Raw genomic sequence first — 115343 nt, 5'->3', positions numbered from 1 at the left:
GCTGAGGTGCGGATACCGAACACCGCTCGTGTGGAAGTCGCAGGCAGAGGAGGCAAAAGACGCTCCATGCTGGGGCGCACGCTGGAGGGCTTGGCGCTGGAACCGCGCGAAACGCTGGCCCTGCTGACCCGTATGGACGAGAAGGGCTGTGCCGCGTCGGGCATTACGCTGGGAGAGGAAATGCAATATTGGCAAAAAGCCGCTTATTTTGCGCTGGAACTGATGCAGCGAGGCGAAATTGCGCCATCGCTTACAGAGGCGCGTCCATCGGGACCGCGCCGTCGTGGCCCGGAGGCGGCGGTTGGGGTGTGGATTCCCCGGCTGCGTCTGGAAGAGGACGTTCGCCGCTTTCATGAGCTGGCTTCGGCGATGCCTGCCGTCTGCATGGCGGCTCCCGCCGTCTTCGCGGGCAAGGAGCCGGAAACACGGGAGGACGCAGCGGGGATCGTGCTCTATTCCTTCCTGTGTGCGGTCATCCATGCGGAAACGACTGCGGTACTGGCAGCCTCAGACCGTGAGCTGAGCAGATATCGCGCAGAGTATCGGCGCGGGAGATCGCCGCTGGCAGAACTGTGGTGGAACAGTCTGCTAACAGGTTCCCGTCCGGTTGCGATACAGGGAACGCCTGCCGAGATGGAGGAGCTGGTCCTCCAGGCGGCCTCTCTCGAAGGAAGCGCAATGCCAGTCACGGAACGGAAGGATCAGGAGCCGATCGAAGGGCAGGTTCGTCTGTGTCTTCGTCTGGAGCCTTCACTGGAAGAGAATGTGAAGGAATGGCGTATTACCTTTTGGGCCGAAAGCGATGCCGAGCCGGGGTTGCGACTGCCTGCTTTGGCGCTGTGGGCGCATCCCGAGCGCGATCTGGTGCGTGGAACCATCGTGTATCGCCAAGTGCAGGCACAACTGCTGCTGCTGCTTGGACAGGCGGCCGAAGCGGCGCCGATACTGCAAGAAGCGTTAAATCGCCCTTATCCCGAGGGCCTCACGCTGGAGCCAGAGCTGTTTTTTCGCTTCCTGACGGAAGCCGTGCCCGCTCTGCAAAAGAACGGCACCACCGTGCAAATGCCTTCACGCTGGAGCCGGGAGGGCCGCCGCCGCGCAGGCCTGCGGCTCAAAATGCGTTCGGCGGAGCGCGGCGCACCGCCGGAAGGCTTGATTGCCGACACATCGACGGTTGGCATTAACCGTATGATTTCCTTTGATGCCGAGGCTGTTCTGGGCGATACGACCTTGACGGTGGAGGAATTGGAAAGCATCGTCGCGGCCAATTTGCCGTATGTACGTTTGGGAGGCGAATGGATTGAGGTCGATCCGAAGGAAATACGTCAGGTGCTGCGTTTTATCAAGCGCGGCGAAGACGGGGAAATGACCTTGTCCGAGTGGATGCATCTGGCCGCGGAAAATGAAGGTGCAGGCGAGGCCTCATGGAAGGGCCTGTCCATCTTCGGTGCGGAATCCGCCGGGTTGCTGGCCTCTCTGGTTGAGGGCGGCGTGCTTCGTTCTGTGGAGCCGCGCCCTGTACCGAAGACGCTGCATGGCGCATTACGTCCTTATCAGGAGCGCGGCTTCCAATGGCTGGCTGCCATGCGCGGGCTGGGCTTCGGCGTCTGCCTTGCAGACGACATGGGGCTCGGTAAAACAATTCAGGTGATTACCTGCCTGCTCGATGGCGGCATCGGGGCCGCGGATCAGCGTCCAGCGCTGATCGTCTGTCCGACCTCGCTGCTTGGTAACTGGCAGCGGGAGTTGAAGCGTTTTTCGCCGGATTTGTCACTTTATATTCATCACGGCAACCAGCGACTTCACGGGGAGGTATTTCAAGAAAGCGTCCGCGAATATGATATCGTCCTCACGACCTACCATTTGGCGGGCCGGGACGGCAGTGATTTATCTGCGGTCTATTGGTCCTCTATCGTGCTGGATGAGGCGCAATATATTAAAAATGCACGGACAAAGCAGGCTCAGAGTGTGATGAAGCTGTCGGCACCGCATCGGATTGCCATGACGGGCACTCCGGTGGAGAATCGGCTGAGTGAGCTGTGGTCCATTTTTCAATTTTTGAATCCGGGTTATCTCGGCACTTCTTCTTCGTTCCGCCAGCGCTACAGTATGGCGGGAGAGGAAAGAGGGGCCGCGCTCCGCGAGCTGTATCGTCTCGTCTCGCCGTTCATGCTGCGTCGACTCAAAAGCGACCCGGATATACGCAAGGATTTGCCGGAGAAGCTGGAACTGAAATCGTATTGTGTGCTGACACCGGAGCAGGCTGGATTGTATCGCGGCGTGGTGGATCAACTCATGGGGACACTAGACGGGCAGATCGGTATCGCCCGCAAGGGGCTTGTCCTGTCTTCGCTGACCAAGCTGAAGCAAATTTGTGACCATCCGGGTCTGATCATTCCGGGCCGCGCTGACACAGGAAAAACCGAAAATTCGGGGAAAATGGAACGGCTGCTGGAGCTGGTGGAAACTATTCGGGAGAATGGAGAATCCGCTCTGATTTTCACCCAATATGTGTCTATGGGAGAGCTGCTGGTAGCACGGCTGGCCCGGATTTTCGGGGAAGAACCGTATTTCCTGCATGGGGGGCTGGCGAAAACCAGACGGGACGAAATCGTCCACAATTTCCAGCAGGGGGAAGGGCCGAATATATTTGTGCTTTCCTTGCGGGCAGGCGGCGTCGGCTTGAATCTGACGCGTGCCAGTCATGTTATTCACTATGACCGCTGGTGGAATCCTGCGGTGGAAAATCAGGCGACGGACCGAGTATTCCGCATTGGTCAAAGCCGCAACGTGCAGGTGCATAAACTGATTTGCCAAGGTACGCTGGAGGAACGGATTGACGAGCTGATCGAGAGCAAAAAGGCGCTTTCCGAGCAGGTTGTCGGCTCTGGTGAGCATTGGCTGACGGAAATGTCTGACGATGAATTGCGCGGTCTGATTGCACTGCAAAATGATATATGGATTGAGTAAGCACAGAAAGGATGAAGACAATGACAAGGCCGAGTGTGAAGCTACGGGTAACTGACGGTCAATGGGAGGCGGATGTAGAGGGGTACGGAACGGAAAACGATTCGGCGACTGCTCAGGCTGTCCGATGGACTGGCTCCGTGCCTGTATTGAGCCCGGAACAGCGAACGGCGTGGCTGGAGCAGCTAAAGGCGGAGCCTTGGGACATTTACCGTTTTATGCAGGGGGAAGCCTGCCCCTCGCTGGATGAAGTCGTTCAGGCAGCAGCCGATACGGCTACATCCAGCCTGGAGGACGGCGTTGGTGCCGCCGAAGAAGCCAGGAAGGCTCTTCAGGCCGGGGTGGAAAGCGATCCGCTACTCGGTCTGGAGCTGATCGGCATGAAGCGCGAAGCGCTGCTGGAATTCGTATTCAGCGCTTGGGCAGGTGAACTGTCCCATGTGCAGGGGGCATCTCCCGCGCTTGAGCCGACCTCGCGGTCAGAGGGCGCACGTAGCGGATCGGTGGCGATCAGCGAATGGATTGCTGAATCTGCCGCCGAAGGAGCATTGCACCGTCCAGGCGCGGGCTTTCATGCCATTGAGATTCGCCTGCCGCAGAAGCCTGCTCCAGTGAATGAAGCGGATATTACGGCATTGCTGCCGGGACTGCCCCGTGCAAAAGAGGCGCTGAAGCTCATACGTGAGCGTGTAGCTGAACGCGCCCGGGCCACAATTCCGCAAAAACGTCATACTCCGTAATAATTAGGGGCTATCCTTTCTTTTTCGCGCCTATTCAGCTTCGTCGAACCGGATACAGCTTCGAAGAGTGTCGAAAATTCAGTTACAATAGGGGAACGAAAACTATAGCAAGCCATGCATCAAATGTAATATTGGAGGAGATACCCGTATGAAACAACATATGCAACAGAAACGAACCTCTCAGCACTGGACCAAGGCGCTTATCCCGGGACTGATTCTGCCGGGGCTGTTGTTGGCGGCCTGCCAACAGGGAGGTTCGGGCGGACAGGAAAGCCAGCCGCTGAAATCATCCCCGACGACGCAGGAGAGCGTGCAGCCTGCTACCCAGTCGAATGCGAGCAATAGTAGCACTGAATCGGGTACTGGACAAGCCCCGGCGGGTACAGGAAGCGAACAGGCAGATCCCGTGATGGCGCTGCGAAGCGAGAGTGCGTTGCAAGCCACGGTGGAGGAAGATGGCGGTACGGCCATCGTCACTAACGCGACGTCTGATACAGTCGTGGTGAACAAAAAGCGCAGCTTGCCTGTAGGCTATGCCCCGGATGATCTGGTGGAGCCGAAGGTGCCTTTTTCCTTCGAAGGTCCACATGAGAAGCGGCATATGCGTAAGGAAGCAGCAGAAGCGCTGGAGAAGCTGTTCGACGGTGCGAAGAAGGACGGCATTGAGCTGCGTGCTGTATCGGGATACCGTTCCTATAAGCGTCAGGTTTCCATTTTTAACAACAATGTGAAGACAAAGGGGCAGGAATACGCCTCTAAAGTCAGTGCTGTACCGGGTACAAGCGAGCACCAGACAGGATTGGCGATTGATGTGTCCAGTCCAAGCGTAGGCAATGTGCTGGAGCAATCCTTCGGAGCCTCCAAGGAAGGCGAGTGGCTGGAGCAGCATGCGCCGGAATACGGATTTATTATTCGTTATATGAAGGACAAGGAAGATGTGACCGGCTATGTATACGAGCCTTGGCATATTCGCTATGTGGGAACAGACCTCGCGGAGGATGTAGCAAAGCAGGGGATGACGCTGGAGGAATATTTTGATGAGAAGAATATCAAGCTGTAGTAGCTGAGAACAAAGCCGTAATCCCGGGGATTGCGGCTTTTTGGTGTGTTTTTCTTCCAAAATGAACCTTTTCACGATAGAATCTCGTATAGTGAACGACGACAGCAGCGCTTTGATTCGTAACGCAAACAGCCTCATCACAGAAGCGTACAGGAAGGGAAGGGAATCATCATTTATTATTCATTAACGTATCGCGAATGGTCGGAAGACAGTCAAAAGGAACTGCGTAGCCTGATACGGGAATCCGTGTCGGGAGATGAGCTGTTTCTGCGCAAGCTTGTAGATGCCACAAGGCTCGACGGCAGATTGTGGGCGCATATCTCGAATGAGAGCGAGGATCATACAGAACATTCCGTGTATGTGACCGAGTTTACAGGAGAAGGTGCGAAGCCTTACGGTGCGTCGATCACGGACCTCGTGCTGGCAGGTGAGGGTGGCTATACTTCCTCGTTTAGCGCGTTTTACTGGGAATGGCATGAACCTGCGTTTCGCAGGATGGAACAACGGGAAGGCTCGGTATTTACCCTGGAGCTGGCTCAACGCTTGCTCGACCATTATACGGTGCTGGGCGGTAAAACGTATGAGTTTATTTATTCGGTACTGGACGCGCAGCTGAAAAAGGTGCATCTGTTTGTGAAGGAGGTTGACCTGTGATGGAGCACTCTTGGGAGCAAATGAAATCCAGACCCGGCTCTCGTACACGGATGGCGGCCTTTGCCCTGATGCTGGCTGTACCAGCCGCTCTGACGGGTTGCGGTGACGATGAGTATTATGACTGCGATGAGCTTCCCGTATCGGAGCAGACAGCGTGCCGGGATTCTGGCAGCAGCGGTTATTCCTATGGCGGCTCGACTTATTATTATGGAACATCCTCCTATAACAGCAACCATTCTTCCAGCTCTTACCGCAAGAACAAGTCCTCCAGCTCGTACAGCGGTTTTGGCAGCAGCGGCTCGCGTAGCGGATCTTATTCCGGTGGCTAAGATGAATATGCGTACCATTCAGCAACTGCCTTATGAGCATGACGAGCTTTTTAAAGGTGAAATCAGTCACAGGATTCCGTACCATCGCATGTATGGCAAACCCTATTGCCTGCCTGCGCTAACGCTTTATCAGGAAACAGAGCTGGCAGAGCTTCAGAATGCATCTGAGGCGGTACATAGCATTTATCGCAAGGTTCAGCAATTCGTCCAGCGTTATATGCCGGATGAGTATCTGGTGGAACGGCTGGGTATTCATCCGGGTCTGCTGCGTGCTGCGCGTATGGAGGCTGCGCCGGACGGTATTACCCGTCAGGACTGGATTGTGAGTGAAGCAGGTATCAAGTGTATTGAGAACAACACCGATACCCCCACTGGAATTCCCGAGGTGGCCTACCTCGAAGGAAAGCTGCTGGAGCTGTTGAGAGGATTGAAAGCATCCGGGGACGATACTGCTGTGCTATATGGACCGTCGACTGGTATGGATGAGGCGATCCAGTCCGCGATGACGGATTTGATTCATTTTTATAGCGGCAAAGGATTAGGGATGAAGGTCTATTTCACCTGCTATGACTGGCATATCGAGGATCAGACGAACACGAAATACATTATGCGTATGTGTGAACAAGCCGGGTTTGAAGTGGCATATGCGCCTTTGGAAGAATTGGAGATTGTACCGCACGAAGGATTGTACCATCGGGGAGAGCAGATACACATTCTCTATCGCCTGTATCCACTGGAATATCTGATTGAAGACCGTGAGGACGATACAGGGCTGGAGGTGGGGCAGGCGCTGATGGATATGGTGGCGGACGGGAAAATAGGACTGATCAATCCGCCGCAGCATATCATTACCCAGAGCAAGGGATTCACCGCTACCATATGGTCACTGTATGAGCGCAATGAGCAGACGCCCGAGTTCTGCGGGTTCCGTCTGTTCGACGACCGGGAGCTGGAGATCATACGAACCTACCTGCTGCCCACGTATTTTGAACCATCGGTGTTTATGCAGACAGGAGAGCCTTATGTAGCCAAGGGCATATGGGGACGGGAGGGCAAAGGGACGCACCTGATCGAGCATATCAAAACCGAAGTGGAAATGGCGGATGCCAGAGTCATAGTAGAGGTTGAAGAAGCTCCAGAGCAGGAGGAGGCCGCACGTATTGCCGCCTATTACGAAGCTCAGCCCAAGATTTATCAGCAGCTATGGCCGATGCAGGACGCGGAGGTGCAGACCGAAGAAGGACTGTATCGCGGCTACGTGCTGACAGGCGTATTCGTGATTGGCGGACGTTTTGCGGGCATTCTGCCCCGAATTGGGGAAAAGGTGACTGGCGATATGGCCTATTATTGCGCCGCCGCCGTTCCCGCCGCATCTCCTAATCCGCTCGCTGGCTCTTAGCTTTTTCACGTGATTAACAGTTATTCGAACATATCTATTCACATTGATAAATATCCATAAGGAGGAAGAAGATTGGACTCACATATTAGCTTGGGCAACGCATTGGGCAATGTAGGCATCGGCCTGCTTATCCTGTTTGCCATCTTAATCGTAGGGTATTTTGTGTTCAGCTTGCTGACACGTTATAACGATAATCAAGAAATTGCACGCGGCAATGAGGCGGCAGGCATCTATATGGGGGCAAAGCTGCTAGGTCTGTGTATTATTGTGGGGATGGTGTCCTACAGCAGTCATTCATGGCTCGATATGCTGATTTGGTCGGCTGTGGGCATTGTGGTGCTGTGTCTGGTGTATACTATTTTTGATCTGGTGACACCGCGTACCAAGGTATGTGAGGAAATTGCCAAAGGCAATGTGGCTCTGGCGCAACTGCTGCGCTCGATCATCGTCGGGGTGGCTTTTGTCGTAGGTACATTTTTAATGTAGCTCGATATAGAAAAGGTATACAAAGGATCTGCAAAACCGGACAACGGAGATGCAGATCCTTTTTTGTATGGGAAAACACAATTCACTGTCCGCCATCAGTCTGTTGAATTGAAGATTACGACAATCGCTTTTGCGGGGACTATTCTGCAAAGCTACGGGTGATACTGCATAGCAAAAAGGAATTTGCTGCAGATATTAAACAATTTGAAGAGAAGGGAAGCCTGAACACATGAATACCTCCATCTCCCCAACCAAACCAATTCGTATGGGTGTCATCGGTCTTGGTCGTATCGCTGAATATCACATTAGATCACTACAAACCATCTCGGGGGTTTCCATTGTCGCCGTTAGTGATGTGGATGAAAATCGTCTTTACCTGATCGGTGAGCAATTGGAGCTGCCTGCTTCCAAGCAATACCCCCATTATGAAGCGCTAATCCGAGACCCTGAAGTAGATGCGATTCTGTCACTGACACCCAATGATGTGCATTTTGACATTATTCGTATTGCGCTCGAAGAGCACAAAGCTGTATTGGCAGAAAAACCGTTGACCCTCAATTGGGAGGAAGCGGATCAGTTGAACAAGCTGTATACAGCGAATCCGGTGCCTTTTCTGGTTCACTACAAGCATCGCTACGGCGCGGCCTTCCAATATACCAAGCAACTGCTGGATGAACAAAAGCTGGGCAAAATCTACAACATTCAATTCCGTTATCTGATGGATAGCTTCTCTCCTTACCGTCAGCATCCGTATACATGGCGCCATAATTTAGCCAAGGCAGGCTCTGGAGTCGTGGGCGATACAGCCTCGCATATTATTGACCTGGCCCGTTTTCTGGTGGGTGAATTTAAAAGCGTCGCGGCACTGCTACATACGATTACACCCGAGCGGCCTGATCCGGTCACAGGTCTGCCTGTAAAAGTGGATGTGGAAGACTTCGCTGCTTTCCATGGAATCGTAGGCGATAATACCGTCGGCACGTTCATTACCCACAAAAATGCCATTGGCAAACGCCACGATATCGAAGTTGATATCTATGGCGAACTCGGTGCGCTGCATGCCAGTCTCAACAACCGGGAAAATGTCCGTATTGTGCTGCGAGATCTGGAGCACCCAGATGCCGAATACGAGAATTGGGCTGTCCCTGCTATCTATGATCATACGGCCTATGGAGACTTTGTTAAGCTGACAAGAGGAGAGTCCGTGGATCGTGCCCCATTGTTCGAGGACGGCTACAAAAACCAGTGGGTCCTCGAAAAAATACTGCAATCCTGGAAAGAGAACGGACGTCTTGTAGAAGTGTAAGGCAATACGAAAAGGAGTGTGAGCAAGCTTATGAGCTCCTTATAATAACTTCAAATGAATCCGGCCTCAATCTTTTGAATAATGTTCAGCAGGAAGGTTTCAGCCAAGCTGTTTTTCAAAATAACCTGCTTGGCTTCATCCAGCGTAAACCAACGTGCTTGATCCACCTCTGCGCTGAGAACATCCAGCTTATCATCGTTCACAATGGATACAAAATTCAGCATCAGTGTATGGGTTCGGTCAAAATACCCGCTGCGCATATATTTATATTCATCCACATGCAAGCCCACTTCTTCCATAACCTCGCGCACCAATGTCTGCTCGGCGGATTCGCCCTTGTTCACATAACCAGCCAGCAAAATAAAATCCTTGATATTGTACTGCTGTATGAGCAACACTTTATCTCTCTGCCGATTGATTACAGCGGTGCTAATTGCAGTGCTGAATATCGGGAACCGAAAGACCTGACATGTATTGCAATAGGGAATAGGGCCTTCGCCTTCACACTCCTTCACCATTAGTTTTGTTCCACATTCATAGCAATACTTCATCTAAGCGCCACCTTATATTCCATTTTTAATTTGTAAATGTTGCTTGTTATTCCATGTTCGTACGGAATACTTATCATCTTAATTCCACCATAACCGTTCTGTCTATGAGAGTTTTCGTTCTTCTGACATCCGTTATTTCTTTTCCTCCTGTACCTTTGCCCGTCTGGACCCGATCAGCCGCCAGCCTGTTAGCAGTGCCGCCACCAGACAGATGGACGCGGAAGTCATAAAGACCACATGCATCCCTGCCAGAAAAATTTCCGGGTGATCCGGAACCAATCCGGTGACCCGATAACCGGCCTCTTTACTCATGGTATAAAAGAGGATCGACGTGGCTAAGGTAATTCCTACCACCATACCGACATTACGGACCAGTGAATTGACGCTTCCGGCTGAGCCGAGCTGCGTACGGGGCACCTTGGACATGATCAGCGAGTTGTTCGGCGATTGGAATAAACCACTGCCAATACCCAACATAGCGATCCACAGACCCACGAACGGAACGGGACTGCCTGCATGGAGACGAGCCAAGCCAATCTGGGCGACTACCATGACCACCAGCCCGGCAAAGGTGAGCAGTTCAGACCCGATTTTATCTGAAAGCGCACCGCTGAGAGGAGCAACGATAACCATGGAGATTGGAAACAGCATCAGCAGGAACCCGGCATAAAAAGGCGACAGGTTCAGCATATTCTGCGCATAGAAAGGCGAAATGATATTAAAGCAGAAGTTAGCGGCGAATACGAGAAAAGCGCACAGAATACTGAGCGAGAACAACGGATTCTTGAATAAAGCGAGCTGCAACAATGGCTGTGGACGGCGAATTTCCACCCAAAGGAATACCGCAAAAGCAATCACGGCAATCACAAGCAGAGCAATGATGCGGCTGTCTCCATATCCGACCTGCTGTCCCAGCAGCAATCCGGCGAACAAAGCGAGGATAAAAACCGCAAACACCAGACTGCCGGGAACGTCGATCTTGTCTTTCACCTTGATCAGATCCTTTGGGAGCAGCTTCCAGCCGAGAAAAACGGCCACCAGACCAATCGGTACATTGACCCAGAAGATATATTGCCAGCCCAGTGAAGAGACGATAATGCCGCCCAAGCTGGGTCCCGCGATACTACCGAGGGAAACGAAGGTTCCGATTAGGCCGAGTGCTTTGCCCCGTTCAGTCGAAGGGAAGATATCCGTGACGATCCCTTGGCTGTTGGCCATAGTCATGGATGCTCCGAGTGCCTGAATAATTCGGGAGATCAGCAGCATGGGCAACGAATGACTAAGACCGCACAGCAGTGAGCCAAGGATGAACACGATCGTGCCGATCTTGAATATTTTAATTTTGCCGACCATATCTCCAAGCTTGCCAAAAAATAAAATGGCTGTACATATAGCCATCAAATAGGCAGTTGTAACCCATTCAATCTGTGCTACGGGTAAATTTAACGTACGGGATAACACCGGGAGAGCAATATTAACGATGCTTCCATCCAGCGTGGACATAAACGTAAACAGATTCAATACAATCAAAATCATCCAACGTTTCTTCTGGATTTCGGTATTTTCCTGATACGTTGCGGCAGCTGTAGCGGTTGAACTCATGATTAGCACCTCTTCATCGTTGACCATTACTATTTAGTTGCACACGCAACTAAATGACGGTTCTAGTGTACAGCAAATTAGTTGCGCACGCAACAATATTGTTGTAAAATTTGCCTTGGTCCCACCTGAAGATTTGCCATTTTTAAGCCACTGAGGTGTATTTAATGAGAAAAAAATCGATTGGAAAACTGATTTCCAACCTGTACCGGCGAAATCAAAAAATACTGTCCAAAAAACTGGCTCCTTATGGGATCGGGAGCGGGGGCCAACACAGCTTTTTAAAACTTATTTTGCGGCGTCCAGGCATTACACAGGAACAGTTGACAAATGAACTCAAATTTGACAAAGCAACCACTGCGCGTTCTGTGAAACAATTGGAGGAATCGGGTTACATTGAGCGAGAAACGGATCCGAATGATCGACGCTCCCATCTTTTGTTCCCAACGGCCACGGCATTAGAATTTTATCCTACCCTGCAAGGAATCCTGGATGAGTTCAATGCCGATCTCGTCCATAATTTATCTGATGAGGAAGAAGACCTGCTTATTGCCCTACTGCAAAAGATTAGTATAGACCCTGGTGAATAAAGGTATACAGTGAGATCATGGGCCGTTCCCCCCGTACGGCTTAAAAATACATCTCCAATAAGATCAAGCCTGTTTCGAATCTTAGAGGGTGTTTGACCAGACCACGCTAAAGCCATTGAATATATTGTTATCATTCATGTTATTTAAGGGTTTTCTAAAAAAATGGTCGGGGGGATTACATTGGCAATCCGCTACAGTATCATCATTCCAACCTATAATCGAGCCAAGCAGTTGTTACTCACGCTCGCTTCATTTGAAACACAAACGTATCCGAAGCATTTATTCGAAGTGATTGTAGCTGATGACGGTTCTACGGACGGGACAAAGGAAATGGTCGAGGGCTTCCAGGCAACCTATGCACTTCAATATGTATTCCATCAGGAACAGCGTGGTCGATCTGCCATTAGAAATTTGGGGCTGCGCCATGCGAAAGGGCTATATATCATCTTCTGCGATGCTGATTTTTTGTTGTTACCTGAATTCATTAGAGTTGTGAGCCGTTATCACCGCAAATATCCCCAAGCCGTGCTTTCAGGCTTTCCTCACTCGTGGGATAATGCTTATACCCATTATTACCCTGACTTTTCCCCAGAGGAAAAAGAACAATGTCGTAATGCACTTACACAATCCAACTTATGGAGTGCGGATTTTGAAGCAGCGAATGAAATTATTCCGTTAATAACGCCAGAAGATATCCTTCATCAAACGGATGCATTGTCAAAAGTTATTATCCCCTCAAGAGTTCCCCCCAATGTCAAAAAGCAATTTGCCAAAACGGATGTAGCTCCCTGGATGTTACTAGTTACTCGTTGTGTATCCATCAGACGCAGCCATTTGACTCGTATTGGAGGTTTCAATGAACGGTTTGTACTTTATGGACTCGAAGACTGGGACCTTGGCTACAGACTGCATCGATTGAAAATCCCTTTTTATTGCATCAAAGAGGTAGTCGGATATCACCAGGAGCATCCAACCCACCTCAGAGGAAACATTTTAAATACGGAAAATCTGAAAATCATGTTTGAAACCTATGGATTCAATGACTCCTCGCTAAATTTATTCGCCCTTGTACCTCCATCCCAGGATTTGGAGGCTTACAAAAATACGCTGCGGGTACTGCGCAGGGGAAGCCGATCCAAGCAAACACGTTCGTCAGCACTGTTGTTGAGGAGAACATTGCGAATGGCAGCCAAGCAGTTCGTTCATCCAAACCATACCCATGCGTATAAAAAATCATTACGATGGATAAAAAAGAAAGCAGAGAACCGAAAAAGCCGAGTCGCTCATGTGTTACGAGAAATGCTGCTGAAGTCTGAAAAGCTGGTAGAGTAGCATTGCTCCTTTTCGTTGTTATGTACGGATCAGCTGCTTGGAAGATGAAGCCTCCATAAGGGTACAAGGTAATTCAGAAAATAAAAAATCCACAATCTCACTCGATTGTGGATTTGATCAATGGAGGCGAACCGTAGCGCGGCAAATCCACAATTCGACGGTGTGTGATGGTGAGATTGTTTGGAGAGGTAGTTTAAAAATGTAATAGACTTCCCTACATTATGGGGTTTCTTGCATGCATGAGCCAATGTTCACAATTCTCAGAAGGTAGATTCAGGTAAACTCTGTCCTCCGTCGATAATAATTGTTTGTCCCGTAATGAAGCCCGCCTCTTTGGAAGCTAAAAATGCGGCTGCATGTCCCATCTCTTCAGGAGTCCCAAAGCGTTTGAGCGGGATCGCCGGAAGCATAGTTTCGATATATTTAGTTTGCGTCTTTAGCTGCTCAGTCATCGTATTGCCAGGCATTATTGCATTAATCGTAATCCCAGACGAAGCTAACTCAAGTGCTGCACTGCGAATAAAACCAAGTTGTGCTGCTTTGCTGGCACCATAGTGCGACCATCCTGCGAATCCTGTCACCGGCCCTGTAATTGAAGATGTCAGTACCACTCTTCCATATTCCGCCTTTTTTAAGAACGGCAGACAAGCTTGTATAGAAAATAGAGCTCCACGCACGTTTGTATTCATCACTTGATCCCATTCTTCGGCAGTCATTTCTTCAATTGTAGCCATTGGACCGATTCCCGAGTTTGCACATAACACATCAATTCCATCAAACTCTTCTGCTACATAATGAGCCATCTTATCCATAGAAGTACGATCTGTCACATCACCTCTGACTGCTAACACCTTTCCTCCTAACATTCTGAGCTCTTCAGCGCATTTCTCGGCCTCTTCCAAATTACGTGCAACAACAGCTACTTTTGCGCCCTTTTCGGCAAACACTTTGGCAATTCCTTTCCCAATCCCCTTGCTAGATCCGGTTACAATAACAGATTTGTTTGCAAAGTTTTTTTCCAACAATCCCGTTTCCTCCTTTTATAAATTTTTCCCACAGATAATCTTGTGTAGTTAATTTCTTGTTATAAGAATATAGACGAAAACACAATAGGATATGTTACATCGTTGCTTCTTACTTAGGAGCATGAAAATAATTTTTAACCTATAGGTATCTAAATACGTTTAGAGAAAATAATTGAATCTGAAAGGGAGGTCATGACCATAAGCTTGTAACAACAGGGACAGCAAGCACAGACATTGTATCGAATGGATCCAACGACTATCTGCATCACTCATAATCTATTCAAAATCACATGGAAAATATACCTAATTTCAATTGCAAAATTCTGGCGTTTATTATTGAACAAATTAAATATATGATAGAAAGTCAGTGAACTTCCTTAATAATCATTAACAGAACGTCCTGAAGCTACGTAGCAACATATTTTCTCTTCCTGTATAGTTCGCCGATATGAAAAAAGACACCATTTAAGGTGTCTTTCACTAATACTACATATGGAGGCGAGGGGAGTCGAACCCCTGTCCGAAGATAACGACATATAAGCTTCTGCGAGTGTAGTTACAGATACATTATTATTACAAACCGTGGTTACTCCGTACGCAGGAACATAATGATTAAAATAGATGATCCCAAAAGGAAACAAAGGGGGGAATAGAGCACACTGTCCCATTTTGCAAAAACGGTTCCTTTCCTTCTCTTGAAGAACCCCACCCATTTGAAATCTCCTATAGAACGTAAAATAAATAAACACGACAACAAGCCTGCTCCGTAGGAATAGAAGGAGTTGAAAAGCAGGAATTGTGTAACTCCCCCTAGTTCCAAGACGAACCAAGCGGCTAAAGCTAATAAAATGGCTACAATCGCTGTACCTATTTTGGAGGGCTCAAAGAGCCTATCCGTTCCTGAGCTTGGAATCGCTGCCTTAATGCCTATTTTTCCACCGAATACCCAATATACATGCATGCCGCTCAATACCAAAAGAATTCCGCCAACTGCCCATGTAAGTAACTCCAACATGTGACATCCTCCTTAAATTGAAGTCCACTCCGTCCAAATCATGTGAACATGTTGCTGAACCGTTTCGTCATTGAACGTCTCTTGTTTGTGCCGCTCATACCACCCTAAGTAATAATGGTACAACATCCCTGATCTCTGAGAGGCTTTCTCTGGCTGCATACCCTTTTGTATTAATAACTGCTTCATAAACTCCATTCTCACCTGTTCCACTTCATCCAGAATGGAGCGATACATGTCATCCCTCAAAGACAGTTTCCGTAGATAAAACAGGAAGTCTCCCCGTTTCGTCGTCCCGAACATCTGGGTCAGCAAGTCTCTGATCCGCTCATCTGCGGTAGCATGGATGATGGACGCTGCAATCACCTCTTGTGTTGTCTGTTCCTTCCACGTCTCAACAATCTGTCTAATATAGCTGCTGCGATTGCTAAAATACCAATAAAAACTGCTTTTGCTGCATCCTAAGGAAATGGCCATTTTTTCAATAACGAGTTGCTCAATGCCGCCCTGTTCAAACCGTTTGATTCCTTCCTGAATCCATTGCTCTTCTGTGACAATAATTTTAGGCATCTTTCCCTCCTTTTTTTCTGTACGGTATCGTCTAGATGGATATTATATTACAGAGCTTTTCGGGTGATGTAAATAGATGTACATAAACGCCCACTTGAAATACCTGCGGATTTGATCTATAATGCTGTAGCATATAGTGATATTCAAGGCATTGACCAAAGACATGATTTCCTTGAAGGGCCGTTCAGAGAGAAAAGACGAGGCTGAGAGCTTTTCCGGCAACCGCATGTGAAGTTACCCCTTTGTAGCCGTAACGTTGAACATGTAGCTGTGCAATGTGACAGTGACATCAGTAAGCGCCTACCGATTTATCCCCGTTAACGGATACCAATGGAGGGTCACGCATGTCGTGCATGAGCATGTTTTAATGAACATGAATGTACGTACAGGAGCGGGCCGAACTAGGGTGGAACCACGAGCTGAACGCACTCGTCCCTTGAGGGAGAGAGGCGTTTTTTTGCGTTCAATTTTGATATATAGCATGCAACCTACAATTTGAATGGAGGCTTTAATCGTGAGTATTCAAGTGAAATTACCGGATGGAGCCGTACGCGAGTACGAGCAGGGCGTAACGATCGCAGACGTGGCAGGTTCGATCAGCTCCGGGCTGAAAAAGAACGCAGTCGCAGGTAAAGTGAATGGGAAGGCTGTGGATCTGAACACCGTTTTGGATCAGGACAGCGACCTTGAAATTATTACGCTGGACGGTGCGGACGGTCTGGAAATTTATCGTCACAGCACAGCGCATTTGCTGGCACAAGCCCTCAAACGCATTTATGGCGAGAAAAACGTGAAGCTTGGTATTGGCCCGGTCATTGACAGCGGCTTCTACTATGACATTGATATCGAAAACCCGTTGTCCGTTGATGATCTGGCTAAGATTGAGAAGGAAATGGCGAAGATTGCACAGGAAAATCTGCCGATTACACGCCGTGTCGTTAGCCGTGAGGAAGCAACTCGTATTTTCGGAGAGCTGGAAGATCCGTTGAAACTGGAACTGATTCGCGATTTGCCAGAGGATGCGGAAATCACGATCTACGATCAGGGCGAATTTTTTGACCTTTGTCGCGGGCCGCATTTGCCATCTACAGGCCGCATTAAAGCTTTTAAACTGCTGAGTGTAGCAGGTGCATACTGGAGAGGCGATTCCAACAACAAGATGCTGCAACGTATCTACGGAACTGCATTCCCGAAAAAAGCACAGCTGGATGAGCATCTGCACTTGCTGGAAGAAGCGAAAAAACGCGACCATCGCAAGCTGGGTAAAGAGCTGGAGCTGTTCATGTTCTCCGAGGAAGCACCGGGTATGCCGTTCTACCTGCCTAAAGGTATGGTTGTCCGTACTGCACTGGAAGATTACTCGCGCGAAATTCAACGCCTGCATGGCTATGAGGAAGTACGCACACCGCTGATGATGAACAATCGTCTGTGGGAGCAATCAGGACACTATGAGCATTACAAGGAAAACATGTACTTCTCCGAAGTCGATGAAACTACATTTGCTCTGAAACCGATGAACTGCCCGGGGCATATGCTCGTGTTTAAAAATGAGCTTCATTCTTACCGCGATCTGCCGATTCGGATTTCCGAATTTGGACAAGTGCATCGCCATGAGCTGTCCGGTGCGTTGAACGGTATGATGCGTGTTCGTACATTCTGTCAGGATGATGCGCACATTTTCGTTACTCCAAGTCAGATTGAGCAAGAAATTACAGATGTAATCAAGCTGATTAACGAAATGTATAGTGTGTTTGGCTTTGATTTTACAGTGGAGCTGTCCACACGTCCGGATGACTTTATGGGCGAGCCAGCGTTGTGGGATCAAGCGGAACAAGCTCTGCAAAACGTGCTGAATCATCTGGGCATCAACTACCGTATTAATGCGGGAGATGGAGCGTTTTACGGTCCGAAAATTGACTTCCACATTCTCGATGCACTCAAACGTAGCTGGCAGTGCGGAACGATCCAATTGGACTTCCAAATGCCTGAGAAATTCGACCTTACTTATGTGGGCGAGGACAACCAGAAGCACCGTCCAGTCGTCATTCACCGTGCCATCTACGGTTCGATTGACCGCTTCATGGGCATCCTGACTGAGCATTTTACAGGTGCATTCCCATTGTGGCTGGCCCCTGTACATGCGAAGCTGCTGCCTGTATCCGAGAACTATATCGAGACTGCCAATGAGATACAGGATGCATTGCTGAAAGCGGGCCTGCGCGTCGAAGTGGATACTCGTAATGAGAAGCTTGGTTATAAAATCCGCGAGGCGCAATTGGAGAAGGTTCCATATATGTTCGTTATCGGGGAAAATGAAAAAACATCCGGTACTGTAGCGGTTCGTAAACGGGGCGAAGGCGATCTGGGATCACTCAGTATTGCGGACATCGTTGAGAAAATCAGCACAGAGATTCGTGAGAAGCAGTAAGCTCTGAATAAAAGAAATAGAGCAAGACAAAAAAATATAGAGCAAAAGAGCGCTCAAGCCACGATAAAAGTGGTTTTGAGCGCTCTTTATTTAATAATCAGGATTTTGTAAAATCCTCATAATGCATAATTAGCAATGCTGAAGCTGAATCGAGGCTGTTGACGCCTCAGCCCAATGTTCAAGGATCATATATACCAATGTCTAGCAGGTCTGTGGCCGGGATTCGGTGTGATCCGTGGCGAGGGAGAGTGTCTTCGAAGAGGATTCCGCAGCAGTTGGCTGCTCGGGGGATTCTTCTTGCTCCTGTTCCTCGCTGAGCGACAAGATTTCGCCGCGCAGTTTTAGCATTTTCTGATCCAGTTCATAGGTTGCACGCGCAGCCTCGGATAATCCGTTAACGACATGCTCAGGCACTTTCTTATCAAACTTATAGTACAAAATATGCTCCATACTGGCCCAGAAATCCATAGCCAGCGTGCGAAGCTGAATTTCAACCTTGATCCAGCGCGTACCTTCAAACAGAATCAGGGGAACTTCTACAATGACATGAAGGCTCTGATAGCCGTTGGGCTTGGATTGGTCAATATAGTCCTTGACCTCCAGAATACGGATGTCTTCCCGTGTACGCAGATGATCCATCAGGCGGTAAATATCTTTAACAAAAGCACACACGACCCGCATTCCCGCGATATCATGAATTTCACGCAATATATTGTCCAGAGTGACTTCATACCCTTTGCGCCGAACCTTTTCCACGATGCTGTGAGGCTCTTTGATTCGGGTCTTGATATGCTCAATCGGGCTAAAGCCGTCCAACAGCTTCCATTCGGTCTGAATCAGCTTGATTTTGTTCTTTAATTCCTCCAGAGCCAGCTGATAAAGGACAGGGATTTTTCTCCATTCCTCCAGTTGCTTGGCGTTAACTCCGTTCTGCTCCAGCTGTAGCTGAAATTCCTGTAAGGGCAAAGGGACAGCATTCAAGTGCTTCCAATCCGGTTCATTCACAGGCCATTCTCCTAAGTGAGGCTTACGATGTCCTCGATCTATTTCGTAAATATGCACTACCGTATATATTGTACACTATGTCAAAACCTACAGGCAAAGGAGAAGAGGCGGAGGGAAGAAAAAAAGGATAACAATTCATATTGTAAAACCGAGTAAACCGATGTATAATTGCTGAAATGTTGATTCGAAGCATTTTTAAAAAATTACATGAAGCTCTGTTAGTCATCTATTCAATATAAATTACAGAAAAAGAGGTTGGGACAAATGGCAAAAGTAGAAAGTTTTCAATTAGATCACACGATTGTAAAAGCCCCTTATGTAAGAGCAGCCGGAGTAGAGCATGACGAAAAAGGAAGCACAGTTCAAAAGTATGACTTGAGATTTTTACAGCCCAATGAAGATGCAATTCCAACAGCCGCTGTACATACGCTGGAACACTTGTTGGCGACGTATTTGAGAGATGAAATTAAAGGGATTATCGATATTTCTCCGATGGGATGCAGAACCGGGTTCTATTTGATTCTTTGGAACGAACATGAGCCTGAAGAAATTGCAGTCGCTTTGGAAAAAACCTTGAAAAAGATTCTGGAAACGACGGAGGTTCCGGCTGTCACGCCTTTGGAATGCGGGAACTACAAGGACCACTCTCTTTTCTCGGCGCAGGAATATGTGAAAATTGTATTGGAAGCTGGTATTAGCAGAGATCCTTTCAAAAGAGTATTTTAATTTATGATTTCGATCGACTTATCTAACCAGACAGCGGTAGTGACAGGCGGCAAATCGGGTATAGGCAAGGGAATTGTGGAGCTTTTCATGAAAAGCGGGGCTAAAGTGATTTCTGCTGATATTTCTTATGAAGAGCCGTATCGAGTGGTCAATCCGCAGTTGGTTGAAACTCATTTGGACATTTCCAAGCCGGACGATATTGAGAGATGGTGTAATGTACTGTTCAGCGAAACGGGAGTCCCTGATATATTGGTAAACTGTGCGGGCACTTCCACGATGGACTATGTCATTGATAGCGAGTTAGCAGACTGGGAGAAGGTATTTTCTATTAATTCAACCGGATTATATGTGACGTCCAAACGTTTTGCCAAAGAAATGGTGAACGCTCATAAGCCGGGACGAATTATTCAAATCGCTTCGCAGGCTGGAAAAAATGGATATCGGGCGATGGGAGGGTATTGCGCCTCCAAGCACGCGGTTCTCGGATTAACCAAGGTCATGGCGATTGAGCTTGCGCCCCAAAATATTTTGGTTAATGCGGTGTGTCCCGGCATTGTAGAAACGCCGATGAAGCATCGGGAACGGATTGAGGGGGGCGTCATTCGTGGAATGACCGCTCAAGAAATATATGAGGAAGATTGTTCTCAGGTACCTCTGGGAAGAACGGCTGAGGTGGAGGATGTCGCCAATGTGGTGCTGTTTTTGGCAAGTCCGCTCTCCGCATATATGACAGGACAAGCGATTAATGTTACAGGCGGAATGACGATGCACTAGCAAGATCTGGGGGGAAGTAGAGATGAAGAAATCATTCGTTTTACTATTAGGAATCAGTTTATTATTAGTAGCTGCAGGATGTGGCAATAAAAGCTCTGACAGTAGTGGTGCCAGCTCCACTTCCGGTTCGGAAACACAGAAAATAGTCATCGGCTCCATGGGCTCGGACGCACAGATCTGGAAGCATATTGCCCAATCTCAAGCAGCCAAGGATGCCAAGCTGGATATTCAAGTGAAGGAAATTAACGGCGGGATCGAAACGAACAATGCCACCAAGGAAGGCGAAGTAGATGTGAATGCATTCCAGTCGTGGGCGTATCTCGTTACCTACAACAAGGAAAGTAAGGCGGATTTGAAGGCTATTGCCACAACCTATCTGGAGCCGATGGGCATTTACTCACAAAAATTCAAAAGCATTGATGAAGTGACGGACGGGGCTTTGGTGGCTTTGGCAGATAATCCGGCCAATACGGCAAGAGGATTGAAGCTGTTGGAGGCGTCCGGCTTAATTAAGCTTAAAGCTGACTTTGATGATGCCTTGGGTACAGTCAATGATATTACCAGCAATCCCAAACACCTGAAATTCGAGTTGATCGATGATAAAACAGGGCCGCGTATTATTCAAGATGTGGGCTTGGTATTGATCGGGAATACGATTGCTCTAGAGGGTGGCCTGAATGTGCTGAAGGATTCCTTGTTCCACGAAGAGATCAGTCAGGCCACCAAAAACAATATTAATGTTCTGGTTACTACATCCGATAAGGAAAATGACAAAGAACTGCAAAAATTAGCGGCTCTCTACCATAATGAGGATACTCAAAAATACATTAAAGATGAATTTGGCGGCACCAAGGTAGAGGTTAAAGAGCCTGTTTCTTATTTGGAAGGAAAGTAATACTCGGAAGTAGTAGTCGTTAAAATCATAGTTGAGCGATAGAGGAATGACAGGATGCTCACGATTTCCTCTATTTGCCCATTTTATTGATTATAAATCCAAAAACACAATGTACCGAATATGCAAATAAGCGACAAAGGATAGAGCAGCCACTTGCTAACCCTATTTTTAAAAATAATTACCAAACAAACAATACATATCCACGCGATTATCAATTGCCAGAAACCCAATGAATCAACACCTCCCATGACAGCATACTTCGACAAAGTGAAATTTATATCCTTCTACTTGTTTTTTCATATGGAGTAAGAACTGCAAGAGTTCCAAAGATGCTGCAAGGATTATATAAAAAGGCCAGCACATTGGCCGACCTGATCACCTAAGCCCGAAAGCTGTGGTGCTGTTCCTTATTTGATTTTCCATGATACAAATTTACTACAGCAAAAGTCCAGTGGCGGGCCATAAAGCGGTCATTTTCCAGTCAAAAATATTACTAGTCCCATTGACCAATTGTGAAATTGCTTCTCCAACTCCAAAAATCGCCTAATCCAGTCCCAGTGATACTCACTGAACCTAAAGATATAGCGAATGGTACCTCAGTGTAGGAATGAGCATAACTATTGGCAAAGCTTCCTGTACCGCCACCATGTGCTTCTGGTATTCTTACTTCAGTATATAAAGTTCCGTATTGCTCTTTGATGGGTATTAAGCGGACTGACCCAATAGTTCCCAAAATTTGTGATTGGTCAATATTACTAAATTCACCATCATGCCAGTTTCCATTTGCTGAACGATAAAAGAAATCAGCTTTTGACCCAATGGCAGAAGTATGGGATTGGAAAGCATGCGCTACCCTATCAGATAAGGTAATCCAAGGGATGTTGCTCCAGTTAAAATGTGTTCTGTATGAATACTTGTACTCTCTACCATTAGCTGTTTTCCCCATATAATGAATTGAAGAAGTGCCTGAAAAAGTACCGTCGTTAACAGATCCCATTGCAGATGTGCTAAACTTATCACCTTTTATTTTTTTTAAATCAGCTTCTTTGATCTTGTTAATTTCAGCTTCATTTTCTGGTGTAATTATATGTTCCTTACCACTAAGATCAAAATATTTGTGAACCATTTCACTTTGGGTTACTTTAACTTTCACTCCACCCTCAGTAATGAGATAAACTTTCTCTGCCTCAGAGAGTTCTTCACTTTCTTTTTCGGTATAACCCATTTCGCTTAAGACCTCGTCTTGTTGTTTCTCCGTCAAAGATTTTGCATTCTCAATCGGCTCAATACGGCCATCAGAAAATTTTTTAACCGTTAGATTGTTGTCAATTTTCAGTGGAGTATAGTCCATTACCTCCATTTCTGCCGCACTAGCCACGCTAACTGAGCCTTGAGAAAATGCAAGGAGTCCAACTACCACAAGCGAGAGTAATCCTGTCTTCTTTTTCATCTTTTACCTCCAAAGTGGAATAATATTGTAATTCTATTCCCAATAATATTATAGATATAGTATAATGATCAATTATTGGAGGTGTATTCTAATGTCAGTAACAAAAAATAAAATTTCATCATTTATCCTAAAAATTGTATTTATTTCACTAATCATTGGTTTGATTTATTATTATTCAGGATCTCATCCAAGTGAAACCGCTAAATTAGTCGAAGTTAAAGATGATTACTTAGTCATCCAAAGCGATGCCTCTAACGGAGGCGAGATTAAAAAATTATATATTTCTTCAAAGTCCGTTATCCCTCCTCTTGTTGTGGGGAAAGAATATTACTTCGTGTCAGACCAAAGGTATTTTCAACGTCCTTATATCCGTTTTGTAGAAGACTAAAACATGAAAGGTCGCTTTGTTGTCCTTTCACAAAAGCGTATTTCTGTTTCCACTCTCTTAAAGTATTTATGGAAAAGGTATAAATAGAAAATGACAGATATATAATGAACAATAAGCACCATCATAACCATGTAGCTAGTGGTTTTGATGGTGCTTTTATACTTTTTCAGGGGAAGAATGATTTAGTTTATGCCTATCTGGCCGGGATGCTGCGTGTCCCCTCTGTCATCGGGGATGAGCAGAGCGGGCACACCGGCGGCGTGCCTGCTCCAGCCAAAGCCGTCGTTCGGCGGGCGCCTGTCGTATCGCGCCGCATCCACGCCTTGCAGGCGTCGTCGGTGCATTTCCACACGGGCACGCTGATGCGTGGCTCCTCCCGTGTACTTGCCACCGACGAGGCCGTCCGCGCTGGCCCGCTGCCCGGTCCGGGCCTGCTGCTCACGCGGGTAGCCGTGCCGGACGCGTTCGTTCCGCTGTTAGCGCGGCCACCTTGCCCGGAAGTCCCCTTCGGCTGGCCGAAGCTGGTGCGCCGCGTTTCCGGCTTGGAAGCCTCAGGGGGTGTGACCCCGTAGGCTTCCAGCAGAAAACGCGACACGGCGGCAGGCTTGCCGTGGTTGGAGGCAGGGGAGGTGATGTACAGCAGCTCCTTCGCCCGGGTGACGGCCACGTAGGCGAGGCGTCGCTCTTCCTCCAGCGCCGCGTCGTTATCTACGGCCGCTGCGGGGGCTGCGCCTGCCCGCCGATCCTCTGGCAGCTCGCTGTGCAACGCAGAGCTGTGCGGCAGGATGCCTTCGCTGGCGCCGATCCAGTAGACGCAAGGGAACTCCAGTCCTTTGGCCCGGTGGATCGTCATCAGGCGGACAGCATCGCTGTCTTCCTCTCTGCGCAGCGATTCCATCTGACGGTGGCGCTCGGAAAGCTCGTCCGCAAAGCTGACGAACGCCTCCACCGTGTCAAAACGCTTCGCCGCCGTTTCCAGCTCCTCCAGACTTTCCTGCATCGTTTCCTTATAATGAGTCCACGCGCCCGTATCGCCGCTTTCCAAATACTTATCATAGAAGACGCGCCGCATTTCCTGAATGGCATAGGTCGGCTTCATGGTAGTGAGGCTACGAATCAGCCGAATACGCTCCTTCACCTGTTCACGCTGAAAGTCTCGCAGCCGATCCCAGCGGCTGAGATGGATTAACGGATATTTTTTAGCCTGCTGCTTTTCCTCGCGCATAATCCATTCCATCCCCGCTTCACGGGAGACATACAGCGGCCCAAGGGTACTCGGAATGGATTCCATCCGCCGGGGGTTCAGCGACAGACGCAGGTGATCCATCAAGGGACGAATCAGAGATTGGTCATAAAATACCGCTCCGGCTCCGTACTGAATAAACGGTACATCCCGCATGATTAATTGCTCAAAAATAGAACGGCTTCCGCTGGCTGTCCGGTGCAAAATAGCGATATCCCGGTAGCGAAGCTGACCTTCCTCTACCTGTCCGAGCAGATGTGTAACAATATGCGCCGCTTCTTCCTCCGGCCCGGAAGGCGTGGCAAACTGTGGAGGCAGGCCCTCACGTCCGGCAGCCGACAGGCGCTTGGAGCGTCGGTGGACGTTTTTGGCGACAATGTTGGAGCCCAGCCCCAAAATCCGCGCATCGCTGCGGTAATTAATATCAAGGGTAATGACCTTTGCATCCTTGTAAACCTTGTCAAACTCCAGAATGGATTCCTGACGCGCCCCGTTAAAGGTGTAGATCGTCTGGTCATCATCACCGACGACCATCAGATTGCGGTGACGGGCAGCCAATCGCTGCACCATTTCATATTGCAGGGCATTCGTATCCTGAAACTCATCGACCATGATGTGGGAAAAACGCCGCTGAAGCGGTTGAAGCACATCCGGGTCACGCAGCAGAACAGAAGCACGCAGCAGAATATCGTCAAAATCCATTTTATTACGTTCCTGCTTCCACGCTTCATAAGCGAGCATGGCACGCTTGGCATCCGATTCCTCGCGTACGGTTTCCGGCAGCTCGTCCGCGCTGCGGCCTTCCGCCTTCCAGGCGGAGAGGGCGGACAGCAGGCTTTCAGGCTGGAACGCCTCGCTAAGCCCGAGCTGGCGCAGCATCATTTTCATAACGGTGTGCTGGGCCTGCGTTTCGCCGAATACTTCATCCTGCACACCGCGATGCCGCAGCATCGCCAAAGCGAACGAGTGGAAGGTACGCGCTTGGACGGCACGTGCGGCAGCCGGGCGCACACCGGGCAGGCCTGCGATGCGCAGCTTCATTTCGGCAGCCGCCTTGCTGGTGAAGGTCACGAGCAGGATAGACGATGCAGGAACATCTCGCAGCGCCATCAGGTAGCCCGCACGGGCGGCCAACACCGTGGTTTTGCCGCAGCCTGCCCCGGCTAGTGTCAGTAGGGGGCCTTTACCATGGCGGACCGCCTGGATTTGCGGGCGGTTCAAGTGAATGCCCGCGTTCTCCAAAGCGCGAAAATAAGCCGAGTCGCGGTCACTGTCAGATACCAGTGTTGTGCTGGTATCCATAGAAGCACGGCGGGCCTGCGGGCTCGACGTTGAATAAGGAACCCCGATAGGACGGGGGTAAAAAGCAGGATTTGGGTCCATGATCCTGAAACCCCTTTCGATTATAAAATCTTCCATTTTCACAAATGGGGGTAGTTTTTGGTATGATAGAGTTCTAGTCAGCATGAGCTGACCTTGAGAACAAGACAATAGACTGAAATATATGCTGAAACGCATGCGGGTCTGAACAGATTGTTAGAATGTCAGAACGTTGCCGCGGATGCTTGCATCCTTTCAAAAGGCGATATGACCGCATTCCATTATACAGGAGTTCGAGGTTTGCCAACAGAAAAAAACTTGGATATATGCACGGTACGGGGAAATCCGGCTGGATATAGGGAGGAAATCACGATGAAGCTGATTCAACGTATTAAGGAAGGCGCGAATCGCGCTACAGAAAAGGCACAGCATGCTGTCGAGATTAGTAAAATAAATTCACAAATTACAGCGATTCAGCAGGAAATGGATGTTCATTTTTTGCGAATGGGTCAAATTTTTTATGAAGGCTACCGGGCATCCGATATGTCGGTGGCAGAAAAGGAAATGACACAGCTATCTACCGCTTGTGATGAGCTACAGGATGAAATTGACGAGCTGCGCGGTAGAATTGCAGAGCTGAAAAACGCTCATTTATGCACCTGTGGAGCTGTTGTGCCGCTGGATGCGAACTTTTGCCCGAAATGTGGGCGCAAGCTGAATGAGGGACAGGTTGCTTCCAAGCAAGTAGCTGCTGTGCGTGAAGAGGCGCCAACGGGCGTATATTCGTTTGATCTGCGCAAGCACGAGGAGCCAGCCAAGAGTGCTGAGCCTGCCCACAATAATTACGAAGAACATGAGCCGTATGATCGGCATGAACTGGAGCAGCATAAGCTGCATGAAACACACGAACCATCCAGCTTGGAACGCAACTATACGGTGTCCGACTTTACACCGGAAGAAAAGGCGGCCTTCGATGAAGAGTGGGAGCGCCGTCGTCAGGAAGAGCTGGAGCAAGAGCATCGCCGTCTGGAGGAGCTGGAACGTGAACGGGAGCGCCAGGAGGAGCTGGACGAGCGCATTCGATACTGGAAGGCCAACAACTCCGAGGCAGAGAAGCCGGCAACTCCGGCTGCACAGGTACGCGAGAATGTGAAATGCCAAATTTGCACAGCCGAGCTGCCCAAAGGCTCCAAGTGGTGCCCGCGTTGCGGAGCTGAACAGATTTGACGCAGCCGAACAGGCTGCCGCAGGACATGGACAGAACGCCGGGCAGCATAGGGGGAACAAAACATATGGAGCGTTTGCTGCATCATCTGCGGAATCTGGGATTTACGGAAATGGAAGCCAAGGTTATGGTCGAGCTATCGAGGCAAAATGCGTCATCCGGCTATGAAGTCGCCAAGCGTCTGGGTGCATCACGCTCCAACGTATACGCGGCTTTGCAGCGTCTGGCCGGGCAAGGGTATCTCAGGGCGAGTGCGGGAGAACCTGTGCGTTACAGCATGCTGCCATCGGGTGAGCTGACCCGGATGATTGAAGGGCAGTTACAGGAGTCCCTGCGTGCGGTCGAGAAGGAAATGCCGAGAGCAGAGCCGGCCAAGCCGACCTTTTATAACGCGGAAGGCGACCGGAATGTACTGGAAAGCCTGACACGTGAGCTGGAACGGGCGGAGCATGAGATTGTGCTGGATTTGTGGCGTGAGGAAGCTGAACTGCTGCGGACAGAGCTGGAAAAAGCCGAAAAACGGGGTGTGCGGCTGCTATGGTCCTGCGATAACGGAGAGAGTGTGCTTGGGCCATGGCTGCCGCGTGCGTCTCATGAGGCCGGACAGGAACCTTCGGGGCGCAAATTTTCTTTTGTCATTGATCGGCGCTGGTGCATGCTGGGCATGCGGGGAGAGAATTGCCCGACACAGGCGCTCATTACCGAGCATCCGGTGATGACAGGACTGCTGCTGAATCATTTTGCCCAGGATCTGATTCTGTATGAGCTGGAGCATGACATGGGCAGCGAGCTGTCGACCCGGTATGGCTGGCGGTATGAGGGCATTATCGGTAAATATATGTCGGCTGGAGAATAAAATAAAAATTATAGAGCAGGAAGTTTCATCAGAGCCCGGCATATAGATGTAATGTATCCGGTCTTATGAGGAACGAATTGATCCGATGTAATCAGGCGGCGATATTGTTCGGGGTTCGGCCCCGAGGATATGCCGCTGGCTTCGAGAAAAGGAATACGTCCTTCAAAGAGGGCAAGTGCTTGTTCGAGGTCTGCTTCGTACAGCCCGGCCACTTCTTCTTGCTGGAGACGATAGTGCTCCAATGGCTGGTTCGACAGCAAACCAAACACCGAGCTGACCTCACGGTCCCAAAAAGATATGCCCTGTGCGGTTCCTTTGCTCTCATAACGAACGGTCATCAGCGGTGTCAATGAGGTAAAGGGAACGTGAATGCCCAGTTCTTCCTCCAGCTCACGCGCTGCCTGAGATACATCTTCACCTGCCGTTAAATGGCCCGCTGCCGTAATATCGTAGTAGCCGGGGAAGGTGTCCTTCGTATCCTGGCGCTGTTGAAAGAGCAAGCGGCGGCCTGTTGAGGTGTCTCGTGCCAGCCAGCAGTGAAAGGTATGGTGCCAGTATCCCTTGGCGTGTGCATCTTGGCGGGAAGCTGTGCCAAGGGGATTATCTTCATCGTCATAGATGTCCAGAAGCTCGCTAGTCATCGTGGTTCCTCCTCATTATAAGCAGATGTAAAAAGGTCTATTTCACAGTATAACGTGTTTTCCGTCCTGACGATATGAAGGCGGCTATGGAATGTGGAGTGGGGTTTGGGGTATGCTGGGAACATGGAGATTTACGCCATAAAATAGGTATACGATCGAAAGGAGCGATTTTACATGGAATGTATCGTACATTTTCGGGTCATGCATCCGGAAGAACCCAAGGAGCTGCGCGGGCTGATTATGCTGGAAAGCGGAGGCAAGCCAGGAATCGAGCAAATCACGGATATGTTCAAAAATATGGGTTATGATGTCCGTCCGGACAATCCGGAGGAACTGATCTTCAAGCCAGTCGATGCCAGAGCGAATTATACATATATCCGGGTTATTGAGCTGGATACGGGTGAGGAAGTCTATCAGGAAGACCGGGATTTACGTGCTATCCTGGAAACCTTGCTGAATAAGCATTAAGAGATCAGGAGGGCTAACGGATAGGATGAGATAAAGCTGTCCTGTTGTCATTTCATAGGAACGGAGAAAAGAAATATGAGATTGTATATCATTCGGCACGCAGATCCCGATTATCCGAACAATACCATAACTCCGGAAGGGCACTTAGAGGCTCAGGCATTGGCCAAAAGGCTGTCCAGTCACGGACTGGACCGTATCTATGCTTCTCCTATGGGACGTGCGCTGGATACGATGCGATACACCGCCGATTCTCTCGGTATGACTCATGAAGTGGAGCACTGGACGCAGGAGTTGGGCTTGAAGCTGGAGGAAACTCCCTACGGCCGTCTCTCTCATTGGGATTTACCCGGTGAAGTTATCCGCTCTGAGGTGCCTCTGCCGACCCATGACTCTTGGAAGGAGATTTCCTATTATCAGGGAACGCAAAGTCCTGAAACGTTCGAGCAGCTAAAGCTTCATTCCGATGAATTCTTGAATCGCCAAGGCTTTGAGCGGGTTGGGGGGAAATATCGGATTCTGAAGCATACCGAAGACCGGGTGGCCGTATTTTGCCATGGCGGCTTCGGACTGACTTGGCTTGCCCATCTGTTGGAGCTGCCACTGGCCCTGGTCTGGTCCGGTTTCTGGATGCCGCCTAGTTCCGTTACCACGATCTTGTTTGATGAGCGTTCCAAGGAGTGGGCGACTCCCCGTTGCATCGGCTTCGGTGACGTCTCCCATCTATACGCAGAGGGCTTACCCGTCAGACCCCGCGGCATCATCACCAATTTTAGCTGATCAAGCCTTCAATACTATAATCAAAGCGGCTTAGACGTTGCATCGTCTAAGCCGCTTTTTGTAGTCATATGTGTTTTTTGGCCGACTAAACCGTTAGCGTGCTTCTACGTACCCTTCCAGCTTGGAAGTGCAATGTGCACAACGGGTAGCAGCTACAGGAATTTCCGACAGGCAGTGCGGGCATTCCTTGATCGTTTTTTCCTGAGGAGGTTTTTCTTCCTCTTTACGCTTCAGCATGTTGATCCCTTTGACCAGCAGGAACACGCAGAAGGCCACGATCATAAAGTCGAGCAGAACGTTAAAAAATTGTCCGAATGCCATAACCGCAATTCCTGCTTCCTTGGCCTGTCCCAGAGTCATGCGAGTGCCGTCTGTGTTATAAGGCTCGGTAGCACCGACTGCATAATATAAATTGGCAAAATCCACTCCGCCCAGAAGCTTACCAATCGGAGGCATAATAATATCATTTACTACAGAAGTGACAATCTTGCCAAAAGCTCCACCGATGATAACACCGACTGCGAGATCAATCACGTTTCCCCGTACAGCAAATTCCTTAAACTCCTTAATAAAACCTTTTCCGCTCATATGAGTGCTCACCTTCTTTACATAAAATCATTTATTTATAATACATGCTATGCCAGCGGAGGGCAATTCCAGAGTTGTCCAAGTATACTTGAGAAGAAATATCCTTTCTTTTTCATATAAACATTCTTATATTTAAGCTCATAAAAGTGGCTCAACACCAAAGTTAGTGCTTGATTTACATTAACCATAGCGAGATTGGTTACATTCAACAAGGAGTCCCTGTACGTAACGATTCCTGTTACGAGTGAAATAATGCCGCCGTTGAAAAGCCTTCATTCGGTTGTTTCTGCCTTCAACCGCCGCGTCGGTCCACCGACAACGGTGATAATTAACGATCTCTGTCCGCCAGTTTCCAATGGTTTTTAAGCAGGCGGCAACAGCCGGATGCTGCAATTGCTCTCCCTGAACGTACCAAGCATCAAGCCGACTATACGCGGTGTGGACGTCTGGCGAACAGTCATACCACTCACTGAACGCTTCTTTCCATGCATGGACTTGCTGAAGCAAGAGCGAATAATCCAAAATCTTTAACAGTTATAGCGGCGAAAAATCTAAAGGAGCTGGCAGCGACCAACTCCTTTAGATTTTTAAAGTTCTTTGAATAGAAACACTCTAAGACTCAATTTGCTTAAATATATATACCGGGACAAAGAGCTCTCCCGCAAAAAGGTTTGTATACACTTCTTTATTTCTCACTCTCGTCCAAATCAGGCGCTTTACCTGCCGCAGCTTCGGCTTGTTTGCTTATTTCGGCTTTCGCCTGATACTTGGCAATCAACTCAATTAATTGTGGCGGCCCTTCTTTCTGTCTGGACAAATTGTTATAAAATTCGACCGATTCAGTAATGAGATCGGGGTGCTTCTTCTTTAGCAGACTGGACAATTCATCAATGTACGAATCCTTATGTTCAAGATATTCGGCCTGAATTAAGTCCTCAATACATTCCTTTACTTGACTCAATCGATTGTAAACACAATATCGATTCCAATAATAAATACTATTTTTAGGATCAATTGCAATAGATTTGCTATAATCTTCAATTGCATGTTTTAATAATTGATTTTTCTTGTTTGAATTTTTCTCTATATCGCTTAATTGTGTATAGCATCTGCCTCTATAATTATAGTTTCTTACTGAAGGCTTAAAAGAACTAGTTGTTGACAATTCAATAGCTTGGGACAACCATTCTATTGCTTTATTTAATTCATTTTCAAATTTCTCCTTAGCATCTTTCAACTGTAAAGCTAGCAAGAAGTAACTATGGCCTGTATTGCTCATATAAACATGTATGCTTTTGTCATTATCCGAAGCTTCAATGGCCAATCCATACACTCGAGTAGCATCCTCATAGTTTTTTTTATTATGGTAACAATTCCCTAATAAATTATAGTATCTAGGGAGAATGTAGCTTTCCTTCGCTTGCTTTATACCATATTCGAAAAAATGTATAGCCCTTTCATAATTTTCATTGTCACTGTAAACTTCAGCAATATTAAACAACCAATCGAAGTCGACAATTTTCGACTGCAGGAGTAAATCTTCCTTCTCCTTCAGTTTGTTGGAATCGGGAGCTTCTTCATTAATCATATCAATGATTTCTTCCGCTAACGCTAACAGCATATCTTCGTGTTCCGATTCGGGGATTAGGTCCACCATGCCATCCTCGGAAATAATGACGATGACACATTTTTTCTGGTCATCTTCTTTTAGCTTATAAAGATAGCGATGCGCGGAATTATACCGTGCTCCGCGGCTGGCGTCCCCAATATCTTCCTTTGCAATACCATCCAAAATAACCCCGATGGCGTGACAAAGTCCGTCCGTATCGAAATAGATCGAGCCGTCGATTGCGGTTAAATATTTAATGTATTCAGGATTGATAATTGCAGGCTCAATTAGTGTCGACTGTTTACTAAGTTGATGGAGCTCATGCTTGGCCGTCAACGCTTCTGTTATGACCACCATCGTGCCGTGCTTCTGCTCCCGCGCTTTTCGTACAATTTGATCGAGCCTCTCCACTTTATGCTTAATTCGATCGTCTTTTGTATTATTTTTCCAGAATGTGTTTTTCAAGAGTTGCATGAATTTCTCAGAGCTGTATCCTTCCTCTCCTAATCTGGGGTTTTTGAAGGAGACGGATGCGAGCTTCATTTCAATTAAGCTAAGGTTCGAACGGTAAAGCTTTATCTCGTCTTCAACGAACAGCTTGCCGCCGCTAACAAGCTCAGCCTCTGTTCGTACGAGGACTAGATTGTATTTGGATAATCCAGTGAAATCGAGTCTCAGCGCTAATTCACCTTTTTGCATATTCCAATTCACTTCGCCTAAACCGTAAACTTCCTTTTCGTCGGCGATCAGATACAGATCCTTGTCCACATTCGTGAGTTCTAGTAGCTTCCGTATTCGCTTGGCATCTTCTAATCCAATACGATCCTCTTTCGTGAATTTAACCGTAAAACGTATGATTGATCGCTGCGTTATGACGTCTTTATTCATAAACAGGATTGAACCAAAGGGACTGGCATTCTCATAGGTTAAAGCGGATATATCATCCATTTTCTCCAGCAAGCTATTGACGTAATATTCGTTGCGTGGTTCATGGTCAAATTCGACTCCAAACTCATCGAACTTAGTATGGCTTTGGAGATAGTTTTGTATTTTTCCGAAAAACAGCCTTGTTATTCTTCTGTTGAGCTGGATCCCATCTTCGTTATATTTTCGTGAGATACTGTCGTCGTTGTTTATCTTAATAGCACTGTTGGTGAGAGCGAAAAAATCTCTAAAGAAATAGTCCAAAAGCATTCTTAAGAAAGAAATTTCCGGCTTCGTATAAAATAGCTGCCGCGTCTCATGTTCAATATTTCGCATTTCAAGTATGTATACAACCGAATAAGTGGATTTGCCAGTATGAAAAGGAATTTGATTCACGTACAACATACGGTTGTCGTTAATATGGCTTTCTATACTTAAGATTTTTCCACCTTCGATGTCGGAGAGAGGTATTGTCAATTTTTCGCCATTGTTTGCGTCATTTTGGTGGTGCTGCTTGTACCAAATTTGATTTACATACTCTTTGATATCGTCGTATGTATTGCCTGCATGCTCGGGGTCAATCTTGAGCTCGGCATAAACATTCAGTATCGTTTGCAACGCATCTTGGGAGGCAGATGCTGAATTTTCTCCGTTAGTCACTGTTTTCTTAATACGAATCGTCTCAACGAGAGTTTGCTTATTATCGTAAACGAGCGCATATAGTTTTATGTGAATCCGTTTGTTCAGATTTTTTAATATTCGCACCAAATTGTCGTGAAGGAGTTTATTCATAATATCGATTTTATTTACTTTGGTTTTCATAATTCGCCCTCCTAAAAATAGTAAATTTATCTTCTCACTCTACATAATACTACGTGTGATTGAAAATTTCACCAATAGATTCCACTGAATTTCAACTGGTATAGGCGATGATATCATGGAAAGGGGGAATGACATAATTTTTGACTCAACGTCACGTTTTGGACTTTTTTTGGAAAAGAGATAAGGAGTTGGAACTCAATGTTCTAACGGAGGTTAACGAAATAGGTATCATACATACTGTAGCACAAATAAAATCACTGGAGCTTTTTTACGCAGCTTTCCCCATGGAGAGTGTCCCTACCCCAATTCATATTCGGCATGATGTAAACGCAGGCTCTTAAGAGCTTATCCCAAAAAACTTGCCCCTACTTATGATACAGTTCTCCTCATCAATAGCTGGATAAATTGAAAATACCACTCAGTATTTTGAAAGAGGAAATCTGCTTATCGATAATATTAAATGTTTTCATTTTAAATTGTTCATATAATATGGAATTAGTCTAACTATATAATTTGAACTAAAGAATCATCCCATTAAAGTCGGACACAAAGACGGTCAATGATCACATCAGGCATTTTCTTAATTTCGTCCATAAATTGTTGAACGTTCTTGCGAATTTCGGAAACGGTGTGATAGAACACGTTGTTAATCACATCGGATTTCAACCATTTCCAGTAGGAGCTGTCTTTTTCAATTATACTTCTGTCACAAATCCACAGGTTCATTTGTCTTCTAAGTGTAAACCAATGATGGAGGCGATGTATCGTGAGTTTAAGATTGAATTACAGAGCAGTGAGTCCAAGTACGTTTAAGGCTATGATGGAGATGGAAAAATATATTTCCGGACGTTTTACAGACAAGGTGTTGTACGAGCTGCTGAAAATTAGAGTATCCCAGATCAATGGGTGTTCTTATTGTTTGGACATGCATGCCAAGGATCTATTGAAACTGGGGGATTATGGTGATCACATTTTGCAGTTGGCCCTATGGCGGGAAGTTCCTTTGTTCACGGAAAAAGAACGTGCTATGCTTGAATTAGCTGAAGCGGTTGCCCGCATTTCTGAACAAGGGGTATCTACGGATTTGTATAATCGGGTCAGAGAGCATTTTACCGAGGAAGAATATGTGGATTTAATTATGGCGGTTAACGTCATTAATGGTTGGAACCGGATTGCTATTGCAACAGGGATGTATCCGGGCAGTCTTTAATCGAACAGGAGGCCATACTTTGACTGGCAAAGAACATGGAATTGGACAAGAATCGGTAGCGTTAAGTCTGGAGGAGCTATATCAAAGATATCGTAAATATTCTTTTGCCATTGCTTATCGAATGCTTGGGACGGTGACGGATGCCGAGGATGTAGTTCAAGACTGCTTTGTCGAGTTGAAGAAAAAGCCCCTGGATGACTTACAGAATCCCAAAGCCTATGTAGCCAAAATGACGATGAATCGCTGTCTGAATCTGCTGAACTCTGCCCGTAAGCAAAGGGAGACGTATGTTGGACAGTGGCTGCCGGAGCCGCTTGGTGAGAGCGCAGATCTTCCAGCGGATTGGTTGGAGCGTAAAGATATGATATCTTACGCTTTTCTGGTTCTGCTGGAGCAGCTCAAGCCGATGGAACGGGCTGTTTTTGTGCTCAGGGAAGCTTTTCAATATGACTATAAAGAGATCGCGGAATTACTGGGAAAGACAGAGAGTAACTGCCGTCAACTGTTCAGTCGCTCCCGCCGTCTTCTTGCTTCCGAGGAATCTGCCCATGCTGATCCGGTAAGCAGCAATATAATGAGTCCTTCCAGAATAAAGGTACTGGAACGTTTTACAGCCGCCTTTCTCGCCTACGATGTTGGCGCTATGCTAGAGCTGCTGGCTGAGCAACCCGTATTTGTGGCAGATGGCGGAGGTAATGTGCATACGGTGATGAGACCTATGGTCGTGCGCAAGGGCGTTCTTGCCCTGCTAACCTCTCGCCGGGTATTAACCGTACTACGGGAGAGAGAGCTGGTCCGCACCGTCATCAATGGTGAGGTACAGCTCGCATTTCTGAAGGAAGGCACAGTGAGAGAGGTCCTATGCTTCAGTCTGTCACCAGACGAGGAGCATATTCAGGATTTTTACTTGATGATTAACCCCGACAAGCTGGGGCATATTCGTGTATGAGCTGAAAAAGCCGACAAGCTATGTGTCTGTGGCTATTATAATTCAATAAAAAGGATCTGCCCGCTAAATAATGGCAGATCCTTTTGCTAATTAGTGGATAAATGATCTTCTGCATCAGTAAGTAAGAATGCCGATAGGTCTTTAAACATGGATTGTCTTTCAAGACTGATTAGCAGGTACTTTGCATTAACATGTTCAGGCATAATTTGATCTGTATATTCCTTGAATTCGTTAAAAGTGGGTGGATTTTCTGAAAATAAACTTTCTTCAGAGATATTAAAATGTTTGAGCTTGCTCGTTAATTTATTGATCATCTCGCTGTTTTCATTAATATATTCTCTTAAATCTGACTTCATTCTATGATTGAAAATAATTAGAATGTCATTTATTATGCTAGATTGTTCTTCATGAATATCATGATCAAGTAAATACATAAAATAGGGATATGTATCCCCATCAATAAACATTTTCATTAATTTTATTTGGTATTTCAATAATTGAATCATCTCATCTGTATTATTCAGGAGATATCACCTATTCTTTAATAGATTTGAGCCGTAGATAAAGAATGAACATCATTATTTTAACTTAGATTACAGAACAAAACCAGAAATTGCGTAAGTTATAACTCTGGCAAACCCTTGAGGAATTCCACACTGGAAGATTAAAAAATCGAGTAGCCTTTGTTCAAGTTGATTAGTCGTAGACTCCAAAAAGTCTGCAATTTTATCAGCATGTTGAAGGACATATTTGGCTTCTTTTGAGCTTACGCCTAAAAAGTCCAAAAGATCATCGAGGGCTTTACCTCCATGTCTAAGTGCAAAAACAAGGGCATCCTTCTTTAGGCCCTGTGTTTCTATAGTTCCTTGAGTAGATTGAGGGTTGTTTTCAATTACATTAGTCAAGGGTACAGTGCTAGTGACTTTGGATTGCGGAATCTCTTCTTTTTCTGAGGCGAAAGCGTATGTAGGAGCTAAAGTAGAGAAACCAATTGCGACAGTTAGTATAGTTTTAAATAACTTATTTTTGATTGGATTCATTTTTACTCTCCTTTTGCTCATTCTTTATCTACAGATAATATATTATTTTAAAATATGGTTATTGTAAATATATCCATGTAAAAATTATTCATATTTATTTATCTATTCTCAATTTATTGATTGAATCTAGAAAGAAGATGGAGGCAATTGTTTCATTTGACGCAGTTGGATTAGCTTGGATACATATCATATATTAACGGTTTTTCTTAATTTTAAAAATCAGCATATTTTGCAAATAATAACCTTGGGTATAATTGACAGTATGTTCATTGGGGGCTTACAATCAAGTTATTATGTGAAAAACAGGATGATATAGACAGCTCTGTATATCTCAGTGTGAGGAGGAGAGCAGGTGAAAAATGGTATAGATATTCGCTCAGAAATAAAAAAATGCATTCAGGAAGCAGGCCATACTTTACGCGGATTTTCCAAAGCATCAGGCATTTTCGAGTCCCATCTTAGCATGGTGCTGAATAATTATCTTATGCGGCCTCTAGGTATGACTCACTTGGATAGAATTAACCAGACCTTGGGAAAGCCTGAAGGCTGTTTCTACGATTTGTATGTAGACGAGTGTTTCATATCTGGAAAACCACACCGAAGTCGGGTGAAACCATTCATGCTTCGATGTGCGGAGCTTGGGAAACAGAAGGAGATCAATCAAGTGCTTTCCCGCATGATGGACGACTTGGACAAGCTTCCACTTGTATTTGAGATCGCAGAAGAAATTTATGCTGGTGGAAACCCACAAGGAGCTGTTCCGTTCTACGAGTGTGTAGCGGAGAATGAGAGGCACCAGCATGATGAAAATCTGGCGATCAGTCAGTATCGGCTTTTCAGGACGGCTCTTGGGAAGGATAACGATGCGAATTTGAAAGCGGTTATTCGTTTTGAGCCTTATAGGAATCGTGTTCCTGAGAATTACCAATTGGATGGTTTGTTACAAATGATTAATGTGTACTTTAATTTAGGGATGTGGAAAGAAGTCGAGTTTTTTTCAGAGGAACTCTGTAATTTGTCGGAAACTTTGTATCGCTTGGATTTACATAAAAGATTAAAATCAAAAAAATATGAGCCTTTACAAACGGAACGTCATTTAGTTGTTTATTACGGTTATAGTTCTCTTATGCCATCTGTATCTCTGGAAAATCAGGGTAAGTACCAAAAAGCATTAGATCTTATTGCTAATTACGCTGATCTAAGCTGGTTTGAAAATTTAGGTGAAGTGGGAGAAAAAGAGGTTGCTAAATTTACCATGTGGGCTGAGGCAAACCGTTACACTCTTCATTTGTTGCTAGGAAACGCTGAAATACTACCTTCATATACTTCCTTTCTTAAGGATAAACACATACAAGAGATTTTACCGGGTTTAATAACCATTGTAGATGCAGCTAATAAACACCAAATTTCCATAGATGACGTGTTATTAGAATTTTCAGATGAAATTCAATTATTAAAAGATCGTGAGTATCTAAGAAGCGAGTATTATGAAGAACGCTTTAACCTGAGTAGATGCTCAGATCTCTGCTATCAATTAGCATTATATTACTTTTATAAAAAGAGTAATGATACTGCCATAAACAATGTTTTGAAAAGTATGGAAATGGCAATTATTATAAAGCAAAGAGATGTTGTTCGATGTATTTCTCTTTTTGAAGAGCACAGAGTCTATGCTACGAGCAAGCAGCAAATGCTTTATGAGTCCATGTTGAAAGAGGTGAGAGAACTTGGGGAAAATAGCCAAGATAGTCGCGATTTCTTTGGCGTTGGTGGTTAGCTTTGGGATTAATATTTCTGTAAACCCAAATACCAATATTCAAGGTTTTGTTGGCTATCAATGGACCGATATTGGAACATTTGGACATGGACCGGGTGGAATGACAAGAAGCCTCGGTCATGGTCCTGGGGCTTAACGGATAATGCATTTTGCTCTAAACATTGAATAGTCAACTCAACGAGTACGAAAAACTTATGGAGAGTGACTAGTTTTTCATACTCGTTGCAATTAGTATGATAAATAAATATTGAGTAATGGTAGTAGTTTCTCTTAACACTAACGAAGCAGCAGCAGCGCGCAGCTTCTATTGATAAGAGAGCATATAATATAATTATATATATTTACTTATAAATATATATAAAACTTTACTTTTAATGAAATGGAGCGAAACTAGTGGATGAACGAATTTTAAATGAATTTGTGAAATTCTTAGCTATGAAGAAACGATTGAAGGTATCTACTCAAGAGGGCTACCTAACATATATTAGGCATTTTATTGATATTGCAAGCTCAAGAAATGCAAGTGATAATATAGAAGGTTTTTTCCAAGAGGAAATCATACGAACCTTTTACAACGTAAAACCAAGCAGTATATCTAGCGCAGTATTGTTAGCGTTTTCGCAATTCCTTTATGAGAGAAAGCTAATAGATAGAGTCCCTTTTCTTGATATCAATCATAGATTATTAGAGTTGAAGATAACTCCTACAAGACTATTTAAAACAGAGTTTTTATCAGAAAAACAAGTGGAATTTATAAGGGGAGAGAGGGTGTATTACCGCTTCATTGAGAATCCTAAGCGCCTTGATAAGGAGATTTCAATCGTTGGTCCAGTTATATGGGAACTCGCATTAATGGGCTTAGAACAAAAGGAGTTAATAAGTTTAACAATTCATGATTTGGAAGTATCTCATAATCGCTATCGTATTCGAAATTTGTATAGAGAGAAAAATGATCTATTATCCGAATGGATTACTCTTAATTCTTATACAATAACGAAGCTAATAAGATATTTGGAGTATAGATCTAAGTTATCAGTTAAAAATGAAGAATTACTTCTCATTGAAGGAAGACCATTGGATAATAGAAGCATAAATCATGCTTTCTCAATTTTCAAGAGGGTTGAAAATTTAAGAGAACTTCAAAACTCTGGTGAGATAAATGCACAACTTTTAGTGAGAACAGGTATTTTACTATCTTTGCTAAAGACAAATGGGCAAGGTTTAATTGATATTATTAGGATATTTGGGCTTGATAATTCTCAGGTGTCTTACTCAATAACAGAATATTTATGTTCTACATATGGTAAGTAAATTATAATTTATTGATTCTTCTGGAGGTTTTATGGAGAAATGGTTTATGGTTCTTTTGGATTCATTAAAGTCACGAAAGAAGCTCTACTTTTCTGTTTTGTTCATTGCACTTATTGTATTAATCAAGAAAAATTCCCCGAGTTTTTATGGAATTCTTCATGAAGAATTTAGTCGAACAATTACTGTGTTTTATAACCATATATATAGTTCTGTTACCATGTTCATTTTTATTTTTTTGTTTTATTGGTTAGCTCGTATAAGTGATAAAAAATACTCACAACGATTAAAAAATGAATTCGAAGGTTTAAAAAGAAGAGAGTCATCTTCTTCAGAACCTCTGAAAACTCAAGTGAAAGATTACATGAGACAAAATAAGATGGTTAGGGAAATCACTATTATAAATGGAACACAATCTACTATTCAGTATGTACGTGGTTGGGTAGAAGTATATAAATCAAATAAGAGAATTCGTCTTTATCCTTTTGAAGTTAAACAGTTAAGAGCAAACAAGAAACATCAAATCCATTTGGATGATTTGTCTGATGAAGAGAATATTATAGATGAATTCAATACATTCTTGGAGAAAATAAATTTAAATGATGAATCAGAAAATGATCTTTTTTTATATGGTTGGAAAAGGTACTTAATTAGAGGTGATTTAAATGATTATAAGCGTTCTCTATTAGAGAAGGTTACTGGATTAAATTTGAAATGGCTAAAAAGGATTTTTTGTGAAGAGGTTATTGATAAAATTAAAAGTTATTTTAGAATATACACTCATTTTCGAAATTACAGACCAGTCAAAGGAAATGCTATCAAGAATCTTTTGCGAATTTCATTTGTTAATATTCCTATCGTTTGTATAATTCTTTTTGCTGTTTACTTTTTACTTAGAGATTTTGGTGTACTACTTTATGAACTATTTATAATTTGGTTTGAATTTTTATCCCTTGTCTTTAATACGTTATAGATGAACTAAACTTTCATAAATGCGCTCAACAATTCCTTGCTTATACTAGAGACCCACTCCTAATTTCTGCGTTGATGTATCAACATAGAAAAATATATTGCTTATAGCTTATCAGGTGCCCCCACTGCTATTAATATGGGTATCATTTGTTCTTGAGCTTCATTCCTGATAAAAGGAAAACGTGAAGTTTGAAAAATGAAAGCAATATTAACTTAATTTATCAAGTTAATATTGCTTGATACACAAATTATAAAATAGCCGCGCCTTAGACTTTATCCGAGACACGGCTGTTCGTTGATTCTAAAGCCACCTTAATTTTTACGCATAAATCGTTAGAAGGTTCGTAAATGCTATATCTCACAACTGCCGAGCTTGATGGAGGGCCAGATCACCCATCCAAGGAAGCTTAAGCCACTTGCCTTGTCCAGCATGAATGATCAGGACGATCCATAAGGCGATGCCTGCCAGCGTCAGCAGGGAAGCGAGCAGCGGGCCGAGTAGCGGAATGAGTCCTGCGAGCACATGCCCGATCATAAGGGCTACGAACAGAAAAATGGATTGCAGCGCGTGAAACAGAACGAACCGGCTTTTCTTTTCCAGCAATACAAAGGCCAATGCACCAATGAAGGCAAACAGGTAGCACAGGACAGCCGCTATATTTTCATCCATTCCTGTGGAAGACTTATAGACTGACATGTAAGGCGAATCCCCCTTTATAAGTTTTTCATGCGCAAGCTCCGTACTATACAGGGTATGAGGACAGGAATTAAGGTTATGCCAACCTGCGGTAGAAAAAGTTCAAGCCGAGCATGTGAATAAAAACACGAAAAAGGCTAAACGAGTAGGTTTCGCTAGCCTTTTTCAACGTTATCCACAGTTTTTGCACATGTTGTACGCAATTTATCCACTGATTCATAATATTTATCCACAAAAAAAACAGTTTTTATACACAATTTGTGCACAAGTTGTAGACAACATAGAATATATCCACGCTTTATGCACAAATTGCGCACAATATATCAACAAGATATACTTATCTGTGGATATTTCATTCAGATATTAGAAAGTATAGCTGTTTTGAATAACATCGACAGATACTTTCTTTCCCGTGTTAACGATCTCCGCGTTGTAAACGACGGCGTGGATGTGTAATTTTACCCTTTTTATCCTCGTCATCCTCTTTCGGGACCAGTCGTTCATCGGTACGTCCGTCATGATGATTGTCAAAGGCGTATTCGGTCATTTTCCACTCGGAATCGCCTAAAACAACATCAGAGGGAAAATGCTGTCCCCGATGTAAATGCTGCTCATGTCCGTCCTCATCGACATAAATACCGTCTACTTCTACCTTCTCACCCGTTAGCGGGAGCAAATCCTTTCCTTTGCGTTCCATTGGTATCCCCTCCGTCTGGCTTATTCTTCGTTAATTTGTCCGTATGGAAGGGGTTTTATCCACAAGCTGGTGCAAAATATCCTCGGCAATCCGGTCTGCGGGATGAGGTTTGCGCAGTTGCTCAATTGACTGTTTCATTCCTAGAGCGAGAGAGGGATTGGAGATCAGGTCGACGCAAAGTTGAATTAGCTCTTGCGTATTACGGGCAATGCGAGCGGCTCCTTTTTGTTCCAGATACAGGGCGTTATTCAGCTCCTGACCGGGTACAGGCTTGAACACAAGGATGGGTAATCCAGAGGCGATGCTTTCCGAGAGTGTGATGCCGCCGGGCTTGGTAATGACCATATCGCTTGCACGCATGAGTGCGGGAACATAGTCGATGAATCCAAAGATGCGGATACCGGGATGATCTGCATACAGCGCATCCAACTCGGCTTTTAGCTGCGGATTACGTCCGCAGACGATCAGTAGCCGCAACTGCGGGAGACGGCTCAATTGCCGACAAATGTCCAATATGCCGGACATCACGCCATAGGCACCTGCCATAATGAGCAGTGTTGTCGTTCCCGGATCTGACGGAGGAATTGGATAATCCTCAGCAACATCAGCATCAGCATCTTCTGTATCAGTATCTTCGGCAAGCCTTTTATAAAACGAAGCATGAATCGGGATGCCTGTGGCGACAATCCGTTCGGAAGGGATTCCCCGCTGTGCGGCTTCCTGTTGTATATCCTCGGTTGCCACATAGTAGCGATCGATATCGGGATGCAGCCAGCGCCCGTGCAGGTCAAAGTCTGTAACCACGTTCACAATGGGCAGCTTCATCCCCAATTTGCGGCGTAACGCCGGGAGAGCGAGCTGCGGGAACGTATGTATGACAAGTTCAGGCTTCTCCTTTTCCAGAGTGAGCGCGAGCTGGCGCATCCCGAAGGAATGCAGCACACTGCCAAAGGCCGATTTTGCCTGCATTCCACGTGTTATGTTATAGACCCAACCATAAAGCCCAGGAATGGTTTTGAAGCTTTGCATATAGACAAATTTGGTTAAACCGTTCAACCAGGGATGGGATTCAGCCATCAGGTCGAGTAACTGAACCTCGCAGCGTCCGAGTCTCCGCAAACTGTCCATAATCGCCCGGGCGGCCTGCACATGGCCTTCTCCGTAGCTGGCATACAATATTAAAATTCTTGGTGCTGCGGCTTCCATTATGTCTAGCCCCCTATTATTCAATAAGCACATGTAGCTCATTTCAGGAACATTCCCATCCATTCTCCTTGTATTTTATTTATTTTACCCCAAACACATACACTCCAAAAGCCGATAAATAGAGTATACTGCCCTGCACCAGTCAAAAGGGATATCCACATATGACGTGTAACGTAAAATTTGGGTAAAATATATGTAAAATTGCTGGAAAGCTGAAAGCTGTACCTGAATATGTTATAATGGGGAAGTGATTCAGCCAATAGAAATTCGGTTAATAATAGTGTCAGGTACATGCCTTACATAAGGCATTCCCGACCTAAGCTGCATTAAGACATACTACTTCACTGCATAAGGACATCAATACTTTTCGGCATTCTCTTCAACGGAGCACTTATTTTCAACGTTTTGGGAGGGAGTTACATGGCAACGAAAGGTCACAATGAAGTTAAGGAAAGTCTGCGGGAAATGACTCGAATTTTCCGGCCTAAGGATCCCAAAAAATTTGTAAAGGAATATGTGCGAAAATACCGGATTACAGGAGGGTATGAGGAAGAGTTGACCATGGTGGTGGAAAACGAACTCGGTCGCATAAATTCTTCAGTATCTTAAAGGGTTCGATTACCCGAAAAACTAGAAATACGACTTTTATAAACCGTCTATCCACAGAGGAGACGGTTTTTTTGTGTCCGCCCTGCATACAATGGGATAGGTTTAGTGAATTTGTATGCTCAAAGGAGGCGGATTCCAATAGAGATAGCGATACGAACACCGGAGGAAATCGGCTACATGAGGGAGGCCGGACGTATTTTGGCAGATTGCCATCGTGCGCTGGAGAGCCGTATCCTTCCGGGAATGACCACGCTGGAAATTGATGCGTGGGTGGAGCAGTTTTTAAGCAAGCGCGGAGCCACGCCTGAGCAAAAAGGCTATAAGGGCTTTCCTTATGCCACCTGCGCTTCGGTCAACGAGGTGGTGTGCCATGGTTTTCCATCGGAGCGAGTGCTTCATGATGGGGATATTGTGACCATCGACATTGTCGTCAATAAGGACGGCTGGCTGGCCGATCGGGGCTGGACCTATGCAGTAGGTAACGTCAGTCGCCCAGTAGCGAGGCTGCTACGGCAAACGCATAAGGCACTGGTGTGCGGAATCGAAGTCGCCCGTCCGGGCAGGACACTGGGGGACATTGGGCACGCAGTGGAAAAAGCGACAGGATGGCGGCGGTACGGCATCGTGAAGCCCTTGATCGGGCACGGTATTGGTCGTCAGATGCACGAGCCGCCGGATGTTTTGCACTATGGCCGTGCCGGAACGGGGTTGCCGCTGCGCGAAGGGATGGTGATTACCATCGAGCCGGTATTTACCCTCGGAACGGAGGGGGCTGTATTGTGGGGGGATGATGGCTGGACCATCACCTCGGCGGACGGTAGTTGGGGCGCACAATATGAGCACACGATTGCGATCACGAAGAACGGCCCGTACATTTTGACCGCATAAAGATCGGTACAGCCATAGGGAGTCCAATCTGCCTGGCATGGGCAAGGGGCTCTCTTGGCGGGCTTTTTATTCAGGATGACACGTTCATCGTATTCAGAGAGATTTTCCGGTAAAGCCACAGATAGATACCTAATTCGACGGGTGAGGAAACAGCCATAACGATTCCTGCCACCTGTCCGTCCAGCCCCGGAAAAAAGGAGATGCATAAAATGAGCGCGAGAATCGCAAAGGAAACGGAGAACAGCCTGCCGATGAAAATAGGTTTGGTATTGCCGATCAATATCGACCGTCCGATGAAATATTCTACCCATGGATAAAATGCAACATAGATTGAAAGTATGCGAAGCAATCCTCTCGTTTCCACCAGTAGTTCCCCTTCCAGTCCCAACACATTCCGCAAAATAGGGTCACCTGCAAATCCAAAGGACAGCAGCAGCAATAATAACGGCGACAGGGCGGACAGAACGCTCAAAAATATCAGTACCTCCCGACGCCTGCTCGTGTAGAATTGAATGACGATCTGATGCAGGGAACTGCAAAACCAGACGAACAGATTCAGGATTTGCAGAGCCACGGAGAAGGAGGCTACGGCCAATAATGGATCGGTTGTATTGTTCAGCGCAGCCTGTATGGACGGATTCAGAACAACCAGCACCAGCGCCGAATACAGCAAGGGGAGATAAAAAGGAAGCAGATGGCTTGCACGGTGGATGGTTTGCTCGCCGTTGTCGGGCGGCAGCTTTTTTTTCAAAACGCGGCCTTCCAAAAAGGTAACGACCAGTTCAATGAAGATACCTGCAATAAAGATGGCAGCACCAATTCGCCCGTCACTCGTCCAGCCTGCACGAATTAGAAACCAGGCTGCAATCAGCATCGCGACAATACGAATAGACGAGCTGAACGTCATCCAGGCCGTCCGGTGCTTGTTAATAATAAGCCCCTGATAGATGTTGCGGACGGCTACTAATATGTACAGTAAAGTAAGCACCTGAAACACACTCTTGGTGGGTTCGATCAAGGCAGGGGATACGCCGAATACATATTGAAAGACCAGGTTTCCAGCAGGTGTAAGACCAATGCTCCAGCCGATGACCAGTACAGCCGCCGCTACACACGCACATAAAATACCGATGGAACGAACGGATTGGCGGTCATATCCGAATTTCGTGGTCATCTGTCGTACGGCAGTTAACGGGGTTTCCAGCAGCAGGCACAGGCTGACTGCCACCGCATAGCTACTCAATGTGAACGAAGGATGCTCCGAGCGTGCGAGCACAGCATTGACGATGACATGGGTCAGCGCGGCAATCAATGATGAGATGCCAAGCGGAACGTAGAATGAAATGATTTTATTCAAGTCCAATCCTCCAGTAATAAATGATGAGTAAAGGGATTGCCGTTGCATCGAGCTTCCGTAAACAATGGTAATTCTTATTATAGATCAAGAATGGGCTCGTCGGTATAATAGAGAGCATAATATTGGAAATGGAAGTGGAACCAACATGATGATCAGAGAAGCGACGATATCAGATACGGCAGGCATCGCCAAGGTACATGTAGATTGCTGGAGAACCACCTACAAAAATATCATACCCGCCGAGGTTCTGGAACGACTTTCCTATGAGCAAAGAACAGAGCTGTGGAAATCAAATATATCCAGTGAAGACGATCATCAGGTATATGTGGTTGAAAATGAGAAGGGGGAAATCAGCGGATTTGTGAGTGGAGGGCCGGAAAAGTCAGGTGAATATCCCCCGTATGAGGGAGAGGTAACTGCTATTTATGTGTTAAAAGAATACCACAGTCTAGGATGGGGAAAGCAATTATTCATGCGTCTTCTTCAACATTTAAGCAGTATGGACATACACTCTGCCATCGTGTGGGTGTTAGCAGATAATCCGGCTCGCTATTTTTATGAGCAACTGGGAGCCAAGCTTATAGTAGAGCAGCATCTTATAAAAATGGGTGACAAGAACCTGAACATGGTGGCTTACGGGTGGGAACATAAATAGCGGACTGTACAAATGGAAAGGAGTCTTTCTCTACATGTAAAGTGGAGAAAGACTCCTTTGATGTTAGCTGGAGGCGACAGGAATACGGTGAGTAATCTTTTTGTAGCGGATAATGATTACTCGGATAAAATCCGTTTCTGCCCTTCCAAGGCACGAATAGGTGCGATGTTTTGCGTGAATTCTAGCGTTCCCAGATAGCGGTCTTCTGCATCACGGATGGCAAAATAGCGGATATAGACAAATTTGTCCTTGATCGGAATCCAAAAATCTTCAGCATCCTTGCGGCCAGCCTTAAAATCCTCCAGCAGCTTCTCGACGACATGCACGCTTTGTGGCGGATGGCAATTCTGCACGGTACGACCAATGACGGCTTTCGTGCGGGCAAAGATTCGCTCTTTACCATGGGAAAAATAGCGAACAACATCATTTTCATCTATAAAAGTCAGGTCAACGGGTAAATGATTCAACAGCAGTTCCAATTGTTGTACGGATACAATCCCCGTCTCGAATCGCACGAAGCCTTGCGGTGTTCCGGATGTGCCTTCCGTTTGCTCAAGGGCTTCTGCAGGTTCCTCTGCCCGTTCGGGTATCCATTCACGTTCGGGCGCGGTCAGGCAGAACCCGATTTCCTCGCTTTCACGGGCTATTTTCAACCACTCATCCTCTGTCAGCTTACCCAGCGCCATCGGCAGCAGAATATTCTCTTCCTTGAATATCATTTCGTTCACTTCGGTCATGATATGGGCAAGCGCCTTCCCAATCTGTTCACGATCTCCGTTATATTCGGCGAGCAGACTCTTCGCCTCCTTGATCGCGGCACGAATACTGTCGTCCACACCCCACATGACCTTGGTTGGACCAAAAATCCCATAGCGTTCTAGATAAGGAAAGACCAGATTTTCTTTGCGGCTATAGTGCTTATCGAGATCGAGCAGCAGACTTAAATCTTCCAGTAGCTTGTAGATGATTTTGGGACTGTCATCCCTTTGAAATTGGTCCGCGTGCAATGACAATTGAAAGTTGACTAGTCGTTCGATCTCCCGATTTTCCAGCTTGAAGGTATGAACGGGATGTCCCGGTTGTTCCTCCGGTCCTGAAGGACGATGAATATCCTCAATGGAACCCTTGAATATCGATGTATGCACGGAACAAAGACGCTGCACTTCCGATACGGGAATTCCCTCCTCGGTCATCAACGCATGCTCCATAGCCGAAATTTCCGCCACGCTTACTCCGCCAACAGCCTCTGCGAAACGGGCTTTGACTTCCTCCACGCTTTTCCCGGCATGTAATTCTTTTATAATTTCCTTTAATATTTGCTGGCGTTCTGTGAATTCCTGTGCTGTATGTTCGCGGTTGTTAATTAGCTCGCTCATGATGGTTAGCTCCTTTATTTTTGAATAGTAAAACCATGTTGCAAAAATGTCCGCTGCACGGTTTCCATAGCTACTTTTTTCAATGCAATACCTTTGGACAGTGTCATAAAACGACCTGCGGTTTGTAACATACCAGGCTTGGCGATATCGTGAAAACCCAGTTCTACCATAATGTCCTTCACTTCGGGATAACGGTTAACAAGGTTAAATATTGACTCATCCCAGTGCAGTATCTTATCCATTTGTTCATCCCCTAGATTGAGAACGTTTATCATTTACAGAGTAGCATAGGTCCTGACGAGCTTTTGTGATTGTACGCACAATTTACATTCAGGTGTTGACAGTTGTAATTCATGGTTTATATACTGTATATAAAGATATATACAGTAATAACACTGGTTACTGTAATAATAACTTCGTATGAAGAGAGAACGAGGTCGTCATTATAGGCAGTGCAGAAGGGATCAGGATAAGAAAATGACAATCATCAAGCAGGCATGGAAGATTACCCGGCAGGATTTTCGCAACAATCCATATGTCCTGCTGTGGACGTTACTGTTTATTACGTACCTGGGGTTTACCATGAGTTTTGCTGTAAGTGTGCAATGGGGTGAACGTGGAAACTTGAGTCCAGTAGCCGATTTTATCATGCTGGTGTTGATTCCGTTTCTCGGATTCATTTATAACCGCCGTGCATTTAAATTTCTTCAGGAAGATTCCTATACGCATATGCTAGCCTTTTTCCGCACCTTGCCTATACCGATGAATGCAGTGATTATGAGTCGAATTCAACAGGCGCTTTTGGCGTTTGTTGTGAATAGTGTGATATTTTTTACTCTCTTGTTTACGTTGTCAGCTACGTTTCGGGTATATGCCAGTACAGGTTTCTTTGTATCGTTTGCACTTACCTGGATAGGCTACGGAATGCTGATTCAAGCCATTTATATTCATTTGGAATTTCTTAAAAAAGGAAAAGCCTACTTTTGGCTATCCATTGTCATCATGCTAATTTGCGGGATGGTTACAATTATAGTTCGAGTATGTGGGACCAATCTGGTATCGATAACGGCATTTTATAGCAAGGAATGGCAGCTGTTGTCTCCGGTGATGTGGGGAGCGCTGTTGGCAGGAGCCCTGGGTATGTGGGTGTCCTATAGGGTGACACAGCGTAGGCTTATGAAACGGGACTTAACTTAGCGGTATGTGTACAAAGATAGATAAAAAAGGGGGAGAAGCAGGTGAATATACCAGTGCAAATTGATGAGAATAGCGCGGAACCGCTGTATGCGCAGATTGAAAAGCAACTTCGTTCACTCATCGTAACCGGACAGATTGCAGCGGGAACGCTGCTTCCCTCCATTCGAGAGTTTGCAGGGACGCTCCGCTGCAGCGTTATCACCGTCCGGCGGGTCTATCAGGATTTGGAGAACGAGGGCTTGCTTCGTACCCGGCAGGGGACGGGGACCTTCGTAGCTCTGGTCGAGGACGATAAGCGCTCAGGTTACCGCCTTAAAGCAGTGACCGAGGCGTTGGAAACGGCGATTGACACAGGCATTGCTGTGCAGATGACAGAACAGGAATTGTTGGAGCTTTTCGCAGAAATGGTGAAGAGAGAGTATGAAGTCCAAGTGAAGGAGTGACAGCTGTGAACAATCATGTGGAAGTTCCTACGCAAATACAGAGGAAGGCACCCATTATTGAGATGAGCCAAGTCTATAAAACCCGGGGTAACCGGAATATTGGGCCGATTAATCTAACTGTTGAACCAGGATATGTGGTCGCTCTGGCTGGACATAACGGATCAGGGAAAAGCACATTGATTCATTTGCTGACTCAGCTTGTTCATCCGGATTCCGGTGAAATTCGTTGGTTCGGTCAAGCGTATCCGGACGGCATGCCGGCAGATACACGACAATGGGTTGGGTATATACCGGAGCAGCCGGTTCGCGAGGAGGATCGATTAACGGCAGAAGCAGCAGCGGCTTTTCGAGCCTTGTGGTATCCCGGCTGGGATGAAACACGTTTTCAGCGTCTAATGGACCGCTTTCAGGTTCCAGCACATACGAAATTATCGCGTATGTCCAAGGGACAGCGCCGAAAATTTGAACTGGCTGCTGCCTTGGCGCCGCACCCACGTGTGTTGCTGCTGGATGAGCCTTCGTCGGGTTTAGACCCTTTTGCCTGGAAAATCATGCTGGAGGAACTGCGGGATTGTATGAAGAACGGCAAAACGACGATCATTATTGCTACCCATATCATGGACGAGATCAAGCGTTTGGCGGATTATATTGTCCTGATGCATGATGGCAGGCTGCTCGGCAAGCTGGAAAAAGACCATTTGCTCGAAAATGGCAAGGAAATGTGGTTTGAAGGTACACCAGAGGAGGCATCGGAGCTTCCGGGAGTTGTAGAGACGGAGAGTGATGGGAATTTACAGCGAATTATAACGCTGGCAGCCGGGGAGACCAGTGCTATATTGGAACAAGCAGGGATTCGTCCCATCCGTGTGCGGCGTCTGGAGCTGGATGATATTTTAGTATATTGGTCTGCAGGACAACTATCAGATGATGCGGAGACATACACGCAGAAAAAGGGAGCGGAGTAATCATGAGCATGCTGCAATTGAAAGAGGTCGTGAAGCAATATGGGAACCACACGGCGGTGAACGGAATTTCGCTGAATGTGAACGGCGGAGAGATTTACGGACTGTTGGGAGGCAATGGAGCAGGCAAAACGACAACGATGCGCATGGTACTCGGTCTGATTTACCCTGATGGCGGAAGCATTCAATATGAGGGCAAGCCATATAGCAAGGAGCTTCAACGGACGATGGGTTATTTGCCTGAGGAACGAGGGTTGTATCCCAAGGTAAAGGTGAGCGAGCAAATTAACTATTTGGGCAGGCTGCGCGGAATGTCGGCCAAGGAGGCGGATAAAAGTCTACGCTACTGGCTGGAGCGCTTTGGAGTGCCGGAATATTACGACAAGCGGATTGAGGAGCTATCCAAGGGGAACCAGCAGAAAATGGGCTTTATTGCTGCCGTTGTGCATCGCCCGACGTTGCTCATTTTGGATGAGGCCTTCAGCGGGCTTGATCCTGTGAACGTTGAATTGCTTAAGGATACGGTGAAGGAGTTGCGGGACGACGGGGCTGCAATTTTATTCTCGACCCACCGTATGGAGCATGTGGAGGAACTGTGTCGCCATATTACGATTTTGCATCGTTCGAATACAGTTGTGCAGGGAAATGTGCAGGAGATTAAAGGTCGCTACCCGCGTGAAAAGGTTCGTCTCATCACGACTGGCGAAGTGAACGGACTGGAACAACTGCCCGGCGTACGCCGTGTAGAGCGAATGGACCGGGGCTGGATGCTGCATATTGAACAGCCGGATGCGGCCAAGTTGATTTTACAAACGGCGTTGGAGCAAACGGATGTAGAGCATTTTGAAATTAAAGAGCCTACGCTGAATGAAATTTTCATACGAGAGGTGGGTGATTCTCATGAATAGACTGGGTACGGTTATCGGTTTTACGTTTCGCCAGAAGGCGAGAACCAAATCTTTTGTCATTACAACGCTGGTGCTGGCATTGCTCATTACCATTGGCATGAATCTGCCATATCTGATTTCTTTGTTTAAAGGAGATGGGGTAGGAGGTTCGGGCACAACGGCAGCCGAGCATCATCGCTTGGGACTAATTGCCGGGAGCCAGACAGAAGTGGCAAATCAGCTGGAGCAATTCACCAAGGAGCAATCCAACCCGGCAGCCATCTGGGTGCGTTATGACAACGTACAAACGCCGGCAATGCAACAAGCCTTGAAAAACGGGGAGCTGCAAGGTTACGTACAGTTTACGGAGCCTGCCACTAAGGGAGACACGTTTCCTAAAATGGAGTACGTCTCTGTAGAAAAAGAGCCATCTCCTGCTGTAATCACATTGTTGCAGACGGGACTTCAGGAAGCTAAGGTCAAAGCCATTATGGGCGGCAATGCATTGACCAGCGATCAAATTCGCGAAATTAGCACACCTGTATTGGTGGATAGCAGGGAAGTAGACAGTCCGTCTGAGTCAGGGGGAGCTGTGGGGACAGAGGAAAAAGAGACCTCTATGATTAACTATGGTTTGGTCTATGTACTGATGATTTTATTCTTCACCTCCTCCATGATGACGGGGAATATGATTGCTGCAGAGGTGACATCGGAAAAAAGCTCGCGTATCATGGAGATTCTCATCACTAGCGTTTCGCCTTTGACCCAGATGTTTGGGAAAATTATAGGCATCTTCCTGGTTGGCCTGCTGCAAATTGCTGTTTTTGCAGCCGTTGTGTGCGCCAACCTCATGCTGCCGCATAATAATGTCATTCTTAGCTCAGCCGGGCTGGATCTGTCGCAACTGAATATCGCGGTGTTGGGTTATGGTCTGGTATTCTACATCCTCGGCTACTTTCTCTACGCAGTATTGTTCGCCGCAGTGGGCTCCATCGTTAGCCGTACCGAGGAGTTGGGACAGGCGATCATGCCGATTACCGTACTGTCACTAGCAGCCTTTTATATCGGTATCTTCAATATCGCTGCACCTGATACGATTTTTGTTAAGGTTGCGGGTTACATTCCGTTCTTTTCTCCGACTGTCATGTTGTTACGAATCGGGCTGGAACGGGCGAGCCTGATGGAAATTTGGCTTTCACTTGCCATTTTGGTTGCTTCCATCCTGTTCTTCGGTTGGTTGGCCGCCAAGATCTACCGTACGGGCGTCTTAATGTATGGCAAACGTCCTTCATTTAAAGAGCTAAGAAAAGCTATGAAGGCTTACAAGATTTGAGATTATTATTTTGTGATTTTTTGTGCGTTGTCATAATTAGTGATAATATTTTCATAATTTATGAGAAAACTTTTTCACAATTAGCGAGAAATGTATTTTTATACAATTGATATGCATGTTTTCGATGGCATTCCACACTTATAAAATATTTTGTTAATCTAATGGAACAGAAGAGTATCATCGGGGTTGGTGCAGCGCACTCCCTAGGTGATGATAGTATCGTGAAGTTGCTGGAGGATAAAGGGTATGTAGTGAAATGAAAGTAGGGTTGTGCAAGGAATCTTATAATTGATTAGGGAGTAGAAAGAGGTCGAGAGGAGTTATCTCGATCTTTTTTTATGGAATTTGAGGAAAACAGGGAGGTTTTACGGTTCGTACGGAAAAATTAGATCTGGACAGATCGTTAAAGTGTTTGATTTAGTTGAACAAATCGTATTTAATGAAATCGGACGTCGCTTCAGGGTGATATGATGAAAATTTATTATAATACAGACGGCACCTTAATCCGTATTGTCGGTCGGAATGCTCGCCAAGTTGAGCATAGAATGCTGCATGAAAATCAAACTTTTCTTAATCATCAACTTCTAAAACCATCCAACCCACCATACCCATTTTATAAGTGAAAGATACTTAACACTTGAATTGTTTGTCAATAATGGGTTGTATCAAGGAAAGGAGGGGGTGGTGTGCTTACTTATTACCAAAGAACGATACTTGCAACCTTAGTTGATTACTCATATCAGGCAGTTGAGTTACTGAAGCAAAAATACGATGTTAACTTAATAATTAAATGGAGAAGACTTATTAAACAAGTCGAGAGACACTTTCAGTTACCTTCATTTATAAAAAACGCCTGGGATCATTCTTACTCCAATCCTCTCTGTGACAAGAGAGAAACTCCTGAAGTGCTAGTGGATGCCCATAGATTTATGATCCTAAGAGAACTTATTGAATTCTCAAAGATATTGGTGAAAACTGTAATTAAATCGGATGATACATACAGTCAAAAGTCCGCCTTATATGGTTTGCTTTACATAACTTTACCCAACCAGTTTGGTTTCTATTACGAAGAGCATATACGATGTAATCCCCTAGTCATTGATGTTCCGGTATATCTAGTACAACAAGGAATGATCGAAATCAATTAGCTGAAAGCGAATTTGTTTGGGTCTATCCTCACAACTTTAATGAGATTACATCCTTTTAATCATCTGGAATTTCCCCTCACGAAGCAGAAGGTTTGTGCTACTTAGGCGGATTAGAATTATTGAGTAAAGTAGTCCAATATTGCCGTCTAGACTTACATGAAAGTGTGTATTTTCAGAAAAATAATAAATTCAAATAGCGAATTCCTCAGGTTAATTACTTAAGTTTTTTCTTGCAGATTAAAGAAAAAGAAGGAAATCCTTGGAACTTGTCGAAAGATTAGTTACTATGGCATATTCCAAATATAAAGGGTGTTTAAAATGAGTACCGAGACAGTTGTATATACCCACTACCATAGCGCTATTCCAAGTTGGTCTGGGTACCAATATCAAGGAAAAGTCGCATTAAATGTTGTACTGGACTACATGATGAGAATTAGTCCTGAGGAGTACGAAAGTCACTCCCTAGAGCTGGAATGGTATGAAGATTTTTGTATTTTGAATGGAGAAACGTATGTATCCATCCATCAAGTTAAATCGTACAAAGCAAAGGGATTGAGTGAATATAAAGAAGCCATTTGGAACTTACTCGGAAAAACATTACATAAGTCGTGTAAATCTTGTTATCTCCATTCTTCAACAGATCTTGATACAGAAGAAGATATAAAGAAAGGTTTACTAAAACTTGATCCTCCACCGATGCCTAAGCCGCCCACAAACCCCTCAAAAGGACCTAAAATAAAAATATATTCACCGCGCCATTATCATGACCAGGTCATAGCAGCAAATGCTTATGAAGAACTTTTCTCAAAGTTCTCAACTTATTCTTACACAAGCTCAAAAAGATATTGTCCATTACCAGAACTCGAAGACGAAATCAAACAAAGAATTAAGAATTATTATAATCATCAAGGTAAGCAAGGTACTGCTGCACAAATCGAGGCAGTGTACCATTATCTTTTAGGTGAAGTGGATAGGCATGTAACTCGAAGACATGTTGATGAACAAAGTGATGACGATAGTGAGATTGAGTTCGTTCCTGACCGCATAAGGTTCACGGAAATATATCAAGTACTTGAAAACAACTGGGAAAAGCCCTCTGAAGAATATGTCATTTTAAGACTAAGAAATACATTCCACAGTATTTGGGACTCAGTTTCAATTGATCTTCATCAAAAAACAATAGATGAAGGAACTTTAGAGAGACAAGATGACATTCGTAAAGTAGAGAAATATGTTTCAACATTAAGTAATTTAAGTAATACTGATTTCTTTACTTTTTGTCAGATTGTCACACCAAATATTTATATTCCAAAAGCAGATGATGGATCGGCTACACTCTTCTAGACAGAAAAATTGTGGTCTAATATAGTAGACTACAGATGCACTCTAGAAGGAGCGAACGGACATGAAAAAAAAGGAAAGACGTACCTTTAGCACTGAATTTAAAGCACAGATGGTTCAACTCTATCAGAGTGGCAAACCACGCAAGGATATCATTCAAGAATATGATTTGAATCCTTCATCGTTAGATAAATGGGTGAAACAGAGTTCCACATCTGGATCCTTTAAAGAGAAAGACAACCGAACTCCAGAGGAATTAGAACTCATCGAACTTCGAAAACAGAACAAGCAACTGCTCATGGAGAATGACATTTTAAAGCAAGCCGCGCTGATCATGGGACGAAAGTAAATGTCATTCGCCAGAATAAACATAAATACTCGGTATCAGCAATGTGCGACGTCCTAAAACTCCCTAGAAGCACGTATTATTATGAAGAAAACAAAGTGGAAGTGACATCGGAGGATGAGCTTACCTCCCTGATTATGGACATTTTTCAAAGCAGCCGCCAAAACTACGGTACGCGTAAGATTAAAAAAGAGCTGTACCAGCAAGGCCTTACGGTATCCAGGCGGAGAATTGGACGAATCATGAAGGAACTCGGGTTGGTTTCCTCGTATACAGTCGCCCAGTACAAGCCCATCCCACGAGATGCAATGAAGCCAAGCAAGCGAATGTATTGGACCGAAAATTTGAACAAGAGCAGGCGTTATCTGTTGTCGTAAGCGATCTGACGTACGTCCCAGTGGGTTCATATTGGAACTACGTATGCTTCTTTGTAGATCTGTTTAACCGCGAGATTATCGGCTACAGTGCAGGCCCCCATAAGGATGCCAAGCTGGTTTACCGTGCTTTGGCTTCAATTAAGGGCAACCTGAATGACATTCAGCTCTTCCACACTGACCGAGGAAATGAATTCAAGAATAAGCTCATTGACGATGCTCTGGAGGCTTTTCAGATTAAACGTTCTTTGAGCATGAAAGGCTGTCCCTATGACAATGCCGTTGCGGAAGCCACTTTTAAAATTTTCAAAACGGAGTTTGTGAAGAAACGTCATTTTGAAAGTCTTGCTGAGCTAACCACAGAATTACATGACTATGTACACTGGTTTAACCATATTCGGATTCACGGTTCTCTGGATTACTTGAGTCCGGCTGAGTTCAAGCAGAGGCACCACAAAAAAATTGTCTAGTTTAGTGCTGACAATCCATCCCAGTGAGTTTCAGACATTGAATGATCTTCAGAAAGTCAATGTCGGAGTCTTTGAACAAGCGTGTTCCGCTCGTGGTACGTTCTACAAAAGGCATGAGTCCTTCCTTGTCGTAGTAACGCAATGTATATACCGTGAGGTCTAATTTTTTGGCAACTTCACTGATTGAATATGTCATGTACAATGAATTCCTTTCTACTAGGAGTCTACTTCAGGTTAACTCTAGGATTGACCCGAGTGAGTTCCACCATGCTATAAATGCATGTCAAAGAGCATCGAAGATAAAAAAAAGATAAACATTTGACCTGGAGTTAACTAGAAGGTTTAGGTTGAATTCTCCATTCGTTCCTGGACACGAGATTGCCGGGATTGTAACGGATGTATGAACCCCTTCTGGGGTGGAAGATGATAACTGGTTAATCAAAAACGAAGAAGTCCATAAAGTGAATGATTGCAGATACATTCAAGGGGATTCCCGCATAGAAACTTTTGTCCTTTAAGCGTGATCTTAGCAGCAGTGCTTTCCCACGTAGATTACTGAAAAGCATCGAAGACATACACTAGAAATTATAGGTTTATTCAACAGAGCTATATAGAGTTTTAAGTGGTTTAATAAAAAAGCAGTTGACTATGAAAAAATTTTAGTCAACTGCTTTTTTATTTTATATAAAATTATCAATCTCTTGTGAAACTCTCCATCATTGCGGCAGGATACCGACTACCGGCTGATCCGTGTGGGAGGATTTCTTTAATTCGTTGAAGATCAGCCTCTGTAAGATTGACGTTAGCAGCAGCAACGTTTTGCTCAACCCGCTTAGCACTTCGTGTACCCGGAATAGGGACGATATCCTCTCCCTGGGCGAGAAGCCAAGCTAGTGCCAATTCGGCTACAGAAATACCTTTGTTAGAAGCCATCTCATTAAGTTGTTCCGTTGCTCGTAGATTATAGATATAGTTTTCACCTTGCCAACGCTCGTCGTGACGACGCATATCGTCTTCGGCGTACTCTTGAGCCGGTTTAACAGCACCTGTTAGGAACCCTCTGCCTAAAGGAGAGTAAGGCACTAAACCTATACCCAGTTCATTCAAAGTCGTGCGTATATCGTTGTCCTCAATCTCACGCTCAAATATGGAGTATTCAGTCTGAAGCATAGAAACCGGGGTAACCGCATGAGCTTTACGAATAGTTTTTGAACCCGTGTTACTCAAACCGAAATATTTAACTTTGCCTTCTTGAATAAGCTCTCCAACGACTCCAGCTACTTCCTCAATAGGAACATCGGGATCTGGGATATGCTGATAGAAAACATCAATGTAATCCGTTTGCAGATAGCGAAGGCTGTTTTCTGCTACCTTACGAATATTTTCTGGACGGCTATTAAAACGTGATCCGAGTGGTTCGGCTGTCATGTCAAATCCAAATTTGGTAGCTAGTACTACCTTGTCACGAAAATCCTTTACAGCTTTACCCAGCAACTGTTCATTGTGACCAGTTCCATATCCGTATAATTCTGCTGTATCAAAGAAATTAACTCCAAGCTCATAAGCTCGACGAATAGTTGCTATTGCTTCATCTTCATTTGAAGGACCGTATGCCATTGACATCCCCATAGTACCTAATCCAATAGAAGAGACTTTTAAACCTTGTTGACCAAGACTTCGAGTTTGCATTTTGTTCCTCCTTAAATAATGAAAATTAGATTGTTATCACCTAAATGTTTAAAGCCTAGTTAAAAAGGTATCCAATCTTAGTTCGCTCAATATGAATTTTCATCTCTGTTATTCATAGGAACAAAAACATAATATCATGAGAGGTGAATAAAGTAAACAAAAAGAATGTAAAGTGTCTATTTAGTATAGTTTGTTTAAAATGATGATTATGAGATATAATATAAGGTATTAGGGGGCGCTTAGATGGAACGGCAGAATGAAAAACAACATAATATGAGGATAACTCTTACTAGCAGATTGTTAACGTACGTTAAAAAAAATGGGTTTCAAAGTCTAAAAATGGATGAAATCGCAAAAATCATGGATATAAGTAGGGCCACTTTATATAAATATTTCTCTACCAAAGAAGATATCATAACCTTTATTGTGGGTCTTTCTGTAGAATATATCCACGAAATTATTGAAGATTCTGATGCTGACCAAGTAATTGTTCAGCGATTTCAGCAAACATTTGAACAAACAATCTTATTAAAAGAGTTCTTCACAGACATTTTCCTAAGGGATCTTGAAAGTAGTTATCCTGAGAACTATGAGCGACTAAAAGAATCCATGAAGCAACGAGAATATCAGGAATTAGCTTTTTATGATGAAGGAATAAAAGAGGGTTTTTTCAATAAGATTGATGGTAGGCTTATCGTTATGCAAGATGAGATTCTAAGTAGTGTTTTAGATGTAAAGTACTTGATGGAGAACCATTTGACCGTGTATCAAGTGCTATTTGACTATTACAATCTAAAGAAATTCCAGTTGTTTAAACCTGATAAAATTATAATGATAGACGATAACTTGATGATTCCTAGAATTGAGTATATGGCACAAAAAATCTCAAAAAACTTATATTAAACTTAGCAATTTAGAATAATTTGGGCATCATATGACGGATTTTCCATGATACATTAGAAGCATAGAAAAAGGCGCGAATGAAACGCACGGCGGCACAATGTGGCACATGAGCGGGGCATTCCTCTTTTCGCCTTTTCTTCTATTACATGAATAGGTCGATTAGATCAATAATCATTGATGTAATAATATACCAATAATGAGATGAGTGATATCGATACTCTTTTCATACTTTGATTATAATTGGAATCATGAGAGTACTTAGTGGGTATTAACCCCGTTAGTAAAATAATGAGATTAAAGGAGTTCTCCTCAGAAACAATAAGTTACCTCAAATTAAGTATAATGAGGTAAGAGGGGAATATCCATTATAAGATGGAAAACCCCGATTGTTCTTCATTTCTCTTAAAACAAGTACGTTTAAGACTAACGTAAAACAGACAAATACGAGGGACTCTCAATATAGGAGATCACTCGTATTTGTCTGTTTTAGCGAGCATACTTATTTATAATCATATATGCAGCCTCGTCCGCTATTTGAAAAGCCCGCTCTCGGGAGATATTGAAATCAAGCAGTAACATTTTGGGCCATAGCACCTGCCCGGCAATTATACTCATAAATTCGCTGGCCGTTTTTGCCGCATCCGGCAGGTTTATGTTCCCCAATTGAACTTCTTCCAATAAATATTGCGTCAATTTCTGATGAACAGCACCTTCACCTAATTCATAATGATAAAGACTGAGCTGGGGGAACTGCTTGGCCTCTGCAATGACGACCCGAAATAAAGGAGCCATTCCATCACGAGTCAGCACGCATGCGTAATCTCGTCCGAACTTTATTAATCCTTGCAAGGGAGAACCTAGTACCGGTGGAATGTCCCATTCGGGATCAAGTTCCCAAAAATGTTTGACGATGGTTTCGAAGATCAATTCCTTGGTCGGGAAATGATTGAACAATGTTCCAGTAGAGAGACCAGCAAGTTTTGCAATCTGAGCTAACGTGGTGCGCGCATACCCTTTTTCAAAAAACAGTTCTTCTGCAGCGGCGATAGCACATGCCCTTTTTTCTTCTTTTATACGTTCATGGTAAGTTGATTTTATTCCCATATTTCCACTCCAAAAGTTGGATTTAAGTCCTATCAGAGGGAAAGCACCCTCTCTTGTACTATACAACAATTGACCGCATTCTAAAAGAAAAAGGTGCCTAAGCACCTGCGGAGGGCTTAAGCAGCAATAGGACTAACACATTAAAGAATGGTTTGCGCGCCATCCAGAACTAAATCAACGCCAATGGTGAAGCGTGACTCATCCGAAGCCAGATAGACAACAGCACTGGCAATCTCTTTGGCTGTACCCAAGCGCCCGGCTGGAATGGAATCACGAATGCCGTTCATAACCATCTCACGGATTTCGTCAGAAATACCGAGTTTATCCTTATCGTAAAGCGGCGTATCAATCGGTCCAGGACTTACAGTGTTGAAGCGAATTCCGTGAGACGACAATAAGTCAGAATTCCAGGCTTTGGTCAAAGTGGAAATGGCACCTTTAGTAGCAGCGTAAGCATTAGAAGTTGCATATCCAGCATGAGAGCTGTTTGACCCCATCAGAATGACAGAGGAGGGGTTCGCCATCACGGGAACCAGCGCCTGCATTAAGAAAAATGGAGCTTTTACGTTGATGGCAAATAAGCGGTCAAAGCTATTTTCATCCATTTGCTCGAATGGACGCCAATCGGATACACCTGCATTTAAAAAGGCAATATCCAGCTTACCGAAATGTTGTTCAATGCGTTCAGCCAGTTGACGTTGGGCGTTGAGATCTCGGGAATCTGCCTGAAGCACTAGGACTTGATTTCCTAGTTCCTTTTGCGTTTTTTCTACATTTGCAGGAGTTACTCCGGTGACAATCAATTCAGCGCCTTCAGACAGAAAATGCTTGGCCGTTTCCAAGCCAATTCCGCTGGTGCCGCCTGTGATAAGTGCTCGTTTACCTTTAAGTCTATTCATGTTAAAACCTCCAGTGCAGGATACTTGCAGGGATAAATATAAGTGAGAAAAAAACCAAAGTCAAGTAACTCAGCTTTATATTTTTTTTGATATGTGATAAGATCGCTACGTGGATAGGAGACAGGAAGGAATAGCCCTCTGGGGAGATTTCCGACTCGAATCGGGAACGCAAACTTCTTCCAAGATTGTTGGAAGGACAAATCCAAGATGACGATTCAATGGAAGGTCTACTGATGCGTATATAAAAGTAGAGCAGTTACTTTTTATATAACTATGGACTGTATCAAGAAAATCAATGTCATGATAAAAGGTGAGTATGAATTGAAAACAATGGTTATTATCGGTGCAGGACCTGGTCTAGGCTTCTCACTAGCGAAGACTTTTGGAAGAAACGGTTTTCGTATCGCACTCGTTTCTAGAACACAGGAGAAATTGGACCAATATGCAGAGCAGCTTGGTAAGATGGGCATTGAAGCTCAGGGTTTTGCTGCCGATATCACTAACAAAATGCAACTTACCAGAGCTTTTCAAGAAATTAAGAATACGTTCGGTACAATCGATGTCATGGAGTTTAGCCCGCATAGTGGAAATGTTGCTACGACATCTGTTCTGGAAACGACTGATGAGAGTGCACTTCAATTTTTCAACAATGTTGTCATTGGAGCTATAAATACAGCCAGACAAGTCATTCCAGAAATGACAGAACGGGGTGAAGGGGCGCTTCTTTTCACAAGCGATCTTTCCGCAATGAGTCCAAGCCCGATGTTTGGAAATTCAGGTATCGCCATGTCAGGACTCCGGAACTATATTCTTAGTTTACACGAGCGTTTGCTGCCTCTTGGAGTATTTGTGGGCCATTTATCCATTAGTCCTTTAATCAAACAGGGCACAAGTTTTGATCCTGATCAAGTGGCAGATGCTTGGTACAATTTGTATGATAAAAGAACAGAGGCAGAGGATACTTTTCCTAAAGGAATCATGCAATTTATCAAATAATAAATAAAAGGATAGGACTAATTTAGCGGTTTTTTTATCGTACCCGAGTCAAGGACTAGAACTTGTCCGGTTGCCGACAAGAATATATTCCTAAAACCGATTAGGCATGTACCTAATCGGTTTTAACCCGTAAACTCATTAAGCGATACCAGCTAATAGCTTGTCAAGATTACCAGTAAAGTGATTCTAAATCATGTGGTATAGTTAAAATGAGCATGCCAAATAACCCTCCAATTTCCGTTGTGTCTTGGAAGGTTATGCCAATAATAATCTTTTAAATTGGACGAAATTTCTTTTTGTTTTTCAAGATTGCATAGAGCCAATGGACGAGCTTATTTGCACATGCGATTAGAGCTACTTTATGTGGTTTTCCTTCTGCTCTCTTGCGATCATAGAACGCTTTGATTCGCATATTTCGGGAGCGTATAAGCCCACACTGGACAGCCATTACCAGTGCGTAACGCAACTGCCTGGAACCACGTTTCGTGATTCGGTTTCGAGTTGCTGTAAATTTACCGGAAGCAAAGACACTCGGGTCAATGCCTGCAAAAGCCACTAGCTTTTTAGGATGATCAAATCGGTCGACTTCTCCAATTTCAGATAAAATTGTTGCAGCAATTTTATGCCCAATACCGGGAATCGACTGAATGAATTCATACTCCTCAATTTTCTTCAGCCAGAGCATCTATGTTCTGTTCCAGTTCAGCAAGATGCTCTTGGTACTGAAGAATAAGGGTAATAAGAACTTTCAAATTGATTAAGTGGCTTGCATACATGGTTTGCTGAAATGGGTTTTGCTTTGCCGCGTCTAGCAGTCGCTGAACCCGTTGGTTAATCCAGCCCTCTGAACGCCCCCGTTTCGAAGAAAGTAGTTCTTTCATCTTAGCTTTGAGTGTAATTTCATCCGTCTGCAAAACTGAATATGAGGTTGGGAATTTACTTAAAAACCGTAGTGAAATACGGGAATACATAGCTCCAAAGACGCCTTTGTAAGCTGGGAAAACCTGATCTAAAACGGCTTGGAATTGCAGCTTCGTCTGTACACACATCTTTGAAAGGGACTCATACTGTCTTGTAAGATAGCGCAGATTGAGAAGTTGCACACCTCTTTTCTTAAAAGGTTCAAACTCTTCCTTGTAGTACAACTCTCCCAATAGGTAAGCGTCCGCAGCATCCGTCTTTACTTTACGAAGTTGAGACTTTCTAAGCCGATTTGAGATGAGCGGATTAATGACAATGTAAATGTAGTGATGTTCTTCTAGGAACTGAACAACGGGACTTTGGTAATGGCCGGTTGCTTCTAGAATAAGCAGAGGACGTAGTCTGGATGCAGTCTCAACATCCTTCAAAACTTGATGTAAATTTGCTAGGCCATCACGAGTGTGCTCGAAGTGGAATGTCCCTCTGAAGGGCTTTCCGCGCGCTAAAAAGGCTTGTCCATGACTTTCTTCTTTTGAAATATCTAGACCGACAACTGGATTCATTTCATCTCTCCCTGTAAGTTTAGATTCCCCGGCATCCCTAAGGTTCTTCTTGTCGCTCCATAGCATCGCTTGTTATACGGGATCTTACGTCCCAACCAGCCTCAATCATGGTCATGACAAGTAGGGCGAACACTATAGCGCTCGGGATCAAGTCCCACGGGCAGGTACGTTCGACCAGGCTACCTTAATCCTCTATGCAAATGAAAAAAGGATCAACCAGAAAGAACTGGTTGATCTCATAATACGAACGGGCAGGATAGTTTAAAATCATGCGAAGTGAATCATATCACAAGTTTGGCGATATTTTGTGCTTCGAAACTTCGGGCTGATTGATGTGGCTAAATAATCATGCTCAAGTGCTGTTTGAGCTTAGAGAATCTCCTCAAAACATAGGAAAACCCGTCCACTAACGGTTCAGCGGAAGGGGATACGATTTAAAAAGCTTTTCTGTCTCTTCAATAAAAGCTGGCTCAACGCTTCCGACTCGGTGCTTACCGTCTAGCTTGCTCTTCTTCACGATCAAATGGAGCACGGTCTTTGCATGCTCTGTAAACAGCGAAGCAGTCCATCAAACGTTAAGTAGCTCAGCGGACGATCTGTCCACCGTCGATGACGAGCTCGGTGCCGGTGATAAATCGAGATTCATCATGCGTCAAAGAGGCGGCAGATCCCGGATGTTGTACGTTGATCTCCTTAACGACTTTCTCCAGCAATTCCTTTTGCACATCGGTCGCAACGATTTTGGCATCCTCCTGAACGAAGAGGCGGGTTTCCGCCGCTCCCATGCCGCTTGCCGCTCCCGTGATGATTGCAACTTTTCCAATTAGTCTGTTCAAAGTATTTTCCTTCTTTCTTAGGTTAATCGGGCGTTGACCTTGGCAAGCTCGTCTCGGCTGTCCCGCCTCCGGCAAACAAAAAGCAAAGACACCCGCGAAGGGGATCTTTGCTGCGAAGTCGTCTTACAAGTTAACGTCCTTCATATGGACCTCTAGCATGCGCTCACCGTGAGCGGCATTCTTCGGGCTAACCCCCTCGATGCGGGCGAGATCGTCAGTTGTCAGCACGATGTCTACTGAATCCGCGTTTTCCTCGAGGTACTTGACCCTTTTCGTACCGGGGATCGGCAGCGCGCCGTTAGCGATCGTCCACGCCAGTGCTAGCTGTGAGGGCGTGCACTCTTTTTCAGTGGCAATCTTTTTGATCTCCTCAAGAACGTCAAGGTTTTTCTGGAAATTGTCGCCTTGGTAACGAGGCAAATGACGCCGAATGTCATCTTCGGCCAAATCATTGAATGAGGTAATCTCGCCGGAGATGATACCGCGGCTTAGCGGGCTGTAGGCGACAAGCGTCAAACCGAGCTCTCGAACGACTGGCAAGATATCATTCTCGATCTCACGGCTCCAGAGGGAATATTCTGTCTGCAGCGCGGAGATGGGATGGACGGCATGCGCACGTCGAATCGTGTCAGGACCGGCTTCTGACAGTCCCAGGTAGCGGACTTTGCCCGCCTTCACGAGCTCGGCCATGGCACCGACGGTCTCTTCAATCGGCACGTTCGGATCGACACGATGCTGGTAGTACAGATCGACATGGTCGATGCCTAAATGTTGCAGGCTCTCGTCAATGGATTTTCGGACAAAATCGGGGCGACCATTAATGGAATAATCCTTCTGGAAGCCAAACTTCGTAGCCACGACGGCTTGGTCGCGGCGGCCCATGAGCGCCTTGCCCAGCAGCTTTTCATTGTGACCGAAGCCGTATAGACTTGCCGAATCAAGAAACGTCACGTCCAACTCTAGCGCCCGTTGGATCGTACGGATAGATTCTTCATCATTCGTTTGCCCGTAGGTGCCCGACATCCCCATTAAGCCAAGGCCGATGGCGGATACTGTCAGATCGCTGTTGCCTAAAGTTCTGGTTTTCATAGTATTATCTCCTTACCGTGTTATTTTAATTCACATAAATACAATTAGAAATAGTTACAGCTACTTGGAAGAAAATCTGTTCCATTAGCTGTTAATCTCTTGTGTAATGCTCTTACACTCCTGCAGGTTATTTACTACCCGCCGCTCCATTTGGAAGTATTTCAGCTATCCGTTTGATATCCTGCTCAGTTAGCGCAATATTAGTAGCACCTAAGTTCTCTTCTACTCGTTTTATACTGCTTGTCCTAGGGATAGGAACAATATTATCATCCTGAGCTAGTAACCAGGCTAGTGCCAACTGAGCGACCGTAATATCCTTGCTGGAAGCCAGTTCATTGAACTGTTGGACCGCCTTCATGTTGTAATTAAAATTCTCTCCTTGCCAGCGTTTGTCTATACGCCGGTAATCATCTGCCGCGTACTCTTCTGCAGGCTTACTGAATCAGTATGGAACCCTCTGCCTAAAGGGGCATAGGGTACTAATCCAATAGTCAACTCTTTTAATACTGCAAGAACGTTGTTATCTTCAAGCTCACGTTCAAAAATGGAATACTCACTCTGCAAGACTGATACTGGCGTCACAGCATGTGCACGACGAATTGTTTCTGAATCTGCATTACTCAATCCAAAATATTTAACCTTACCTTGTTGAATCAGTTCCCCCACAACACCAGCAACTTCTTCAATGGGTACATTAGGATCAGGAATATGCTGATAAAAAACATCAATGTAATCCATCTGCAAGTTACACAGACTATTTTCTGCTACCTTACGAATATTTTCAGGACGACAATTAAAGCCAGAACCAAGGGGCTCAACAGTCAAGTCAAAACCAAACTTAGTCGCAATTACTACTTGATCACGAAACCCCTTCACTGCTTTACCAAGTACCTGTTCATTGTGACCATTACCATATACTTCTGCCGTATCAAAGAGATTCACACCTAAATCATGAGCGTGCTTTATAGTTTGGATACCTTCCTCTTCATTAGATGGACCATAAGCAACTGAAATCCCCATGCATCCGAAACCAACGCCGAGACTTGCAAACCTTATTGACCTAATATTCTTGTTTTCACGAATTTCCACTCCCTCCATTTACGTAATAACGGTGATTCGATTATTAAATCGTCTCTTTACTACGTATTACAACACTATACCCGTTAAAGTATTCTTTAAGTCAAATCACAAAGTTGAAGTTGAAATTTAGATCGTTAGATCCTTGGGTTCCTTTCTCAAAACAAGTACATCATAAATAATTATTTTTCTGTTTATTTTTTCAAGGTGGTCTAACGTTATAGATAATTTACTCTCTACATTTTGTTTATGACTTATCAGTATTTCCCTTCTCTGATCTAGGGTTGAATCACCTTCATATGCCATATTTAAATACTCTTTGATTGCTTCTAGTCCCATACCTGTATCCTTAAGTGCGACTAGCAACTGCAACCATTCTAGTTCAGAATCATCATATACTCTTCGGCCGTTCTTATCTCGATTGATTTGTGGAAGAATCCCCTCCTTCTCATAAAAACGTAGAGTAGAAGAGGATAAATTAAACATTTTCATAACTTCATTGATCGAGTACATCTTTATTTAGTCGCCCCTTTAATTGAAGTTAACTTCAACATGATTAACAGTATTATAACAGAAAAGATATGATTTCGAGTGGATTCGTTTATTACCTAGACTATCATCCCCTTAGAAACATCGTCGGTCTAATACTTCATTTTCCTAGTCTACAACTTTATTTTCTTCAGACACTTGCCTTATATACACAAATTTAAAGGGAGCCAAGAATATTCACTTGGGCTCCCATCTAGTTGCTTAATCATCTTGCATATTAATCATGATATCTTTTACTGGTTCACGACTTTTTTATCATCTGACAGCTACCCGAAGTTAGCCACAAATAGAGACATGTTGTTTATTCTGGATGTCGATTCTGTAGACAGTAGTAGAGCTCCTAGTAGCCGTTGGCCAATTACGTCAGTCTAACCTTTATTTTCTTCTGACAGTTACCTTCTCTGTAGTTGTAAACAATACAGGTTATTGGTCTATTTAACATTATAGAATACATCTTCATATCCCAAAATTCGGCTTACATTACCACGTGAGTAACCTGTATGATCCTAAGGATGATATCACTGTTGACGGAATGTTGAAATTGTTGGAATAATCCGGTTTGGGGAATAGCAACTACAACAGTTAAACCATAATAAAATGCATCCCGGGGTCCATATTCCAGCTTATGACGGTATGTTTGGCGAAGTGCTTAGAACAAGTCCTTGAACCATGGAAGAATACCGTTCCACTAGGACGTATGGGCAAGACGGAGGAGATTGCCAGCGCGGTGATGTTTCTGGCCTCGGAGGAAAGCAGTTATGTAAACGGCATCGAATTGTTCGTAGATGGTGGTATTGCTCAAGTTTGACCGTGAGTCATAAGGGATGAGTTGTCATTTAAGCAATTCGTAATAAGCCCATGTATCCACTTGCAAGGAAGGTGTTGTTGATGGGAGCTTAGCAGATCTCATCTGGATCGGAGGGAGCGGCCGGCGCGAATAGCTGTTGCCAATTTGATTAATTTATCCGTAATTACACAGATGGTCTCAGGACGCTTATTCGATAAGCGTGGATCAAAAAGGATAATAACTCCAGTTTGAGTTGGTTTTATAATTCTTCACAACATTAACGCCAGCTTCATCAGTTGGATTCATTGTTGCATTGCATATGGTTCTAGCAGGAGGGATTGCACTCATATGGCCAGCCTCACAAACAAGCGCCTTAAACCAGCTACCGTCTGAATTATATCCTCATGGTTCAGCTGTCCTGAATACGTGAATGCAGGTCGTTGGTGCAATGAGAACAGCTGTAGCTATTAGTGATGACGGCAAAACTGTTCGCGACAGAAGGCGCGTATGTGTACATCACAGGGCGCCGGCAAGAACGATTGGACGAGGCCTTGAAGGAGATCGGCCGCGGTGCCGTCGGCGTCCAGGGAGACGGCAGCAACTCCGCAGACCTCGATCGGCTCTACGAGCACATCCGACGTGACCACGGCAAGGTTGACGTCGTGTTTGCTAACGCGGGAATTTCCGAGTCCGCACCACTCGGCGGTATCGAGGAATCGCACTTCGATCGTGTGTTCAACACGAACGTAAAGGGTATGGTCTTTACCGTACAGAAGGCGTTGCCATTAATGAAGGCTGGAGGCACGGTGATCCTTACAGGATCTTGGGTCGGGCAGCAAAAGGCTTCCCAATTTGTCGATCTATAGTGCCACGAAGGCCGCGATCCGCTCGTTCGCGCGCACGTGGACGACCGACCTTAAAAGCCAGGGCATCCGCGTGAATGTGGTTTCCCCTGGAGTGATCCTCACGCCGGCAATCCAGACGTATCTTCGAGACAATGAGGGGGCCGAGGAGGCGCTGAAGCAGATGACGCCATTCGGGAGACTCGGCCAGGCAGATGAGGTAGCCAAGGCAGTGCTATTCCTGGCATCGAATGAGAGCAGTTTCGTCGCGGGCGCCGAACTGTTTGTGGATGGCGGTTTCATGGCGGTCTGACGGCCCCTCAGCGATTGGAATCGCTTCGCTTGCAAAAATGAAGGACGCCGGATTGGGGCGTCCTTCATTTTGTTTTAGATATGGCACGGAGAACCGTACCATCGATAGTGGTAAAGCAGAGAATCGAGTTGAATGTTGAAACGGCAATGCACAATTTCCAGGCTGGTGCTTAGGCAACTTTGACGCATGTGGAATGCCTAATATTGATGGTACGAAATGAGATGTGACAGTACGGCTCATGAATAAGTAATTTGTATCAAGTTTGTTAAGTGTTTTGTGTTGTAACCAGAGAATATTATCATTAACATAATAGCATCTACAGCCACCGCCGCTGTAGATGCTTTTTCATATATCCGTGTTATTCTAGTTTTATGAAATGCAATATTTGTTTTACGTAATCTTCTTTTTTTGTCGTCGTGTAATCTTGAATCGAATGCATTGCAGCCCCATAAAGTGACCAGCTTAACATCACCGCAAAAGTCTCTACTTCTATTCGATTTTGGTTAGACCGTTTCTTTTTTGCCCACTCTGAAAAAAAGGCTTGGAGTTCATATTTAAAGATAATTTCTATTTGGGGTGAAAATGCTTTATAACTTCGCGGACATTGGTTACTAATCGATGTATGGAACTTAATAATCGAGATAAAAGTAGCCCTAATCGTTTCTTCAGTAATGTCCTCATGCGTTCTAACTTCTTGAAGGACTTCTCTCATCACGCTTTCACGTAACACTTTTTCAAGCAAGTCATATTTGTCAATGAAATGGTTATAAAATGTTGCGCGATTAACCGTTGCAGCAGATGTAATATCCCCAATTGTGAAGTCTTTAAAATCCTTTTTCGTCGATAACTCTATAAATGCATCCATAATGAGCTTTCGGGTGCGAAGAGTACGGGGATCGATTTGTTTTTCCATAAAACTCTCACCTTTTCTTAGACATTTTTATCACTATGTTGGTTAAGCGATAAATCTGTAATATTGTTGATTGTTTATAAATATCCAACTTGTTATATTAACTATACAACAAGTGTTGCCTAAGCGAAAGGTATTGAATCGAGGAGGTAAGAGAATGGTCGAATTTGATGATTAGATTCTTAACCATTCTTTCGCTTATTGTATTTATTCTTTATGTTTCATAAATGATTTAAAAGGGATAATTATAAATTGGAGGTAATTGAATCATGAAAATTGGTGTAAGTGGTGCTAGTGGACAATTAGGTGGAGCAACGGTAAAAGAATTGTTGGAGCGTGCGGCTGGACAACATAGTGTTGTAGCAATCACGCGTTCTCCGGAGAAAAATACAATTGATGGCGTGGAAGCACGTTTTGGTGATTACAATCAACCATCTTCGCTGATCGAGGCTTACAAAGGTTTGGATCGCTTAGTGCTTATTCCGTCTTCCGAAGTAATACCTGGTCGTCGTTCAGAACAATTTATTGCCGCTATTGATGCAGCTGTAGAAGCCGGCGTTCCACACATTGTCCTTATTTCATCTGCAGGCGTACGCAACACGGAAAAATCGAACATCGCATATGACTACTTTGTCGGCGAACAGCATTTAATTCGTAAAGCAAGCAAATGGAGCATTTTACGTATGAATTACTATGCAGAGTCTCTCATCATGGACGGGCAAATGTCGTTAGCTTATGGTGTTCTTTCAGGTCTCACTGAAAACAAAGTCGCATTCGTTTCACGCGATGATATCGCCGCTGCAGCAGCTGGTTTGCTACTCGGCGATGATCACGATGGTGCAATTTATAACGGAACTGGACCAGAAAGCCTAACAGGTGCACAGCGTGCAGAACTCATCGCGAAAGCTAGCGGCAAACCGCTTTCATATATAACAGTACCAGTTGAGACGCTACAAGCACAGCTTCAGCAAGGGGGACTTCCGGCAGAAATTATCAACTTAATTGTGAGTAGTCAGCAAAACTTCTCTACTGGAGATTTCGATATCGTTACGGGGGACATTGAAAAATTATCAGGTCGTCCAGCACGAAGCCTTGAATCCATCCTGTCAACCGCATTTCATTAATTTACTCTTGTGAAACGAATGCATGGGACAACTCAGGAAAGTGCCCCATAACCATTTGAATTAAACGGGGGTATTCATCTTAGCGGCTCCGTCCAGCTGTTGCAACTGCGCTTAGCCGCTCTGAAATCATATAGCAATGCCAAATGTCGCATCTACAGCAACCGTCGCTGTAGATGCTTTTTCATGCACAAAAAAATATAGGTAAATGATGATAATACCTTGAAAACACGCCGAAAGGAAATTCGGGATGCAACATTATCAAGTCCAAGGAACCGATTGAAGTTAAGTGAAAATAAGAAATGAGATGTCGCATACCAGATTGGGCAAAGTTATCCTTTTTCATGAAACACATTCGAGTGATTAATCAATGTCGGAAATTAGCGTGGCTAGACTCCAGCAGATCAGCTTACAGGGTAAGTTGCGAGAAACATTACCGCCAGAATTATATCCGCTGTTGCTGGAGTATGAGGGTGCGATGGAGGGCATTGCCCATTGTTGTTTGCTCGGCAACGGATTGGTTGTACGGGGAACCTTATCGCAAGTAACGGCAATCTTTTGGTGAAACACACCGGATTTTAAATGGAAAACTTATCGTTTAGCGGGCCAAGAAAACATCACTGCTTCGTAGCTTTGATGGAGAAAAGCAGGGGCAAATGGTCGGATTCTTTCATACGCCATCTTCCTTGACCGTCTTGAACCATGAGACCCGGAAACATATTGTATACGGTGAATGGAAATTCATGTACATACTCTAATGAAGCTCAGCCCATTGTGTCAAATCAGGAAGCCAGCAAAGAACGCCATAAGACGTATATACAATATCGAACTGCTCTCATTGAAGCGCTTCTTTGGCGTCATAAATGTCCGAGCATAGAAACCAAGCGCCAAGCCCCAGTTTTTCGTTCAACGATTTGGCTAAAGCAATCGCTTCCTCGGACTGTGATGTATTGAATACATAAATAGCGTATGCTTCCATGCAAGATGGCTTAATCTAGGGGCAGTAATCATTAAGTAGATCCGATCCATCGCTATTTTGTGCCAACCTGATATTAGGCGAATCCAAATCGCCAAAACATTGACGGTGACGAAAGCAAAAAACCACCGTCATTGGCGGTTCCGAATTCACCGTCAATTAATGTGGTTGATGACATTATGCTGCCCGGGATATGAACTTTTAATTGGCGCGATGGGTCTTCAAAAAGACCAGCCACAGAGCCAATGTCATTAAGTTTAGTTTAAAGACAAGGGTTAGGAACAAAAATTGGAATCCAGAACGGCATGGGAACGAACCCCATGCCGTTTGTTTTTTCGGTGCAACAGAAAAAGTGCACAGCAAACAAAGCGGAGGAAATTTCCGCTTAAAAAATGTTCATATGGTACCCATTATGCTACTCTGTATACGAAGCTAACGACTGATTTCCAGCGGATTTTGCGCTTATTCTCCTGTCTTGGTCGATCGGGTCGAATGGGCAATATATTCTTGCGAATCAGTGCTTCAACATCCGGCGGGGGTCCCTCATCCCTTGAGCGCAGAAAGTGTCTACACACATGAACAGCAACCGTAAAGTTGACTTGGTACGAGTGCTGTTTATCCTTTTGCGAAATGACGACGTGCGAGGTCATCATTTCAGCGAAATTGTAGAGGATCATTCTTGCGAAAATCTCTTGGACGATGGACTCTTGCTTTTTTGCGTGAAAATTCGTCAGACCGACGGTGTATTTTAGCGCCCTGAAGGACGTCTCAATTCCCCATCGCTTGTTGTAAATGGATTTGATTGCAGCCGGAGCGAATTCATCGGCAGACAGATTCGTAATAATGGTTTCAAAAGCGCCACTCGGTAGAACAAAACGAACAACCCGAAAGGAAATCGGATAAAACAAATGCTCCTGCAAATCCAAAAAATGGACGGAATGAATTTATATTTCTCAGGCTGAGGCTTAATCTCTTTGGTTTGCTTTTTGGTGAGTGTCAGATGCACGTCCATATCAAATTCTCCGCCAGAGGGCAAGTGCAAACCTGAAAGAATCCCCCTTGAATCCAGATCCTTTACCCGAATCACATAGTTCCATCCTTTGCGTTCCAAATGTGCGAAATTATTGTAGCTTTCATAGCCACGGTCAGCAATGACAATGGTTTTGCCCTGAATGGGAGAACGGTCCTCCATCGTAGCCAGTGCCCTTCCCTCGTTGCATAACCTTCGCGGCTGAATGACCGCATCCATATACAGTTGGTTGCATAAGTCATAGGCTGCGTTCAAGTGCAGCAGGTTGTAATCTTTCGTCCCGGACCCACTTTGAAAATAGGTGTTTGGGTCTGTAGGGTCAGTCGGAATATGCAAATCCGAGCCGTCAATGGCAAGTAAACGATAGCCGCGGTAGTCCTTGAGTTCGGTATACGATTGCGTAAAGTTGTGGAACAAGAATTCCACTGCAGACGGCAGGATTTTATTCCGTTGCTGTACAAACGCAGAAGTGGTTGCCGTGTTTATGTCATAGCCCTGTGATTCCAATAGTTCCTTGTATAGGCTGTTTCCTCCCATAGAGATGAGAAGATGCAACACGGTTTCAAAAGGTAACTTTTTCTTTCGGGTAAAATCGGTTCCCGGGTTTCTAACATAAGGTGCGGGTGTGACTGACATTTCTCGTATGAGAGATGTTAACTTGTCTTTTAGCAATATGGCGTACGAATCCATTGGCGTAACCTCCTCGTTGTTTCAAGGGGCTTCGTCACATATTTCTAACTACTTGTCCAGCTCTTTTTCTTTATCCGTGCAAAAAAAAAGAGCGGGCCATCTTTTGGATGACCTGCTCTAGTTCTTTATTTTTGGACCTGTGCCTTACCTAAATGACATTGGCCATAGAGCTGGTCTTTTTTTAATCTTGTTTAACCATGGCATGGTAAACCTCCTGCTGCATATGTTTGGCTAACGAACGATTAGGTCATAATATCTGTCTTGTATCATTCTTTTTATATGTATAAAAGTTATTTTTTATGACCATACTTCATACTATTAATAGTATTAGGAGGCAAGAATATGATTAACGAAAATTATAAGAAAGCTCAGTCTTAAATTTTAGACTTTTATCAAGAAGAAAATAAAGGCTTATTCTTTTTTCAGCTTCATCTGGTTTAATAAGAACAAATTTATTGAAGAAGTACTGTCAAGATAATATTAGTACATATTATTTAAAACCAGCTATGATAGATTCAAAATTTCCTAGCGGTATGCTACGAACGAAGTATGCTTCGGGAATTTAATGTTCCTGTGTTCGTGAGAACAACTCAGATGAAATTAATTTACCGTTTAGAGGGAATACTTTGTAATATGAATATTAAACTCCTGATAAATGATGGTTCTCAGAAGATTGGTTCTACTAAGTTAAAGCAGTAAATATTTAAAAGAATTAAATAAAAGACTGGGAGTGAAAGTTGTTTATAATATTCCAGAGTTTTCATCACATGTTGCTAGAATAGTTACATTAAAGAAATGATATAAGTAAGTATTAATAGCTAAATTGTTGGAGCAGTTCTAATACAACATATGGATTCAAGGCTTGTGCTTCAGTAGTAGATTATTATAAAATGCGAAACGAAATAGTAATTTAATTTGAATGTTTTAAATGAGACTGCAATCTAATCTTAGATTGCAGTCTTTTTGCTGTGTTATAATTTACTTGAAGATATCTCTAAAATCAGTATCCAATTTTATGTATTAATATACAAAGTGAGTTTGTTCATTTTTCTCACTAATTGTGAAAATCACTGAAAAATTTAGATGTTATAGTAATTTTTTTTCATTAATTGTGAAATTGTATGTTGACACACAAGCCCTTTTTGCTGTTTTTTTCTCACTAATTATGACAACGCACATTTTTTGTGTGGTGTCATAATTATTGAGAATTTTTTTCATAATTTGTGAGAAATGAATATTTATTCATAATCATACATTGTTCGGACTGTTTTTTAGCTTCTTTGAGTGTTTGGAGGGTGTTATTGTTCTATTGGTGGCAATATTCTCATCGAACAGGTAAAAATGATATGAATAAACGAAGGGACTGCTAAAAGCAGTCCCTTCGTTTATTGTTCTTGGTTTTGCCGGATTGTAAATAGGATCATCTCAAGTTTTACATAAGCAAACCGTATGCTAAAGAAACTATTACGTTTGATGTAGATCCTGCTAAAGTTACATTAATTAATTTCGTCCATAAGAACGAGAACGTCTAGATTTCTGATCCTGAAGCATACTGGCATCAAAGGGTTAGCCTTATCTGGGTTCTTGAAATAAAGGTCTCAATACGACTTTTTTCATCATACGTAAGGAAACAAGGGATAATACCAACTTAGCGGCTTTTCGTATTATCAGGTTAGCCAGTAATTACTGGTTGGCCTTTTTTTGTGGTCGTTTTACGATGGGGGGAGCCGGGAGAACGTGGCGGCTTTAGGGGCCATGACCCCGTAACAAAAACTGTTCTCCCACGACCTCCAAAAGACCATGTTTGAGCTGGTAGGGGCGATTGACCCCGTAGCTCCTGGGGAGTTATGCCATAATGGTTTTTGAAAAGATTTGATAAAATGCGGATGATCAACTTATTTTTTTAACAATAGACAGCACAAGTGGATGACCGTGAAAGTGCTTAAGAAAATAATAGTTGACTGATCGTTCCCAAATGAAATATACTGCAATTATGAAAAAAAACCAATTTATTTATCGTTTCGAGAATGATCATTCTTGATCGTTCTGGTTCCTATTTAATGTAACACTTAAGCAGCAAAATTTTTTTTCATAATTTAAGAACGATCATTCAAGAAAAGGCGGTGTATAAAAATGGATATTTCAAAACAAGTTGCTATTGTCAGTGGTTCAAATCGAGGTTTAGGCAAACATCTAGCTCTTGAACTTTTAGCAAGAGGAGCTAAAGTATACGCTGGTGCGAGGAACCCAGAATCGGTCGATCTGCCGGGTGCTATTCCGCTACAACTCGATATTACTGATCCGAAATCCGTAGTTGCTGCAGCAGAGATCGCAGGGGATGTGACCCTTCTGATTAACAATGCTGGTTCAGCAACGGGTGCTTCTCTGCTCACAGGTGAGCTGGACGATATTCATTTGGAATTCGATACTCATGTTTTTGGTACACTTTCAATGATTCGCACGTTCGCACCAGTTATTGAAAAGAATGGAGGAGGTTCGATTCTGAATATCCTATCCGTATTATCTTGGATCAATATAGGTGAAGGAGGCGCGTATTCAGCTGCAAAATCCGCTCAATGGGGAGTAACGAATGCATTACGCTTAGAATTAGCTGCTAAGAACGTTAGGGTTGCCGGATTGCATGTAGCGTTTATGGACACGGACATGACAGCTGGCATCCAAGCACCTAAATCATCTCCAAAGGACATCGCCAGAACCGCGATCGATGGGATCGAAGCCGATCTCTACGAGATTGTTGCTGATGATACAAGTCGGGAGGTACAGCAGGGTCTTTCCGGAGGAGTTCCTTCCCTGTACCCACAATTATTCCAATAAAATTAGCCTACTCAATGCTTGTAGTGAAAGTATTGATGTTGATCGTGTGAACTATAATAAATGGGATTTGGATTTTACAGCAAATTAACATATTAGGAGGAGTGAAACATGCGTTTTCTCGTTCATGTCAAAATTGAACCAGATGCACCGCAGGAAGAAATTGCGGAACAGTTACCGGCAGAACAAGCGCGGTTTGCAGAATTGGTGGAACAAGGGGTGATCAGTAAGTTTTATCTCTCCCACACAAGGGACGAGCATTGGTCCATTTGTATTGCTGACAACCAGGATGCTTTAAAAATCGCTTTGGAAACATTACCGTTTTATAAATTTATGATTATAGAATACACCGAACTAGTTGACGAATAGTATCTAAGTATTATTCCAGAATCGGGGTATTAAAATATTGTTTATGCAAAAGCCTACTTTCTCAAATCAATCTTGAGAAAGTAGGCTTTTAATTAACAGGATGATGCTTATCGTTGTAGACCTGAAGTGAATATATCGTAATCCGTTGGTGAATGAGCATTCTATATGAAGCAAGGTGACCCTATATAAGTGGGGTACAGCTAGTGCCACTCCTTGACCTATAAGACTTGAGAGGGTAGATAGAGGTGTTCATTTTATCAAGGAAAACAGGCTCATATATTTGGTTCGAAAACGAAGATCACTCATTCAAGGACGGAATCCAGGAGTGAAAAGTGTAGCGACAAGAATTTATGTGTTAGTCATAATTGAAAAAATAGCTATAAGGGAATAGCAAATGGATTTTTCTAAAATAACAAGAAAGGTGATTATATCATGAATAAGAGTATGTCAATCTCACAAAAGTATCTATTTCTATTTAAGTTTCTTCGTTTTCCCAGACAAATAGGCAGCGTTACTCCTAGTTCAAAGACATTGGCGAAAAAAATGGTTTCTGCGATCTCTTGGGATAAAGTGCGCCATGTCGTAGAACTTGGTGCTGGAACAGGAGTCATTACCCATTTTATTCACGAGGCAGTAGATTCAAGCGGAAAGGTTTTTGTGTTCGAGAAAGATCCGACCTTACGCCATTCGCTGAAGGAACAATTTCCGGAATATAGCTTCTTTGTGGATGCAACTCAGCTAGATGTAAATCTGCGAAGTATGGGGGTTGAAGAAATTGATTGCGTAATTAGTGGCTTACCGTTTGCTAACTTTTCTCAACAACTCCGTGACGGTATTATTGAGCAGGTCTTTCAGACGCTGAAACCAGGAGGTTTGTTTGTAGCGTTTCAATATTCCTTGCAAATGAAAAAACATTTGGAACAACATTTCAAAATTGTTCATATTTATTATGTCATAGCTAACTTCCCGCCAGCTTTTGTTTATGTATGCCAAAAGAATGAAGAGATCTATCAATAATCTTTATGTATGATAATCAAATCTAAAACAAGAAATGATTCTTTCTTTACTTATCGTTCCCGATATGTTACATTTGTTTAGGGAGGGAGTTTTATGGCAAGAAGTAAAGAGTTTGAAGTAAACGCAGTATTGGACAAAGCAATGACGCTTTTTTGGGAACAAGGTTACGAGAAGACATCCATGAGCGATCTGGTTAAGCATATGGGGATCCACCGCAGAAGCTTGTATGACACATTTGGCGACAAACATTCGCTATTTCTTCAGGCTATGGATCGTTATATCAACAAAGTTGAAGTTATGCTTACCGGAGAGGTGAAACAATCTAAGACTGCAACAGAAGCTCTGCAGATCATTTTTGGATTCATGGTTTTAGAAGAAGAGGATTCACCTTCTGGCTGCTTAATGGTAAATTCAGTGACGGAACTGGCTGCACGAGATTCAGATGTGGATACCAAATCTATTGAATCATTCGCGTTAACAGAGCATATGTTCGAACAGATTATTCTCTGGGGGCAGCGGGATGGAGAATTTACTTCCGATTACGATGCCAAGGAGATGGCAGAATATCTGCATACTTTGTCTGTTGGTATTAGGGTAATGGGAAGGTCCTCAATTGATAAAGGAAAACTATTTCGTATAGTGGACTTATCAACGAGACTATTGCGAGGCTAACAATTTTTTTTGACATTACTAGAATGATCGTTCCTTTATTGCTTGCTGTCCCTTTGCGTAACTTAATTAACCTATTGAGACACCCTTGCTCTTTTAAGAATGATGATTCTAAAAAGAGTGACCCAAGGAAAAATATATCAATATATAGCAAGATCGTACTTGTAGTAGAGATAAGTATTGGGAGTGGGTTTGAAGAGAAATTAGCTAGTAATTACTATATGGATTGGCTAAAAAACCAGAGCAACGATTTAATTGTTAATTAGTGATTAATAGAGGTGGATAAAAATGGGAAAGACTGTGCTTATTACTGGCGCTACGGGTGGAATTGGCAAGGAGTTGGCAGATCGTTTTGCCAAAGATGGACACAATATGGTTCTCGTAGCGAGAAGCGAAGCTAAGCTTGTAGAATTGGCGAAAGGATATCGGGAAAGATACGGTGTTCAGGTTAAGGTGTTCGCGGAGGATGTAACGTCACCGGGTGTGGCTGAAGATATTGCTGCCGAGCTTAAAAAGGAAGGAATCTCTGTTGACTATCTGGTCAATAATGCGGGCTTTGGCTTGTATGGGTCATTCTTGGAAACAGAGTTGGAACAGGAAATGAATATGATCGATGTCAATGTCAAGGCTTTAACGATTATGACGAAGTTATTCTTGCCAGATATGGTCAAACGGCGCCAAGGGGGCGTGATGAATGTGGCTTCTGTAGCGGCTTTTTACCCAGGGCCTCTAATGGCAGTTTACTTTGCTACTAAAGCATATGTCCTTTCATTTACAGAGGCGCTGGAGAACGAACTGACTGGAACTGGTGTGACTGTAACGGCACTATGTCCTGGCCCAACGGCAACTGGTTTCATCGATCGTTCGGAAGTGGGAGCATCAAAACTGTACCAAAGTGGTGTTATGGAGGTTGGAGTGGTGGCAGACGAGGCATATCGCGATTTCTTGCGTGGCAAGACACTTATCATTCCAGGAGCAATTCACCGTTTTATTACTTCCTTACCGCGGTTTTTACCTCGAAAAATGATGACAGGTCAGATCAGAGCTCGTACAGAGCATGTAGATCGTTAAATCAAAAAGATGGAACAGTCTTAACAAATCTGTAGCGTAGTGACAACTATGAATTAGCAGTTAGTCAAGTTACATCCAAATGTTTGTCCAGCAATACCCGACGTGAAAACAGATGATATATCCGAAATCCGGACACGGATTCTATCTCAATATGTGAACGCTTTTGGTGAGCACGTTGAATCGTTTTTTCATTAAGATTCGATAGGAAGAAGGGTATAGCATTTTAATATATAGTTTGCAAATTAAATGCTTTATTACGAATCTCCAGAGGCTCTAGTCCCATGGAACCAAGAGATAAAAACTGTTGTTATAGAATGGAAGGGGTTCGCTACACGAGACGAATACCAGATCCCTTTGAACAAAAGCTTAGAGTTATTAATCGCTAATAAGGCTACAAAGTCAATCGCGAATACATTGTTGAGCCATATCATATTGTTGACTTTTTTGTTACGATATAATTTCTTGTCGCAAGCTTGGAGAACACACGAGCGGTTATTACGATATATTTAAATATGCTTGATCAAATCCCTTAGAGCGTTAAGCGGTTAGGAAAGGGAATTTTAGGATATACATATATAAAATACATAATAAGTTTAAGTTAGTTAAGATACTTGAAAGCCATAGTCCAAATTATTTAGAATAAAGTATGTAGGGCAAAACAGTTGAAAGAGGATAGGTATAGAAATAGCCAAGTTGTTTGATTATGACTTCAATATTATTGAAGATTGGTCTACATAATTGTTGAATAGAATACAAAAAGCGTGTCCAAAATGAAGAGAGTTCTGAAACTCACTTGGTTGGTCGGATTATACTCCGAAAAGACCTGCTCTTAATGTCGGTCATAAAATAATTATTTACCGATCGTTCTAGATATGTTATATTGTTGGCGTGGGAAGAATACACGGATAAGAAGCCAAGAGTTATGAGAAGTGGTGTTAGATCTTGCCGAGGAGTCCTTATAGGAATATTAGAATGATAATTCTCGAATAATTTTTAACAAGGAGGAATAGATCAATGTCTAACAAAATCGCACTTGTAACAGGTGCGAATAAAGGAATCGGTTTCGAAGTTGCCAGACAATTAGGTCAGCAAGGAATAACAGTATTGGTTGGTGCACGCACGAAATCGAAGGCTGACGAGGCTGCGAGCAAACTGCAGGTTGAAGGTATTCAAGCTATTGGTGTACAACTCGAAGTTACGAATGCCGAGCACATTGCTGAATTGGTTCACTTCATTGATAAGGAATATGGCCGTCTAGATATACTGGTGAACAATGCGGGAATCTTGGTCGAAAATTCGGGATATGAAGGGGATTTCCTGCGTGATACGTTCGAAGTAAACACCTTCGCACCATATTATATTACGGAAGCTTTGTTGCCACTGTTATTAAAAAGCGATGCGGGAAGAATCGTAAATCAAAGCAGTGCTTTGGGATCGATTCAGTTAAATTTATCCAACGAATCTGTGCAGGCGATGGCCACTCCGGCATATTCGGCATCCAAAGCATCACTAAATTTGCTTACGGTATATTGGTCACAAAAATGGAAGGACACAAACTTGAAAATCAATTCCACGCATCCAGGCTTGGTCAAAACGCAAATGGGTGGGGAAAATGCAGAGCTGTCCGAAGCAGATGGAGCGATTACAGCAGTTCGGTTAGCGACTTTGCCAGAGGACGGCCCGACCGGTGAATTCTATTACATGGACACTCAAGTTCCGTGGTAACCAAATTTAATCATGACCTCGTCGGTGAAAAGAGTAGTGCTGGAAAGATGCAGTCTACTGATCATGTTGACAGCCCAAGGGCATCATGCAGCTTTTGAATTGATTGGGATCATCTGTTCAAAAGAAAAACAGAGAATTTTTGCAAATAAATTAGAATGATCATTCTTATTATAACAGATGGAGAAGGGATGGATTGAACATGGAATATCGTGTATTAGGAAATACAGGCCTTAAAGTAAGCAGTTTTGTATTAGGTACAGGTACTTTTGGTTTTTGGGGGAACAATACGGAGAAAGAAGCTGCAATCATACTGGATGAAGCTTTGGCAGGAGGCATTAACCTAATCGATACAGCGGATGTCTATTCAAGTGGTCAATCCGAAGAAATTCTGGGTCACATCCTAAAAGGACGCAGACAGGAGGTTATTCTGGCCACGAAAGGCGGAATGCCCATGGGCAGTGGGATCAATCAATCCGGTAACTCGAAAAGTTGGATTAAGCGTGCAGTAGAGGATAGTTTGAGAAGGTTGCAAACGGATTATATCGATTTGTATCAACTACATCAGCCGGATCTCCATACCGATATTGAAGAGAGTCTTGACGCACTTACGGACTTGGTTCGTGAAGGGAAGATTCGCTACATTGGTACATCCAATTTTCAGGCATGGCAAGTGACCGAAGCACAATGGACTAGCGAACGCAAAAATACCGCACGCTTTGTATCCGAGCAAGCTCCGTATTCCATATTGAATCGAAGCATCGAATTCGATCTGCTTGCTGCCACAGCAAAATACGGAATGGGCGTACTTGTTTGGAGCCCACTTTCGGGTGGCTTACTAACGGGGAAATATCGTTTAGGAGCAGCCGTTGCCCCGGATTCAAGAGCAGCCACCTTCGCTGGACGCTTAAAATCTGTTGTTGACCCTAATCGAGAAGAAAATCGCACCAAATTTGAAGCCATTGCTAAGCTCCAAACCCTTGCAGATGAAGCAGGATTAAGTTTACCTCATCTTGCCATGGCATTCACACAAGCTCATTCGTCCATTACTTCTGCCATTGTTGGGGCAAGAACAATTGAACAACTCCGGGAAACGTTAAAGGGTAGTGACATCCGATTAAGCAGCGATATACTGGATGCGATAGATGCCATCGTTCCGCCGGGAGTAACCCTGGATGCGCTGGAAAAAGGTTGGACACCCGATTGGTTACAAGCAGACAAACGAAGAATCCTGAGTTAAATATATAAGATAGGCATCATACCTGTATTCCATACACCAAGAATAAAATCAAGCGACTTATCGTTTGATTTTATTCACGTTCTTCTTTCCGTTTTGCCGATCGTTCACTAAATTGTATAATGATTATTCGAGGTGATGACGATGGCAAGATCAAAAGAATTTGAAGTTAATGAAGTATTAGATAAAGCAATACACCTGTTCTGGGCACAAGGATATGAGAAAACTTCAATGCAAGATTTGGTTGAGTTTATGGGTATTCACCGAAGAAGTATTTATGATACCTTTGGGGATAAGCATGCCTTATTTATGAAAGCTCTCGAACGATATGAAACGAAGCAGACCAACAAAATGAGGTTTCTGATTGAAAAACAAAAACCGATCAAAGAATTAATTCGGGAGTTGTTTGAGTCGACAGTAAGAAATGAAGGAGAACCTCTAGGGTGTTTTCTCGTGAATTCAGGCGTGGAACTCGGCGTGTTGGATCCTGAAGTTGCATCTTTAGTTGATGAGAGTTATTCGCGAACTGAGGAATTTTTGACTAACCTTGTTCTGGAGGGTCAACAATCGGGTGAGTTCAAGGCTGTCCTTGATCCTGTAGTTATTTCTCATTATTTAATGAATGCGTGGTTGGGGCTACGTACGTTGGTTAAGACAACAACGGATCAGCAAAAATTAAAGAATATTATTGATATGACACTGTCCGCTTTAGATTAAAAGTGGAATTACAGCATGGCAGGCAAAAGGAGTCACCTAAATGGAAGTTTGTTTCCGTGATACAAGTTCTTGTCCCTCTAGCGGAAGAAAGAACTTGTATCTTATGCCCCAAACAAGACAAGAAATTCGGTCTCAAAATTAAAATTATTAGCCGCGAAAATAATTCTTTACTGTTCGTTCTAAAATCGATATACTTAAAGCAAGTTAGATCTAACTTTGTTTACCAAAATAAGAATGATCGTTCTAAATTTGTTTTTGAAATTCATGTACAATAATCTGCATGTTATGAAGGAGAGAATATTATGAAGTACACAGTTATCACAGGAGCAAATTTCAGGGATTGGATATGAGACGGCATTGGGGTGGTAGGGATTATAGACCAGAACTATGATTTCAATCTGAGAGGCGAAATATATCCAATAATTTCAGAATTTTAAATCGAATTAATATATCCGTATAATTTCATTTGAAGAGGAGAGTATCAGAATGGAAAAGTTGTGGAGTAAAACGAACATTGGAATAATGGAATTACCTCATCGTTTAGCAATGGCACCAATGACACGTAGTAGATCGCAAGAAGATGGTACACCGGGAGAGCTAACATCTCTTTATTATGCTCAACGAGCGTCAATGGGACTCATTATTACTGAGGGTGTACAGCCTTCTGATGATGGTCAAGGTTACTTATGGTCACCTGGGATCTATACGGATAAGCATATTGAAGGATGGAAAAAGGTTACAGATGCAGTGCATGAAGCAGGTGGATATATGTATATCCAATTAATGCATGCTGGTCGCATGTCGCACCCTGATAATACACCACATCATCGTCAACCTGTTGCGCCATCTGCAATCGCGCCAGGTGTAGAAATGTTTACTGCTAAAGGTATGCAGGACATCCCCGTTCCTCGTGAGTTAAGTGAAGAGGACGTTCAAACGACTATTGCAGATTTCCGAAAAGCAGCAGCAGCGGCTATTAAAGCAGGTGCGGATGGCGTTGAAATTCATGGAGCCAATGGCTATCTGATTAATCAATTTATCGGAGAAAATTCGAATACACGGACGGATGAATATGGGGGATCTATAGAAAATCGTGCTCGCTTCGCGATTGAAGTAACGAAAGCCATTGTCGAAGAAATTGGAGCAGAAAGAACAGGCTTCCGTATCTCGCCAGGGACACCTCTTGGTGGGATTCAAGATGGTGAACAAGGTCCTGAACTTTATCGTTATCTTGTAAAAGAATTAGCTCAATTGGATTTAGCTTACCTTCATGTCATGCATCTTGGAAACGAAAAACTGCTCCAAGACATTCGTTCAATCTGGACGAATCCTTTGTTAGTCAATCGTGCTGGACGAGCTCTGGAGGATCTTAGCGTGGATATAGATAGTGGCCTTGCTGATCTGGTGCCTGTTGGCGTATGGTCATTAGCCAATCCGGATTTAGTGGAACGACTTCAAAAAGGTGCGCCATTGAATGAAGCAGATCCGACAACATTCTTTGGTCTGGGAAGTAAAGGTTACACGGATTATCCTACGATGGAAGAATTAGAATCGCAAGAGGGGCTACAATAGCATAAAGGGTGAAACATGGCGTACAACTGAAAATTGTGCGCCATGTTTTTAGTCTAAAGATGTTCGATGTTTTCAAAAAATGGTGTGCTACCCCAAAATTAGCAAAGGAAGAGGATGAAACATGAGAGCAGCACAAATACAGAAATATTCAAAAAAAATCCAAGTGGAATTAAATGATGTTAACATACCACAGATCAATAGCCACGAGGTACTTGTCAAAGTAAAAGCTGCAGGTGTAAATCCACTGGACATTCTTAATCTGAATGGTAGTGTTCGGATGATTGCTGACTATAAGTTGCCATTAACTTTAGGGAATGAACTATCTGGCGTTATTGAAGCCGTTGGTGATGATGTTTTGAATTTTAAGGTTGGTGACCCTGTGTATACGAGGTTACCACTTGCTAAAATCGGTGCTTTTGCTGAATATGCGGCCGTGAATGAAGATGCTTTATCCATCATGCCTGAAAATCTATCTTTCATTGAAGCTGCTGCGGTACCCCTTACTGCCTTGACTGCTTATCAAGCGTTACACGAAGTACTCGATGCCCAGCCAAATAAAAAGCTATTCATTCCTGGAGGAACCGGAGGCTTCGGTGCTATGGCAATCCCCATTGCCAAATCAATGGGATTATATGTTATTACAAGTGGCAGTGAAAGAGGCAGATCACGTACACTGTCGATCGGGGCTGATCAATTCATAAATTATAAGGCAGAGAACTATGCTGACATACTGTCCGATATCGATTATGTGATCGACACCTTGGGTACCAAAGAGATCAAAGCTGAACTGGGCATTTTAAAACCACAAGGCAAATTGGTATCATTGAAAGCCGGACCTAATTATCGCTTTGCGGTTGACAATCATTTTCCGATGTGGAAAAAAGCATTGTTTGGTTTAGTGGGTGCTCGCTTAGATTCTTTAGCGCGTAAACATCAAAATGAATATCGCTTTTTATTTGTGCAAGCCAATGGAAGTCAATTACAAGAAATCACTAAACTTGTTGAAAAAGAAAATATCAAGCCTTCTATAGATTTAACTTATACGTTTGATGACATTAATAAGGCGTTGGTTAAAGTGTCGACGGGCCACTCCCAGGGCAAAGTGATTGTGACCTTCTAAACTACGAGATCATTTTATTCAGTGATCTTTTTTCTTGACAGGAGGGAATTCAAATGGCCAGAAGCAAAGAGTTCGAAGAGTCCGTTGTATTAGATAAAGCGATGAGACTTTTTTGGGAACAGGGCTACGAGAAGACATCCATGACCGATCTGGTCGAGCATATGGGAATCCATCGCAGAAGCTTGTATGACACATTTGGCGACAAGCATACGCTGTTTCTAAAGGCAGTAGAGCTTTATGATAATAAAATTAGCACCGAACTTGCAGCAGGGGTAAAAAGCTCCAAAACTGCAACGGAAGCACTTCAGTTTATTGTTGGCTTCTTGATCTGCGGAGAAGAGAATCCAGCTTTTGGCTGCTTAATGGTGAATTCGACGGTGGAATTGGCGGCGCGTGATGCCGATATTAATAACAAATCAATTGAAGTGTTTTCGACTGCAGAGCAACTATTCAAGGACATTATTCTGTGGGGGCAGCAAGACGGTGAATTCACATCTGAGTACGACGCAAGGGAATTGGCGGAATATCTGCATAATGTGGGGGTTGGGTTAAGAGTGATATCCAAAACTTCGATTACAAAAGAAAAACTTCGCTGTATAGCTAATCTATCCATGCAACTTATAGTAAAATGACAGTTTTTTTCATATTACTAGAATGTTCGTTCTCCTATTTGTTTCTACACCGTGCATTTCAGCGAGCTAAAAAACAGTATTAAATGGTTTAAATTTTAAAATAAAAAAGAGGTGGGCTACAAAATGAGAAAGACAGTTCTTATCACAGGGGTATCCGGTGGGATCGGTAAAGAGTTAGCAGATCGTTTTGCCAAGGGGGGACATAATATTGTACTGGTAGCTCGCAGTGAGGGTAAGATTTTGGAGCTTGCGCAGGAGTATAAGAGGAAATATGGCATTCAGGCGACGGTCATTGCCAAGGACGTTGCAGCACCTGGGGTTCCGGAGGGAATTTCCACGGAGCTTAAAGAGAAGGGGATCATCGTTGACTATCTTGTCAACAATGCTGGCTTCGGTTTGTTTGGGACTTTTATGGAGACAGATATGGAGCAAGAAATAAATATGATTGACATCAATATCAAGGCTCTGACGGTTATGACGAAGCTTTTCCTGCCGGATATGATCAAACGTGGGCAAGGCGGAGTGATGAATGTTGCTTCGTTGGTGGGCTTCTTCCCTGGACCTATGATGTCGGTTTATTACGCGACGAAGGCGTACGTGCTATCGTTCACTGAGGCTTTGGAGAACGAAGTAAGCGGCACAGGAGTTACTGTGACGGCACTGTGTCCAGGGCTGACATCAACCGGTTTTGTTGATCGTTCGGGTATGGGGGCCTCGAAGATGCTGAATGGCGCGATCATGGATGCTGGGCAGGTGGCTGAAGAAGGATATCGCGGCTTCTTGCGTGGCAAGACGTTAATAATGCCTGGTGCTCGAAACAGGTTCATCGCGTTTATGCCGCGGTTGCTGCCGCGTAAGATGATGACCCGTGTGATTAGATCCTCACAGGACAGAACGGGTCATTAATCCGAATGAGAAACGATAAACACTGAACGGTTGAATCGATCTCGGTTCTCCGGTATCTGTTTTAACAAACATCCTAAAAGGAGCTGACCAACTTGATCTATTATGATTCCTCTCAAGGAAATTAAAAGAAATACGACTTTAACACAGGAAATGTTGTGAAGCAGCTTAACGATATGAGTCTGGGTCATCAAAAGGAAAGGAGTGTTCCCAATGAAGGCTGTACAAATTTCTCGGTATTCCAGAAAATTAAATGCACAGATCAATATGGTCGCTGTTCCGACAATCAATTCAACCCAGGTTTTGATAAAGACTAAGGTAGCTGGCGTTGATCCACACCTTGTCTTGGCGATTACGGGCAAGGTTAAGTTGTTTTTTTTGTTTTAACGATGTAAGTTCTTGTCCCAAGCTAAGGACAAGAACTTACATCGTTAGCCGAAAAGGACAAGAACATGTATCTAAGCCGATTTGATAATTATCTAATTGAATGAAACATGTTAAAAAACAGGATGCAAGCTTTATGTTGAGCTTTAGTTGCTCTGCACATGGAATTGTCGATCTTCATGTATGGGCGCTATCATCAGATGTACTATTGCTGAGCTGTCATATTGTTATTCAAGATCAAGCATATTACGATACAGATCGACAGACCGGGAACCCAATGTCATATTGCACATCAATAGCAAAAAACTTTGAAGAGATCTACACTATGTGGGTCTCTTCTGCTGTAACACGGTGTGTTTTTAAATAAATGATGATTTCTTTCGTTTACGAATTGGCGCTGCAAGGTCTATACTATGGTGTAAAAAAAGGAAGTTATGTATGTTCAGAACGTTGAATCGGAGACTAAATGCAGCTATGCCGCTGATCACGCCCATCAGCATTCTAATCGGCGTCCTGATCGGTACGCCGTTGTCGGAATACACTGGATTCTCTCCCTGGCTGTTTGCATTCATGACCTTCGCGGGCAGTATCAGCATGGGTTTCAAAGATTTCGTCCATGTAATAAAGCATCCCGGTCCGCTGATCGCCTGCCTGTTTATTCTTCACTTGGCCATGCCGCTGCTCGCGATGATGCTTGGACATCTCGCTTTCGGCGACGATCCTTATACGATTACCGGGCTTATTCTTGGTGCGGCCATCCCTACGGGCATTTCCAGCTTCGTGTGGGTCAACATCTACAAAGGCAATACGGCCCTGACGCTAGCCATCATTCTGATCGATACGATTTTGGCCCCATTCGCCGTACCCGGCATTATGTCCCTGCTGGTGGGAGCGGATGTACAACTTGATACTTGGGCAATGATGCAGAGCCTGTTCTGGATGATTGTCGTTCCTTCGCTAATCGGCATGGTGTTGAACGAATGGACCAAAGGGAAGATCAAGCAGGTATGGAGACCTCGGCTGGGCCCGTTCTCCAAGTTGGCTATGGCTCTGGTCGTGATGATTAACGGATCTGTAATCGCGCCCTATCTGGTCGATTTTAATCTAAAGCTTGTTGGGGTATGCCTATCGATAATCGCCCTTGCTTCCACTGGATATGTGATCGGTTACCTGATCTCCATGCTGATGAAGTGGAACGATGCCGACCGTACGGCGCTTGTCTTTAACGGCGGCATGCGCAATATCAGCGCAGGAGCCGTGCTTGCTATCACCTACTTCCCAGCTCCGGTAGCGCTGCCTGTTGTGCTCGGAATGATTTTCCAACAATCCACCGCGTCTCTGGTCGGATTTCTGTTGAGCCGCCATGACCGAGGCAAGGCCAAGGAGCGGCGAATCGCCGCCTAGACCTACTCAATGGGAAAGTACTTTTGATATTTGGACAATAGGATAGTTTTTGAGTTTGATCTTGCCGCTTCTTCATATTCACAACGGCTTTCCCCTGAGTAAGGTGACAGGGCTATAACCGATATGGTCATCGAAGCTTTAATAAATTTTTCTCCTGCTAGAAGAAAGATATCCAAGCTCTTCCCGGTATTTGGCCACCGTTCTGCGTGACAACTCCAGCCCTTCCTTTGCCAGCAGTTCTGTGATTGCCTGATCCGAAAACGGTTTTTGCTTCTCTTCGTCGTCGATGATCTGCTTAATACGCATTTTTGCGCTCTCCGATGAAGTGGCATCTCCGTTTTTCGACACTAGGGCAGAGGTGAAAAAATATTTGAGCTCGAACAATCCACGGGGCGTCTGTATGTATTTATTACCGACCGCCCGGCTGATCGTGGATTCGTGCAAGCCGGTTATTTCAGCAATTTCCTTTTGGGTCATCGGTTTGAGGTAATGAACGCCATGCTCGAAAAATTCCCACTGTCTATCAACAATGGCTTGGGCTACACGCATCAGGGTCAGGCGGCGTTGCTCAAGGCTATGAATTAGCCATAATGCCGTATTCATCTTCTCATGAAGAAACTGCTTCTCTTCCCCCATCGTCTGCTCCCGGAGCATACGCTGGTAAAAAGGATTAATCCCGACGCGTGGTACTGTGATAGCATTAACTGTCACAAGATAGTCGTTCTTGGATTTTTCAACCGAGATATCTGCTATATGATACTGGTGTTCATATTGGGCAAATGCCGCTCCTGGGCAAGGATTCAACTTGCGTATTTGGTCGGTTATTTGCTGTACCTCGCAAATGTCGATACCCAGAGCATCCGCGATTTTTTGTATGCGGTTACATGAAAGGTTGACCATATGATGTCGCACGATCTCTTCCAGGTAAACATCAACCTTGCCAGCATACCGTAGCTGCAAAAGAAGACATTCCTCCAGGCTGCGAGCGGCGATTCCTGCCGGTTCAAAGCCTTGGATCAGAGCGAGTATATTTTCAACCTCTTCGGTGGGGACGTCAAGTATTCCAGCAACTGTACTTACATCCAACTCGAGGTAGCCTTTTTCATTTAAATTCCCAATAAGAAACATGGCAATCATCCGCTGCAATTTTGATAGCCCGCGGACCAGCCCAAGTTGCGCTTTGAGATGTCTATATAAATTATCTGCAGGGTTAGAGACAAAATCCAAAAGATCTACCGGATTATCGCTTTTTCGTGGTGAATATTCTTCCTCTTTACTCATTCTTTCGATGGACATGTCGATCTCTGTCAATTCAATAATTGGATTTTCATTCGCTTGCTCATGAAGATAGGACATTAGATCGGCTGAAGAATATTGAAGGATCGTGATGGCTTGTCGTAATTCAGGAGTCATAACCAGCCTGAATGCTTGCTCTTGCTGTAATCCGTATCGTATCATTTTATCTCATCTCCTTGCTGGGCAACAACATAGCCTTTAATATGATTTCAATACCAATTTATTCTTGAAGCTTATGCAATTATACTGCCAACCTCTGATCTTGGAAAATAAGTGAATTGAGTGGGTTGAGTATGAACTTTGGATAGATCTAATGAAAGGTATCACATTACTGATTATCTTGTCAGTTGCTTTTTTTGTAGAGGATTACTTCTTTTTTTATATACTAATTAAATGAGAACTCGTCAGGCTGGGGGAATACTGTGAAACGAATTGATGAGATTTTAGAGTATATTGCCAAAGGCACAAAGAAACTATCGATAGAGGCTTTGCTGGATGGCGATGGAATTACGGCTGCGGAAATAGCCGATCGTCAGAATATGCTGAGAAATAATGTAAGCAAGGAGCTTAATAGCCTACTTCGCGCTGACTTGATTATTAAAATCAAGGGAAGACCCGTCAAGTTTTTGCACAAGCAGGTAATCGAGGAGATTTTTACGGTTCAGCTTAAAGAGAGACAAATCCAAGTAAACAGCATTAATGAAATATTGCTGCCTGGAGAGCAAGTCGATCCGTTTCACGCCTTAATCGGTTTCATGGGCAGTATGAGAAATCAGGTTGAGCAGGGAAAAGCGGCAATATTATACCCGCCGAAGGGCCTGCATACGTTGATTGTGGGGCAGACTGGCGTAGGAAAAACGATGTTTGCCAGATTAATGTATAATTATGGAAAATATATGAAGCGGTTTTCGGAGCAAGCACCATTTATCGTATTTAACTGCGCCGATTATTACAATAACCCTCAACTGCTACTTTCCCATATTTTTGGACATGTGAAAGGGGCGTTTACCGGGGCCGATCGGGAAAAAGAGGGACTGGTCGAGAAAGCGGATGGAGGCATCCTGTTTTTGGATGAGATTCACCGGTTGCCTCCAGAAGGCCAAGAAATGATTTTTTATTTCATGGACACGAACAGTTACAACAAATTGGGCGAGTCGGAGCGTAAGCGGGATGCGAATGTGCTGCTCATCGGCGCTACGACAGAAGATCCCAGTTCTTCCATGCTTAAAACCTTTATCAGACGGATACCGATTACGATCAACATTCCTTCCCTGCAAGAACGAGCAGTTGAAGAACGGTTTTTGATCCTGAAGCATCTCTTCGCAAACGAGGCCCATCGTGTTAACAAGCCCATTAGGGTTGAATTGGAAACTGTAAAAGCACTGATTGGCAGCGTAACCTATGGCAATATCGGCCAGTTGAAATCGAACATTCAGCTTGTGTGTGCCAAAGGATTTTTGAACAGCATACATGAAAATAAGGAAGAAATTGAACTTGATTTTAAAATTTTGCCCGGAAATATCAAGGAAGGTCTATTTAATATGGGGAAAAACCGCAAGGAGATTGCCGAAATGGAAATGGTCAACTCCTCGCTGTATATCACTCCTGAAGGCAGCAAAGGAATGGATGAAGCAGACGCTTCTGAACTGCCGTTCAACCTGTACAAATTGATTGAAGACAAAATAGGGATGTTGAAGGAAGAAGGACTTGACGACAGCTTTATCAATAAGTTTATTACTACAGATGTCAATATTCATATCAAAAGCTTCTATAACCGATTTTATAACATCAAAGGGGGACGGGAACGGATCCTTAAAATCGTGGGCAGAAATATCCTGGAGTTCGCTGAACAGGTGCAGGAGATGGCTCAAAAAGAACTGAACAGAAAGTACAGTGACAGGTTTGTTTATGCCTTCAGCCTTCATTTGAGTGCCTTTTTAAAGCGAATCCGAGAGAAGAAATACATCAGCAAACAAATCTATGATCCGATGAATGATCAGGATGAAGAATACAGACTGGCACTGATTATCAAGGATTTGATCGAGTCCAAGTTCGAAGTCAGCGTACCCGATGCCGAGACTACCTATGTGGCGATTCTCCTGAAATCGGTGGAGGAGGAGCATCAAGGAAATGTAGGGATCATCGTAGCTGCACATGGCAACAGTACGGCGAGCAGTATCGTCGGCGTCGTCGATAGCCTGCTGGGAAGCTCAAATATTTGTGCAGTAGATATGCCTTTGGATGTTAGTCCCAGGGAAATTCTAGAGGTTGTTATTGATAAAGTAAAGGACATTGACAATGGCAGAGGCGTATTGCTGCTAGTTGATATGGGCTCCCTGCTCAACCTTGAAGCAACCATTATGGAACGCGTCGGGATCAAGGTGAAGACCATTGATATGGTATCAACTCCCCTTACGTTGGAGGCCGTGCGGAAGGCCAGTATTTTTGATATGAATATAGAGGAAATTTACCAATCCCTGAAGGATTTTCGTGGATATAACAATGGAAACACCGAAGTGAAAGCAGAGAAGGTTAGTAATAAGGTAATTGTGACGGTTTGTTCTTCCGGCAAAGGCGCCGCAGTCAAGCTGAAGGAGTTTGTGGAGAAGGTCGTTTACGACTTAACAGAAGAGAAAATCGTCGTTGTACCGGCAAAAGTCAGGGAATTGGATAAAACGGTGAAAGATTTACGGGCCAAGCATACGATTCTTGCAGTGATTGGAGTTAAGCGGCCAAGCGAGCTGAATGTACCGTTTATTCCTTTGGAAAAACTGATCGAGGCAAGCGGTGAGCATGCATTAAGAGAACTGTTGCTGAACAATCAACTGCCTGTTATGCATGCTAACGAAAGCGTAGTTGTTAGAGAGCTATGTGAGAATACGCTAAAGGAGTTTATGACTTATTTGAATCCCCACAAAATTTTGGGGATCTTGATGAAATTTATCGAACAGCTGGAACAGGAACTGGAAGTCGATTTTCATTATGCAAAGAAAGTTCAACTTGCCGTTCATACGGCTCATGCCATGGAACGAATGGTCATTGGAGAAGGGTTAGTATATCAGGGGGATGTACCCTTGCTTGATCAACGAACTCTCGATGCGGTGAACCGTTCCTGCAATATATTTGCTTCCAGTATGAACATGAAGCTGACCAATGATGAAAAATATTATATTTGTGAAATCTTAAGCGAAGTATATAACTGTATTCCCGAGTAATGGCGTAAGTGTATAAAACGCTTTCAGATGTGTATCAATAATGCGGATGTTGAAAATAAGCAGGTAGCGAGGAAAGACCAAATCCCCGGAACAGCCGAGGGATTTGGTCTTTTCTTTGATGATTGAATTAATCATACAGAATGTTGGCACGAGACTTGCATATAAGTATAGGCGAAGGATGTAAGGAGGGGGTGAAGCAAATGATAGGTGTTATTGTTGGCACACATGGAAAACTTTCCAAAGAGATCCTAAGATCCACGGAAATGATTTTCGGACATCTGGAAAATGTGGTGGGCGTGACGTTTGAGCCTGGTGAAAGCGTTAACGGACTTGTTGAGAAGTACAAAGCGGCATTGGAAACGATTGATTGGACGGATGGACTTATCTTTCTCGTCGATTTGTTTGGTGGCAGCCCCTATAATGCGGCCAGCAGGATTGTGGCCGGCTATGAAAAAATGGACATTGTAACAGGGGTAAACCTGCCAATGATCGTAGACCTGCTGACAAATAGAGGGCTGGAGGAAGTGGAGAATCTGAGTGATCTGGCCATCCGTGCGGGTCAGGATTCGATGAAGTCTTTTCGTGTCATCCGGGACATACAAACAGAGGAGGAATTATAGGTATGGAAATTTCATTTGTTCGTATTGATGATCGTCTGATCCATGGTCAGGTGGCTACTGTGTGGGTGAAAGAAACGAAGTGTAACAAAATCATCGCGGTCAGCGATGAGGTCGCTGCGGATACGCTGCGCAAAACCTTATTATTACAGGTGGCGCCGCCGGGAATTAAGGCTTATGTCGTCACGATTGCAAAAGCGATTGAAGCTTACAACAACCCTAAATATAACGATTTTAAGACCTTATTCCTGTTTACCAATCCGACTGATGTACTGCGGGTCGTAGAAGGCGGGGTACCGTTTACATCTGTAAATGTAGGTGGAATGTGCTTTAAAGAAGGCAAGACACAGATTACCGGAGCGGTGTCCGTAGATAAGCAGGATGTAGAGGCATTTCATAAACTGCACGAAAAGGGGATTGAACTGGAAATTAGAAAAGTGGCCAGTGATCCTAAAATCAATTTGATTAACAAGCTCCAGAATGTCCAGTTTTAACTGCAGGTTGGCACAAGAGCAGGTTGGCATAAGAGAGGGGTTTAAACATGAGTGTTTTTGAAATCGTAATGGTAACGCTGGTTGCAGCCATTTGCGGAATGGGCAGCGTTTTGGATGAAGGACAGACTCATCGGCCTCTGGTTGCGTGTACACTGATCGGTCTAGTCCTGGGAGATCTCAAAACTGGTATTATTCTAGGCGGTACGCTGGAATTGATGGCATTGGGCTGGATGAATGTCGGGGCGTCAATGGCTCCGGATTCCGCTTTGGCCAGTGTAATCTCAACTATATTGGTTATTGTTGGACATCAGTCGATCGGCGCCGGAATTGCTGTTGCGATTCCGATTGCAGCTGCTGGGCAAGTGTTGACGATTTTTGTTAGAACGATTACCGTGTTCTTTCAGCACTTGGCAGATAAATATGCCGAATCTTCAAATTTCAGAGGAATTGAACTATGCCACTTCATCGCCCTCCTTCTTCAGGGATTGCGCGTCGCTCTGCCTGCCGTTTTGGTGGCTATTGCAGCAGAAACCGGTCTGGTTACGGCTTTGCTTGATTCGATCCCAGAGGTCATTACAAAAGGGTTGCAAATAGCAGGAGGATTCATCGTCGTTGTAGGGTATGCCATGGTTATCAACATGATGGCAGCCAAATACCTGATGCCTTTCTTTTTCTTGGGCTTTGTCATTGCGGCATTTACGAGCATCAATCTGGTTGGCTTTGGGGTCATAGGAGCGGTTCTGGCTTTGCTGTATATCCAGCTCAGTCCTAAATATAGTCAGCGAAAAGATCAAATAGGTGAAATTGAAGAGCTCTAAAGAATACCTAATGAAAGAGTGGGGTACTATGGAAGAAAAAAAATTGACAAAAAGCGATCTAAACAAAATGTTTTTCCGTTCATGGTTCCTGCTGGGCTCGTTTAACTTTGAGCGTATGCAGTCGATTGGTTTTTGTGTCACCTTGATTCCGGCAATCAAGCGGCTATACAGCAAGAAAGAAGACCAAAAAGAAGCATTAAAGCGGCATCTGGAGTTTTTCAATACTCAACCGTTTATCTCAGCACCGATTATGGGTGTAACGGCGGCTATGGAGGAGCAGAAAGCAAATGGCCAGCCTATTGACAATGCTACCATAAGTGGAGTGAAAATCGGCTTGATGGGGCCTTTAGCCGGAGTAGGGGACCCTATTTACTGGGGAACGTTACGCCCGGTTCTGGCTGCGTTGGGAGCTTCCATTGCTTTGTCCGGAAGCATCATCGGGCCTGTCCTTTTCTTCTTGCTCTTTAACGTTCTTCGCCTGGCAACCAAGTGGTACGGGCTGAAATACGGCTACCAAAAAGGGACGGAGATTGTGTCCGACATGTCCGGAAACCGGTTGCAAAAGCTTACGGAATCGGCCTCCATCCTGGGACTTTTTGTCATGGGCGCACTCGTATCCAAATGGACTACCCTGAATGTGCCGCTTGAAGTATCCAGATATACCCGTTCGGATGGAGTAGAGGTGGTTACGACGATACAGATGATTCTGGATCAATTGATACCTGGTCTGTTACCTCTCTTGCTGACTTTTTTGTGTATGAGACTGCTCAAAAAGAAAGTGAATGCTATAGCTCTGATTTTTGCTTTATTCGCAATAGGAATTATTGGATACGCTCTGGGTGTATTGGCTTAAGCCGATTTTTAAAGTGATCCGGTCAAGTAGCCATCCTTGACCGGAAATCTGCTTTTTGAGTATGTAAGCGCTTTACTTTCATTCCTCTGTAGTACCTCACCTTCGCCATTACCCGTTACCAATTATGCTTTTCGAGTGCAAAGCAACCTGAGTTTGGGAGCCGCATATCGAATGGACCTAACAGTGAATCCGCGTACGTTGTATGGAATGACGCCAGAAATGGATGCACTACCTTTACAAACCGGCGTCTGACAACGACTTCTTTTAAACCAAATGGAATTTCCCCGGTACCTACTGTACTCATCGGGAATTACAGATCATAACCAACCCGTTATACAAAAATCATTCCGAAATGTTATTTGAATTTGCAGGCTCCAATTTAATCCTGATGGATAGTGGGCCGAATAAAGTGATCCGACAAGTATGGCCAGCATGGTCCGAGTGAAACATTTCGAGTTCCCGAAGCCCTTGCATTTTGCCAGTCTTCCTTATTTATATTATGAAAAGATGGAGTTCACCGACTAATTGTCGAATAACCTCAGAATTTGATGTATTATGGATTAAACAAGTTTTCAGGAACCAGGGAGGGTCATAGTTTGTCTACACCGAGAAGAGCCGAACATCGTCAAAGTAAAAAGCTAAGTCTCATATCGTTGCTTACGGGCTTGGTGACGCTGGTGGTTCTGCTAACCTCAAGCATTCTTCTGGTTGGTTCTTATGAGTCCCAAAAGAATTCATTGATGGAGACGACGCTCCATCTGAATTACTCCAACGCTGATCGCATTTCCAAGACGATGGATTCTTTATTTCGATCCATGCGCGGCAGCTTGGAATACAGTGCCGATAAACTTTCCGATGTTGATGCCATGACTTCGAAGCAAGTGTACGATTATTTAGATCTGATGCGCAAGAGCAGCAATTTCTTCAATTCCATCGCAGTGGTCGAAGCCAACGGGCTGATCTGCAATGTAGCGCCGGCTAGAGTGGGAATGGCAGGTCGGCGTATCACGTCTAAGGCCAGTCTGGAAGCTTTGGTACTCCAAAAACCGTATATTTCTTCCCCATACATGACTTCAAACACTAAGAGACTAATCGTATTTATGAGTCAACCGATTTTCAGCAGCGCCGGTAAATATCTCGGTATTTTGAGTGGCACGCTTTATCTTCAGGAGAACAATATCCTGTCTGATATTTTTGGCAACAGTAATGTGGACGATTCCGGTTCTTATTATTATATTGTGGATTCCAACGGACGCCTGCTGTATCACCCGGACAAGCAGCTCCTCGGGAAGGATGTCAGCAGCAACAAGGTAGTGCAGAAGTTGATGAAGGGGGAAAGCGGGGAACAGCAAGTTCGCAACATCAGTGGCGTCGAGATGCTTGCCGGATACTCCAGTGTCCCGGCCAACGGATGGGGAATTGTGGTCGTTTCGCCGATTGGTCTAATCCATGATCAACTGATGGACCACATTCGGACAATTCTGTGGTATTCGTTGTTTCCGTTCATCATATTGCTGATGGGCGTCATACTCGTAGCATTCAGGTTGGCCCGGCCTTTTGTCTATCTAGCAAATCTGGTGAGCAAGATAGGCAAGGAAAAGATTGTAATGCCGGAAGCGAAGCCGCATTGGAGCCAGGAGGCCGATTTGCTCACCAAGGCCGTAATGCTTGCCATGTTGAATATTCAGAAGCAGACGGATCAATTGACCCAGGAAGCTGTGACGGATGTTCTGACCGGATTAATGAACCGAAGATCGCTTGAATATACGATGAGTCAATGGATGGCCTCTGGTCTGCCGTTTTCGCTCATTATGCTGGATGTAGACAAATTTAAATTCGTAAACGACACCTACGGCCATCTCATCGGTGACGAAGTTTTGAAACATGTTGCCGAAGTTATAGTTACCTCGCTTCGCCCGGATGATGTCTGCTATCGCTACGGCGGCGAAGAGTTCGTCATTCTGCTGAATCGGCCTGAGGAAGCCTTCAACGTAGCGGAAAGAGTCCGTCGGGCTTTGGAACAAAGCAGGGCTCCCATTCCGACACGAGTTACGGTCTCTCTGGGCATCGCCCATTATCCTTTGCATGCGTCAGAGCGGGAGGAGCTGATAGAGAAGGCGGATCAGGCATTGTACCTGGCCAAGAGCAGAGGAAGAAACAGAACGATAGTCTCTGAGGGTTAAAGTAACTCCTCAAAATGCTTACAACCAGCAAATTTGCGTGGAATGGACTATAATCTATTTCTGACCTCTCAGCTGCCGCCTCTTCTTGTTATAATTTTATTGATAATAAATTAATTGGTTGGTGGACCAACCAATTATCATGGGTCAACCCTTCAGATTATTTCGGTATTCCAAAGGAGAGCAGCCCACTATTTTTTTGAACAGTCTGGAGAAGTAATAAGGGTATCGTCCGCCTCATAAGCATGCGGCATGTTCCTGGGAATGTACGCGAAGCTTCGCTCCGTCATGCAAATGGTTATGTTATCCTCCGTTCGTACCCAACCTTTTCCGATGGCACAGTAAATGAATATATGAGAGTCACAGCTGCGAGTTCTTCCGCGAAAATGATGGCGGGCATGGCTAAAGCAGCCTATATCCGTAATATATAGATTACTTATAAGCGGATTCAATTTTAATTTATTCAACATATAGGGTGGAAGGACATATAACTTTTCACCCTCAAATCCATCAGCTTTCTTATTCATAATCTATCCATCTCCTAGCCTTAGGCGGCTCTAATGATGAAATACGTATATAATCCATTCATGTACCTACTTTATGTAGCAAAACCTAACGTTCTACTTGGCTGATTATCTTGAAAAATGTGAGTCCAATGGGACAACTCATACCTAAGCTTCACCAAGATATTAAATTATAGTATGATACTCTTGTGAAAACTTTTACCAGAATGGATAGGGGCAAGCTGATGAGAAAACCAATCATTGCAGTCGATATGGACGATACCATCTGTCATCTCGTCAAACGAGCCATATACCATAACAATAGTGAATTCCCCACTCATCCGCTTCGTTATGAAGAAATGTTAGATTGGAACACCGATCATCTACGTCATCCGGAAAGCACGCTTGATGTATTTTATGGGCGACCGGGTTTGTTTGAGGAGCTTGAACTGTTTGACGAGTATGTTGTAGAAGAAATGGAGAAACTTTGCAATGCTTTTGATGTCATTATTGTGACAGCGGCAGAACCCAAGACCGTCGTGGAGAAATGGAACTGGCTTCAAAGGCATATGCCATTCATTCCGATCGAGAACTTTTTCCCATGTAAACGAAAGAACCTGATTAACTATGATCTCCTGATTGATGATGGTCCTCATAATTTAGTGCCTGCGCTAGAGGAGGGGAAAAAGGTGCTTTGTATTCCTCATCCATGGAATCTGAGAGCAAGAGAGCAATATGGGTTCCCGGTCATGACATCTTGGCAAGGAGCAAAAGAACGAATCGACTCCATTTTAGGAGTTCTGAAATAAATAATAGATACATTCGTACAATAGCTGGCCCCCTTGGAGCTGGCTGTTTTGCTAGAAATGATAGCACTCATGCTTAAAATAAAATGGTATAATTTATTACATTTTCCATGAGGAGGGATACGTGTATGACCATAACTATGGGTCAGATTGTGAAGCATCTGACAAAGGGAATAAGTACACCCAACACCACCGTAGATCTGCTGGAACCAGGATATATAGATACTGAGGTACAAGGAATTGTAACCGCTTTCTGTGCTTCGCAGTATGTGATAGAACAAGCTATTTCTCTAGGTGCGAATTTTATCATTACGCATGAAGGTATCTTTTATAGTCATCGGGGGATGCAGGAATGTTTACTACATGATCCTGTTTTTTTGCAAAAATCTCGCCTAATTGCCGGTGCAGGTATAGGCATTTATCGGTTTCATGACACCATACATCGTTATCAACCGGATGGAGTGATGGTTGGGCTTCTTCAGGTTCTTGGCTGGCACAACTACATTGTGAAACAGCAGCCGACGGCCGCCATTTTGACTATTCCGACTATGGAAGTTAAGGAGATCGCTGAATATATCAAAGCCAAACTACATATTCGTTATGTACGGGTGGCTGGCGAGGCTTCCTTGCCATGTGAACGAGTGGGAATCTTAGTAGGATACAGGGGAGGTGGTGAACTAGCCATTCCATTATTTCAAAATGAAAATGTGGATTTGATCATTGCTGGTGAAGGACCAGAATGGGAAACGCCAGAATATGTGAAAGACGCTGTCTATCAAGGCCAAAGTAAAGCACTTATCATGCTCGGACATGCGGAAAGTGAAGCGCCTGGGATGAAGTATCTCGCCGATGTACTCTCTGTCCAATTTCCGATGCTTCCCGTACACTTTGTTAAAGATCGACCAGTGTTTCAAATATTGTAATGAGAACACGCCTTTTGTGATGGTCATCCCGCACTGTTGTTATATCCGTTCATCCACTTTATGAAATGGAGGCAAGATGATGGGAAGCAGAGTGATTATGCCGTTCAAAACAGACTGGAAATTTATAGAGGGAAATTACGCGGGTGCTGAGAAAATGGACTACAACGATGAGCATTGGCGGCTCCTTCAAGTCCCTCATGATTGGAGCATTGAAAAGTCCTTTGATCCACATATGCTGTATGGTGGCAATCAAGCTTATTTGCCGAGATGGTCTGTCGGATGGTACAGAAAGCATTTTAAGGTGAAGCCCTCCTCTCCAAAACAGCGCGTATACATACAATTTGATGGCATTCACAGTAACAGTGAGGTTTGGGTCAATGGGCATTATGTGGGCAAGCGGCCCTATGGATATGTTAGCTTTCAATATGATTTGGCTCCATATATTCGGTGGGAAGAGGAGAATGTGATTGCTGTCAAAGTGGACAATACGATTCTTCCGCCTGACAGATGGTATTCGGGGTCCGGTATTTATCGTAATGTCTGGCTGATTTGTACGGATTATATTCACATAACCGAATGGGGGACTTACATCACCACACCTGAAATTTCGCCAGATGAAGCCAAGGTGAGTGCCAGAATACAGGTTACTAATCATCATGAGCATGCCGTAGAGTGTAATATGGTGACTGAAATTCTGGACTCACAGGGACAAGTAAAAGGAAAAATTGAAAACCGAGTGACTCTTTCGGGCTTCGAGACGGGCGAAATGGAGCAAAAAACGCGTGTTTTAGAACCGGAATTATGGTCACCGGACAACCCGGTGCTTTATGAAGCCCAAACGACTATCTATTGTGAAAATAAAGAGGTGGATCGTTATCGAACCCTTTTTGGCATAAGAGAGGTGATCCTTGATGCCCAAAAAGGGTTATTTCTGAATGGAAGTAGCCTGAAGTTGAAGGGAGTTTGCATTCACCATGATTTAGGCTGTCTAGGGGCAGCTTACCATGATACGGCAATGAAGAGAAGGCTGCAGAAGCTGAAGGAAATGGGCTGTAACTCGATTCGTTTTGCTCATAATCCTATGGCGCCCGAATTATTGGATCTTTGTGATCAGATGTGGTTCTTGGTGATTGATGAAGCTTTTGACAAATGGAAATCTCTTTCTTATGAGCATTTATATGATGAATGGTGGGAAAAGGACCTGGAAGCGATGCTCATAAGAGACAGGAACCATCCCAGTGTTTTTATGTGGAGTGTTGGGAATGAAGTGGAGAACCAGGGTCAGCCGTCCATGCTCAGGATGTTGGAGCAACTCGTTGCCTTTTGCCATAAAAAAGACCCAACCCGGCCTGTTACATGTGCGCTTGAGCCGCATAATACACCGATAAGCTTGCGTGAAGGTTTGATTCAAGCCAAGGTAGAGCATACCAAAATGCTGGCACAACGAGTGGATGTTCTGGGGTTGAACTATCAGGAGCAGTGGTATGAGCACTATAGGGGGGCCATGCCAGATACTCTTATCCTTGGAACGGAGACTTTTCCATACTACCGTGGTAAAGATAATCGGGTTAAAGGTTATTTGCCCATGAATCCCTGGTTTGATGTCGCTAATCACGATTATGTGATTGGTCAATTTGTTTGGAGTGGAATTGACTATCTGGGAGAAACAAGTTATCCCTCCAAAGGGTGGTCCTCGGGCCTGATCGATACTTGCGGGTTCCGCAAACCTGTGTCCTATCTCCAACAAAGTTTATGGTCAGACCAGCCTGTTGTGCACATAGCCGTATTTCACGAACATATGAAGCCGGAATACAATCCGTCATGGACGATGCACTGGAAATCCCCGGCCATGGAAGATCATTGGACATTTCCTGAATACGGTGGAAAATTGATACGATTGGTTACCTTCACCAATTGTGAGAGCGTGGAATTGATCGTGAACGATGAATCATACGGTGTGAGGAAGCTGACCGATTACCCTGATCATTTAATCATATGGGAGCTTCCCTATGCACCTGGCAAAATCCGGGCTATTGGCAGCAATGGAAATCAAAAAGTTTGTGAGCATGAATTAATCTCTGCCGGGCTTCCTTATGCTCTAAAGTTGGAGGCTGATCGGACGGTTCTACCAGCCGATGGGCATGAGATATCCCATGTGGAAGTAACCGTCACAGACCAAGATGGAATAATTGTACCTAATCAGGAATTTGATTTAACCTTTAAACTACATGGAGATGGTCGTATCCTTGGAATAGACAACGGCGACCTCACCAGTGATGAACCCTTCAAGGGGAACCAGAGACGAACACACAGAGGAAGGTGTCTCGTTATTGTGCAATCCGGGCATCTGGCAGGTGAGCTGTTGCTTCAAGCTTCAGCAGATGGAGGGTTGCAGGGAGAAACCAGACTAAATATTGAGCATGAATACAAATGACAATTCAAGGTTGAGGAAGCGGTCGATCTGACACGTGAATCGGATGTAGCCGTATGGGTACGGCAGCAGTGCCGCCAGTTCGGCGTAGCCTTACGGATACGGTAACGTCCGAGCTTTTGATCGAGCGTTCATGATAGGCCAGTACGAGATGATGGAAGGTGCACGTTTTTTCACTCGTCTTTGTCCTTTGAAAAACAGTCGAGTTTCAAATTGAAAATGTTGTGTAACTCACAATATTTTCGGAAATAATTATGATAACTCCTTTATGGTGAGCTAGCTTTTTGAAAAACGCATTGTGAAAGGTCCTTGCTTTTTTTTGATGTTGAGATTTGTTAGTATAAACTTAAATAAAAACATCCTCTTTTTGTTTTGAATTAACAAATAATTCAGACAAATAAGAGGATGTTAACATAGATTTTTTGAGCTTTTCAAGCTCATAATTTACATATGGGAATGAGAATCCGGATAAAAAAGTGTGACGTTTTAAGATCCTGTTTTTAAGAACATGAGGATTATCTCACTAATTTCTATGGCATGTGTTTCAAGAGCAAAATGCCCAGTGTCAAGTAAATGCACTTCTGCGGAAGGAATGTCACGCTTATACGCTTGGGCTCCAGCAGGGAGAAAGGCGGGATCATTTTTGCCCCATACGGCTAAAAAAGGAGGTTGATACTTACGAAAATAGGCCTGAAAGTCAGGATAACGATCCACATTTGTTCTATAATCAAGGATCAAATCGAGTTGGATTTCTTCAGCCTCCGGGCGCGACATATAAGCAATATCCAGCGAGTATCCGTCTGGAGAAACGAGGCTGGCATCAGATCCATGAAGATACTGAAAATTGCGGATGGTTTCGGGAGTCAAGGAATCACGGCATTTTTCACGATTTTCAGATGTTGGAGAATGCCAATAAGTCTCCCAGGATCCCCATGTGTCACTAAATCCTTCGGTATAAGCGTTGCCATTCTGACTAATAATTGCTTGAACTCGTTCCGGGTGAGCTACTGCCAAACGATAACCAACAGGTGCACCGTAATCAAACACATAAAGTACATACTGTTTAAGAGCTAATGCTTCGGTAAACCCTTCAATAACTTGGAACAGGCTGTCAAATGTAAAATTAAATTGACTGCGCGGCGGGGTTACTGTTTGACCAAATCCGGCGAGATCAGGGGCAATGACACGATAGTGTTCAGCCAATTGGGGGATTAGGTTGCGAAACATATGACTTGAGGTTGGAAACCCGTGTAAAAGTAAAATAACTTGACCATCCTTAGGGCCAGCTTCACGATAAAAAACTTCGACATCCCCAACCTTTTGCTGATGATAACAAATCCTCATTTTCTTCATCCCTCTCTAGATTTTTTAATTAAGAGGCCAATATCATTTTCTTTCAATCTCCATCTCCTCAAGAACCAACATATTTATGTCTCCATGATGTGATGGTGTTACAACAATTGGCTTCGAAGTATGGTCATTGTATAATGAAAGTATATATTTGACTAATGAATAAATTAAATGTCTACTATTGCAAATTGAAATATAAAGGATGATCGATGTGATTGATTCATTGGAAGGTCGTTTTTTTCAAGCCTTTATTGCCTTGCTTGAAGAAAAAAGTTTCAGTCGTGCCGCGGATCGATTAGGCTATGTGCAGTCCACAGTAACAACTCATATTCAACAGTTGGAGAAAATCTGTGGACAAAAATTGTTCCATCGGTTTCCACGAGGGGTAGAACTTACGGAAGCGGGGAAGATATTTTCCAAATATGCTTATCAGTATATTCACTTGAGTCAATCCATTAAAGAAAGTATGAGTGAATTGGATCAGCAATGTGGAACAATACATATCAGAACACAGGAATCTTTTTTTCTTACACGAATGCTTCCCTTTATGCAGGAATATATGAAAAACTTTCCACGCGTGAATCTGCGTATAGAAGAGGGAACGCATCAAGACATCCTAAATGGTGTGCTGGATTATGCGCTGGATTTTGGAATTGTCCCTCAAAATCCTAAGCGCCATGATATTCTCTTTTATCCAATCTTGGAGGAAACCATCGTTTTTGCTGCATCTGAGAATATAGCTCGGCAAGTGGAAAGCTCGGGAGTCCAGATTCTGAATGACGAGCTTTTTATCAGTAGCGGCACATCTTGTTTGTACCATACGACTGCCATAGATGTTTTAAAAAATGCCGGGATTCTGGTTAAAGATGCGTTAGAGCTATCCAGTCTTGAGATGATTAAACAAATTGTAAGTTGTGGGAAAGGTTTCGCTTTGCTTCCTGAAATAGCTATTCACAACGAACTAAAAACAGGCAGACTAGAGCATCTTCCTTTTAGTTCGAAAATGAGCTTTTCGCATGGTCTAATTGTTCATAAAAATCGTGAGCTTAGTTTTACCGCAAAAAGTTTTCAAACGGAACTCCTGCATTATTTTAATAGGTATTTGAGTTAGTGCGAGTTTGTCTACACTTCTCGCTGAAACCTTCACATACGTAATTCCAATATGAACCTACTCTAACGTAAGTCAGAACACTTACGACGACAGATAATGCCTGCTCTTCCTATGAGCATTTATACGATGAATGGTGGGAAAAGGATCTGGAAGCGATGCTCAATTGGCTCCGTTAACTATAGTTTTACCCCAATCAGTCAGACTGCCATTATGTGCTGTTACAAGATCAAGATAGGAAAGGCCGGAATGTTACATACCAGGACCAGGCTAACCAGCCTATACCTTTGGATTGGCCGTATCTCATGATTACTGTCTCACGATTTCCATTTTAATGGTTTTGGGAGTTTACACAATATATTATACAGGCTCATCAAGGGAGGACTTCATTCAGCAGATGAACCTAAATCCGTAATGGATAACTTGACATCGAAAGTTACAGGTATTTTACTGAACTTATAATCCCAATCATCCTTTACTTTTTTCCACACTTGAGGCTGCTCAATATTTAAACGTTCGCCAAAACTGGCGACATCGACTTTATATTCTGATTGTAATTTGTGCATAAGAGACTTAATCCTTCTAGTCACTTCTTTTTCAAAATCTTTCTCAGCCTCTTTCATGTTTCGTGTCTCAGTCGGGTCCGCTTTCTCATCCCAGTTTTCGATTAAACGTCCTTTGGATTCAATTTTTACGTGAAACGAGATTTCGTTACCCTCGGTCACCTTAGCTGTTATTTTGCTTTTTACCGATTTGATCTCATAAGTTATAGCTTCATTCCGCTTGTCATACGTTTTGACAGCTCCGCCCTCAACATCACCTTTAATCCATGCAATGCTCTCCACGTCTTGTTGTCCCAAACTACCGATCCAGTGACCAGTTTCTCCTTTAATAACACCAGCACCCGAAAATTCTAATTCTCCCTCGGATTCAGAAATGTTTTGCAATATATAACTTTTTTTGGAGTGCATCAACCCATCCAATTCAGACAAATTGACTCCCCTCATCACCTTGCTGGTTCTGAAATGATTACGAAGCATATACAGAATATGAATGGATGGGACCTCGGACTTATATTTGGTAACTAAGGTGTCAGCTGCTCGTTCCTTACTTAAGAAAACAAAACAACTCGGACGAATATCATTATCACGAAGCACAAAATCCATCAATTGCTGCATCGTCTGTTGTTCTGCCAATTTGGTGGAAACCACCATGACCTTTAGATGGTGACCAATAATCGGGCGATCCAGGCGGAGGGATAATTGCCGGAAGATTTCAAGTAAAGAATCCCCGGTGCTAGCTATATTGATATAGTTTGGGCCTTGTCCACCGGCTTGTTTTGCCGCGTTTCCATAAGACTTTTTGGGGACGATTTGCACAGTGGCAGTTATTTTATTTTTCTTGAAGTAACGGCTTCCTTCCTTCTCCAGATCCTTTTCCAATGTGCTGGGCTCACCCTTATCCAGAGCCACTCCTGTATACAGGCTTAGTTCTTCAATTTCTCTGCTGCTCCAGCAACCGGCTTGAGTTACCAGAAGAATGAAGGCAAGCAGCAAAGATAGGATTTGTCGCCTATACATTTTGCTTCATTCCCTTCTTCCTGATTATAAAAATGATGGAAAGAAGTACGGGGACCAGAAAAAATAAAATGATTCCCATGTATCCGATGGCATCGCCTAGGCTAAACACTTCCATCATACGAACAGGAGTCATCGTGGAGATAAAGATAACCGGGATTAAGCCAAATACAGCATAACGATATTTAAGACCAAACACCTGTGAGATACCTAAGGAGGCATTGAAGAAAAAACTGCAGAAATTACAAAACATTTGCATCATCCAGATTACCAGCAGCGGAAACTCAAGACGTTCAAAAAGAAATCCGGAGATTTCAAAGCTGCGCATTAAATTAATGGTGGGCCAGGTACTTGTCACAGTTGAGTCCACCGATAACCCGCCAACTACCATAAATACTGTCAAAAAGTATAATACCCAAGGGATGCTGATTCCCACTACCATGGCCTTTACGGCTTTTTCAGGGTACTGCAAGAAAGCGACCAGTGTCATGATGACTTCACATCCAGTGAAAACAAGGACAGTCGACTTTAGCCCCTTAACTACTGGAAGAATACCGCTACTCAATACAGGACGAAGATGGTCAATTTCAAAGACCCTTAGGCTAAGGACAAAACAGAGGAGTAGAAAGAAGAGACTGATCGGGAGTACAATCTGGTATAACCGCGCAATGGGATTAATACCTCCAAAAACCAGATAACTTCCCACCCAGATGAATGGAATCACAATCGCCCATACGGGTGTCCCTTCAAGCAGATAAAACAACGTCACTTCCGCTAATACACGAATCTCAAAGCCAGCGATGATGAGAAAGTATATAATTAATAACAGACTTAGAAATCCTCCTGGAATAGTTCCGACGATTCTTCTGGAGTACTGATACACAGTGTTTCCGGGAAACTGTTGGCTTAATTTCACCATTAGCAACACCACTAATATGACAATACATCCGCCAAGCAGGACAGAGAGCCATGCATCCGGAGTCTTTACCGTTTCAGTTACACCTCTCGGCAGTGTCAAAATCCCTGCGCCCAATACCGTATTGGTCAGGAATACTGCCGCCTGTTTGGATGTGATCTTATCATCAGAACGTCTAAACACAATCATTCCTCCTTCCTCCGGGTGCTATGATTTGCGCTTGCTTTGCTGAGTTTTCATCATAACGGGTCTTCGTTTCATCAGAGATATAGGGGCTCGAATGTACACATCCTTCCAATCGCTTGGACGCATGGGGGAAAAGGGAGTCACATACGGTACGCCAAAGCTCTTCAATTTCGTCAGATGGATACAAATTAACAGAAAGAACAATATGGTTCCGAACATGCCCAGGATTGCTGCAAAAAACATTCCAACGAAACGCAAAAGACGCAAGGTAATGCCCGCACTATATGTCGGTATCGAAAACGAAGAGATGGCAGTAACCGAAACCACAATCACCAGGAACGGGCTAACAATGCCCGCATTGACAGCAGCGTCGCCGATGACTAAGCCTCCCACAATGCCCATGGCAGGACCAATAGGTTTGGGCAATCGTATGCCAGCTTCCCGCAGGATTTCGATAGAGATTTCCAGAATCATAACTTCTATGACAGATGGAAAAGGGACGCCTTGACGGGTCTCGATGATGCTAATGATCAGCTTGGTTGGAATCAAACCGGGATGAAACGATATAAAAGAGATATATAAAGCAGGACCCATAAGCGCTATAAAAGCTCCGAAAAATCGCAACACGCGTAAAAGTGTCCCTGGAATCCAGCGCTCATAATAGTCCTCGGGAGATTGGAGTAGCATACTGAAGGTCACCGGAACAATAAGTGCAAAGGGAGTACCATCCAGCAGAATCGCTACTCTTCCTTCCAACAAAGCACTCATGACACGGTCGGGGCGCTCAGTGTTGTGAGCCTGCTGGAACGGACTTAAATAATTGTCTTCAATAAGCTGCTCCACATAACCGGATTCAGCTAAAAAGTCCATGTCTATTTTTGAAATTCTGCTGTTTACTTCTTCGAGGAGATCCGGATTCACAATATCCTTTATATACGCGACAACCAGATCTTTTTTGATTCGACTTCCCACTTGGAATTTCTTCATTTCCAGACTTTTATTTAAGCCTTGGCGTCGAAGCATCGAAGTATTTTCACTTAATACCTCCGTAAAACCAATTCTGGGACCCCGAAGTAACGCTTCAGAGGTTGGTTCATTGACGGAGCGAATAGAGCCGTTAGGAGACCCGACTAGCAGTGCTCCCTTCATTCCTTCAATTAATAAGGCAGTATGGCCTAAAAGGATAAACTCCTGCAGTTCCTCCATATCAGCAACTTCACTAATTTGCGTAAGTGGCATCAAGCTATCTTTTATAAAAGAGTTACTTATACTTTCCTGCTGTTCCTGTGGGTCCTGCTGGCCGTCAAACATCAAGACCTGCAATACCTGCTTGTTCATAAGCTCTTCATCCTGCATACCTTCTATGAAGACTAACACGGACCGTGCATGAAATTTCTTTACTACAAACTCACGAAAATGCACATCACTATTTTCGCCTATAGCCTCTCGGATCGATTTTAAATCGGAATCATAATTCCCTGAAATTTTGGAGCTTGGTTCATGCTGCTGATCAGCATGACCTTCGTTATGTTCGTCGGAGAGCGGACGATCAGAAGAATGTTTGGATTTCGCTCCTTTACTGCCGACTAACGAATAAATTGAGGTATTTATATAGTAAATCCCTAACGGAACAATCAACGCGACGCCTGCTTGAAAGAGTGTACTCCAGCTTGGAATATAAGAAATTATTTTAGACCACATGATGATCACCTCCATACGATTCAATTCATTTTTCCTTAAGATACAAGTTGTTCCTAAAGTATTCCTTATAAAGGTTGTATTTACTCATTAAATATGAAACGGGGATTCAAAGGCCGATGAAGTGGCGATGTGACTAAAAACGTTTGACAAAGGTATCGGAAAATGATAATTTAATAGCGAAAAGGTAAACGTTTACCCAACTAATTCTCGATATTAATTATTAACGAGATGAATAGTTAATCCGATGAAATTCAAATCACGAATTTCTTCTTATTTTTTAGAAGAGTAATCGTTATCTCAAACGTTAATTACGTCATTTGAGTAATCGTTTACTTTAAGGTTTTGGAAAGGGTGATTTTTAATGAGTTTACTATTATGTCCTTCTGGCGGAGAAGAGAATGTCTCTAGCTTGGTGCATTGTGCCACTCGGCTGAGATTTAAATTAAAAAACAGGGATCAGGCCAACAAGAACAAAACACAAAATATTCCCGGAGTGATTACAGTTGTTGAAAACGGTGGACAATATCAAGTGGTTATTGGGAATACGGTAGGTGATGTATTTAAAGAAATCTCCAAAATCAGCAGTATTGGTGACAATGTTATCCAAGACCAGCCCTCCACGTCTGAAGGTAATTGGTTTAACAAGACAGTAGACATTATTTCGGGTATTTTCACACCATTTTTGGGAGCACTGGCGGCTTCCGGGATTTTGAAAGGGCTTTTATTAATGCTTGCCTCGTTGGGATGGCTCACCAAAACAGGTGGTGTCTATTCGATCTGGTTCGCTGCCGCAGACAGTATTTTTTATTTCCTGCCGCTGGCGATTGCAGTCACTTCTTCGAGAAAGTTTGGAGCAAATACGTTTGTAGCGCTTGCAGTAGCGGGAGCTCTGGTATACCCGAATATTATTACTTTGTATAACGATAAAGCGGATATTACTTTCTTCAATATTCCTGTTGTTCTTATGAGTTATACTTCTTCGGTTATTCCAGTGATTATCGCAGTTTGGTTACTATCGATTCTGGAGAAATTCCTGAATAGGGTTATTCATGATAGCGTGAAAAATTTTATAACGCCACTTATCTGTCTTATGGTCATTGTTCCCTTGACTCTGATCGCGGTTGGACCGATTGGAATATATGCGAGCTTGGGAATGGCTAAGGGCTACACCTTCTTATATAATTTGAGTCCGATTGTAGCAGGAATCATTTTGGGTGCTGGGTGGCAGCTGCTGGTAGTTATGGGTCTTCACTGGGCGTTTATACCTATTATGTACAATAACATTGCGGTATACGGTTATGATACCATGAAACCATTAATGGCACCTTCTAACTTTGCACAAGCAGGTGCGGCACTGGGTGTATTCCTTAAAACTAGAAATCCAAAAGTTAAAGCGATTGCAGGCCCAGCGGCAATAACCGGTTTGTTCGGCATCACGGAACCGATCATCTACGGGATTAGTATCCGCTACAAAAAACCGTTCGTATGGGCTATTATCGGGGGTGCTATCGCCGGGGCGATCACGGGTGCTTCGGGTTCCGTGGCCATTGCTCCAGGTATACCGGGCTTGGCATCCCTGCCGATTTTCTTCGGCACAGGATTCGCCGGATTCGTAATTGCCATTACAGTGGCTTATGTATTCACAGCCATTACCACGTATTTCTTTGGATTTAATGATTCCATGGAAAAAGAAATGGTTGCAGTCCATGAAGAGAAGAAAGAAGTTGAAACCCCAGCTCCTGCGCTGACGAATGAGAGCATTTTCAGCCCGCTGACGGGTGTTGTCAAACCTTTATCCGAGATATCTGATGAGGTATTCTCCACAGGAGCCATGGGTAAAGGCGTTGCTATTGTGCCTGAGGACGGCAAGCTGCTTTCGCCATTCAACGGAACTATAGCTAATGCCTTCCGCACAGGCCATGCGATTGGCATTGTATCGGATGGAGGAACGGAGATCCTGGTCCACATCGGTATGGACACCGTCAAATTGAAAGGACAGCATTTTAAAACGCATATCTCAGAAGGGGATCGGGTTACCAAAGGTCAACTGCTAGTCGAGTTTGATATTGAGGAGATTAAAGCTCTGGGCTATGACATGACTACACCGATTATTGTGACCAATACAGCCGAATACTCTGATGTTAAGGTGCTGGGAAACAACCGAGTGCACACGGGAGATTCATTGCTGGAGGTCAAGCTATGAATACAATGGAAAGACTGAATCAAGTCAATGCACCTCTGGTCATTCAAGAGGTAATGAGTGAAGCGTTCCGCCCGTATGGGAGGCTGCTGACTCATTTCAATACGACAGGGCTTATCAAGTATGCAAAAGAAACCACTATCGTTCCCAATCAGGGAAATCATTATGTACCCTCGGTTGCAGAACTCGAAGCCTTTGGTGTAATTCATCGGATTCAAGATGAAGTGTATGGCCAACTCCCGATTCAGGCTGGCTTTTGTGCAGGGCAGAATACAGGACTAACAGGGCTGGAATATCATCAGGGCAGCGAGGTGGTGATTGCCGCGACGGACTGTATCCACCTTGTCGGCAAAGTACAGGACATTGAAAATAATACCTATGATAGCGAAAATGTTCAGGCTTTTTTCCAGCCTAAAAACACAGTGGTTGAGCTATACTCAACGACACTTCATTATGCTCCTTGCAAGGTTGACAGTGAAGGGTATTTGACGATAGTGATCCTATCAGCAGGAACGAATATGCCGCTTGAAACGGGAGAAGGTAGCCGGGGAAACCCATTGCTTACAAAGAAAAACAAATTTCTTATGGTTCATAGTACGCAGACGGAAAAAATTGCAGCCGGGGTCCACCCCGGACTACACGGCAAGCTGCTGAATATTTTACCCGTTTGAGTCAAAGTCAATAATTCATAAAGCAAAGAAACCGCCTCTGGAGCAAGTTGAATGGTAGTTCCATTCTTCCAGAGGACGGTTTCTTTGTCGATTAATCTATAAAATTTATAATGAGGAAGACCGTAGCAAGTAGGCTGTTTTGCAGAAAGGAATCAGATGACTATGCTCACTCAGGAATTAAAACAACACCCCGTGAGTTGGCCAGAATGACTTATATTTCAGCTTCTTACCTTTATCCCTTGAATCGGAGTAGGGAAATCCCTTGAAATTTATGATTTAAGCCACATCGTGATTGAAATCACATATAGCCTGACCTGTTGCTTTAAAATAGAGATATAGACAATATTTATTAGGAACGTAGGAGATGTCGTCGGTAGAAAATGTCGTCGAATGAATGGAGGAACCGGTATATGATAAACAGTAAACAGAAGCTTGTTGTTATAGGTAATGGTATGGCTGGTATCAATACGGTCGAACAGATTTTAAAATTAACGGATAAATATGAAATTACGGTCCTTGGAAGTGAGCCACATCCGAACTATAACAGGATTATGCTCTCTTATGTTTTGGAGGGTAGTAAGACCATTGAGGATATCATACTGAACGATTTGCAATGGTACAAGGATCAAGGTATTACTTTATATACTGGGAAAATGGTACGGAGCATCGACGGAGAAAGAAAGAGGATTCATACTGAGGACGGACTGGAAATTGATTACGATGTAGCTTTGGTGGCCACCGGCTCCCAATCGTTTATTTTGCCTATTCCGGGAAAAGATTTGCCGGGAGTCATCGGCTTCCGAGATATTGCCGATTGCTCGGCAATGCTTGAGGCGGCGAAAACCTATAAAAAGGCAGCAGTTATCGGTGGAGGGCTGTTGGGACTGGAAGCAGCTAAAGGCTTGGTCAATCTCGGTATGGACGTAACGGTCGTTCATTTGATGGAGGATTTGATGGAGCGTCAGCTGGACCGGGAAGCCTCTGCGATGCTGAAAGCAGAACTAGAACGCCAGGGAATCAAGTTTGCTATGCAAATGCAAACTTCGGAGGTGTACGGTCAAGATCGGGTACAAGGATTGCGGTTTTCAGACGGAAGCGAGTTGGAAGCAGATTTGCTAGTTATGGCCGTCGGGATCAAGCCTAACATTCAAGTGGCTGTGCAAAGTGGTATAGAAACGAACCGTGGAATTGTAGTCGATGATTTGATGAAGACTTCCATGCCAGATGTATATGCTGTAGGGGAGTGTGCTGAGCACCGCGGGCTCTGTTACGGTCTGGTTGCCCCGCTGTTTGAACAGGGAAGTGTAATTGCCAAACATTTGGCAGGTGCGGATACCGAAGGCTATGCGGGATCAGTGGTTTCCACCAAGCTCAAAATTTCAGGGGTGGATGTTTTCTCGGCTGGCGAATTCATAACTGCTCCTGAGCATACGGTGATTGTAGCAAAGGATGAGTGGAAGCGCACTTACAAAAAAGTACTGCTTCGTGAAAACAAGATTGTTGGAACTGTGCTGTTCGGAGATGTGAGCGAATCTGCCAGTCTTCAGAAATAT

104 protein-coding genes and 6 pseudogenes (2 of these 110 only partly in view) are annotated in these 115343 nt (G+C 44.2%); 69 read left to right on the top strand and 41 right to left on the bottom strand.

From position 1 onward, the window contains the following. From ACQ4MX_RS11655 to ACQ4MX_RS11620, 8 genes are all read left to right on the top strand, one after another. Positions 1-2970, top strand: partial view of a DEAD/DEAH box helicase gene (locus ACQ4MX_RS11655; RefSeq protein ID WP_431090712.1) — the 3' portion only. 156 nt of this gene lie to the left of the window's left edge; the window shows 2970 of its 3126 coding nt (coding positions 157-3126); the start codon falls outside the window, past its left edge; its stop codon occupies positions 2968-2970. A 20-nt stretch (positions 2971-2990) separates the two neighbouring features. Then, on the top strand, positions 2991-3707 hold the full coding sequence (locus tag ACQ4MX_RS11650) for a phosphoribosylglycinamide synthetase (protein ID WP_431090710.1): 717 nt from the start codon (positions 2991-2993) through the stop codon (positions 3705-3707). 148 nt (positions 3708-3855) lie between these two features. Beyond that, positions 3856-4767, top strand: a complete 912-nt coding sequence (locus ACQ4MX_RS11645) for a M15 family metallopeptidase (RefSeq protein WP_431090708.1) — start codon at positions 3856-3858, stop codon at positions 4765-4767. 246 nt (positions 4768-5013) lie between these two features. Then, entirely contained in the window at positions 5014-5421 is a 408-nt protein-coding gene (locus tag ACQ4MX_RS11640) for a hypothetical protein (RefSeq protein ID WP_431090707.1), read from the top strand. Then, positions 5421-5750, top strand: a complete 330-nt coding sequence (locus ACQ4MX_RS11635) for a hypothetical protein (protein WP_431090705.1) — start codon at positions 5421-5423, stop codon at positions 5748-5750. Before ACQ4MX_RS11640 ends, ACQ4MX_RS11635 begins: the two co-directional genes overlap by 1 nt. A gap of 1 nt (position 5751) precedes the next feature. Further along, the gene (locus tag ACQ4MX_RS11630; protein ID WP_431091310.1) at positions 5752-7149 is read left to right on the top strand and encodes a glutathionylspermidine synthase family protein; all 1398 of its coding nucleotides are present in this window, start codon (positions 5752-5754) and stop codon (positions 7147-7149) included. A gap of 72 nt (positions 7150-7221) precedes the next feature. Then, positions 7222-7635, top strand: coding sequence for a DUF350 domain-containing protein (locus ACQ4MX_RS11625; protein WP_431090704.1), 414 nt, complete (start codon positions 7222-7224; stop codon positions 7633-7635). A gap of 229 nt (positions 7636-7864) precedes the next feature. Beyond that, positions 7865-8941, top strand: coding sequence for a Gfo/Idh/MocA family protein (locus tag ACQ4MX_RS11620; protein WP_431090702.1), 1077 nt, complete (start codon positions 7865-7867; stop codon positions 8939-8941). Between the two features lie 50 nt (positions 8942-8991). Here the strand turns inward: ACQ4MX_RS11620 and ACQ4MX_RS11615 are convergent, their stop codons facing one another. Both ACQ4MX_RS11615 and ACQ4MX_RS11610 read right to left on the bottom strand, forming a co-directional pair. Next, positions 8992-9492, bottom strand: a complete 501-nt coding sequence (locus ACQ4MX_RS11615; protein ID WP_431090700.1) for an NAD(+) diphosphatase — start codon at positions 9490-9492, stop codon at positions 8992-8994. Between the two features lie 132 nt (positions 9493-9624). Next, positions 9625-11094 carry an MFS transporter gene (locus ACQ4MX_RS11610; RefSeq protein WP_431090698.1) on the bottom strand — a complete coding sequence of 490 codons (1470 nt, stop codon included), beginning with the start codon at positions 11092-11094 and terminating at the stop codon, positions 9625-9627. 164 nt (positions 11095-11258) lie between these two features. Between ACQ4MX_RS11610 and ACQ4MX_RS11605 the strand changes: the two genes are divergently transcribed. Then, entirely contained in the window at positions 11259-11681 is a 423-nt protein-coding gene (locus tag ACQ4MX_RS11605; RefSeq protein WP_431090696.1) for a MarR family winged helix-turn-helix transcriptional regulator, read from the top strand. Between the two features lie 180 nt (positions 11682-11861). Beyond that, complete coding sequence (locus tag ACQ4MX_RS11600; RefSeq protein ID WP_431090694.1) at positions 11862-13013, top strand: glycosyltransferase family 2 protein; 1152 nt, start codon at positions 11862-11864, stop codon at positions 13011-13013. Positions 13014-13273: 260 nt separating this feature from the next. Here the strand turns inward: ACQ4MX_RS11600 and fabG are convergent, their stop codons facing one another. From fabG to ACQ4MX_RS11585, 3 genes are all read right to left on the bottom strand, one after another. Then, a complete protein-coding gene (gene fabG / locus ACQ4MX_RS11595; RefSeq protein WP_431090692.1) occupies positions 13274-14038 on the bottom strand; it encodes a 3-oxoacyl-ACP reductase FabG in 765 nt (254 codons plus the stop codon). 586 nt (positions 14039-14624) lie between these two features. After that, positions 14625-15053 carry a DUF3995 domain-containing protein gene (locus ACQ4MX_RS11590; RefSeq protein WP_431090691.1) on the bottom strand — a complete coding sequence of 143 codons (429 nt, stop codon included), beginning with the start codon at positions 15051-15053 and terminating at the stop codon, positions 14625-14627. A 12-nt stretch (positions 15054-15065) separates the two neighbouring features. Beyond that, positions 15066-15620 (bottom strand): TetR/AcrR family transcriptional regulator, encoded by a 555-nt coding sequence (locus ACQ4MX_RS11585; protein ID WP_431090689.1) that lies wholly within the window; start codon positions 15618-15620, stop codon positions 15066-15068. Positions 15621-16134: 514 nt separating this feature from the next. On the opposite strand from ACQ4MX_RS11585, the gene thrS reads away from it, so the two are divergent. After that, positions 16135-18048 (top strand): threonine--tRNA ligase, encoded by a 1914-nt coding sequence (thrS, locus tag ACQ4MX_RS11580; protein WP_431090687.1) that lies wholly within the window; start codon positions 16135-16137, stop codon positions 18046-18048. Between the two features lie 201 nt (positions 18049-18249). Here thrS and ACQ4MX_RS11575 read toward each other — a convergent pair whose 3' ends face one another. Next, positions 18250-19053, bottom strand: a complete 804-nt coding sequence (locus tag ACQ4MX_RS11575; protein ID WP_431090685.1) for a GTP pyrophosphokinase — start codon at positions 19051-19053, stop codon at positions 18250-18252. 264 nt (positions 19054-19317) lie between these two features. Here ACQ4MX_RS11575 and ACQ4MX_RS11570 point away from each other — a divergent pair, with 264 nt between their 5' ends. The 3 genes from ACQ4MX_RS11570 to ACQ4MX_RS11560 are packed head-to-tail and all read left to right on the top strand — an operon-like array spanning position 19318 to position 21448. After that, positions 19318-19779: an S-ribosylhomocysteine lyase gene (locus ACQ4MX_RS11570; protein ID WP_014279572.1), complete on the top strand. Its 462-nt coding sequence runs from the start codon at positions 19318-19320 to the stop codon at positions 19777-19779. A gap of 3 nt (positions 19780-19782) precedes the next feature. Next, positions 19783-20553, top strand: a complete 771-nt coding sequence (locus ACQ4MX_RS11565; protein ID WP_431090683.1) for an SDR family NAD(P)-dependent oxidoreductase — start codon at positions 19783-19785, stop codon at positions 20551-20553. Positions 20554-20575: 22 nt separating this feature from the next. Beyond that, positions 20576-21448, top strand: coding sequence for a MetQ/NlpA family ABC transporter substrate-binding protein (locus ACQ4MX_RS11560; protein ID WP_431090682.1), 873 nt, complete (start codon positions 20576-20578; stop codon positions 21446-21448). A 493-nt stretch (positions 21449-21941) separates the two neighbouring features. Here ACQ4MX_RS11560 and ACQ4MX_RS11555 read toward each other — a convergent pair whose 3' ends face one another. Beyond that, the gene (locus ACQ4MX_RS11555) at positions 21942-22898 is read right to left on the bottom strand and encodes a hypothetical protein (RefSeq protein ID WP_431090679.1); all 957 of its coding nucleotides are present in this window, start codon (positions 22896-22898) and stop codon (positions 21942-21944) included. Positions 22899-22989: 91 nt separating this feature from the next. On the opposite strand from ACQ4MX_RS11555, the gene ACQ4MX_RS11550 reads away from it, so the two are divergent. Then, positions 22990-23286 carry a hypothetical protein gene (locus ACQ4MX_RS11550; protein WP_134911359.1) on the top strand — a complete coding sequence of 99 codons (297 nt, stop codon included), beginning with the start codon at positions 22990-22992 and terminating at the stop codon, positions 23284-23286. A gap of 193 nt (positions 23287-23479) precedes the next feature. Here ACQ4MX_RS11550 and ACQ4MX_RS11545 read toward each other — a convergent pair whose 3' ends face one another. Beyond that, the gene (locus ACQ4MX_RS11545) at positions 23480-25912 is read right to left on the bottom strand and encodes a UvrD-helicase domain-containing protein (RefSeq protein ID WP_431090678.1); all 2433 of its coding nucleotides are present in this window, start codon (positions 25910-25912) and stop codon (positions 23480-23482) included. Between the two features lie 309 nt (positions 25913-26221). Here ACQ4MX_RS11545 and ACQ4MX_RS11540 point away from each other — a divergent pair, with 309 nt between their 5' ends. Together ACQ4MX_RS11540 and ACQ4MX_RS11535 are read left to right on the top strand one after the other, a co-directional pair. Next, a complete protein-coding gene (locus ACQ4MX_RS11540) occupies positions 26222-27076 on the top strand; it encodes a zinc-ribbon domain-containing protein (protein ID WP_431090677.1) in 855 nt (284 codons plus the stop codon). Positions 27077-27141: 65 nt separating this feature from the next. After that, a complete protein-coding gene (locus ACQ4MX_RS11535) occupies positions 27142-27930 on the top strand; it encodes a TrmB family transcriptional regulator (RefSeq protein WP_431091309.1) in 789 nt (262 codons plus the stop codon). 8 nt (positions 27931-27938) lie between these two features. Here ACQ4MX_RS11535 and ACQ4MX_RS11530 read toward each other — a convergent pair whose 3' ends face one another. After that, entirely contained in the window at positions 27939-28571 is a 633-nt protein-coding gene (locus ACQ4MX_RS11530; RefSeq protein ID WP_431090676.1) for an NUDIX hydrolase, read from the bottom strand. A 174-nt stretch (positions 28572-28745) separates the two neighbouring features. Between ACQ4MX_RS11530 and ACQ4MX_RS11525 the strand changes: the two genes are divergently transcribed. Further along, positions 28746-29039 (top strand): hypothetical protein, encoded by a 294-nt coding sequence (locus ACQ4MX_RS11525; RefSeq protein WP_025682722.1) that lies wholly within the window; start codon positions 28746-28748, stop codon positions 29037-29039. Between the two features lie 75 nt (positions 29040-29114). Continuing rightward, positions 29115-29816 carry a histidine phosphatase family protein gene (locus ACQ4MX_RS11520; protein WP_044646567.1) on the top strand — a complete coding sequence of 234 codons (702 nt, stop codon included), beginning with the start codon at positions 29115-29117 and terminating at the stop codon, positions 29814-29816. 93 nt (positions 29817-29909) lie between these two features. Here the strand turns inward: ACQ4MX_RS11520 and mscL are convergent, their stop codons facing one another. From mscL to ACQ4MX_RS11500, 4 genes and pseudogenes are all read right to left on the bottom strand, one after another. Beyond that, complete coding sequence (mscL, locus tag ACQ4MX_RS11515; protein WP_431090671.1) at positions 29910-30404, bottom strand: large conductance mechanosensitive channel protein MscL; 495 nt, start codon at positions 30402-30404, stop codon at positions 29910-29912. Between the two features lie 180 nt (positions 30405-30584). Continuing rightward, positions 30585-30938, bottom strand: a pseudogene (locus tag ACQ4MX_RS11510) (ISL3 family transposase); the annotation flags it as partial. Positions 30939-31089: 151 nt separating this feature from the next. Further along, positions 31090-33759, bottom strand: a complete 2670-nt coding sequence (locus ACQ4MX_RS11505; protein WP_431090670.1) for a tetratricopeptide repeat protein — start codon at positions 33757-33759, stop codon at positions 31090-31092. A gap of 534 nt (positions 33760-34293) precedes the next feature. Beyond that, positions 34294-34434 (bottom strand): annotated as a pseudogene (locus tag ACQ4MX_RS11500) (IS630 family transposase); the annotation flags it as partial. Positions 34435-34525: 91 nt separating this feature from the next. Here ACQ4MX_RS11500 and ACQ4MX_RS11495 point away from each other — a divergent pair. Continuing rightward, entirely contained in the window at positions 34526-34969 is a 444-nt protein-coding gene (locus ACQ4MX_RS11495; protein ID WP_431090669.1) for a carboxymuconolactone decarboxylase family protein, read from the top strand. Between the two features lie 19 nt (positions 34970-34988). Continuing rightward, positions 34989-35918: a sigma-70 family RNA polymerase sigma factor gene (locus tag ACQ4MX_RS11490; RefSeq protein ID WP_431090668.1), complete on the top strand. Its 930-nt coding sequence runs from the start codon at positions 34989-34991 to the stop codon at positions 35916-35918. Between the two features lie 86 nt (positions 35919-36004). Here the strand turns inward: ACQ4MX_RS11490 and ACQ4MX_RS11485 are convergent, their stop codons facing one another. Both ACQ4MX_RS11485 and ACQ4MX_RS11480 read right to left on the bottom strand, forming a co-directional pair. Continuing rightward, on the bottom strand, positions 36005-36412 hold the full coding sequence (locus ACQ4MX_RS11485) for a hypothetical protein (RefSeq protein ID WP_431090666.1): 408 nt from the start codon (positions 36410-36412) through the stop codon (positions 36005-36007). A 99-nt stretch (positions 36413-36511) separates the two neighbouring features. Continuing rightward, entirely contained in the window at positions 36512-36958 is a 447-nt protein-coding gene (locus tag ACQ4MX_RS11480) for a hypothetical protein (protein WP_431090665.1), read from the bottom strand. Between the two features lie 352 nt (positions 36959-37310). On the opposite strand from ACQ4MX_RS11480, the gene ACQ4MX_RS11475 reads away from it, so the two are divergent. From ACQ4MX_RS11475 to ACQ4MX_RS11465, 3 genes are all read left to right on the top strand, one after another. Beyond that, positions 37311-38735, top strand: a complete 1425-nt coding sequence (locus tag ACQ4MX_RS11475; RefSeq protein ID WP_431090664.1) for a DNA-binding protein — start codon at positions 37311-37313, stop codon at positions 38733-38735. 393 nt (positions 38736-39128) lie between these two features. Beyond that, positions 39129-40046: a hypothetical protein gene (locus ACQ4MX_RS11470; protein ID WP_431090663.1), complete on the top strand. Its 918-nt coding sequence runs from the start codon at positions 39129-39131 to the stop codon at positions 40044-40046. Between the two features lie 31 nt (positions 40047-40077). After that, complete coding sequence (locus tag ACQ4MX_RS11465; RefSeq protein WP_431090662.1) at positions 40078-41016, top strand: hypothetical protein; 939 nt, start codon at positions 40078-40080, stop codon at positions 41014-41016. Between the two features lie 357 nt (positions 41017-41373). Here the strand turns inward: ACQ4MX_RS11465 and ACQ4MX_RS11460 are convergent, their stop codons facing one another. The 3 genes from ACQ4MX_RS11460 to ACQ4MX_RS11450 form a co-directional block, all read right to left on the bottom strand. Further along, positions 41374-41712, bottom strand: coding sequence for a DUF4870 domain-containing protein (locus ACQ4MX_RS11460; RefSeq protein ID WP_431090661.1), 339 nt, complete (start codon positions 41710-41712; stop codon positions 41374-41376). Between the two features lie 415 nt (positions 41713-42127). Then, entirely contained in the window at positions 42128-42409 is a 282-nt protein-coding gene (locus ACQ4MX_RS11455) for a hypothetical protein (RefSeq protein ID WP_044649310.1), read from the bottom strand. A gap of 30 nt (positions 42410-42439) precedes the next feature. After that, positions 42440-43615, bottom strand: a complete 1176-nt coding sequence (locus ACQ4MX_RS11450) for an MGDG synthase family glycosyltransferase (RefSeq protein ID WP_431090660.1) — start codon at positions 43613-43615, stop codon at positions 42440-42442. Between the two features lie 420 nt (positions 43616-44035). Here ACQ4MX_RS11450 and ACQ4MX_RS11445 point away from each other — a divergent pair, with 420 nt between their 5' ends. Together ACQ4MX_RS11445 and map are read left to right on the top strand one after the other, a co-directional pair. Next, positions 44036-44224, top strand: coding sequence for a hypothetical protein (locus ACQ4MX_RS11445; protein ID WP_007428354.1), 189 nt, complete (start codon positions 44036-44038; stop codon positions 44222-44224). Positions 44225-44329: 105 nt separating this feature from the next. Continuing rightward, complete coding sequence (gene map / locus ACQ4MX_RS11440; RefSeq protein ID WP_431090659.1) at positions 44330-45112, top strand: type I methionyl aminopeptidase; 783 nt, start codon at positions 44330-44332, stop codon at positions 45110-45112. Between the two features lie 70 nt (positions 45113-45182). Here map and ACQ4MX_RS11435 read toward each other — a convergent pair whose 3' ends face one another. Next, positions 45183-46469: a hypothetical protein gene (locus ACQ4MX_RS11435; protein ID WP_431090658.1), complete on the bottom strand. Its 1287-nt coding sequence runs from the start codon at positions 46467-46469 to the stop codon at positions 45183-45185. Positions 46470-46614: 145 nt separating this feature from the next. Here ACQ4MX_RS11435 and ACQ4MX_RS11430 point away from each other — a divergent pair, with 145 nt between their 5' ends. After that, positions 46615-47124 (top strand): GNAT family N-acetyltransferase, encoded by a 510-nt coding sequence (locus ACQ4MX_RS11430; RefSeq protein ID WP_134911349.1) that lies wholly within the window; start codon positions 46615-46617, stop codon positions 47122-47124. Positions 47125-47240: 116 nt separating this feature from the next. On the opposite strand, the gene ACQ4MX_RS11425 is transcribed toward ACQ4MX_RS11430, so the two are convergent. Further along, positions 47241-48500 (bottom strand): DUF438 domain-containing protein, encoded by a 1260-nt coding sequence (locus ACQ4MX_RS11425; RefSeq protein ID WP_431090656.1) that lies wholly within the window; start codon positions 48498-48500, stop codon positions 47241-47243. A 14-nt stretch (positions 48501-48514) separates the two neighbouring features. Continuing rightward, a complete protein-coding gene (locus tag ACQ4MX_RS11420; RefSeq protein WP_431090655.1) occupies positions 48515-48742 on the bottom strand; it encodes a DUF1858 domain-containing protein in 228 nt (75 codons plus the stop codon). 235 nt (positions 48743-48977) lie between these two features. On the opposite strand from ACQ4MX_RS11420, the gene ACQ4MX_RS11415 reads away from it, so the two are divergent. From ACQ4MX_RS11415 to ACQ4MX_RS11380, 8 genes and pseudogenes are all read left to right on the top strand, one after another. Further along, positions 48978-49697, top strand: coding sequence for a hypothetical protein (locus ACQ4MX_RS11415; protein ID WP_431090654.1), 720 nt, complete (start codon positions 48978-48980; stop codon positions 49695-49697). 41 nt (positions 49698-49738) lie between these two features. After that, entirely contained in the window at positions 49739-50140 is a 402-nt protein-coding gene (locus tag ACQ4MX_RS11410) for a GntR family transcriptional regulator (RefSeq protein WP_431090653.1), read from the top strand. 5 nt (positions 50141-50145) lie between these two features. Continuing rightward, positions 50146-51105, top strand: coding sequence for an ABC transporter ATP-binding protein (locus ACQ4MX_RS11405; RefSeq protein WP_431090651.1), 960 nt, complete (start codon positions 50146-50148; stop codon positions 51103-51105). A 2-nt stretch (positions 51106-51107) separates the two neighbouring features. Beyond that, the gene (locus ACQ4MX_RS11400) at positions 51108-52010 is read left to right on the top strand and encodes an ABC transporter ATP-binding protein (RefSeq protein ID WP_431090650.1); all 903 of its coding nucleotides are present in this window, start codon (positions 51108-51110) and stop codon (positions 52008-52010) included. Then, complete coding sequence (locus ACQ4MX_RS11395) at positions 52003-53322, top strand: ABC transporter permease (protein WP_431090649.1); 1320 nt, start codon at positions 52003-52005, stop codon at positions 53320-53322. The genes ACQ4MX_RS11400 and ACQ4MX_RS11395 overlap by 8 nt, the downstream gene beginning before the upstream one ends. A 686-nt stretch (positions 53323-54008) precedes the next feature. Then, entirely contained in the window at positions 54009-54470 is a 462-nt protein-coding gene (locus tag ACQ4MX_RS11390; protein ID WP_431090648.1) for a hypothetical protein, read from the top strand. 318 nt (positions 54471-54788) lie between these two features. Beyond that, positions 54789-55814 carry an ABC-three component system protein gene (locus tag ACQ4MX_RS11385; protein ID WP_431090647.1) on the top strand — a complete coding sequence of 342 codons (1026 nt, stop codon included), beginning with the start codon at positions 54789-54791 and terminating at the stop codon, positions 55812-55814. A 61-nt stretch (positions 55815-55875) separates the two neighbouring features. Next, positions 55876-57001 (top strand): annotated as a pseudogene (locus tag ACQ4MX_RS11380) (IS3 family transposase). A gap of 16 nt (positions 57002-57017) precedes the next feature. Here the strand turns inward: ACQ4MX_RS11380 and ACQ4MX_RS11375 are convergent. Both ACQ4MX_RS11375 and ACQ4MX_RS11370 read right to left on the bottom strand, forming a co-directional pair. Continuing rightward, a pseudogene (locus ACQ4MX_RS11375) lies at positions 57018-57197 on the bottom strand (MerR family DNA-binding transcriptional regulator); the annotation flags it as partial. A gap of 497 nt (positions 57198-57694) precedes the next feature. Then, the gene (locus tag ACQ4MX_RS11370) at positions 57695-58690 is read right to left on the bottom strand and encodes an aldo/keto reductase (RefSeq protein ID WP_431090646.1); all 996 of its coding nucleotides are present in this window, start codon (positions 58688-58690) and stop codon (positions 57695-57697) included. 243 nt (positions 58691-58933) lie between these two features. On the opposite strand from ACQ4MX_RS11370, the gene ACQ4MX_RS11365 reads away from it, so the two are divergent. Then, on the top strand, positions 58934-59593 hold the full coding sequence (locus ACQ4MX_RS11365) for a TetR/AcrR family transcriptional regulator (RefSeq protein ID WP_431090645.1): 660 nt from the start codon (positions 58934-58936) through the stop codon (positions 59591-59593). A 486-nt stretch (positions 59594-60079) separates the two neighbouring features. Here the strand turns inward: ACQ4MX_RS11365 and ACQ4MX_RS11360 are convergent, their stop codons facing one another. Beyond that, positions 60080-60697 carry a TetR/AcrR family transcriptional regulator gene (locus ACQ4MX_RS11360; RefSeq protein WP_431090644.1) on the bottom strand — a complete coding sequence of 206 codons (618 nt, stop codon included), beginning with the start codon at positions 60695-60697 and terminating at the stop codon, positions 60080-60082. Between the two features lie 140 nt (positions 60698-60837). Continuing rightward, positions 60838-61596, bottom strand: a complete 759-nt coding sequence (locus ACQ4MX_RS11355) for an SDR family oxidoreductase (RefSeq protein ID WP_431090643.1) — start codon at positions 61594-61596, stop codon at positions 60838-60840. 330 nt (positions 61597-61926) lie between these two features. Here ACQ4MX_RS11355 and ACQ4MX_RS11350 point away from each other — a divergent pair, with 330 nt between their 5' ends. After that, a complete protein-coding gene (locus ACQ4MX_RS11350; RefSeq protein ID WP_431091308.1) occupies positions 61927-62592 on the top strand; it encodes an SDR family NAD(P)-dependent oxidoreductase in 666 nt (221 codons plus the stop codon). Positions 62593-62866: 274 nt separating this feature from the next. Here ACQ4MX_RS11350 and ACQ4MX_RS11345 read toward each other — a convergent pair. The 6 genes and pseudogenes from ACQ4MX_RS11345 to ACQ4MX_RS11320 all read right to left on the bottom strand — a co-directional run bounded on the left by ACQ4MX_RS11345 (position 62867) and on the right by ACQ4MX_RS11320 (position 67591). Then, positions 62867-64076: pseudogene (locus ACQ4MX_RS11345) on the bottom strand (IS110 family transposase). Between the two features lie 584 nt (positions 64077-64660). Then, positions 64661-64912 (bottom strand): SDR family NAD(P)-dependent oxidoreductase, encoded by a 252-nt coding sequence (locus tag ACQ4MX_RS11340; RefSeq protein WP_431090642.1) that lies wholly within the window; start codon positions 64910-64912, stop codon positions 64661-64663. Between the two features lie 123 nt (positions 64913-65035). Then, a complete protein-coding gene (locus ACQ4MX_RS11335) occupies positions 65036-66001 on the bottom strand; it encodes an aldo/keto reductase (RefSeq protein WP_431090641.1) in 966 nt (321 codons plus the stop codon). 127 nt (positions 66002-66128) lie between these two features. Next, positions 66129-66359, bottom strand: a complete 231-nt coding sequence (locus ACQ4MX_RS11330) for an aldo/keto reductase (RefSeq protein WP_431090639.1) — start codon at positions 66357-66359, stop codon at positions 66129-66131. Between the two features lie 35 nt (positions 66360-66394). Continuing rightward, complete coding sequence (locus ACQ4MX_RS11325; protein WP_431090636.1) at positions 66395-67090, bottom strand: aldo/keto reductase; 696 nt, start codon at positions 67088-67090, stop codon at positions 66395-66397. Positions 67091-67207: 117 nt separating this feature from the next. After that, entirely contained in the window at positions 67208-67591 is a 384-nt protein-coding gene (locus ACQ4MX_RS11320; RefSeq protein WP_431090634.1) for a MerR family transcriptional regulator, read from the bottom strand. Between the two features lie 642 nt (positions 67592-68233). Between ACQ4MX_RS11320 and ACQ4MX_RS11315 the strand changes: the two are divergent. The 3 genes and pseudogenes from ACQ4MX_RS11315 to ACQ4MX_RS11305 all read left to right on the top strand — a co-directional run. After that, positions 68234-68435, top strand: a pseudogene (locus ACQ4MX_RS11315) (SDR family oxidoreductase); the annotation flags it as partial. Between the two features lie 452 nt (positions 68436-68887). Continuing rightward, on the top strand, positions 68888-69280 hold the full coding sequence (locus ACQ4MX_RS11310) for an SDR family NAD(P)-dependent oxidoreductase (RefSeq protein WP_431091307.1): 393 nt from the start codon (positions 68888-68890) through the stop codon (positions 69278-69280). Next, complete coding sequence (locus ACQ4MX_RS11305) at positions 69267-69569, top strand: SDR family NAD(P)-dependent oxidoreductase (protein WP_431090632.1); 303 nt, start codon at positions 69267-69269, stop codon at positions 69567-69569. Before ACQ4MX_RS11310 ends, ACQ4MX_RS11305 begins: the two co-directional genes overlap by 14 nt. Before the next feature lie 358 nt (positions 69570-69927). Here the strand turns inward: ACQ4MX_RS11305 and ACQ4MX_RS11300 are convergent, their stop codons facing one another. After that, a complete protein-coding gene (locus ACQ4MX_RS11300; protein ID WP_431090630.1) occupies positions 69928-70482 on the bottom strand; it encodes a TetR/AcrR family transcriptional regulator in 555 nt (184 codons plus the stop codon). Positions 70483-70748: 266 nt separating this feature from the next. Here ACQ4MX_RS11300 and ACQ4MX_RS11295 point away from each other — a divergent pair, with 266 nt between their 5' ends. Next, a complete protein-coding gene (locus ACQ4MX_RS11295; protein ID WP_431090628.1) occupies positions 70749-71603 on the top strand; it encodes an SDR family oxidoreductase in 855 nt (284 codons plus the stop codon). Between the two features lie 367 nt (positions 71604-71970). Further along, entirely contained in the window at positions 71971-72165 is a 195-nt protein-coding gene (locus tag ACQ4MX_RS11290) for a hypothetical protein (RefSeq protein ID WP_431090627.1), read from the top strand. Between the two features lie 270 nt (positions 72166-72435). Here the strand turns inward: ACQ4MX_RS11290 and ACQ4MX_RS11285 are convergent, their stop codons facing one another. From ACQ4MX_RS11285 to ACQ4MX_RS11275, 3 genes are all read right to left on the bottom strand, one after another. Next, positions 72436-72579, bottom strand: a complete 144-nt coding sequence (locus ACQ4MX_RS11285) for a hypothetical protein (RefSeq protein WP_431090625.1) — start codon at positions 72577-72579, stop codon at positions 72436-72438. Positions 72580-72986: 407 nt separating this feature from the next. Then, a complete protein-coding gene (locus ACQ4MX_RS11280; protein ID WP_431091306.1) occupies positions 72987-73409 on the bottom strand; it encodes a transposase in 423 nt (140 codons plus the stop codon). Then, a complete protein-coding gene (locus ACQ4MX_RS11275) occupies positions 73325-74296 on the bottom strand; it encodes a transposase (RefSeq protein WP_431090624.1) in 972 nt (323 codons plus the stop codon). Before ACQ4MX_RS11275 ends, ACQ4MX_RS11280 begins: the two co-directional genes overlap by 85 nt. Positions 74297-76429: 2133 nt before the next feature. Between ACQ4MX_RS11275 and ACQ4MX_RS11270 the strand changes: the two genes are divergently transcribed. The 14 genes from ACQ4MX_RS11270 to ACQ4MX_RS11205 all read left to right on the top strand — a co-directional run bounded on the left by ACQ4MX_RS11270 (position 76430) and on the right by ACQ4MX_RS11205 (position 89945). Continuing rightward, positions 76430-77131, top strand: a complete 702-nt coding sequence (locus ACQ4MX_RS11270; protein ID WP_431090622.1) for an SDR family oxidoreductase — start codon at positions 76430-76432, stop codon at positions 77129-77131. 108 nt (positions 77132-77239) lie between these two features. Then, the gene (locus tag ACQ4MX_RS11265; RefSeq protein ID WP_044645869.1) at positions 77240-77497 is read left to right on the top strand and encodes a muconolactone Delta-isomerase family protein; all 258 of its coding nucleotides are present in this window, start codon (positions 77240-77242) and stop codon (positions 77495-77497) included. Between the two features lie 432 nt (positions 77498-77929). Then, the gene (locus tag ACQ4MX_RS11260) at positions 77930-78514 is read left to right on the top strand and encodes a class I SAM-dependent methyltransferase (protein WP_431090620.1); all 585 of its coding nucleotides are present in this window, start codon (positions 77930-77932) and stop codon (positions 78512-78514) included. 93 nt (positions 78515-78607) lie between these two features. Further along, positions 78608-79186: a TetR/AcrR family transcriptional regulator gene (locus ACQ4MX_RS11255; protein WP_431090618.1), complete on the top strand. Its 579-nt coding sequence runs from the start codon at positions 78608-78610 to the stop codon at positions 79184-79186. 285 nt (positions 79187-79471) lie between these two features. Continuing rightward, the gene (locus ACQ4MX_RS11250; RefSeq protein ID WP_431090617.1) at positions 79472-80254 is read left to right on the top strand and encodes an SDR family NAD(P)-dependent oxidoreductase; all 783 of its coding nucleotides are present in this window, start codon (positions 79472-79474) and stop codon (positions 80252-80254) included. A gap of 1014 nt (positions 80255-81268) precedes the next feature. Continuing rightward, positions 81269-81979, top strand: coding sequence for an SDR family oxidoreductase (locus ACQ4MX_RS11245; RefSeq protein ID WP_431090616.1), 711 nt, complete (start codon positions 81269-81271; stop codon positions 81977-81979). Between the two features lie 199 nt (positions 81980-82178). Then, the gene (locus ACQ4MX_RS11240) at positions 82179-83216 is read left to right on the top strand and encodes an aldo/keto reductase (protein WP_431090615.1); all 1038 of its coding nucleotides are present in this window, start codon (positions 82179-82181) and stop codon (positions 83214-83216) included. Positions 83217-83357: 141 nt separating this feature from the next. Beyond that, positions 83358-83930, top strand: coding sequence for a TetR/AcrR family transcriptional regulator (locus ACQ4MX_RS11235; protein ID WP_025722796.1), 573 nt, complete (start codon positions 83358-83360; stop codon positions 83928-83930). A 486-nt stretch (positions 83931-84416) separates the two neighbouring features. Continuing rightward, complete coding sequence (locus ACQ4MX_RS11230) at positions 84417-85502, top strand: alkene reductase (protein WP_431090614.1); 1086 nt, start codon at positions 84417-84419, stop codon at positions 85500-85502. A 121-nt stretch (positions 85503-85623) separates the two neighbouring features. Further along, positions 85624-86622 carry an NADP-dependent oxidoreductase gene (locus tag ACQ4MX_RS11225; RefSeq protein WP_431090613.1) on the top strand — a complete coding sequence of 333 codons (999 nt, stop codon included), beginning with the start codon at positions 85624-85626 and terminating at the stop codon, positions 86620-86622. Between the two features lie 53 nt (positions 86623-86675). Continuing rightward, entirely contained in the window at positions 86676-87254 is a 579-nt protein-coding gene (locus ACQ4MX_RS11220) for a TetR/AcrR family transcriptional regulator (RefSeq protein ID WP_431090612.1), read from the top strand. Positions 87255-87377: 123 nt separating this feature from the next. Further along, entirely contained in the window at positions 87378-88160 is a 783-nt protein-coding gene (locus ACQ4MX_RS11215; RefSeq protein WP_431090611.1) for an SDR family NAD(P)-dependent oxidoreductase, read from the top strand. A gap of 210 nt (positions 88161-88370) precedes the next feature. After that, positions 88371-88544, top strand: a complete 174-nt coding sequence (locus tag ACQ4MX_RS11210; RefSeq protein ID WP_431090610.1) for a hypothetical protein — start codon at positions 88371-88373, stop codon at positions 88542-88544. A gap of 435 nt (positions 88545-88979) precedes the next feature. Then, entirely contained in the window at positions 88980-89945 is a 966-nt protein-coding gene (locus ACQ4MX_RS11205) for a bile acid:sodium symporter family protein (protein WP_431090609.1), read from the top strand. Between the two features lie 138 nt (positions 89946-90083). On the opposite strand, the gene rpoN is transcribed toward ACQ4MX_RS11205, so the two are convergent. Then, positions 90084-91403 (bottom strand): RNA polymerase factor sigma-54, encoded by a 1320-nt coding sequence (gene rpoN / locus ACQ4MX_RS11200; protein WP_431090608.1) that lies wholly within the window; start codon positions 91401-91403, stop codon positions 90084-90086. Between the two features lie 260 nt (positions 91404-91663). Here rpoN and ACQ4MX_RS11195 point away from each other — a divergent pair, with 260 nt between their 5' ends. The 6 genes from ACQ4MX_RS11195 (at position 91664) to ACQ4MX_RS11170 (ending at position 99421) form a co-directional block, all read left to right on the top strand. Next, a complete protein-coding gene (locus tag ACQ4MX_RS11195; protein WP_431090606.1) occupies positions 91664-94456 on the top strand; it encodes a sigma-54-dependent transcriptional regulator in 2793 nt (930 codons plus the stop codon). A 200-nt stretch (positions 94457-94656) separates the two neighbouring features. Further along, positions 94657-95076: a PTS sugar transporter subunit IIA gene (locus ACQ4MX_RS11190; RefSeq protein ID WP_025682750.1), complete on the top strand. Its 420-nt coding sequence runs from the start codon at positions 94657-94659 to the stop codon at positions 95074-95076. 2 nt (positions 95077-95078) lie between these two features. Next, a complete protein-coding gene (locus ACQ4MX_RS11185; protein ID WP_025682751.1) occupies positions 95079-95567 on the top strand; it encodes a mannose/fructose/sorbose PTS transporter subunit IIB in 489 nt (162 codons plus the stop codon). Positions 95568-95614: 47 nt separating this feature from the next. Beyond that, a complete protein-coding gene (locus tag ACQ4MX_RS11180; RefSeq protein WP_431090604.1) occupies positions 95615-96385 on the top strand; it encodes a PTS mannose/fructose/sorbose transporter subunit IIC in 771 nt (256 codons plus the stop codon). A 10-nt stretch (positions 96386-96395) separates the two neighbouring features. Next, positions 96396-97238: a PTS mannose transporter subunit IID gene (gene manZ, locus ACQ4MX_RS11175; RefSeq protein ID WP_269465364.1), complete on the top strand. Its 843-nt coding sequence runs from the start codon at positions 96396-96398 to the stop codon at positions 97236-97238. 596 nt (positions 97239-97834) lie between these two features. After that, positions 97835-99421: a sensor domain-containing diguanylate cyclase gene (locus tag ACQ4MX_RS11170; RefSeq protein ID WP_431090602.1), complete on the top strand. Its 1587-nt coding sequence runs from the start codon at positions 97835-97837 to the stop codon at positions 99419-99421. A gap of 144 nt (positions 99422-99565) precedes the next feature. On the opposite strand, the gene ACQ4MX_RS11165 is transcribed toward ACQ4MX_RS11170, so the two are convergent. Next, positions 99566-99625 (bottom strand): hypothetical protein, encoded by a 60-nt coding sequence (locus ACQ4MX_RS11165; RefSeq protein ID WP_431091305.1) that lies wholly within the window; start codon positions 99623-99625, stop codon positions 99566-99568. 541 nt (positions 99626-100166) lie between these two features. Between ACQ4MX_RS11165 and ACQ4MX_RS11160 the strand changes: the two genes are divergently transcribed. The 3 genes from ACQ4MX_RS11160 to ACQ4MX_RS11150 all read left to right on the top strand — a co-directional run bounded on the left by ACQ4MX_RS11160 (position 100167) and on the right by ACQ4MX_RS11150 (position 104084). Then, positions 100167-100730, top strand: coding sequence for a 5' nucleotidase, NT5C type (locus ACQ4MX_RS11160; RefSeq protein ID WP_431090601.1), 564 nt, complete (start codon positions 100167-100169; stop codon positions 100728-100730). Between the two features lie 125 nt (positions 100731-100855). Beyond that, entirely contained in the window at positions 100856-101650 is a 795-nt protein-coding gene (locus tag ACQ4MX_RS11155; protein ID WP_431090600.1) for a Nif3-like dinuclear metal center hexameric protein, read from the top strand. A 79-nt stretch (positions 101651-101729) separates the two neighbouring features. Then, the gene (locus ACQ4MX_RS11150) at positions 101730-104084 is read left to right on the top strand and encodes a glycoside hydrolase family 2 TIM barrel-domain containing protein (protein ID WP_431091304.1); all 2355 of its coding nucleotides are present in this window, start codon (positions 101730-101732) and stop codon (positions 104082-104084) included. Between the two features lie 483 nt (positions 104085-104567). Here the strand turns inward: ACQ4MX_RS11150 and ACQ4MX_RS11145 are convergent, their stop codons facing one another. Beyond that, positions 104568-105425 (bottom strand): alpha/beta fold hydrolase, encoded by an 858-nt coding sequence (locus ACQ4MX_RS11145; protein ID WP_431091303.1) that lies wholly within the window; start codon positions 105423-105425, stop codon positions 104568-104570. 208 nt (positions 105426-105633) lie between these two features. On the opposite strand from ACQ4MX_RS11145, the gene ACQ4MX_RS11140 reads away from it, so the two are divergent. Further along, positions 105634-106542 carry a LysR family transcriptional regulator gene (locus ACQ4MX_RS11140; protein WP_431090599.1) on the top strand — a complete coding sequence of 303 codons (909 nt, stop codon included), beginning with the start codon at positions 105634-105636 and terminating at the stop codon, positions 106540-106542. A 383-nt stretch (positions 106543-106925) separates the two neighbouring features. Here ACQ4MX_RS11140 and ACQ4MX_RS11135 read toward each other — a convergent pair whose 3' ends face one another. From ACQ4MX_RS11135 to ACQ4MX_RS11125, 3 genes are read right to left on the bottom strand one after another with little or no spacing between them, the layout of a single operon-like run. Further along, entirely contained in the window at positions 106926-108119 is a 1194-nt protein-coding gene (locus ACQ4MX_RS11135; RefSeq protein WP_431090598.1) for a Ger(x)C family spore germination protein, read from the bottom strand. Then, complete coding sequence (locus ACQ4MX_RS11130) at positions 108112-109215, bottom strand: GerAB/ArcD/ProY family transporter (RefSeq protein ID WP_431090596.1); 1104 nt, start codon at positions 109213-109215, stop codon at positions 108112-108114. The genes ACQ4MX_RS11135 and ACQ4MX_RS11130 overlap by 8 nt, the downstream gene beginning before the upstream one ends. Before the next feature lie 24 nt (positions 109216-109239). Further along, entirely contained in the window at positions 109240-110919 is a 1680-nt protein-coding gene (locus tag ACQ4MX_RS11125) for a spore germination protein (protein WP_431090595.1), read from the bottom strand. Between the two features lie 361 nt (positions 110920-111280). Between ACQ4MX_RS11125 and ACQ4MX_RS11120 the strand changes: the two genes are divergently transcribed. The 3 genes from ACQ4MX_RS11120 to nirB form a co-directional block, all read left to right on the top strand. Then, positions 111281-113122, top strand: coding sequence for a beta-glucoside-specific PTS transporter subunit IIABC (locus tag ACQ4MX_RS11120; protein WP_431090594.1), 1842 nt, complete (start codon positions 111281-111283; stop codon positions 113120-113122). Beyond that, entirely contained in the window at positions 113119-113790 is a 672-nt protein-coding gene (locus tag ACQ4MX_RS11115) for a DUF4867 family protein (RefSeq protein WP_431090592.1), read from the top strand. The genes ACQ4MX_RS11120 and ACQ4MX_RS11115 overlap by 4 nt, the downstream gene beginning before the upstream one ends. A 410-nt stretch (positions 113791-114200) precedes the next feature. Beyond that, on the top strand, positions 114201-115343 hold the 5' end (the start) of the coding sequence (gene nirB / locus ACQ4MX_RS11110) for a nitrite reductase large subunit NirB (RefSeq protein ID WP_431090591.1). The gene runs 1287 nt beyond the window's last position; the window shows 1143 of its 2430 coding nt (coding positions 1-1143); its start codon is at positions 114201-114203; its stop codon lies off the right edge, out of view.

This window comes from Paenibacillus sp. 8b26, assembly GCF_050626875.1.
In the GTDB taxonomy this organism is placed as follows: domain Bacteria; phylum Bacillota; class Bacilli; order Paenibacillales; family Paenibacillaceae; genus Paenibacillus.
Note: the sequence above shows the minus strand (reverse complement) of the source record. Positions and strands in the feature narration are given on the sequence as shown.

Coding starts and splice junctions, on each gene's coding strand:
- ACQ4MX_RS11140 (WP_431090599.1), top strand. CDS start 105,634: ATGATCGATGTGATTGATTCATTGGAAGGTCGTTTTTTTCAAGCCTTT.
- ACQ4MX_RS11220 (WP_431090612.1), top strand. CDS start 86,676: ATGGCCAGAAGCAAAGAGTTCGAAGAGTCCGTTGTATTAGATAAAGCG.
- ACQ4MX_RS11250 (WP_431090617.1), top strand. CDS start 79,472: ATGGGAAAGACTGTGCTTATTACTGGCGCTACGGGTGGAATTGGCAAG.
- ACQ4MX_RS11295 (WP_431090628.1), top strand. CDS start 70,749: ATGAAAATTGGTGTAAGTGGTGCTAGTGGACAATTAGGTGGAGCAACG.
- ACQ4MX_RS11605 (WP_431090696.1), top strand. CDS start 11,259: ATGAGAAAAAAATCGATTGGAAAACTGATTTCCAACCTGTACCGGCGA.
- rpoN (WP_431090608.1), bottom strand. CDS start 91,403: ATGATACGATACGGATTACAGCAAGAGCAAGCATTCAGGCTGGTTATG.
- ACQ4MX_RS11335 (WP_431090641.1), bottom strand. CDS start 66,001: ATGAAAACCAGAACTTTAGGCAACAGCGATCTGACAGTATCCGCCATC.
- ACQ4MX_RS11160 (WP_431090601.1), top strand. CDS start 100,167: ATGAGAAAACCAATCATTGCAGTCGATATGGACGATACCATCTGTCAT.
- ACQ4MX_RS11115 (WP_431090592.1), top strand. CDS start 113,119: ATGAATACAATGGAAAGACTGAATCAAGTCAATGCACCTCTGGTCATT.
- ACQ4MX_RS11190 (WP_025682750.1), top strand. CDS start 94,657: ATGATAGGTGTTATTGTTGGCACACATGGAAAACTTTCCAAAGAGATC.
- ACQ4MX_RS11620 (WP_431090702.1), top strand. CDS start 7,865: ATGAATACCTCCATCTCCCCAACCAAACCAATTCGTATGGGTGTCATC.
- ACQ4MX_RS11525 (WP_025682722.1), top strand. CDS start 28,746: ATGGAATGTATCGTACATTTTCGGGTCATGCATCCGGAAGAACCCAAG.
- ACQ4MX_RS11150 (WP_431091304.1), top strand. CDS start 101,730: ATGGGAAGCAGAGTGATTATGCCGTTCAAAACAGACTGGAAATTTATA.
- ACQ4MX_RS11185 (WP_025682751.1), top strand. CDS start 95,079: ATGGAAATTTCATTTGTTCGTATTGATGATCGTCTGATCCATGGTCAG.
- ACQ4MX_RS11230 (WP_431090614.1), top strand. CDS start 84,417: ATGGAAAAGTTGTGGAGTAAAACGAACATTGGAATAATGGAATTACCT.
- ACQ4MX_RS11245 (WP_431090616.1), top strand. CDS start 81,269: ATGTCTAACAAAATCGCACTTGTAACAGGTGCGAATAAAGGAATCGGT.
- ACQ4MX_RS11285 (WP_431090625.1), bottom strand. CDS start 72,579: ATGGAAGCATACGCTATTTATGTATTCAATACATCACAGTCCGAGGAA.
- ACQ4MX_RS11240 (WP_431090615.1), top strand. CDS start 82,179: ATGGAATATCGTGTATTAGGAAATACAGGCCTTAAAGTAAGCAGTTTT.
- ACQ4MX_RS11125 (WP_431090595.1), bottom strand. CDS start 110,919: ATGTGGTCTAAAATAATTTCTTATATTCCAAGCTGGAGTACACTCTTT.
- ACQ4MX_RS11255 (WP_431090618.1), top strand. CDS start 78,608: ATGGCAAGAAGTAAAGAGTTTGAAGTAAACGCAGTATTGGACAAAGCA.
- manZ (WP_269465364.1), top strand. CDS start 96,396: ATGAAAGAGTGGGGTACTATGGAAGAAAAAAAATTGACAAAAAGCGAT.
- ACQ4MX_RS11120 (WP_431090594.1), top strand. CDS start 111,281: ATGAGTTTACTATTATGTCCTTCTGGCGGAGAAGAGAATGTCTCTAGC.
- ACQ4MX_RS11370 (WP_431090646.1), bottom strand. CDS start 58,690: ATGCAAACTCGAAGTCTTGGTCAACAAGGTTTAAAAGTCTCTTCTATT.
- ACQ4MX_RS11225 (WP_431090613.1), top strand. CDS start 85,624: ATGAGAGCAGCACAAATACAGAAATATTCAAAAAAAATCCAAGTGGAA.
- ACQ4MX_RS11415 (WP_431090654.1), top strand. CDS start 48,978: ATGACAATCATCAAGCAGGCATGGAAGATTACCCGGCAGGATTTTCGC.
- ACQ4MX_RS11530 (WP_431090676.1), bottom strand. CDS start 28,571: ATGACTAGCGAGCTTCTGGACATCTATGACGATGAAGATAATCCCCTT.
- ACQ4MX_RS11610 (WP_431090698.1), bottom strand. CDS start 11,094: ATGAGTTCAACCGCTACAGCTGCCGCAACGTATCAGGAAAATACCGAA.
- ACQ4MX_RS11550 (WP_134911359.1), top strand. CDS start 22,990: ATGTCAGTAACAAAAAATAAAATTTCATCATTTATCCTAAAAATTGTA.
- ACQ4MX_RS11645 (WP_431090708.1), top strand. CDS start 3,856: ATGAAACAACATATGCAACAGAAACGAACCTCTCAGCACTGGACCAAG.
- ACQ4MX_RS11290 (WP_431090627.1), top strand. CDS start 71,971: ATGTCGGAAATTAGCGTGGCTAGACTCCAGCAGATCAGCTTACAGGGT.
- ACQ4MX_RS11320 (WP_431090634.1), bottom strand. CDS start 67,591: ATGTACTCGATCAATGAAGTTATGAAAATGTTTAATTTATCCTCTTCT.
- ACQ4MX_RS11365 (WP_431090645.1), top strand. CDS start 58,934: ATGGAACGGCAGAATGAAAAACAACATAATATGAGGATAACTCTTACT.
- ACQ4MX_RS11615 (WP_431090700.1), bottom strand. CDS start 9,492: ATGAAGTATTGCTATGAATGTGGAACAAAACTAATGGTGAAGGAGTGT.
- ACQ4MX_RS11205 (WP_431090609.1), top strand. CDS start 88,980: ATGTTCAGAACGTTGAATCGGAGACTAAATGCAGCTATGCCGCTGATC.
- ACQ4MX_RS11480 (WP_431090665.1), bottom strand. CDS start 36,958: ATGAATCCAATCAAAAATAAGTTATTTAAAACTATACTAACTGTCGCA.
- ACQ4MX_RS11145 (WP_431091303.1), bottom strand. CDS start 105,425: ATGAGGATTTGTTATCATCAGCAAAAGGTTGGGGATGTCGAAGTTTTT.
- ACQ4MX_RS11585 (WP_431090689.1), bottom strand. CDS start 15,620: ATGCCTAAAATTATTGTCACAGAAGAGCAATGGATTCAGGAAGGAATC.
- ACQ4MX_RS11275 (WP_431090624.1), bottom strand. CDS start 74,296: ATGGATTCGTACGCCATATTGCTAAAAGACAAGTTAACATCTCTCATA.
- ACQ4MX_RS11215 (WP_431090611.1), top strand. CDS start 87,378: ATGAGAAAGACAGTTCTTATCACAGGGGTATCCGGTGGGATCGGTAAA.
- ACQ4MX_RS11445 (WP_007428354.1), top strand. CDS start 44,036: ATGGCAACGAAAGGTCACAATGAAGTTAAGGAAAGTCTGCGGGAAATG.
- ACQ4MX_RS11155 (WP_431090600.1), top strand. CDS start 100,856: ATGACCATAACTATGGGTCAGATTGTGAAGCATCTGACAAAGGGAATA.
- ACQ4MX_RS11560 (WP_431090682.1), top strand. CDS start 20,576: ATGAAGAAATCATTCGTTTTACTATTAGGAATCAGTTTATTATTAGTA.
- ACQ4MX_RS11210 (WP_431090610.1), top strand. CDS start 88,371: ATGAAGGCTGTACAAATTTCTCGGTATTCCAGAAAATTAAATGCACAG.
- ACQ4MX_RS11310 (WP_431091307.1), top strand. CDS start 68,888: ATGACGGCAAAACTGTTCGCGACAGAAGGCGCGTATGTGTACATCACA.
- ACQ4MX_RS11235 (WP_025722796.1), top strand. CDS start 83,358: ATGGCAAGATCAAAAGAATTTGAAGTTAATGAAGTATTAGATAAAGCA.
- ACQ4MX_RS11360 (WP_431090644.1), bottom strand. CDS start 60,697: ATGGGAATAAAATCAACTTACCATGAACGTATAAAAGAAGAAAAAAGG.
- ACQ4MX_RS11300 (WP_431090630.1), bottom strand. CDS start 70,482: ATGGAAAAACAAATCGATCCCCGTACTCTTCGCACCCGAAAGCTCATT.
- ACQ4MX_RS11520 (WP_044646567.1), top strand. CDS start 29,115: ATGAGATTGTATATCATTCGGCACGCAGATCCCGATTATCCGAACAAT.
- ACQ4MX_RS11265 (WP_044645869.1), top strand. CDS start 77,240: ATGCGTTTTCTCGTTCATGTCAAAATTGAACCAGATGCACCGCAGGAA.
- ACQ4MX_RS11420 (WP_431090655.1), bottom strand. CDS start 48,742: ATGGATAAGATACTGCACTGGGATGAGTCAATATTTAACCTTGTTAAC.
- ACQ4MX_RS11400 (WP_431090650.1), top strand. CDS start 51,108: ATGAGCATGCTGCAATTGAAAGAGGTCGTGAAGCAATATGGGAACCAC.
- ACQ4MX_RS11565 (WP_431090683.1), top strand. CDS start 19,783: ATGATTTCGATCGACTTATCTAACCAGACAGCGGTAGTGACAGGCGGC.
- ACQ4MX_RS11635 (WP_431090705.1), top strand. CDS start 5,421: ATGGAGCACTCTTGGGAGCAAATGAAATCCAGACCCGGCTCTCGTACA.
- ACQ4MX_RS11270 (WP_431090622.1), top strand. CDS start 76,430: ATGGATATTTCAAAACAAGTTGCTATTGTCAGTGGTTCAAATCGAGGT.
- ACQ4MX_RS11180 (WP_431090604.1), top strand. CDS start 95,615: ATGAGTGTTTTTGAAATCGTAATGGTAACGCTGGTTGCAGCCATTTGC.
- ACQ4MX_RS11545 (WP_431090678.1), bottom strand. CDS start 25,912: ATGGACCCAAATCCTGCTTTTTACCCCCGTCCTATCGGGGTTCCTTAT.
- ACQ4MX_RS11460 (WP_431090661.1), bottom strand. CDS start 41,712: ATGTCAGTCTATAAGTCTTCCACAGGAATGGATGAAAATATAGCGGCT.
- ACQ4MX_RS11350 (WP_431091308.1), top strand. CDS start 61,927: ATGGTTATTATCGGTGCAGGACCTGGTCTAGGCTTCTCACTAGCGAAG.
- ACQ4MX_RS11425 (WP_431090656.1), bottom strand. CDS start 48,500: ATGAGCGAGCTAATTAACAACCGCGAACATACAGCACAGGAATTCACA.
- ACQ4MX_RS11455 (WP_044649310.1), bottom strand. CDS start 42,409: ATGGAACGCAAAGGAAAGGATTTGCTCCCGCTAACGGGTGAGAAGGTA.
- ACQ4MX_RS11385 (WP_431090647.1), top strand. CDS start 54,789: ATGAGTACCGAGACAGTTGTATATACCCACTACCATAGCGCTATTCCA.
- ACQ4MX_RS11355 (WP_431090643.1), bottom strand. CDS start 61,596: ATGAATAGACTTAAAGGTAAACGAGCACTTATCACAGGCGGCACCAGC.
- ACQ4MX_RS11540 (WP_431090677.1), top strand. CDS start 26,222: ATGAAGCTGATTCAACGTATTAAGGAAGGCGCGAATCGCGCTACAGAA.
- ACQ4MX_RS11260 (WP_431090620.1), top strand. CDS start 77,930: ATGAATAAGAGTATGTCAATCTCACAAAAGTATCTATTTCTATTTAAG.
- ACQ4MX_RS11650 (WP_431090710.1), top strand. CDS start 2,991: ATGACAAGGCCGAGTGTGAAGCTACGGGTAACTGACGGTCAATGGGAG.
- ACQ4MX_RS11630 (WP_431091310.1), top strand. CDS start 5,752: ATGAATATGCGTACCATTCAGCAACTGCCTTATGAGCATGACGAGCTT.
- ACQ4MX_RS11590 (WP_431090691.1), bottom strand. CDS start 15,053: ATGTTGGAGTTACTTACATGGGCAGTTGGCGGAATTCTTTTGGTATTG.
- ACQ4MX_RS11430 (WP_134911349.1), top strand. CDS start 46,615: ATGATGATCAGAGAAGCGACGATATCAGATACGGCAGGCATCGCCAAG.
- ACQ4MX_RS11395 (WP_431090649.1), top strand. CDS start 52,003: ATGAATAGACTGGGTACGGTTATCGGTTTTACGTTTCGCCAGAAGGCG.
- mscL (WP_431090671.1), bottom strand. CDS start 30,404: ATGAGCGGAAAAGGTTTTATTAAGGAGTTTAAGGAATTTGCTGTACGG.
- ACQ4MX_RS11465 (WP_431090662.1), top strand. CDS start 40,078: ATGGAGAAATGGTTTATGGTTCTTTTGGATTCATTAAAGTCACGAAAG.
- ACQ4MX_RS11330 (WP_431090639.1), bottom strand. CDS start 66,359: ATGAAGGCGGTCCAACAGTTCAATGAACTGGCTTCCAGCAAGGATATT.
- ACQ4MX_RS11555 (WP_431090679.1), bottom strand. CDS start 22,898: ATGAAAAAGAAGACAGGATTACTCTCGCTTGTGGTAGTTGGACTCCTT.
- ACQ4MX_RS11505 (WP_431090670.1), bottom strand. CDS start 33,759: ATGAAAACCAAAGTAAATAAAATCGATATTATGAATAAACTCCTTCAC.
- ACQ4MX_RS11535 (WP_431091309.1), top strand. CDS start 27,142: ATGGAGCGTTTGCTGCATCATCTGCGGAATCTGGGATTTACGGAAATG.
- ACQ4MX_RS11570 (WP_014279572.1), top strand. CDS start 19,318: ATGGCAAAAGTAGAAAGTTTTCAATTAGATCACACGATTGTAAAAGCC.
- ACQ4MX_RS11135 (WP_431090598.1), bottom strand. CDS start 108,119: ATGTATAGGCGACAAATCCTATCTTTGCTGCTTGCCTTCATTCTTCTG.
- ACQ4MX_RS11450 (WP_431090660.1), bottom strand. CDS start 43,615: ATGGAAGCCGCAGCACCAAGAATTTTAATATTGTATGCCAGCTACGGA.